This window comes from Mesorhizobium sp. M0998 (genome assembly GCF_040318885.1).
Classification (GTDB): Bacteria; Pseudomonadota; Alphaproteobacteria; order Rhizobiales; family Rhizobiaceae; genus Mesorhizobium.
This window is the reverse complement of the sequence record NZ_JAMYND010000004.1, coordinates 1-114,902: the sequence shown is the minus strand read 5'-3', so window position 1 is coordinate 114,902 and position 114,902 is coordinate 1. Positions and strand designations below refer to the sequence as shown.

Sequence of the window (114,902 nt, the reverse complement as noted above, 5' to 3'; positions counted from 1 at the left end):
GCAGTCGATTGTCACCGGCCCAGCGGGCGTCGTCAGCGTCAGGCGATCGCGCGCATTGACGATGTCCTCGACCACGTCCCACCACAAATCGGCAGCGCCGTCGATCAGTCCCGGCGCGACGTAGATGGTGATCGGCGCGCCATGTTTCTCCAGCACCGGCAGCGCCTCGGTCATGTTGTCTCGATAGGCGTCGTCGGCGGTGATCGTCGCAAACTGGCCGTCCTTGTCGCCGGCCTTGATGCGCTCGATCGCCTCGTCAAGCGTGACGAAACTGTAGCCGTTCGCCTTCATGTCGGCGATCACGGTGTCGAGAAACCCAGGCGCGATGTTCAAGTGGCGGTTGACGCCGTTCGGCTTTTCCGGTGTCGCGGTTACCCGATGCAGCATCAGGATGGCGCCAAGGCCGCCGATAAACGGCTTGGCCAGCGGCGCGAGACCGGAATAGCGGGCGAGATTGAGCGCCAGTTTGCGGATTGCCTCGCCCCCGTCGATCATTCATTCACCTTTTGCGCCTAAGCTCATTAAGCATGGAATGCGCCTGCGCGGACCCCCAATCGCGACGAATACGCCCCAAGGATTGAGGTATGGTTGACGCCACCGCGTCATTTGACGGCAATCGGCTGGCAAGCAGCGAGGCGTCGCCGTGTGCCTTGCCGGCCGGCAAAGCCGGCCTGTCAACCTCGGTCGCCGACAGTGCGGCGTTGGCGGCGTACGCAGAATTCTGCCATTCGGCGCTTTTTGCCCCTGCGCAAAGCGCCGGCTGGATCCTGAACTGGGCCGCACATACCGGCGCCGACGTTGTCGTTGCGACGCTGCGCGCCGAGGACAGGCCGGTTTTCTCACTGGCGCTGGAGGTCACTCGCAGTGGAGCGTTCCGCGTCGCCCGGTTCATGGGCGGCCGCCATGCAAACGGCAATTTTGCCGCCGCCGACCCGCAATGGCTAGCGAATGCCGATAGCGCGGCGATCCGCTCGATGCTGGCTGCGATTGCCAAGGCGCGGCGCGACATCGATCTTGTTGCGCTGGAGCGGTTGCTGCCCGATCTCGACGGCGTTGCCAACCCGCTCTCCGCCTTGCCGCATTTTTCGAGCCCCAATCTGTCGCTGGCCGCCGGTCTTATGGGAGGATTTGACGCACTGCTCACCCGCGTGAGCGGCAAGCGCAGGCGCAAGAAGCATCGCTCGCAGGCGCGCAAGTTCGAGGCCGTTGGCAGCTATCGTCGCATCGAGGCGAGAACTGCGGACGAGGTGCACATGCTGCTCGATGCCTTTTTCGAGATGAAGGAATTCCGCTTCCGCAAGATGGGCATCGCCAATGTTTTCGGTGAGGCGGAGGTGCGCGCTTTTTTCCGCTCGCTGTTTGCCGACGCGCTTCAAGAGGAAGATCCGTCCTTCGTCCTGCATGGGCTGGAAGTCGCCGGCAAACTTCGTGCCGTCACCGGGTCGAGCCGCTCGGGCAAGCGGCTGATCTGCGAATTCGGGGCGATCGCCGAGGACGACCTCGCACACACCAGCCCGGGCGACTTCCTGTTCTTCGAGAACATCCAGGAAGCCTGCGAGGCGGGTTTCGAAATCTATGATTTCTCGGTTGGCGACGAACCCTACAAGCGATTGTGGTGCGATGTCGAAACGCAGCATTTCGAGGTGCTGGTTCCGCTGACGCCGAAAGGTCGTGCGCTGGCGCTGGCGCTCAGGCAGGGCGCAAGCCTGAAGGCATTCATCAAGCACAGCCCAATGGTCTGGAAGCTGGCCAAGCTGCTGCGCCGCAAAGCCGTGGGGCGGACAGCACCGGCCGCAGGCGAAGACGACAGCTGATTTCGATTTGAGAGAAAACTGCCTCAGGCGGCCGAGCGCCGTCCCGGCATTGGGCCCGGCGCCACATGGCCGATGGGCGTGACCAGCGTCAGGTTGGGATAGCCACTCTCGATGAGCGCGACCGCGGCCTGCGTCACCTCGTCGTCCGGTTCAAGCATGGAGAGCAAAACCTCGGTCCCCTCGCCCACCAGGCGGCTGATGCCTTGCGCGTCAGCCGGTCCGCATTCGACCACGACCAAATCATAGGCGGTGGTCAGCGACTGCATGATGATCGGCAGCCGGTCGGCGGCGCGCATGGCGCGGACCGGATCGGCTGTGCCGACGGGAATAACGTGGCAGTCCGAATAGAGATCGGGGTGGATCACATCGCTGAACTGCGCTTGCGAGGCGAGCAGATCGGTGATGCCCGGAAACAGCCCGCTGTCCAGCATCGGCCGCGAGGCAGCACCCGAAGCGGTGAGATCGAGCAGCAGCACGCGTAGCCCGGCGTCGGAGACTGCGCGCGCCACCAGCACTGCCGAGGCAGCCGCCTCGTCGCCTTCCGGCGACACGAATATGGCCCGGGCGGCACCGGTGGCGATCAGTTTTTCCGCGGCCTTGTCGATGTCGACCTCGCCGAGGATAGAACGTGCCGGTTCAATATCTCCAGCAGCCATTTCAGAGTACTCCGGTTCGATTTTCTCGGCAGCCGCTTCCGCCACCGCGACGGGTTCCGGCTCCACTTTGCTTTCAATGATATTGTCGTCGTCGGCCTCATCGATCTCAACGACTGCCGGTTCGGACCGGCCAACCGACGGGTCGGGCTCGGCCATCACGCGTTCGGCCTGGACAGCCGGCATCGCAACCTGCTCGATGCGCTCGAAATGGGCACCGGCGGCCGGACGCATGGCGCGGCCGGAAAACAGTTCCTGCAGCAGCGTGACGATCGCCATGATGAGCAACGAGCCGACAAAGGCCGCACTGACAATCGGACCAATCTTGGGGAAATAAGGTTCGGCCGGCACCTGGGCCTCCGAAAATACGCGAGCGTCGACGGGCAGATAGTTGCGATCCTTGCGTGCGGCCGCCTGGAGATAGCTGGATGAATAGAGATCGAGCTGCTGACGCTTGGTCGCGGCATCACGCTGCAGCGCATCGAGTTCCACCTGCTCTTCGCCGGCGCGGGCGGACGCCGCCTTCAGCGTGTTGACGTCTGCCACGAGTTGAGCCTCTCGCGCCTTCGCCGTCTCGGCCTGCGCCATCAGGCCTTTCATGATCTTTTCCGCTTCGTTGCGGATCTGGCGGTCGAGATCCGCGAGCTGCGACTTCAGCGCGCGGATGCGCGGATGGTTGTCGAGCAAGGTGGTGGAAAGGTCGGCGATGTTGTTCTTGAGTTCGACTTGCCGCTCGCGCAGGCGCTGGATCAGTTCGGAAGACAACACCTCCGGAACGGCATCCAGCGAGCCGCCATTGCGCAACGCCCTGCGCACGCTGTCAGCGGTCGCTTCCGCCGAAGCGCGATTGGCGCGCACGCGTGACAGTTCGCTCGACAATTCGGACAGCTGCTGGGTGGCAAGCACCGAATTGTTGCCGCCCATCAAAAGATCGGACTGCGCACGGAATGCCGCAACCTTGGCTTCCGCCTCCTTCACCCGGTTCTGCAGATCCGCGATTTCCGGCGCCAGAAAGTCGGTGGCGGCGGAATTCGATTCGAGCTTGGCATTGCCCTTGGAGGCGATATAGGCGTTTGCAATGGCGTTCGGGATCGCGGCGGCAAGCTTTGGATCCTCTGACGAGAACTCGATTGCGATCGCGCGGGTTTTTTCAACGCCATAGACGTTGAGCTTCTCATGCATTGCGTCCAGCACGCGCTCTTCCAGCGGAATCTCGAACGGATCGCTTTTCAAGCCAACAAGGACAAGGGCGCGGCTCAGCGCCGACATCTTCAGCGCCTCGTCGAATTCGGGCAATTTCGCCAGGTTGAGCTTCGCCGCCACCTGCTTGAGGATGTCGGGGGACGAGATGATCTGGACCTCGGTGGCCACAGCCTCTTCGTCGGGAATCGACCGCTCGTTGCCGTTGGCCCCGGCTGGCCGCGTGAACTCCGATTCTCGAGGCCCGATCTCCAGCTTGGCTGCCGCCTTGTATTCGGGCGTTGCAAGCCAGGCGAGCGCAAAGGCCAGACCGGTTACAACCAGTGCGACGACAAGGATGCGCAGCCAGTTTCGCGCCAGGCCGGCGAAAAGCTGCCTGAGATCGACGTCGACATCTGCGGCCGCGGATTGAACGGACATGCATCCCTGCTCCGGTACTGAGTCAGCATGCACCGTAAACAACTATGGTAACTCAGCCGTTAATATCGCGGTAAGAACCTGTCAGGCTCTATTAACAAGCCGCAAACAAGAGGCTGAAACCATCTGCATTCGTCGATCCGGCCCGCATCGGCCGCGCGCCTTTACCGGCCATTAACCCTAACAGGATGATAACCGAGCTCGATCGTTAAGGTTTGCCGCAGAGTCGCCGGCTATTCAAAGGTACGTGTCCGCTCATGAAAAGCACTGCTCCCCTTTTCCGCGCGCTGCTTGCCGTATCGATGCTTTCGGGCTGCTCCAGCTACCGGCCGACGCCGGCCGCATTCCATGAAGTTCTCGACCAGCCCTATCGCCTCGGCGCCGGCGACCGCGTCCGCGTAACCGTGTTCGAGCAGGAAGGACTGACCAATACCTACAGCGTCGATCAGTCCGGCTATCTCTCGCTGCCGCTCGTTGGCAACGTGCCGGCGCGCGGCCACACCGCCCAACAGCTTGAAAGCGAGATCGCCGAGAAACTGCGCCAGGGTTATTTGCGGGATCCCGATGTTTCGGTAGAAATCGATCGCTACCGGCCGATCTTCGTCATGGGTGAAGTGGGTGCGGCGGGGCAGTATTCCTACGTTCCAGGCCTGACCGTGCAGAAAGCCGTCGCCATCGCCGGCGGGTTCACGCCACGCGCCAACCAGGAAAGCGTCGACATTACCCGCGACATCAACGGCAAGGTGATAACCGGACGCGTGGTGATCTCCGACCCGCTGCTGCCCGGCGATACAGTCTATGTTCGCGAACGCCTGTTTTGATGTGCTGACAAAGTGGCGGACACACTCAGGATCGTCCACTGCTTTCGCTCACCGGTCGGAGGCATCTTCCGGCATGTGCGCGACCTGACCGAGGCTCAGGTCGCCGCCGGCCATGCCGTCGGCATCGTCTGCGATTCGACGACGGGCGGCGATTTCGAGGAACGGCTGTTCGAACAGATGAAAGGCAGCCTGGCGCTCGGCATTCACCGCACCCCGATGCAGCGTCATGTCGGGCCAGGCGATCTCGCCTCGGCCCGGCGCACCTACAGGATCATAAAAGAATTGCGGCCGGACGTGCTGCACGGGCATGGCGCCAAAGGTGGCGCCTATGCCCGTCTGTTTGGCTCATTGTTGCGGGTATCCAGGTCTCGCGTAGCCCGCCTTTATTCGCCGCATGGCGGCTCGCTTCACTATGACGAGACCACCGCCATGGGGAAGCTGTTCTTCGCGCTCGAGCGCTTCATGGCTCGCTTCACCGATTGCCTGCTGTTTGTTTCCGATTATGAGCGGCGGACTTATCGCAGGAAGGTCGGCGAGCCGCCCATTCCGAACGCTCTCGTCCACAACGGCCTGCGCGCCGCCGAGTTCGAGCCGGTGCGGACCGAGCACAATGCGGTTGACCTCCTCTATATCGGCATGATGCGCGATCTCAAAGGCCCGGACATCTTCATCGATGCGCTGGGGCGAGCCGCGACACGGCTCGGCCGCCCATTGAAAGCGCTGATGGTCGGGGACGGCGACGACCTGCCGCGCTATCGCGCCCAGGTAGATCAGCTCGGCCTCGAGGTCAGCTTCCTGGCGCCGATGCCGGCCAGGCTCGCCTTCAGGCTGGCCGAACTGGTCGTCGTTCCCTCGCGCGCGGAAGCCATGCCCTATATAGTTCTGGAAGCGCTCGCCGCCGGCAAGCCGATCATCGCGACGGCGGTCGGCGGCATACCGGAAATCTTCGACACCGGCTCGCCTGTCCTGATCCGGCCCGACCCGCGCGAACTTGGCGACAAGATAAGCGCCGCATTGGCCGATCTCGACACCTACAAAGGCCTGATGCCCGGCCTCGCCGACCTCAAGGCACGCTTCGGCGCCGATGTAATGGCCGCCGAAATCGAAAAGGCCTATTTCGCTGCGCTCAAAAAATAGAGCAACGGGTTTCCACCGGGCTGCTCCTGGTGAAAGCGTCTCCAAAGCCATCTGTTGTTTCAAGGGTTTCTTAGCTCTCTTTTGCTATTCACCTGAGGGAAACCTGCGGACGCCCCATGAACGAAATCGACCCAGCGCGCCGTTTTTCGCTAGATGCGGTGCGCAAATTCGACGCCCCTGCCGAGAACAATACGGCCGGCGGCATGAACGATGTTGCCCGCCAGGTCGCCTCGCAATACCGGCGCGATACGATGTCGCCGATCATGGTGAGCGGCGTCCTGCGCATGGTGGAATTCGCGCTGCTGTTGGTCTCAGGTCTTGCCGTCTATTTCTATTATGTCGGCTTTTTCAACTATCTTGCCTGGCAATACTCACTGACGATCGCCGCCACCTCGTTCCTCGCGGTCGTTCTGTTCGACGTCACCGACCGCTACCAGATCGTCGCGCTGATGCGGCCGATCGCCAATTTCGGCCGTCTCCTGCTGGTCTGGGCCGGAACATTCGCCTTGATGGCGCTCACCGCCTTCACCATGAAAATGTCGGAAGACTATTCGCGCCTGCTCTTCGGCACGTGGTTCGTCGTCGGTTTCGTGCTGATCCTGGGTCTCCGCCTGGTGATGTCGAAGCTGATCCGGCGCTGGGCGCGCGACGGGCGGATGGAGCGCCGGGCCGTCATCGTCGGCGGCGGCAAGGCGGCGGAGGTATTGATCCGCTCGGTCGAAAGGCAGCCCTACAACGACATCCGCATCTGCGGCATCTTCGACGACCGCGGCGACAAGCGGTCGCCGCCCGTTGTCGCCGGTTATCCCAAGCTCGGTACAATTTCCGAACTCATCGAATTTGCCCGCATCGCGCGCATCGACATGCTGATCGTATCGCTGCCGCTGACCGCCGAATCGCGCGTGCTGCAGTTATTGAAGAAGCTGTGGGTGCTGCCGGTCGACATCCGGCTATCGGCGCATTCGAACGCGCTGCAGTTCAGGCCGCGCGCCTATTCCTACATCGGCTCGGTGCCGATGCTCGATATTTTCGACAAGCCGATCAACGACTGGGATTCGGTCGCCAAGCGCGCCTTCGACATTGTCTTTTCGATCATCGGCATCATCGTGTTCTCGCCGGTGATGCTGGCGACCGCAATCGCGATCAAACTCGACAGCAAGGGGCCGGTGCTGTTCCATCAGAAGCGGCACGGCTTCAACAACGAGATCATCGACGTCTACAAGTTCCGTTCGATGTATACCGACAAGGCGGACCCGACGGCCAAACAGACCGTGACCAAGAACGATCCGCGCGTCACCCGCGTCGGCCGCTTTATCCGCAAGACCTCGATCGACGAACTGCCGCAGTTCTTCAATTCGCTGTTCGGTTCGCTGTCGCTGGTCGGGCCGCGCCCGCACGCCATTGCCGCGCAGTCGCACAACCTCCTCTACAATGAAGTGGTCGACGGCTATTTCGCCCGCCACAAGGTCAAACCCGGTGTGACCGGCTGGGCGCAGATCAATGGCTGGCGCGGCGAGATGGACACCAACGAGAAGATTCGCATGCGGACGGAATACGACCTCTATTACATCGAGAACTGGTCGCTCTTGTTCGACCTCAGAATCCTGTTCCTGACGCCGATCCGCCTGCTCAATACGGAAAACGCGTATTGATCGCGACAGCCTATGAATTGCCGGCGGCGGCGGTCAACGCCAAGCTGATTGCACTGATTGCGTCGGGGGCGGTTTTCCTCGGCGTTTTCCTGTCCGGTTTCGTCATTGCCGAGCCGGCGCCGTACGATCTCTACATGATCGGACTGATCGTGGTGTGGCCCTTGTTCGGCATGCGTATACAGCGGGCGGCGGTGCCACTTCTGGTGCTGCTGGCTATCATGAACATCGGCGGTATGATCTCGATGACGCAGATGTCGGACCTCGCCGGCACGCCGCTCTATCTCGCCGTCTCGCTGTTCCTGGCCTTAACCGCGGTTTTTTTCGCTTCGGTAACGGCGGTCCGGCCCAGTCTCTACCGGGTGATCTTCGTCGCCTATGTGGTATCGGCAGTGCTGACTTCGCTGGTCGGCATAGCCGGCTATTTCCATGCCTTTCCAGGAGCGGAGATCTTCACCAAATACGACCGTGCCGCCGGCGCCTTCCAGGACCCGAACGTGTTCGGTCCGTTCCTGGTGCTGCCGGGCATCTACCTGCTCTATCTGCTGCTTACCGGCTCGGTCGCGCGCATGCCTCTAATGGCTATGCCGCTGCTGATCATCACCGCCGGCATCTTCTTTTCCTTTTCGCGCGGCGCCTGGGGCATGTTCGCCGTTTCGGCGATCCTTTTGACCGGTGCCTTGTTCCTGCAGAGCGCCAGCGGCAAGTTCAGGCTGCGCGTCGTCGTCATGACCATCGCCGCCGTCGGACTGCTGGTCATCGCAATGATCGTCATCCTGCAACTGCCAGGAGTCGCCGAAATGTTCTCGAACCGCGCACAGCTCGAACAAAGCTACGACACCGCCCGGCTCGGCCGCTTCGCCCGCTATACGATCGGCTTTCAGATGGCACTGGAGCATCCGTTCGGCATCGGCCCGCTCGTCTTCGGCAAGATCTTCGGCGAGGACACGCACGACATCTGGCTGAAGATGCTGATGGATTACGGCTGGCTCGGCTTCGTGTCGTTCCTGACGCTGACGTGCTGGACGATCGCCGCCGGCTTCCGCATTCTGCTGCGCGACCGGCCGTGGCAGCCTTATCTTCTATGCGCCTACGTCGCCTTCATCGGCAATATCGGGCTCGGCACCTTCATCGACATCGACCACTGGCGCCATGTCTACCTGCTGCTCGGCTTGATCTGGGGTGCCATCGCGCTCGAATACCGCCACCAGTGGCAGTTGCGGGCGACGCAGCGACCGGCAATCCCCGTCGCGGTTGCCTCAGGCAGGACAGCAACCGAATTCGGTTGACCGGACCCGGTCTATCACGATACATCGCGACCGGTCCGGAGTGTAGCGCAGCCCGGTAGCGCACTTGACTGGGGGTCAAGGGGTCGTCGGTTCGAATCCGGCCACTCCGACCATTAAAATCCAAAGGCTTAGCCAGTTTTCCCCCAAACTGGCTGTACAGACAATAGCCGCACTGCAGCCAGCGCAACATACGCAGGCGCGTGATCTCATCGAGGAATCGATCACGCATCACTCGTGCGCGAGGCACGGAGGCTGGCGTCTAGCCAGAAGCCCACCGAGAAACCGCGCGGTAATGGCTAGGTAAGCTTTGCTGCGTACGCCAACCTTTATCGTGAGAAAAGGTCCCGCCGCACATGCCAGAACGGCGGGACTCGATCAGGCGCCTTGCATCAGGCAGGGGTGACTCGGGGGTTGGGCATGCCCGGTGCGCGCGGATCGTACTGAACCCTAGGCGCATCAGCTGCAATGCGTCCACCAACCATCGGTTGGAAAGAACTAATTCAATCCCGACGGCTGGCCTGGCCTGAACAGGCGCGCGCTCAAGGCTCAGTTTCTTCCCGGGGAGGAGCTTTTTGGTCAGGACAATCAGGATAGGGCAATTCTTCACACGGAGAGGGCCTGTCGCCAACGCTGCGATAATGTTCCGCGAGTTTTGCGAAACCGTAGGCGAAGGCGAAAAGAAGCGCGAGGACAACCGCTATTCGGACGGCCATACCGTATTGTAGCAGGATCCTCGCATTGGAGCGCGCGGCGTTTTGGTACGTTTGAATGTTGAGTTCGAAAAAGGTTGGCTCTAGTTGAATTGCCGTCGTCCGCAGTTGTAAGGGCGAGCGGACGCTACGAAGATGCCACGCGCTTTCGCCCTTTTCGGGAGAGATGCAATGTCGCTTCAAGGAGTTGCCTGTCCTGCCGAGCTGACCATGTTGACCAAGGCACTTGATGCCCGATGCCGTGAACTAGGCCTCGCTGATGGAGATCCAGGCAGAGAAGTGCTCGGCCGCAGAGTGATGGATTTATTTGAAAGTGGTCAGCTCAGCGCCGAAGATTTGAGACTGGCTCTGAGCGGCGAGATCTTTAACGCCAAAAATCCTCCGGCCGGAGCCAGTGGGCCTTGATACGGCAAGCGGCTATCCGCGCAGCCATTTGAATCACTGGCCCAGCGTCGGCTTCCGTGTGCGCAGGAGCGCGTGTGAACAAATGTGATTTTGCGGTCGGTGCCAGACGGGCTAACTTTACCCATCGAACGAAAGAGGAGAATGATCATGAAGACATTCCTCGCAATAGCCGCGGCACTGACCATGTCCATATCAGCTGCCTCTGCGGATTGCCCCGCGCATTCCAAGGTTCAGGCATCGGTCGACACGCAGACGAAGACAGCAAGCGTCGAGAAGGCCGATATGTCGACTGTCACGGACGCTCAGACGATCAAGAAAGAAGAGCCACAGAAGACCGAGTAGCGGTTACGCTCAGCGGATTCCACGACCCGGATAAATCGCTACTGGCACACATCCACCCACTCGGCGTCGACGAGTTCGGCCAGGCGTTGCGGGCTGAGCCGCACGGCGGCATTCGTCGCGCCTGCCGCCGGGACGACCTCGTCAAAGGCGCGCAGCGAGATGTCGCAGTAGACCGGGAGCGGCGCCGGTAGGCCGAACGGGCACACCCCACCGACGGGATGGTTGGTCGCGGCGAGCACCTGGTCGGCGTCCAGCATTCGCGCCTTGCCACCAAACCGGTCCTTGAATTTGCGATTGTCCAGCCTGGAGATCCCGCTGGCCACGATCAGCATCGTCTGGTCGCCGGCGCGCAAGCAGATCGTCTTGGCAATCTGCGCCGGCGCTACGCCATGCGCTTCGGCGGCCAGAGCCACCGTCGCCGAGCTTGCCTCCGTGACGATGACGTCAATGTCGGGCGCGTGTGCGGCGAAGAAAGCGCGAACGGATTCGAGGCTCATCTCCAGCAATTTCCGTCTGGCGTCGCCGTGGCGGCCGGCAAGTCCACTACGTGGCCGAAAAAACGAAGCCCGCCAGGGCGGCCCATGGCGAGCTCGTGGAATAAAAGCATGACACGTCGCTACGACACGGATCGCCTTTTGGCAGGCAACACGGCTTCGTCAAACAGAGCGCTTTCCGGAAGTTGAAGCGCGGAGGCAATACGCCGACGTTTCGAGGGATCGGCATCCTTGCCGCTTTCAACGTCGGCAATCTCATAGGCTGCCAGCCCGCACGCCAGGGACAGCTCTTCGATGCTGTATCCACGGGCTTCCCGGGCGGTTCGGACGGCACTGCGTTCAGGCGTAACCGTGCTCGCCGCCAGTTCGGAATAAGGTTCGCGTTTTGCTATTTGGGGCATTGGCAACTCCGTGGGATGAAAGAGTTAGATCAAATCATGTTGTTGCCTGAGACGATCGGGAGAATGCCCGCTCGCCGGTGATTTGCCAAGCATCAAAGATAGCGTCACGGCATCGTGAACCGACGCCGGAATGGATGGCGGATGCCGGCGAGCTGACATCTGGCCGGATCCTCAGCAGACACAGTTCGGAAACAAAATTCTACAGGCCGGAGAAACTGCCGAAAAACTCCAAGGCGATAGTCCCAACCGCAGCGCTCGAGTCACCGACCTGAATCAGTGACGCTCAAATTCCGCCTGCGCAAAAAGGAAACGATGTCATGAAGAAGCCTCTTCTCTCCGCCCTTGGACTTGCAATCGCACTTGCCCTCTCGATGCCGATCATCGGCGCAAGCAGCGCGAATGCGACGACGATGCACACCACCGTCAAGAAGCATCACCGCCATCACTACCATCACCGCGTCCACCACTACCGCCACCATCACAAGAAGGTTGTCGCGAAGAAGTACTGAAAACACCCTCGGGCGAACAACCCGCAGTCAGGCGTTCTGGTCCTGGATCAAGGGCGGCGCGCTTGCCGGGTTTGCCGTGTCGGCGAAAAATGGCGGCGGTCCGCTGACCACCGCCATTTGCTTTTCTTAACGTGCCGACCTTGAACGCGCTCGCGGCGCGTTTTGCTGTCGGCCGCCGAGGAACAGACTGGCGACGAGCCCGACCAGAACCAGCCCGACAGCGGCCGCCGTCGCCGGGTGATCTCGGGCGGTCTTCTCGATCGCCCGGCCTTGCCTTCTGATTGCCGGCAAGGCGTTGCCGAGCCGCTCAGTGATATCCGAATAGTAATCCGACGCGGTATCGCGCCCGTCTTCGTAAAAGGCGCCGCCCTGCTTCAACACGGCTTTCTTCAAGGTGGCCAGTTCCCTGGCCAAGGCCGCGACCTGCTTGTTGAGATCGGTGTCGGAGATGCTCGAAAGCGATGCCATGACGTGCTTCCTTCATCTGCAGAAGGAAGCCTAACGCATGACCCTGAAGACCGTTCCGGTCAACCCGGCGGGCTCTAGCGAACCTGATCGAGCAGGCGCTTGCATTCCAGGAGGTCGAACAGCGCCTCCTGCAGCAACGCGCGATTGTCACGGGAAAGTTTTGACGTGTCCGGCGGAACCGGACCTTCCTCGTCGGTCTTGCCCATACCGAAAAAACGACGGCTGGGTTTCACCCTCGGCTGGCCAACCAGCATTTCGTCGTCCGGGCCGCGCGGCTGCGCCGCTTGCGTCAGCGGTACCGTGTCGGCCTGTCGACGCTGCGAGATCGCCTCGACCGCCGCCATGTCGCCACTGCCGACGGCGATCAGAAACTGGTTGCCGTTCTCGCGCAACAGCTTCTGCACGCCCTTGATCGTATAGCCCTGGTCGTAGAGCATATGACGAATACCCTTGATCAGTTCGACGTCCTGCGGACGGTAGTAGCGGCGACCGCCGCCGCGCTTCATCGGCTTGATCTGGTTGAAACGCGTCTCCCAGAAGCGCAGCACGTGCTGCGGCAAATCCAGATCCTCCGCGACCTCGCTGATGGTGCGGAAAGCATCAGGGCTCTTGTCCATGGACGAATCCTCACGCTAGAGCATGATCGCGAAAGGCGGGAACCGGGTTCGGGCGACATCACGCTTAACAAAGAGAGCAGCTTTCCGTCCCGGCGGAACGGATCACACCCAAATACCGATCCGGCCTACCGAATCGCATCTTATTTCAGCGGTTTATGAAACAATATTCAAGCCCGGCGCAAAAGCAGGGTTCATTTTTCAACCGAAGCCTGGAGCATGATTCTTGGCAAAGGGGGATTGGGCGGCTACTTGCTGCCCTTGGCTTTGCTGTTTTGATGGGAGCGCAGGATACGGTTCTTCAGTACGTTCGACGACTTGAAGGTCATCACCCGGCGCGGCAGGATCGGCACTTCCTCACCGGTCTTGGGATTGCGCCCGATGCGCTCGTTCTTGGAGCGGACGTGGAAAGTCGCGAAGGACGACAGCTTCACCGTCTCGCCGCGAACGATCGCCTCGCAGATCTCATTCAGCACCGCCTCGACAAGCTCGGCCGATTCAGTACGTGACAGCCCAACCTTGCGGTAAACGGCTTCGGCGAGGTCGGCGCGCGTAAGTGTCTTTCCCCCCATACGAACCGTCCCATCAGCTCAAAAACATAAATCGATACAAGCAACGGCAGAACCTAAGTAATTGATCCGTCAAGGTCAAGGACCCGAACCCGATAGTTCGGCACTTACCAGCGGAGCAGGACGGCACCCCAGGTGAAGCCGCCGCCCATCGCCTCGAGCAGTACCAGGTCACCCTTTCTGATGCGACCGTCGGCGACGGCTGCGGACAGTGCCAGCGGCACGGAAGCCGCCGAGGTATTACCGTGCAAATCGACGGTCACCACCACCTTCCGCTCCTCTATCCCGAGCTTTTTGGCCGAAGCGTCAATAATTCGTTTATTGGCTTGATGCGGCACGAACCAGTCGAGATCGGCGGCGCCGATGCCGGCCTGTGCGAACGTCGCCTCGATGACGTCGGTGATCATGCCGACCGCATGCTTGAACACTTCGCGGCCTTCCATCCTGAGGTGCCCGACCGTTCCGGTGGTCGACGGCCCACCGTCGACAAAAAGCTTGTCCTTATGGATGCCGTCGGAGCGCAGGCTGGCCGCCAGAACGCCTCGGTCGGCGATGCCGCCTGCCCCCGTGCCTGCTTCCAGCACCATCGCGCCGGCGCCGTCGCCGAACAAAACGCAGGTCGAGCGGTCGTTCCAGTCGAGAATACGCGAAAATGTTTCCGAGCCGATCACCAGTACCCGTCTGGCCAAGCCGCCGCGGATATAGAGGTCGGCGGTCGTCACTGCATAGACGAAGCCGGAGCAGACCGCCTGCAGGTCGAAGGCAAAACCGTGGTGCATGCCGAGCCGGTTCTGGATCTCGACCGCGGTCGCGGGAAAGGTGTTGTTGGGCGTCGAGGTCGCCAGCACGATCAGGTCGATGTCGTCAGCCGTCAGGCCGGCACTGTCGAGGGCCGCGCGCGCTGCCGCCTCGCCCAGCGAGGCCGTCGTCTCGTCGTTGGCCGCAATGTGGCGCTGGCGAATGCCGGTGCGCTGGACGATCCACTCGTCCGACGTCTCGACCATGCCTTCGAAATCGGCATTCTTCATAATGCGGCGGGGCAGCGCGGCGCCCGTGCCGCGCACGACGGATCTGATCAATGCTCTTTCCTATTCCTTTGCGTCGATGACGACGTCGGATTTCCGGATTGTCTGGGCATTCGGATTGCGGGCATGGAACAGGTCGAGATCGGCTTCGATGCGGTCAAGCAGATTGTTGCGCACCATGTCGTAGCCAAGCTCGATCGCCGCCGCGAAGCCATCCGAATCAGCCCCGCCATGGCTCTTCACCACGATGCCGTTCAATCCGAGGAAGACGCCGCCATTGGAGCGGCCGACATCCATCTTCTCGCGCAGGCGATCGAAGGCGGTCTTGGCGAAGATATAGCCGATCCTGGCCATCAGCGTCCGGTTCATCGCCGCGCGCAGATAGCCGGCGATCTGCCTAACGGTGCCTTCCGCCGTCTTCAGCGCGATGTTGCCGGCAAATCCCTCGGTAACGACGACGTCGACACTGCCCTTGCCGATGTCGTCACCCTCGACAAAGCCATGGTAGTTCATCGAGGCCATGTTGGCCTCGCGCAACATACGACCCGCCTCCTTGACCTCTTCCTGGCCCTTGATCTCCTCGACGCCGACATTGAGCAGGCCGACGCTCGGCCGTTCGATGCCGAAAACAGAGCGCGCCATGCCGGTGCCCAGAATGGCAAAGTCAACCAGTTGATGCGCATCCGCGCCAATGGTGGCGCCGACGTCCAGCACCACGCTCTCGCCGCGCAATGTCGGCCAGAGCGCCGCGATTGCCGGGCGATCGATGGTCGCCATGGTGCGAAGGCAGAATCTGGACATTGCCATCAGCGCGCCGGTATTGCCGGCCGAGATACAGGCGTCGGCAGTGCCTGCCTTGACCGCCTCGACAGCCTTCCACATCGATGACTTCCAGCGGCCATGGCGCAGCGCCTGGCTCGGCTTGTCGTCCATCCGCACTGCGATCTCGCAGTGCACGAACTCACTCACTTCCGCCAGCTTGGGGAATTTGGCGAGTTCGGGCCGTACCACTTCTTCGCGCCCATAAATGACGAAGCGTATATCCGGACGGCGGGTGGCGACAGTCATGAGCGCCGGGATGACCACGCTTGGCCCGTGATCGCCGCCCATGGCATCGATGGAAATCCTGATCACGCGGTGTTCATCTCACGGTTGATTGGCCAGCGGGCTTGCCAAGGTGCGGGGCTCGCGAAGGTTCGGCGAAAATAACGGTTTTGGGCTGCCGCACAACCAACTTTTCTCAAATTGGGTCAGCCATCAGGATTTTCCCAACAGTGATCTGAGCTTTTGCTGGAATTCATTCTCCACAGGCTCGGCATCGCCGGCGGCCTCCAGCGATACACCCGGCTTGCGCGGATATGGATCGATCGCCAAGCCAAAGAACTGCTCGGCAAGCGCCCCGACGTCGATCGCATCGCCGGAAAAGGTTTCCGGGCTGTCGGGGCCTTCGGCGTCGAGCAGGATCTCACCGCCGCCGTCGAAACCTTGCCGCCCGAGCTTGGATTGCTCCGGCAGGAACAGCGCTTCGACCGGCTCGTCGATATGCGCCTCGACCGGGTCGAGGGTGACGATGCAGGCCTGCGTTATATCGGCCTCGACATGGCCGCTGACTTTCACCCCGTTGCGTTTCCAGGGCTCGACCAGGAGTTCGGCGCGATAATTCTCGACCGAAAGCAGCTCGTGCTCGACGGCCAGCAGGGCGCGCTGCCCAGCGTCGGCATCGATCACCACCGGCAGCCCCTTTTGCGGCAGCCGGGCGACATTTGCCAGGAATGACACTGGGCTGTGGGTATCAGGGTGTTTCATCTTCGCCTCCACTTCGCCACCTTCATCGGCCTGCCGTCGCTCAAGCGTTGGCCACGGGAAATGACACCGTTCCGGAAACGATCGATTCGGTCGGCTGTTCCGCGAGTTGCCTTGATGCATCGGCGGCATAGAGTGCCAGTTGCGACGCTTGCGGCCAGGCGCCGGCATCCGGCCTGACATTTCGGGCAAGGGCGACGGCGAGTGCATCATGGTCATTTCTTTGCAGCGCATCATCATAGGCGGCGGTACGGCCATAGAACATTTTCGCCAGTTTCCGCATTCGCTTCGGCACGCCGACGTCGCCAATGCCCAATTCACGCAACGAATGTTCGACATCCATGAAGAACTCGTCGATCAGCACCTGCGCAACCTCTGCCGCAGCACCGCCCTCGCCTCGCAACCGGTGCTGGAACAGGAACATGTGCAACGACAGCATCTCGAAGCGGCCGAGCGGCGTGTCCGGTACGTTCCAGGCGGAATAAAACACCGTTTGCCGCGCCGCCGCCACGATTTGTGCGTAAAGCGCCTCGGTGATGGCGCGGTTGGCATGTCGTTCGCGGCCAAAGAGGCGCTGGAACATTTGAGGGTGGTCTCCCGGGACCGTTTGTTGAAGTGGCCTTGTTGCATCGGCAAGCAAGCTGGTTTACCGGTTTTGCGGCCCAGCGCAAGTTGCGGCCAGCTTATGGAGTTGTAGTTGCGCGCGCTGAAATTCAAGTCGACTTTCCTGCCCAAGCCCGGCGGTGCGGTTTCGCTGCTGGTGATCGCTGCGGCACTTTCCGCCTGCAATTCGTCCAAGATGATCGGCGATCTCAATCCGAGCGAGACGCTGACGCAAGGCTACGTCATAGACCAGCAGGCGATCGACCTGGTGCCGGTCGGCTCAAGCCGCGAACAAGTGCTGCTGGCGCTCGGCACTCCCTCGACGAAGGCGACCTTCGATAACGAGGCCTTTTATTACATTTCGCAGACGCGCAAGCGCTATGTCGCCTTCGACAAGCCGCGGCTGGTCGACCAGCATGTGCTGGCGGTCTATTTTGGCGATGACGGGCGCGTCACCCAGATCGCCAATTACGGCTTGAAAGACGGCAAGGTGTTCGACTTCATCTCGCGCACCACGCCGACCGGCGGCAAGGACCAGAACTTCCTCAGCCAGATCATCAGTGGCGCCAGCAAGCTGGCGCCTGGTATTCCCGGCGCCAGCGGCGGCAGCACGCTCGGCGGCAGCTGATCCACCCGAGGGTGTCGGCTTCCTTCCGTTCCTTTCGCTTCCCTGTAAGCGGCATATCTCAGGCAATGAAGAACCCGCGGGAGCGATCCCGCGGGTTTTGTTTTAAGGCCATAGCGACCGAGCTTAGCCGTGCGCGAGAACGGCCAGCAACAGCAGCGCGACGATGTTGGTGATCTTGATCGCCGGGTTGACCGCTGGGCCGGCAGTATCCTTGTAGGGATCGCCGACCGTGTCGCCGGTCACCGAAGCCTTGTGCGCTTCGGAGCCCTTGATGTGCTTGAGGCCGTCCTTGTCGACGAAACCATCTTCGAACGACTTCTTGGCGTTGTCCCAGGCGCCGCCGCCGGAGGTCATCGAGATGGCGACGAACAGGCCGTTGACGATGACGCCGAGCAGCGAGGCGCCAAGCGCGGCAAAGGCGGATGCCTTCGAACCGGAGATCAGGAGGACGCCGAAATAGACCACCAGCGGCGCCAGCACCGGCAGCAATGACGGAACGATCATCTCCCGGATCGCTGCCTTGGTCAGAAGGTCGACGGCGCGCGCATAGTTCGGCTTCGAGGTGCCGGCCATGATGCCCGGATCCTCGCGGAACTGCTTGCGCACCTCCTGGACGATAGCACCCGCGGCGCGGCCGACGGCGGTCATGGCGATGCCGCCGAACAGATACGGGATCAGGCCACCGAAGATCAGGCCGGCGACGACGTAAGGATTGGAGAGGTCGAAGGAGACGTCGCCCATACCCTGGAAGTAGGGGTATTTGTCGCCATTGGCGGCAAAGAACTTCAGGTCGTTAGAGTAGGCCGCGAACAGCACCAGCGCGCCGAGGCCGGCCGAACCGATGGCGTAGCCCTTGGTTACCGCCTTGGTGGTGTTGCCGACAGCGTCGAGCGCGTCGGTTGACTGGCGCACTTCCTTGGGTAGGCCGGCCATTTCGGCAATGCCGCCGGCATTGTCGGTGACCGGGCCGAAGGCATCGAGCGCGACGATCATGCCGGCGAGGCCAAGCATCGTCGTCACCGCGATCGCCGTGCCGTAGAGGCCGGCGAGCTGGTATGTCGAGATGATGCCGCCGACGATGACGATCGCCGGTAACGCCGTCGCTTCCAGCGAGACCGCGAGGCCCTGGATGACATTGGTGCCGTGACCGGTGACCGAGGCCTGGGCGATGGAGTTCACCGGACGCTTGTTGGTGCCGGTATAATATTCGGTGATCACCACGATGAGTCCGGTCACCGCAAGGCCGACAAGGCCGCAGATGAACAGGTTCGTGCCGGTGATGGTCATGCCGGCGACGGTGCCGATCTCACCCCAGCCGATGCATGCCGAGGTGGCCACGGCAAGGCCGACAATTGACAGCAGGCCGGTGACGATCAGGCCCTTGTAGAGCGCGCCCATGATCGAGCCGCTGGAACCGAGCTTGACGAAGAAAGTGCCGACGATCGAGGTGAGAATGCAGGCGCCGCAGATGGCCAGCGGATAGAGCATGGCCGCGCCGAGAACGTCGGTGCCACCGAAGAAGATGGCGGCGAGGACCATGGTGGCGACCACGGTCACCGCATAGGTCTCGAACAGGTCGGCGGCCATGCCGGCGCAATCGCCGACATTGTCGCCGACGTTGTCGGCAATGGTGGCCGGATTGCGTGGATCGTCCTCGGGAATGCCGGCTTCAACCTTGCCGACAAGATCGCCGCCGACGTCGGCGCCTTTTGTGAAGATGCCGCCGCCGAGACGGGCGAAGATCGAGATCAGCGAGGCGCCGAAGCCGAGCGAAACAAGCGAGTCGATGACGACGCGATCGTTTGGCTGCAGACCCATGAACTGGGTCAGGATCAGGTAGTAGATCGAGACGCCGAGCAGGGCCAGGCCAGCAACCAGCATGCCAGTGATGGCGCCCGACTTGAAGGCGATCTCGAGGCCGGCAGCGAGGCTGTTGGAAGCCGCCTGCGCGGTACGCACATTAGCGCGCACCGAGACGTGCATGCCGATGAAGCCAGCGGCACCCGATAGAACGGCGCCGATCAGGAAGCCGATGGCGGCGGTGATCGAAAGCAGCCACCAGGCAAGCAGCAGGACCACGACGCCGACGATGGCGATGGTGGTGTACTGGCGCGCCAGATAAGCCTGAGCGCCTTCGCGGATGGCCGCGGAAATTTCCTGCATGCGTGCATTGCCCTGATCGGCCGCGAGGACCGAACGTGTCGCCCAGATGGCGTAAAGGACTGAAAGCAGACCGCAGGCGATGACAGCTGAAATTATGGTCATTGCCGAATTTTCCTCGATTGGTGGCCCAAAAGAACCCCTCCCCGGGCCGTTGAGACAGGGGACGAATTTTCCGCAACCGGAATCCGTCCCTTCGCAGCGGCTTATGCGAAACAGGGCTCGGAACGTCAAGATATTGTTCCGTTCCTGTCCGGCTTTCGCCCAAAAGATCCCGGGTTTCGCCCAAAAGGCTGGACGGCAGCGCCTGTCGACACTGCCATCCGGTTAGATCGGTTGAAATCGGCGAACAGTGGTCAGGCTTTACGCGGGTCCCCGTCCGGCTGGACGACGAAGACCAGCACCAGCAGCATGGTGATGTAAAATTTGAACGCCGCCTCCTGACCATTCCAAGTCGAAGACTGCCACATGGCGAACCACTCGCCGCCAACGACCATGAAGCCGAAATACCAAACGAGGAAGCCCATTGTGGCGGCAATGATGGCGAACTTCTTGGCATCGTTGAAAGCCTGTCCGCTGGCGTTGCGCGCCTGCCAGAGTTGCCAGGCGGCGATTAGGTAAAGCAGGCAGGTCAGAGCCTCGCCAATGATGATCAGCCAGTAGCCAGCCGTCCACAGCGACGGGTTGATGATCGAGCGGTACATCAGTGCATTGCCGGGAAAGGTCGTGTCCATGCTCAGCACATGCTGGACAAAGGCGAAGTTTGAGCCGTAATCGGTGATGTTGCCGAAGGCGACGAGGAAGGCGAAAGCCGCCAGACACAAACACATGACGATCTTGGAGAAACGCGCGGTCATGGCAAGAACTCCTGCTGAAAGATCGGGGCATCGCACTCATCAATCGCCGAGTCCCGAAGATCGCGCAACGGGTGGGCCAGTGATCATCGTGCTCACAGCCATTGCGAGACATTATGCCGGCAAGCAAGACATTGCCGAGACTGTCGAAGCCCTCGATCTCGACAGTGATTGCGCGGTGGGCGACTTGGTCTCTGTGGTTAGAGTCGACACACAGCACGACTTCGCCATCATCCGCCGCCGCTGGATCACCGGCGAGACGAGCACAACGCTGGAACTGACGCTCGATCATCCGACGCGGTAGACCGGCCACTGAAAAAAGAGCGAACTTCGCCCCGAGACGCTACTCGGGCTCGCGTCCCATGCGCCGGGCGGTGTAGCGCTCGACCGCCGACAGCCCGTCATAGATCAGCACGGCAAGGGCGGCGACGATCAGGCCACCCTGCAGGATGAAGGCGAGGTTGTTCGACAGCAGGCCTGCGATGATCACCTCGCCCAGTGTCCTCGCCGCTACCGTCGAGCCGATGGTCGCGGTGGCGAGGCTGATCACCACCGACAGCCGGATACCACCGAGAATGATCGGCGCGCTGAGCGGCAGCTCGACCTTGACCAGTCTTTGCCAACCGGTCATGCCGGCGCCACGCGCCGCCTCGACTACGTTGGCCGGCAGCGTCGTCAGGCCGGTCAGCGCATTCTCGAAGATCGGCAGCAGTCCGTAGAGAAACAGCGCAATCAGCGTCGGCTTTTCGCCGAAGCCGACGGCCGGCACGGCAAGCGCCAGCACCGCAACCGGCGGAAAGGTCTGGCCGATATTGACCAGGCTGCGCGACAGCGGCAGGAATTCGGCGCCGGCTGGCCTGGTGACCAGAATGGCGAGCGCGACCGCAACGACCGTCGCGGCAACGGTCGCGATCAGCACGGTCCGCAGATGCAGCAGCGTCAACGTCAAAAGGCTGCCCTGATTGTAGATTACCGGCGCGTTGTTCTCTGTCAGCGGCTTCAGCAGCGGTTCGAACCAGCCGGGATTGGTGACGAAGGCAATAAGCACCACCACCAGGGCAAGCCTGAGCAGCGAGGGAAGCCAGGCTTTCATGCCGGCCTCGCCGCGCGCTTAACCAGCCCGTCCACAGTGACGCGGCCAAGCGGCTTGCCGTCGGTATCTTTCACCGGAAGTGCCGGGCGGCCCGACCACAGGAGTTCGGCGAGCGCGTCGCGTTGGCTGGCGTCACCGGGGATCGCCTCGCCTTCGGCCGTGCCTTTTTCCACCGCGTCGCGCACCCGGCCAAGCGACAACAGCCGGAACGGTTTTTCACTGGCGCCAACCAGGGTCTCGACAAACGCGCTGGCCGGTTTCGCCAGTATCTCGGCCGGCGCGGCATATTGCACTACTTTGCCGCCATCCATCACCGCGATCTTGTCGCCCATGTGAACGGCCTCTTCCATGTCATGGGTGACGAGGATGATGGTGGTGCCGAAGCGTTTCTGGATCGCCAGCAGATCCTCCTGCGCCTTGTTGCGGATGATCGGATCGAGCGCGCCGAACGGCTCATCCATCAACAGCACGTTGGGTTCCGCGGCAAGCGCCCGGGCGACGCCGACGCGCTGCTGCTGACCGCCGGAAAGCTCATGCGGATAGCGTGGCCCGTAGGCTTGCGGGTCGAGCTGGTATAGCGTCATCAGCTCGTCGACGCGGGCCTTGATGCGGTTGGCGTCCCAGCCGAGCAATACCGGCACAGTGGCGATGTTCTGCGCCACCGTGCGATGCGGAAACAGCCCGTGGCCCTGGATGGCATAGCCGATGCTGCGGCGCAGCTCATAATCCGGGACCGAGCGGTTGTCGACGCCGTCGAGCTTGATCACGCCCGATGTCGGCTCGACCAGCCGGTTTATCATGCGAAGCAGCGTCGTCTTGCCGGAGCCGGAGGTGCCGACGATGACGGCGATGCTGCGCGGCTCGATTACTATCGACACGTCGTCGACGACTGTCGTCTCGCCGAAGCGCTTGGTGACGCCTTCGATCTCGATCATGCCGTTTCAACCCTGCGCTTGCTGGCGCTCATTTCGATCACTGCATCGAGGATGATGGCAGCGGCGAAGGCCAGCACCACCGTCGGAACAGCACCGAGCAGCACCAGGTCCATCGCCGTCTGGCCGACCCCTTGGAATACGAACACGCCAAAGCCGCCGCCGCCGATCAACGCGGCAATCGTGGCGAGGCCGATATTCTGCACCAGCACGATGCGGATGCCGGTGAGGATCACCGGGAAGGCCAGCGGAAACTCGACGCCGAACAGCCGCTGGCGGTCGGTCATGCCCATGCCGCGCGCTGCGTCGTTGGCGGCACGCGGCACACCGGCAAGGCCGACCACGGTGTTGGCCACTACCGGCAGCAGTGAATAGAGGAACAAAGCGACGAAAGCCGGCGCTGTACCGATGCCGCGAATGCCGAGCGCGGCAGCACCCGGAACATGCGAAGCGACCCAGCCGAGTGGTGCGATCAAGAGGCCGAACAGCGCGATCGAAGGAATGGTCTGGATGATGTTCAGCACGTTGAGCACGCCGGCCCGCAATTTCTCGACGCGATGGCAGAGGATGCCGAGCGGCAGGCCGATAATCACCGCAGCCGCCAGCGAACCCAGCGCCAGCGTCACGTGCTTGGAGCCTTCCGCCCAAAAACTCTCGGCGCGATTGAAATATTCCTTGAGGATCGACAGGCTGTTCCAGCTTCCCGAGACGAGCAGCAGCCCGATCGCCGCGGCGGCGACAACAAGCACGCCGATCCGTGCCTGCGGCGACAGGTTCAGCCGCGTAAGCACGTCGGCGAGCAGAAGCGTGAAGGCGAAGATAAGCAGCCAAAAGCCCGAAGCCGGCGAGATACGGGCGAAGGTGTTGCCGGCGGGTGTCAGGAAACTGCCGGCGACGCCGATCAGCAGCGCCAGCGCTGCAAGCGCAACCACACTGGCGGCGAGGCGCAGAGCAAGCGGCGTTTTCAGCAGCGCAATGAGCGCCGCTGCGACGACAATCGCCATCAACAGCGGACCGACCGTCGCAGGCAAAGATTCGAGGATCGAGCGCGCCTCGCCGGGTACGATGCGATTGGCGCGGAAGGCGGCGAATGGCGCCGCAAAAGCCGCATAGGCCGATATCGCCGCGATGACCACGCCGAGCTTGTCGAACCGGATGCGCACGCCCTCCCCCATCGGCCGATCCGGCGCACCTCGAAAGCGGAGCGCCGGAATCGCCTTACTTCAGGAAGCCGTTCTTTTTCAAAAAGTCCTCGGCGACGCCCTTGACCGGCTCGCCGCCAACCTGCACGCGACCATTCAACTCCTGCAACGTGACGAGATCGAGCTTGGCGAACACCGGCTTCAGCAGCGTCTCGATCTCCGGATGCTCCTTCAGCACCGCCTCGCGGATGATCGGCGCCGGCTGGTAGACCGGCTGCACACCCTTGTCGTCCTCAAGCACGGCGAGGCCGGAGGGCGCGATGCCGCCGTCGGTGCCATAGACCATGGCGGCGTTGGCGCCGTTGGTCTGGTTGGCTGCGGCTGCAATTGTCGCCGCCGTGTCGCCGCCCGACAGCGTGATCAACTGGTCCGGCTTCAGCGTGAAGCCATAGGTCTTCTGGAAAGCGGGCAGCGCGGCCGCCGAATTGACGAACTCGGCGGAGGCCGCCAGCACCACCTTGCCGCCGCCCGAGACATATTTGCCGAAGTCGGAAAGGGTGACGAGCTTATTGGTATCGGCGACCTCCTTGCGCAGGGCGATCGCCCAGGTGTTGTTCGCCGGTGACGGTGACAGCCAGACGATCTTGTTGGCGTCGTAGTCGAGCTTCTTGGCAGTCTCGTAGGCCTTGGCGGCGTCTTTCCACACCGGATCGTCGGCCTTCTCGAAGAAGAAGGCGGCGTTGCCGGTGTATTCCGGATAGATGTCTATCTCGCCGGCTGTAATCGCCTTGCGCACCACAGGTGTGCCGCCGAGTTGGATGCGGTCGGTGGTCTGGATATTGTTGGCGTTCAGCACCAGTTGGATGATATTGCCGAGCACGCCGCCCTCGGTGTCGATCTTCGACGACACCACCACCTGGGCACTCGCCGAGGCCAACGCAACTCCGAGCGCCAATACAGCGCCGGCCAGAACCTTGATTGAAAACATCTCACAAATCCCTTGCTGTGAACCGGAATACGGCTGCCGCATATGAGCATGGCTTCGATGCCCCGTCGGGGTACACGGTTTCATAAGAAAGGGGATGGGCGCAATAATTTTGTTCGGATGCGAGTTACTCCGCTGTTGCCTCGTCCCGACAGCGTGACGTCAGCTGGCCGCGCGCAAGCCCGTCATCTTCAACACGCCCAGTGCCACGAAGCACAGCACGACGACCGGGAAAATCATCCAGTTCAACATCTCCCAGCCCCAGGCATTGTAGACCGCCCCCGACATCAGCGAGGCGAAGGCGACGGAGCCGAACAGGACGAAATCGTGAAACCCCTGGACCTTGCCTTTTTCGGATGACTGGTAGCTGTCGGCCACCATGGCGGTGGCACCGATGAAGCTGAAGTTCCAGCCAAGGCCGAGCAGGATCAGCGCCGTCCAGAACTGCCACAGTGCCAACCCTGACAGCGCCACTATGGCGCAGCCAATCAGCAGCACCAGGCCGATGGCCAGGATCCGCTCAGCGCCGAAGCGATAGATCAGCGACCCCGTGAAGAAGCTCGGCGCGAACATCGCCATCACATGCCAGGAAATGCCTAGCGTGGCGTCGTCGGTCGAAAGGCCGCAGCCGACCATGGCCAGCGGCGCGCCCGTCATGACGAAGCTCATCAGCGCGTAGCTGCCGACGGCGCAAAACAGCGCTGCGACGAAGCGCGGCCTGGTGACGATTTCCGAGAGCGGCCGGGCGTCGCTGTCGGCGATTTCCACCTTGTCGGTTGCCTTGGCCGGGATGCGCAACAAAGAGAGAATGGCGGCGCCGACCGCCGCCAGCACCAGGATGGACGCAAACGAGCCGGCAAACTTCACCGGCGAGAACAGGTCGCCGGTGAAGATGACGATCTGCGGTCCAAGGATGGCGGTGACGATGCCGCCGGCCAGCACAAAGGAGATGGCGCGCGCCTTGAATTCAGGCGGCGCATTGTCGGCGGCGGCAAACCGGAACTGCTGGACGAAGGCGCCCCCGATGCCGATCACGGCCAAGCCGAAAGCGAATAGCCAGAAGCTGGCATGAAACAGCGCCAGCGTGGCGACCAGCCCGCCAAGCGCCGTGACCGCTGTGCCGGTCATGAAGCCGTCGCGCTGGCCGAGCCGGCGGATGATCGCCGCGGCCGGCAAGGAACCGAGCGCCACGCCGACATTGAAACCGGTGATCGGCGCGGTTGCCAGCGACTTGTCAGCATCGAGCAGGTACTGCCCCACCAATCCGCCCATGGAAATGGCGATGGGTGCGGCCGAGCCGATGATCGCCTGCGAGGCTGCGAGGATGAAGGCGGTGCGACGCGCTTCCTTGCCCGCCCCAACAGCGACGATAGCAGTCATGAGGCGTCCTTGCCGCGGCCCTCGCCACGCACCCGGCGCGACACGCGATCAAGCACCGCATTGACCAGTTTCGGCTCGTCTTCCTCGTAAAATGCCTTGGCGATGTCGACATATTCGGAGACGATAACCGCCACCGGCACGTCCTCGCGCTGCATCAGCTCGTAGACGCCGGCGCGCAATATGGCGCGCAATGTGGAATCGAGCCTCGACAGAGGCCAGTCCTCGGTCAGCGCCTGTCGGATGACTGGATCGATGGTCTTCTGGTGCTCGACAACGCCGGCAAGAATGGCGCGAAACCATTGCGCATCGGCTTCGCGATAGAGCGCGCCATCGACCTCCTTGCCGAGCCTGAACGCCTCGTACTCGGCGGTGATCTCGAAGACGCCGCTGCCGGCGACATCCATCTGGTAGAGCGCCTGCACGGCGGCCAGACGGGCAGCACCGCGCTTGTTGGCGTGGCGCACCGTGGGCTGGCCGGGCGAAGCGGGTTCGCTCACGAGGGCGCTCCCAGCTGTTCCTTTAGAGCGATCATGGTCAGCGCCGCACGCGCCGCAAAGCCGCCCTTGTCGCCTTCCGAACGCCTGGCGCGTGTCCAGGCCTGTTCGTCGTTTTCGGTGGTCAGGATGCCGTTGCCGATGCAGACCGCATCCTGCACGGAAAGGTCCATCAGGGCACGGCTGGATTCATTGGCGACGATATCGAAATGATAGGTGTCGCCGCGGACCACCGTGCCGAGGGCGACGAAGCCGTCATAGTTCGTCCCGCCTTCGGAGGCACCGTCGAGCGCGAAGGAAATCACCGCCGGGATTTCGAGCGAGCCCGGAACGGTGACGACATCGTATGTCGCGCCCGCTTCCTCGAGGGCCTTTGTCGCGCCTTCGAGCAACGCGTCGGCAAGGTCGTCGTGAAAGCGCGCCTCGATGACAAGAAGGTGGGCCTTCTTCTTCGGACGGATGAACGCTTTGCCGTGTTGGGATGTGCCTGCCATAGATGTCTCCGGGGATCGCCGGTGACTTAGGCCGAAGCCGGTTTGATCGCAAGCGGAAGATTGCCGAAGGAACTTTCAAGGCCAACTCGGCGGCGGTCGCACCAGGGAATGGGCTTTATGGACGAGCGCCTCAAAGCCCCTCTTTAGCCGCCTCCACCAGTCGCGCCGCGTAGCGGGCCATGGTGTCGATCTCGAGGTTGACGCGGTCGCCGACCTGGCGTTCGCCCCAGGTGGTGACCGTCAGTGAGTGGTGGATCAACAGCACGTCGAAGCGGCTGCCTTCGACCTTGTTGACGGTCAGCGAAGTGCCGTCGAGTGCGACGGAGCCCTTGGGCGCGATGAATTTGGCCAGCTCTCGCGGTGCATCCAGGGTGAAGCGAACGGCGTCGCCTTCCTCCTTGCGCCCCACGATCTCGGCCATGCCGTCTACATGGCCTGAAACGATATGGCCGCCAAGCTCGTCGCCGATCTTCAGCGCCCGCTCCAGGTTGATGCGCGTGCCGGATTTCCAGCCCATCGCGGTCGTCAGCCTGAGTGCTTCTTCCCAGGCCTCGACCTCGAACCAGCGTGCGTTGGCGCCGTCTTCCGGCAATCCCGTCACCGTCAGGCAGACGCCGCCACAGGAAATCGAGGCACCGATGGCAATGGTCTGCGGATCGTAAGCGGTGTCGATACGCAAACCGACGCCTTCCCTGAGCGGCTTCACGGCAGCGACGGTGCCGACATCGGTGACGATTCCAGTGAACATTAGTTTGGCCCCGTGAACATCAGGTCGGTCCTAGATGTCTCTTATCCATTCCGCATATGTATCTTCGCCGAAACGCATGTTGCGCAATTTGCGAAATCCCGGCGGGATATTGTTGGCATCGATCGGCGATACAATGCCGCCCTCGCCGATCGCGTCCGGCCCCTGAAACAGCACGATACGATCGACCAGTTGTTCGTCGAGGAACGCCTTGGCCACCCTCGCGCCGCCCTCGACCAGGACGCTTGCCATGCCGAGCGCCGCCAGATCCTCGAGCAGTTCCGGCAGCGCAATATCGCCTTCATAGGTCTCAGTACCGATGAAGCGAACGCCGGCACGTTCGAGCGCGGCGCGCCGGTGCGGATCGGCCTCGGCGCAGGCAGCGACATAGAGCGGCACACGATCGACGCCGGCGACCAGTTTCGAGGTCTCGGGTAGCCTGATCTGACGGTCGAGTACGATGCGCGCCGGCGAACGGCTCTCCAGTCCCGGAAGCCGAACCGTGAGCGCCGGATCGTCCTCCAGTGCCGTGCCGATGCCGATCAATATGCCATCGGCTTCGGCGCGCATCAGATAGACTTCGCGTCGGGCGATATCGCCGGTGATGGAGAGCTGTCCCTCGCCTTTGACGCCGATCTTGTTGTCGCTCGAAAGCGCAAGTTTCAGGATCACTTCCGGGCGTTTTTTCAGAGATCGAATTAAATAGCCGGCCATCTGCTCCGCAGCCTCGGCCGCCAACACTTTTTCCACCACTTCGACGCCGGCGGCACGCAAGATTGCATAGCCCTTGCCGGAAACACGCGGGTCAGGATCGCTGGCAGCGCCGACCACACGCGCCACGCCGGCACTGACCAGCGCATTGGCGCAAGGCGGCGTGCGGCCGTGATGGGCGCAGGGCTCCAGCGTTACATAGGCGGTGGCGCCGCGCGCCAGTTCGCCGGCCTCTGCCAAAGCCTCGGTCTCGGCATGCGGCCGGCCGCCGACGGCGGTGACGCCGCTGCCGACGATCATCGGCCCGTCGCCGTCATCGCGCACGATCAGCGTGCCGACGGAAGGGTTGGTCGAGGTCCGCCCGGCATTCTTGCGCGACAGCCTGAGGGCTGCCGCCATATAGCGGCGATCGAGGACCTCTTGTTCAGCCGTGCTGCGTCCGGACCCTGCCATGCTCAGCTGGCGTCCTCTTCGCTCTTCAGCTCTTCGCCCCTGGGCTCGTCGGCTTTGAGCTCGTCGCCTTTGAGTTCGCCCAACACGTCGTGGAAATCCTTGGCCTCGCGGAAATTGCGGTAGACGGAGGCAAAGCGCACATAGGCGACATCATCGAGCGACTTAAGCGCCTCCATGACCAGCCGGCCGACTTCCCCCGAGGCCACCTCGGTCTCGCCCGAGCTTTCGAGCTGGCGCACGATGCCGGTCACCGCCCGATCGATACGTTCCGGGTCGACATTGCGCTTGCGTACCGCGATCTCGACAGAGCGCAGCAACTTGTCGCGGTCGAACGGCACCTTGCGTCCAGACTTCTTCACCACGACGAGATCGCGCAATTGGACGCGCTCGAAAGTGGTAAAGCGGCCGCCGCAATCCGGGCAGACGCGCCGCCTGCGGATCGCTGCACCGTCTTCGGCAGGGCGCGAATCCTTCACCTGCGTATCTTCGGACTGACAGTAGGGACAGCGCATGGAGAGCCTTCGGTTCGCGATTCTCGTAGTGCGAACGGCTTAGAGGTTTTTGCCACGATGGCAAAGTATGGCCGATGACCGATCGCGTCTCAGAGATAGCGAGGCACGAGGAAAATTGCGAGAGCGGCAATCAGTTGGACGGCAATACGCCAATCAGGGAGCGACGTCGCCGGTCGGGAAGCCGCAGGACGTGCCGAGATAGCGATAGGCCTTGGTGAAGCCGTCCATCGATATCGTCGCGACCGGCTTGTCGGCGAAGCTGACATCGAGGGCGCTGGTACGGCGCATGGCGCGCAGTACCGCGAGCGTGGTCTCGGGTTTGTTGTCCATCATCCACTGCCCGTCGGCGATAATATGAAAACCAGCCTTGATCTTGTCGTTGACGTCGCGGAACACCGCCGGGATGTTGTCCCCCTTGGGCAAGTCACTGTTTCTCACGGCGATGATGAGGCTCGGATAGCCCTCGGGTGGCAGTACGTCGCCATTCGAGATGGCCAGCGTGAGGGTGCCACTGGTGCCGTTAGCGTCGAAAAAGACCGTCGAGGCGGCGCAGGTCTTGCGCACGTCCTCACCGGTGTTGACCTCGTCCACCGTGGTGGACCACCTGCCGAAGGTCTCTGTCTTGGGTGCTGCCGGCGTCGGCTCGGTCTGCGCCAAGGCCGCGCCGAGTAGCTGAGAGGTGGCTAAGGTGAGCAAGGCAGCGCCAACACTGGTGAAACGGAAAATTCGCATCATCATCAAGCGTCTCCGAGATGCAGCCGTGGCCAGTTGATCGGCGCCGTCACAGTTGGGGGACCGACGCCCTGCGTCAACCAAGATACGGGTAAAGCGGAAAACGATCCGTCAATGCCGCCACCTTGGCCTTCACGGTTGCCTCGACGGCCGCGTTGCCTTCGTCGGAATTGGCGACCTTCAGTCCATCCAGCACTTCGGCGATCAGCTTGCCGATCTCGCGGAACTCGGCCTGACCGAAGCCGCGCGTGGTGCCGGCCGGCGTGCCGAGCCGAACGCCCGATGTCACGAAAGGCTTTTCCGGATCGAAGGGGATGCCGTTCTTGTTGCAGGTGATGTTGGCGCGGCCAAGGGCAGCCTCGGCGCGCTTGCCGGTGGCGTTCTTGGGACGCAGGTCGACCAACATCAGATGGTTGTCGGTGCCGCCGGAGACGATGTCGAGACCGGTTTCCTGCAGACTGGAGGCCAGCGCCTTGGCATTGGCGACGACGCTCTCCGCATAGATCTTGAAGCTCGGCTTCAGCGCCTCGCCCAGAGCCACCGCCTTGGCGGCGATCACATGCATCAGCGGTCCACCCTGCAGGCCGGGGAAGACGGCCGAATTCATCTTCTTGGCAATATCCTCGTCGTTGCAAAGGATCATGCCGCCGCGCGGCCCGCGCAGCGATTTGTGCGTCGTGGTGGTGACCACATGGGCATGCGGCAGCGGCGACGGATGCATGCCGCCGGCGACCAGGCCGGCGATGTGGGCCATGTCGACCATCAGATAGGCACCGATCGAATCGGCGATCTCGCGAAAACGCTTCCAGTCCCAGACACGTGAATAGGCTGTGCCGCCGGCCAGGATCAATTTCGGCCTGGTCTCATGGGCGGTCTTCTCGATCGCATCCATGTCGAGCAGATGATCGTCCCGGCGTACGCCATAGGAGACGACCTTGAACCATTTGCCGCTCATATTGACCGGCGAGCCATGTGTCAGGTGTCCGCCGGAATTGAGGTCGAGGCCCATGAAGGTGTCGCCGGGCTGCAGCAACGCCAGGAACACCGCCTGGTTCATCTGGCTACCGGAATTCGGCTGGACGTTGGCGAAGTTGCAGCCGAACAGCTTTTTCGCGCGTTCGATGGCCAGTTCCTCGGCGACATCGACGAATTGGCAGCCGCCATAGTAGCGCTTGCCCGGATAGCCCTCGGCATATTTGTTGGTCATGATCGATCCCTGTGCCTCGAGCACGGCACGCGAGACGATATTTTCCGAGGCAATCAGCTCGATCTCGTGGCGCTGGCGGCCGAGTTCGTTGCGGATTGCGCCGAAAATCTCAGGGTCGGCATCGGCAAGCGTGGTTTCGAAAAAGGATTCGAATTTGTTCGACACTGCCGCTGCTGTTGCCATGGGCTGAAATCCTCAAGGTTCGGGGTCTGTCGCGCCATTAACACAGTTGCTTTCGGCCCGCCACGTTTGCAGCGCGAAATTTGCTGGCCGGATTGCGCCAGAGGGACTGGCAGCCTCTATTTCCTTGCCTGCCGGCCCTTCAGCAGGGCCTCGGTGAGCGTGATCTCGGTGAACAGCGCCTGCATCGTATGGTCGTTAATCTGGCCGCTGCGAAACATTGCGCGAACCGCTGCGCGTTCGGCCTCAATGCCCGCCAGCCTCAATTCGAGCTCCAGCCGTCCGGCCTCGCGGGCCCCGGCGCGCGCCTCGTCGGCCTCGTCGGAGGCAGCGATGCGGCGACGGTAGCCGGCGACGATGCTGTCGGCGGCGGCAAGCCGGGCGCCGGGTATTTCCCCTTCATCGCCGTCGGTCGCGCCGGCCATGCTCTCGATGCGGGCGATGGCGGCCTTGGCCGCGCCCACACGCGCAAGACGCTCCTCGGCAGCGCCAGGATCCTCGCCCGGCTCGACCAGCCCGCGTGCCACCTTGGGCAAGGCAAGGCTGGCTATGAGCAATGAGCAGATGATGACGCCTGCGGCGAGGAAGATCACCACGTCGCGCGCCGGAAAGGGCGAACCATTCGGCATGGTGAGCGGCAGCGACAGGATGCCGGCCAGCGTGATGGCGCCGCGCACGCCGGCAACAGAGCCGGCGATCCGGACGCGCAGCCCGAACGGCTCGGCCTTCTGCTCGCGTAATCGCGCCGAGACGCGCGTCGCGATGTCGCCGACCCAGATCCACAGGAAGCGCAGCCCGATCAGGCATAGTGTCAGCGCGACCACCGTGGCGATTGGCTGGATGACCGGATAGCGGCTGCCGAGCTCAGGCGGCACGTTGCCGATGATTTCGGGAAGCTGCAACCCGAGCAGGATGAACAGCGCGCCGTTGAAGACGAAGGATAGCGTCGTCCACAGCGATACGGTCTGTATGCGCGCCGAGACGCCGAGAAAGCGGAAAATCCCGGAGCCGCCGGTGAGCACTCCGGCCGTGACCGCCCCCAGAATGCCCGAGGCGCCGACATTCTCGGCGCCGAGATAGGCGATGAACGGCAGCAGGACCATGACCAGCACCTGCGCCTCGGACGGCACGCCGCCGATACGGTTCAGCAATTGCAGCACCTTGGCGGCGACGAACAAGGCAGCCACGCCGGCCAGGATGCCGGCAGCGACGGCATAGAGGAAAGTCACGGATGCCGCGACGAAGGAGAAGCTGCCGGTCAAGGCAGCTGCCACCGCAAAGCGGAACATCACGAGGCCCGACGCATCGTTGAGCAGCGCCTCGCCCTCCAGGATGTGCATCAGCCGGGCCGGGACCAGGCTCTTGTCGACGATCGAGGAGACGGCCACCGCATCCGTCGGCGACAGCACCGCAGCAAGTGCGAAAGCGACGACGAGCGGGATGCTCGGGACAAGCCAGTGCAAAGCGTAGCCGAAGCCGACAATGGTGAAGAAGACCAGCCCGATGGCGAGGTCGAGGATCGGCCCGCGCAGCGCGATCAGTTCGCGCTTGGGCGCACCATAGGCGTCGCTGAACAGCAGCGGCGGGATGAACACCAGCAGGAACAGCTCGGGATCGATCTCGACATGCATTCCGCGCACCGGCCAAGCCAGTGCCGCGCCGATGGCGATCTGCAGTACCGGCAGCGGCACCCGCACCAGCCGGACCAGCGCGCCCGAAACGGCGACGAAGATGAGCACGACCAGAATGAACATTGCGACATGCATGATGCGATTTCCGACTACAGCGCCGCGCGTTCTTTGCCGGCAATCAGTCCAGCAAAGCTTGCCGCGAAAGACCCCGGCAACGAAAAAGGCCGCCCTTCCGGCGGCCTTTTTGCAAATGAACTCAGCTGCTTAGAGCGCGGATGTGATCTGCAGCTCGTTGGCCCCGTCGAGGCCGTAAATGTCGTCACGGAACTGGACCACGCCCGGCCCTGTCGACCAGGCCGAGACGTAGAGAAAATAAACCGGCACCGGATTGGTGACCTGCACCGGCGTGTTCTCCCCGGTCTTGATCGCCGCCTCGAAATGCTGGCGATCCCAGCCCGGTGTGTCGCGCAGAATCCAGGTGACGAGGTCGCGCACGTTCTGAACCCGCACGCAGCCAGAGGAATCGAAGCGCATCAGCTTGCCGAACAGGCTCTGCTGCGGCGTGTCGTGCATGTAGACGCCGTCCGGGCTGGGAAAATTGATCTTGACTGAGGCCATCGCGTTGCCGGAACCGGGATCCTGGCGGAAGCGGTATTTGGCGGCATCATCGGTCGACCAGTCGACCGTCATTGGGTCGACCTCGCTGCCGTCCGGCGCAAACAGGCGGATATGGCTATCCTTGAGATAGTTGGGGTCCTTCCGCATCAACGGAATGATATCCTTGCGCACGATCGAGACCGGCGCGTTCCAGTACGGATTGACGATGATTTCGTTGATCTTGGAATTGACGATCGGCGTCTGGCGATCGATCTTGCCGACGATTGCGGTGTGGCGCAGCACAACGCGGTCGTTCTCGACAGCCTCGATCTGCGCCGCCGGGATGTCGACCAGAACATAGCGGTTGCCAAGCGTGCCGGCCCGCTCACGCAGCCGTTGCAGATTGGTCTGGAGCTGACCAAGCCGAACCGGCGCCGACACGTTCATTGCCGCGAAAGTATATTTGCCCGTGGTTCCGTCGGCCGGCAAGCCGTGACGCAACTGGAAGCGCTTGAGCGCCGAGTCGACGTAAGAATCGAACGCTTCCGAGAGCCCGGCGCTCTGCGCCAGATCGCCCGATATCATCAAGCGCCTGCGCAGCGGCACCACATCGGGATCCTCGACGCCAAGCTGCAGCTTCTTGGTGTCTGGAACCTGTTCCCAGCCGCCTTGCGCGACGATATTCTGATACTGCATGATCGCCTGCTCGGTGAAGGACACCGTCTGCAGGCTGAAGATCGGCAGCGTCGAGGCAACCTTGCCGCCTTCGCTGGCACGCGCATCGAATTGGTCGTCCCAATTGCCGCGCGCCGAGGATTTCAGGATATCCCCGATCACATCCTGTGCACTGGCGCGGCCGGCGACCATTGCGGCTGCGAGCGCGGAGGCTCCTGAAAGGAAGAAACGGCGGCTGGTTCTCATGGACGTTCCAGACATTCTTGCTACAATTCAACCCACCGGGCGGTCTCGCCCGCACTCTAGAGTTGGCTTCTTAACAATTAGCCAACCATGGCCCGCATCACTTCGGTGTAAAACCACATGGGAAGTGACTTGAGCACAGGACAAATGCACGGCTTTGGCCCCAGCATCACCCGCATCTTCGGTTCCATTGGAATATGGCGGCAACGTGGCTGTTGCTCGAATTTGAATCGGCCGGCCTGACGAAACGGCAAGACCGGTGCTTTTCGGCACCGGCCTTTGGTCCACTCCGCGGCAGCACTTCCGTAGTCCAGCTTCAAATCTAGATGCGGCGGATGCGATTACATCCGGTAGGCGATGGTATCGTTCCAGAACCGATCCAGGCGCTGCAGGGCGCGGTTCATCTGCTTGAACTCCTCCGTGTTGATGCCGCCAACCTGCTCGATCGAACCGACATGGCGCTCGTAGAGGCCGGCGACGACTTCCGCCACCTCATTGCCCTTCGGCGTCAGCGAAACCCGCACCGAACGGCGGTCGATGCGCGAGCGCTGGTGGTTGATGAAGCCGAGATCGACCAGCTTCTTCAGATTGTAGGAGACGTTCGAGCCGAGATAGTAGCCACGCGAGCGCAGTTCGCCGGCGGTCAGCTCCGAATTGCCGATGTTGAACAGGAGCAGCGCCTGGATGGCGTTGATGTCGGAGCGACCGTTGCGGTCGAATTCGTCCTTGATCACATCAAGCAGACGGCGATGCAGCCGCTCGACCAGCTGCAGCGATTCCATGTACAGCGAACGGATCGCCTCGCGGCGGTCATCGGATACGTTGGCGGTCTTCGCCGCCGGACGCGAATTGATCATTGTCTTTGCCTCTCGTTTGTCGCCCGGTGATTTTTTGTTCTTCACCTTGATCGCGACACTATCGAATACTCATAAAATTCGACTTAAACGCCAAGGCTAACAAGAGCTTACCGGTAAGGGGTTTCGAAAGAGGCTTAACGGACGGTCACCCGAGCAAGGATAATTAACCTAAAGATTTAGCCAACGATCCTGGCCGGAATTGCTATCGCCGGGGTTGCCGCTTCTGGATCCAGATCACCACGCGGAACACTATGTAGAGCAGCGCCACCGCAAGGTGCGAGGCGACGATCAGCGGCCGGTGGCCGAACAACTCGGGGAAGCCAGCATACATGACGCACTCGGTCACCGCGCAGATGAACCAGATCACCGGCCCCCAGGACGCCAGCATCCACAGGCCGGCGGCAGCGAACGGAAAAAACACCGCCAGCACCACCGCCGCCACCTGCCAGTGTACCGGCATCAGGTCGAAGCGCCACAACGGGCCGGGGTAAAAGCCGATCAGCCGGATCCAGTACAAGATGCCGAACAGCAGACAGTAGCCGGCGATGACGCGCTGGAACCAGGCGAAGATGACCTCGATCGTCGAGGGTTGCAGCACCACGCGTCTCGAGGCGACCTCGCTCACAGCTTCAGTTCCCGTTCGCCGAGCGGTGCGAAATAGGCGTCGACGTTGGCGGCGCTGACGTCATCGATACCTGCCGGCCGCCATTGCGGCGTCGAGCCTTTATCGATGATGGCGGCGCGGATACCTTCATAGAAGTCGTGCCCGGCAAGCATGCGGTTGAGGATACGGAACTCCATTTTCATGCACTCGTCCATCGACAACGTCTGCCCGGCGCTAATCTGGCGCCATGCAACATGCAGGCTGGTCGGTGAACGTGTGCGGATGGTGGCCAGCGTCTTTGCCGCGAACTCGTCGGCAGCGGCTGCCCGCTCCAGACTGGCGACGATATCGGCCAGCGACGGCTGCGCGAAATGCCGGGCGATGGCTTCCAGCGTCGGCCTGTCGGTCTCGCGCCTGGCCGGGACGAAGCAGCCGCGCAGCACCGATTCCGGGTCGCCGCTTTCCGCCAGACGGTCGAGGAAGCCGGCCTGGTCCTCCGCCTTGATCGTATGGGTGGCGAGGCCCGAGCACAAAGCATCGCCATAGCGGATGCGGTTGCCGGTCAGCGCCAGATACATGCCGAAGCTGCCGCCGAGATCCGGCAACAGATGGCTGGCGCCGACATCCGGGAAAAAGCCGATGCCGACCTCGGGCATGGCAAACTGGGCGTTTTCGGTCAGCACTCGCTGCGAACCATGGAAGGAGATACCTACGCCGCCGCCCATGACGATGCCGTCGATCACCGCGACATAGGGTTTCTTGAAGCGGGCGATGCGGGCGTTCAGCCGGTATTCATCGGCGAAGAAATCGACCGGAGGCCTTCCTGCGCGGCCGGCTTCGTAGATGTGGAGGATGTCGCCGCCCGCCGAAAATGCCCTGCCCTCGGCCTTGACGACGACAACGTCGACGCCGTCGTCGCGCTCCCAACTGCGCAGCGCCTTGTCCAGCGCCTTGACCATGCGGTGGGTTACGGCATTGAGCGCCTGCGGCCGCGTCAGCGTGACGACGCCAGCCCTGCCCAATCTTTCGAAGCGAATCTCGTCGCCTCCGCCAAAATCCATCGCCAGAGAATCCCTCCCCGCGCCCGCCGGGAGTGAAGTGCTAAAGCGTGGCGCATGGCCGCGTCAATGGCGGCGGCCAATCCGCTGCATGGTCGTCGGCGTCACCCAGTGCTAATGCTGGCGCTTTGAACCGGAAGGTTGAACCATGCCTTGGTTGCCGCGCCTTGCTGTTATGGTGGTCGGCCTGATCGCTGCGAACACTCCTCCCGTATCGGCCGAAACCGTCGACGAGCTCTATCAATCGCAGACCATCGTCACCGGCCAGGGCGAGGTCAACAGGCAGATCGGCTTCAAGGCCTGCCTCGATGCGGTGCTGGTTCGTGTGTCCGGCGATCAGCGGCTGCCGAAGAGAACTGAGATGGCGGCGCTGCGCGACAAGGCCGGCAGCTTCGTTGCCGAATTCCGCTATCGCGACCGTCTCGAAGGCATTCCAATCCATGACGAACAAGGCACCCATGACCGGCCGCATGATCTCACTTGTCTGTACAGGCCTGACGTTATCGATCCGGTGCTTGCCGCGCTTGGCAGCAAACCATGGCTTGGCGAGCGGCCACGCCTGGCAATTTTCCTGGCGGCGGAGCAAGGCACAAGGCAGTTCGTGCTGACCGCCGACGATGAGCGCGGGGCGGCGATGCGCGAATCCTTCGTCAATGCCACCGGTCCGCTGGTCATGCCGATTGTGTTTCCCGAAGCGTCACTGCTGTCGGCCTCGAAGCTTGACGACCAGGCCCTGCGCCATGCCGATATCACGACGCTGGACCAGCTTGCCAGGAAGGCCGGAGCCGACCAGGCGCTCGCCGGCAGTATCGTCTGGAGCGACAAGGAACTGGGCTGGATAGCCGACTGGCGGCTTGCCTTGAATGGCAAGAGCTACAATTGGCAAGTGCGCGGCGTCAGCTTCGACGAGGCATTCCGCGTCGCCATGCGGGGTGCTGCGCAGATCCTGTCGGGCAATGGCCAACCAGAATAGCGCCCGACAGGACCCTGGCACAATCGTGTCGCATTGGTCAGCAGCGGAGGCTCGTGGTAAAAGCCGCCCGATCCGGAGTTTTTGCGATGAACAAATTCACCCCTGCAAAGCCTGCCGGCGCGCGCAGCGTCGACGAGATCACCGGCAGCCGGCGTCTGCGGCGCATGCGCAAGGCCGATTGGTCGCGCCGCCTTGTCCAGGAGAACCGGCTCTCGGTCGACGATCTGATTTGGCCGATCTTCGTCGTCGACGGCAGACAAGTGCGGGAACCGATCGCCGCCATGCCCGGCGTGTTCCGCCTGTCGCTCGACCTCGCCGTCAAGGAGGCTGAGCGCGCGGCCAAGCTTGGCATTCCGGCGATCGCCACTTTCCCCAATGTGGAGCTCGGCCTGCGCGATCAGACCGGTTCGCACATCCTCGATCCGGAAAACATCATCAACCGCGCCACCCGCGCCATCAAGCGGGCGGTGCCGGAGATCGGCATCATCACCGACGCGGCGCTTGACCCGTTCACCTCGCATGGCCATGACGGCATCTTGCGCGAGGGCATTATCGTCAATGATGAAACGGTGGAGCAAGTGACGGCGGCGGCCGTCATCCAGGCGGCGGCGGGGGCCGACATCATTGCCCCCTCGGACATGATGGACGGCCGGATCGGTGCCATCCGCGATGCGCTCGACGCCAATGGATTTCAGGATGTGGCGATCATGTCCTATGCGACCAAGTTCGCATCCGCTTTTTACGGCCCCTACCGTGAGGCGGTCGGCACCGCCGGCCTGCTCAAGGGCGACAAGAAGACCTATTATATCGATCACGCCAATTCCGACGAAGCGGTGCGCGAGGCCGAGCAGGATCTGGCCGAGGGCGCCGACATGCTGATGGTCAAGCCCGGCCTGCCCTATCTCGACATCATCCGCCGGCTGAAAGTCGAGTTGCAGATGCCGACCTTTGCCTATCAGGTCTCGGGCGAATATTCGATGATCAAGGCCGCCGCCGCCAATGGCTGGATCGACGGCGAAAAGGCGATGCTGGAATCGCTGCTCGCCTTCAAGCGCGCCGGCTGCGACGGCATCCTGACCTACTTCGCGCCGGAAGTGGCGGCGATGCTCAAGGGGTGATGCGCCTTTGTAGCGTCTACATCGAATAGTGTTCGTCCGTCCAAAGCGCGACATGGAACGCCGCAGGACATCGCTTCAAGTTTACGCTGCCCCTCGTTGCCCTGCCGGGCATTTCTCCCCGTAAAGTGGCAGGGAGAAAGACGCGTTCGTAAAAGATTTCACCAATCTCCAGCGTTGCAAAAAACATCGACGTTGCGGCCAGCCCCTTCTCCCCGTCACTATACAGGGAGAAGCTGCCGGCAGGCGGATGACGGGCGGCGCCGACATTGAGATTGGTTATTCCAACATGATTTGGAAGCGATTGCCCCGCCGGCAAAATACCGCTTGCAAAATGCAATCAGTTAAGCTACCCCGATAACTGCTTGCATGTCACAATTGGTTATCGAGGAGGCTCCCATGTCCAAGCTTCGCGTCAGCGCTTTCACCTTGTCGATCGACGGCTTCGGCGCCGGTCCCGACCAAGACCTGAAGAACCCGCTGGGTGTTGGCGGGGAAGCCCTGCACGAATGGATGTTCGGCACCCGCACCTTCCGCAAGATGGTCCTCGGCAAGGATGGCGGGACCACGGACACTGACGAGGCGTTCGCAGCACGCAGCTTCGAAAATGTCGGCGCATGGATCCTCGGCCGCAACATGTTTGGGCCGATCCGCGGCGAATGGCCGGATGACAGCTGGAAAGGCTGGTGGGGTGACAACCCACCCTACCACGTGCCGGTCTTCGTGCTCACGCACCATGCGCGTGATCCCATTGTCATGGAGGGCGGCACGACTTTCTATTTCGTGACCGACGGCATCCACTCAGCGCTGCAAAAGGCGAAAGCAGTGGCTGACGGCAAGGATGTACGGCTGGGCGGTGGCGTTTCTACGATCCGGCAATATCTCAAGGAAAAGCTCATCGACGAAATGCATCTGGCGATCTCACGGGTCCTGCTAGGCGCCGGCGAGAGCCTTTTTGCCGGCATCGACATGCCCAAGCTCGGCTATCGCTGCAGCGAGCAGGTCGCGACGCCGAAGGCCACGCATGTCATCATCGAGCGCACCTAGCTTGTTGCAGGGCGCCGCCATGGAGGCGCCGCCCTCCTCGCCGCTTTAGTCAGTACTTCTCCGGCACATACAGTTCGCGCGGCAGTACCTGGCGCTCGTATTCGGGATTGAAGACGCGCTCCGGCCGTGTGATCTCTTCGTGCGGCACCTCCTCATAGGGCATCTGCTTGAGCAGATGGTCGATGCAGTTCAGCCGTGCCCGCTTCTTGTCGTTGCCCTCGACGATGAACCACGGGGCTTCCGGAATATTGGTGCGGGCGAACGTTTCTTCCTTGGCCTTGGTGTACTGCTCCCAGCGCACGCGCGACTGGAGATCCATCGGCGACAGTTTCCATTGCTTCATCGGGTCATGGATGCGCATCAAAAAGCGCATCTGCTGCTCCTCGTCGGTGATCGAAAACCAGTATTTGACAAGCGTAATGCCTGAGCGGACCAGCATGCGTTCGAAATCCGGAACGTCGCGGAAGAACTCCTCGACCTGATCCGGCTGGGCAAAGCCCATTACCCGCTCGACGCCGGAGCGGTTGTACCAGGAGCGGTCGAACAGCACGATCTCGCCGCCGGCCGGCAGATGCGGAACGTAGCGCTGGAAATACCATTGCGACTTCTCGCGCTCGGTCGGCGCCGGAAGTGCTGCGACGCGGCAGATGCGCGGATTAAGCCTCTGGGTGATGCGCTTGATAACACCACCCTTGCCCGCCGAGTCGCGGCCCTCGAAAACCACGACGAGCTTCTTCTTGTGATAGGCGACCCAGGACTGCAGCTTGATCAACTCGGATTGCAGCGTGATGAGATCGCGAAAATACTGCAGGCGGTCGATCGATGGCGGATGTGCATTCTTGTAGATCTTGGCGATCTCCATCGACAGCGCCGGCTCCGAGATTTCCAGCTCATAGTCTTCATCCAGCGTGTCGGCGAGTTCCGCTTCCAGCCAGTCCCTGGCCGGGGAATTCTGTTTTATCTCGGTCATTTACGCTGCTCCGCTTACAGGCCTTGCCGGCCGCTGTCAGGCGCTCTGCCGCCCGGCCCGGCGGCCGGAAATCGAAGCGCTGGACCGATGTTAGTATAGGCCGGCAATGACGGTTTTATTGCAGCCACTACTGCGCTGGCTGTGCGTTTCAATCCGCAAGATGTGATCGAGCTTACCCTGCGGAACGGGCGACAAGCGGAACGAATTATCCTACAAATAGCCGGTTCATTGAGGGCTGTCGTCTGCAACGCCCTTTCCCGATAAATTGTGAGGACACGACATGGAATACCGCACTCTCGGCCGTTCCGGGCTGCAGGTTTCGACGCTGACCATGGGCACCATGACGTTCGGCGGCGGCGGCGCGTTTTCGGCGGTCGGCAAGACGAGGCGCGCCGGATGATCGACCTTTGCATCGATGCCGGCGTCAATGTCATCGACACCGCCAATGTCTATTCGAACGGCGTGTCGGAAGAGATCATCGGCGAGGCGCTTGGCGGCAAGCGCAAGGGCGACGTGCTGATCGCCTCCAAGGCGCGCATGCGGATCGGCAAAGGCCCCAATGATGAAGGCCTGTCGCGCTACCATCTGATCCGCGAATGCGAGAGGAGCCTGAAGCGGCTCAGGACGGATGTCATCGACATCTATTTCCTGCACGAGTGGGATGGCCTGACACCGCTTGAGGAAACCATCGCCGCGCTCGACACGCTGGTCGCGCAGGGCAAGGTCCGTTATGTCGGCTGCTCCAATTATTCCGGCTGGCAAGTGATGAAGGGGCTGGGGATCAGCGACCGTCATCACCAGCCACGCTTCGTCACCCAGCAGATCCATTACACGTTGGAAGCGCGCGAGGCCGAGTATGAATTGTTACCGATCTCGGTCGACCAGGGGCTCGGCGTGCTGGTCTGGAGCCCGCTTGCCGGCGGGTTGCTGTCCGGCAAATACCACCGTGACCAGCCGACCGCCCGCCAGCTCAGCGGCTGGTCGGAACCGCCGATCCGCGACGAGGACCGGCTGTGGCGGATCGTCGACACGCTGATCGATATCGGCAATAATCACGGCGTGTCGGCGGCGCAGGTGGCGCTTGCCTGGCTGCTCGGCCGGCCCGCTGTCAGTTCGCTGGTGATCGGCGGACGAACCGAAGCCCATTTCAAAGACAATATCGCCGCTGCAAGCCTTGTGCTTGCCGATGAGGAGCGCACACGGCTCGATGTGGTCAGCAGGCCGCCCGTGCTCTATCCCTACTGGCACCAGCAATTCACGGCAAAGGACCGGTTCGGGCCGGCCGATCTCGTTCTCGACCGCGACGGCGCCTGAAAAGCCGGGCTCTCCGGACTGCGCCGAGATATGGAGCCCGATCGTGCCTTGCGGTGTTGTGTTTGCGGTCCAATGCTCCTAGGCAAAGGCCAAGCACAACGAAAGGAAACGATATGGCACGAGCACCGAACTACGGTCAGGAACGCAAGGAACGCGACCGGCAGAAGGCTGCCAAGAAGGCGGAAAAGCAGGCTGCCAAGGTCGCAGCCAAGGAGCGATCGAAGCCCGAGGGCGAGAGCGAGTCCCAAACCAAAACCGAAACGGCAGAGTGATGATATCCGGGCTGCCAGGCGGGCCGGGCCTCGGTCAAATCCCGCTATGCCTCAGGCAGGCGCCTTGTCGCTGACGAAGACGTTCACTTCACGAGCGGCGGCAATGAAGGCCCGTCTTGCGTTCATGGCCGGCTTGTCGCCGGCCAGCGCATCATGACAGGCTTGCAACGCTTCGCGGTGCTTGGGGCTGCGCTTGCCGGGCCAATTGTTGAGGAGGTAGTCGGAAGCCTCGCGGGCCGTACGCAAGAGCTGATTGCTTCCCGCCGCGCCCTTGACGGTCACGGGTGTGTCAAATCGGTTGTTTTCCATCGCCGCTCTTACGCCATCGGCATTTGCGAAGCGAGACCGAAAGTAGCATTCTTCGCTCATCTGCTCTTTTCGTGATCAATGGCAGCCGATCCTCACTCAAGCGACGACGGCAAATCCACGGGCGCGCAGGCCGCGCCGGTCGTTGCGCAGCGAGGTCACCAGCCGGTCGCGGCTGCCGATGATATGGGCCGAAAGCAGGCGGGCGGCGGTATCGGCATCGCCGGCCCGCACCGCCGACAGAATGGCATGGTGTTCGGCCCAGGCGCGGCCGAGCGCTGCCTCGTCGCGAACCTCGAGCCAGCGGGCGCGCGACAGGCGCGTCATCGCATCGCGAACCGCTCTGAACAGGAACTCGTTGCCTGACAGGCGTGCCAGCTCGATATGAAAATCCCTGCCGACGCGATGCCATTCCTCGCGCGGCGTCTTGTCGTCGCAAGAATCGAGCATCGCCTCGATGATTTCGACGGCACTTCTGTCCTGCAAGGTGCAAGTCAGCCTGACTGCCGTGACCTCGACCGCCTCGCGATAGACGGCGATCTGCTCCAGCTCGGCAAGATTGATTGGCGAGACCGTCCAGCCGCGGCCGTCGCGGCAGATCAGGCCTTCGGTCTCGAGCCGCAGCAACGCAGCCCTGACCGGCGTGCGCGAGGCGCCGAAGCGGCTTTCGACCCAGCGCTCCGTCAGCCGCTCGCCGGGACCAATCTCGAGCCCGAGGATCATCTCGCGAAGCTGCTTTTCGACGTTCTGCATCTGCGACATTGGCGTTCCGTTCAGGTCATTCGTTCCGGCAATCGGGTCACTGGCCGGCGTTGGCCGATCACGCCGGCCTTTGTCGATCATGTTTGAGAGGCCCGCATTGACAGCGACGGGGCTTGCGTTCATGACAGATACCAGGTTGGTATCCCAGATTGGTATCCACAGCAAGTTTCATGCAAGCTGACCGGACAGGACAGACATGCCGCAAGACGCCAACCGCGCCACGCACAACGTCCACTGGCGCCGCAATCTCGCCGTGTGTTTTGCCGGCTCGTTCAGCACGCTTGTAGCGATGACGCTGCTGTTGCCCTTCCTGCCGCTTTACGTCGGGCAGCTGGGCGCAGAGGGCCATGCGGCGATCGTGCAGTGGTCGGGCGTCGCCTACGGCGCCACCTTCCTTGCCGCCGCGCTGGTCGCGCCCCTGTGGGGGCGGCTAGGCGACCGTTACGGCCGCAAACTGATGCTGGTGCGCGCCAGTTTCGGCATGGCGCTGTGCATGTCGCTGACCGGCATGGTGCAGACTGTCTGGCAATTGGTGCTCTTGCGCCTGCTGATCGGCTTTGCCGGCGGCTATTCTTCGGGCTCGACCATCCTGGTTGCCATGCAGACGCCGAAGGATCGCTCCGGCTGGGCGCTGGGCGTTCTGTCGGCCGGTATCACCGCCGGTGCCCTGGTCGGTCCGCTGCTCGGCGGTGCGCTGCCGCCGCTGATTGGCATACGCGCCACATTCCTGCTCGCCGGCGGCGTCATTTTCCTGGCTTTTCTGGCAACCACCTTGCTGATCAAGGAGGCGCCTCGCCCGGTTGCCGCCAAGGCCGCGTCAGAAGAAAAAGTGAAGGACAGCTGGTCGCAGATTCCCGACAAGCGCCCCGTCGTCGCCATGCTGGCGACCGGCATGCTGTTGAGTTTCGCCACCATGTCGATCGAGCCGATCATCACCGTCTATGTCCAGCAGCTCATCGAAGATCAGTGCCAGGTCACGCTGGTCTCCGGCATCGTCATGTCAGCGGCAGCGCTCGGCGCCATCCTGTCGGCGTCGCGGCTCGGCAATCTCGCCGACCGTATCGGCCACTGGAACGTCATCGTTGCCGCACTCGCCGTCTCGGCGCTGCTGCTGATCCCGCAGGCCTTCGTTACCCAGGGCTGGCAACTCGTCGGCCTGCGTTTCCTGATGGGCCTAGCGCTTGGCGGTCTTTTGCCCTGCATCACCAGCGTCATCCGCCACAATGTGCCCGACGGGGTCGGCGGCAATGTGCTGGGCTTGTCGATCTCGGCGCAATATGTCGGGCAGGTCGCCGGACCGTTGCTCGGCGGCTTTGCCGGCGGCCATTTCGGTATGCGCTCGGTGTTTCTCGGCACATCCATTCTGATGGCGGGCGGAGCGGCCTATAACTGGCTGGTCCAGTCGCGCCGCGAGCGCGACATGCTGGCGGAAGCCGGCAAATCCTGACACGGTTCGCAGCACTATCTCAGGCGGTCGCCACGAATCACGGAGGCGTGGACATGAGCACGGATGAACACGCGGCAGGCGGCCGCATTCTGGTTTTTGCCGGCGGCCTATGCGGCGCGGCTGGCGTGGCGCTTTCGGCGGCGGCGGCGCATCTCGGCGGCGCTTTGGTCGGTACGGCCGCATCCTTCCTGCTCTTGCATGCGCCGGTCTTCCTTGCCGTCGGGCTGCTCGGTGGCAATAGCATCCTGCGAACCGGAAGCCTCATCCTTCTCGTCGGGCTTCTGCTGTTCTCGGGAGATCTTTTGGCCCGCGACTTCCTTGGCTCGCGGCTGTTCCCGATGTCGGCGCCGATCGGCGGCACGTTGCTCATCGGCGGCTGGCTGATGATGGCCGCCTCGGCGCTGGTACGGCCGCGCCCTTGACGCGGCAGCCAGGTTCGCCGGTTCTGTCAGTCTTGGCGACGTTCGGGCCGGACTTGGCCGTCGCGTTTGGCCGTTTTGACCACACGCCGCCGCTCCGGCCGTTCGGTGGCCGGCGATATGCCCCAATAATTGCGATAGATGTCTTCGAACAGATGCTTGATCGGGTGCATGGCTTAATCTCCTTTTTGAATCGATCCAATCAGCGGGCACAAAAAATAGGCCGCCGATCAGCTCCGCTTGCGTCCTACGAGGAAACGCAGGTCGCGAATCCACGGACCGGTCCTGTCGCGCCCCTTGCGGGCCTCCGCGCTCGAGCGGATGCTCCAGTCGTTCCGGTAAATGTCCTCGAACAGATAATTGACGGGGTGCATGGCACTCTCCTCTTGTATCGATCCAATGTGCGGGCAAAACCGCTCTTGGATCGATTCAAGAATATGCGTCACAGCATAAATGTCAAGCAAAAATTTGAATCGATCCAAGGAAGATGTTAGGTAATCGGCACTACTGTCGGACAGGAGTCCTGGAGACGAACAAATGACATCACCCACCGAGGGCAGCAGGAGGCCCATCCGGCTGGCAGACATCGCCAAAGCCGCGGGCGTATCGCACGGCACTGCCTCCAATGCCTTCAGCCGTCCCGAAATCGTGCGCGAGGAAGTCCGCGAGCGGGTCAAGGCGGCGGCCGAGGCGCTGGGCTACGCCGGCCCGGATCCCAAGGGCCGGCTGCTGCGCGCCGGCAAGGTCAATGCAATCGGCGTCGCCACAACCGAGCCGCTGTCCTATTTCTTCGACGACCCGTTTGCCCGCGTGATGATGGCCGGCATCTCGGAAGCCTGCGACGCCACCGGCGCGGGGATAGCCCTCGTGTCGGCTGGCAACGAGGAAAAACTTGCCTGGAATATCCAGAGCGCCCTCGTGGATGGCTTCATCCTTTTCTGCATCGAGGGCGGTCCGCGTCTCGTTGAGCTGACGCGCGAACGAAAGCTCCCCTTCGTCGCGCTCGAGCTCGGCTCGCAGGACGAGACGGTCTCGGCGATCAGTATCGACAATGTTGCCGGCGGCCGGCTCGCGGCGCGCCATCTGGCGGAACTTGGACATCGCCGCTTCGCCGTGCTGTCGCTGGCCTTCGCCGACGACAGCACCGGTCTTGTCTCGCCCGAGCAGGTCCGGACCGCGGTCTATACCGGAACCCGTGACCGCCTCCTCGGCTATTTCGAAGAGCTTTCCCGGTTTGGTATCGGCACCGCCAAGGTGCCGGTCTACGAGACCGAAAACGACAAGGCGAGCACAAGGGCTGGTCTCGAAACCATTTTCGCCTCGGCGGAACCGCCGACCGCCATCCTGGCGATGTCGGACCGGATCGCGATGGTCGCGTTGGAATGGCTCAACGCACGGGGCATCGCGGTTCCCCGCGATGTTTCCGTCGTCGGCTTCGACGGCGTGCCTGAAGCCGCAACTTGCGAGCCTCCGCTCACCACCATCGCCCAGCCGATCGCCGAGATCGGCCGCCGGGCAGCGCGAAGAATCCTCGACTTCGACGGCACCGTGCGGCGAGAAACGCTCGACGTCGAACTTGTCGTCAGGGCATCGTCCGGACCGCCGCCAAGTACAGGCTGACTGGGGCAGATCGGCTCCAAATCTTACCTATTGGCCGCCATGGGACCGATGCCAAAGGATGGACGGACAGGCGGCGCCTCGTTGCGGACCGGCTTGCCCTTGCCGGACCAGCCGATGGCGGACAGCCACTCCAGATAGAAGGCGAGCGCGAACTGCATGGCGATGCCGGCGGCGAGCAGCAGACTGTCATAGGCAAAGCCGCCCGGGTTGACCAGCTTCATCACCTGCGCCGCCATGGCAATCACCGTGCCGGCAATGAAAACCGGCAGCGAGCGTTTGCCCAATATGGCGAGCGGATTGTCGCGGCCGGTGCGGAACAGGTTCGAGACGAAAGGCAAGGCGACAACCAGGTAGCTCATCGCCAGGATGTGCAGCAGTCGCGGCAACGACAGGAACGTCTTGTCGAAACCGGTCAGCACCACCGGCAGGTCGAGCCACGACACATGCCCCCACAGCGGGCTGTGCACCCAGACGAGCGCCGTCAGCACATAGGCGGCGGCCGCGCCGACCAGCCAGCGATTGACAGGGACGGTGCCGCCGCGCCGCACATGCAACACGCTGGCCATGCCGATATTGAACAGCAATTGCCATGACAGCGGATTGAGGAACCAGAAGCCGGGCTCCGGGTAGTTCGGCGGCGCGATCTGGTAGATTCCGGCAATCAGCCAAAGGGCTGCGGACACAGCAAGCGCCGCCAGTGGCCGGTAGCTGATGAACAGCAGGAAGACCGGCGCCATCAACAGCAGCGCCGCATAGACCGGCAGTATGTTGTTGTAACCGAGCTGATGGCCGAGCGTGACGATGCCGACCAGGACTTGTGGCGGGTTCCTGACGAGCGGCTCGATGTTGATCAGCGTCAGAAGGTCCGGCCGTTTCGCAAACACCGCCGCCGCGCAGAAGATGGCCATGACCACCATCGTCGTGACGATGTGGGTGACGTAGAGCACGCCGGCGCGGCGCCACATTTTCAGCGTTGCAATCAGCCGGTTTCCCGGCTGGAACTTAGTGCCGTAGGCGAGAGCGACGGACATGCCGGAGATCAGCACGAAGGCCTCGGCCGCATCGGAAAACCCGAAATTCTTGTAGGTCAGGGTTTCGAACACGGTGCCCGGCACGTGATCGACGAATATGGTCAGGAGGGCGAGAGCCCGGAACACATCAATACGCGTATCGCGTTCCGGCGAAACTGGCATGGTCATCGATAAAAGGCCTTAAAGCTGGTTGTTCATGCCCGGCATGCGATCCCTCGGGCGACCACCCGGCGCACACTGCTTCGATCCCCCCGCGGGGATTATATCGGCAAAGAAACGGACTGAAATGCGCCCGGTTCAATCAACTTTCGCGGAGCTTGAAAATATTCCGTTTTGAAGCCGGCAAATTAACGAAAGTAACGCGGAATCAAAAGGATGTGCCTATGGCCGAGCAAAGCCTCGAAGACGGTATTTTGCAGGAGAATTCAGGCTTTTTCTACCGGCTCCATCGATCCGCCAATTTACCCGGTGACTGGCTGTTCCTGTTGCATGGATCGGGTCTCGACGAGACGACCTTGCTGCCGCTTGGTCGGCAAATCGCGCCGCATGCGGCGCTGGTTACGGTCCGTGGCCGCATCCCTCAGGAGGACGGTTTCCGCTGGTTCACGCGAATCACCCCGACGCGATTCGAGCAGGCAAGTGTCCGCGCGGAGGCAGATGCGTTTGCAGGCTTCGTCGCCGGCGTCGCGAAGCGCCACAGCCTCGATCTCCGCCGCGCGACCTTTCTCGGCTATTCGAACGGCGCCAATTTGGTTTCAAGCGTCATGCTGCTGCATCCGGGCGTGATCGAGCGCGCTGCATTGCTGCGTCCGATGCCGGTGCTCGACGAGGTGCCGCCGGCCGACCTGTCGAAGGCGCGGGCTCTGATCGTCGCCGGCGCCGCCGACCTGACCTACGCGCCATTCGCGCCGGTGTTGGCCGCTCTACTGAGCTCGCATGGCGCCAAGGTCGAAACCCACACCATTGCCTCCGGCCATGAAGTTGGCGATCCGGACGCCGACATCGTCAGGCAATGGCTGGCGGATCCTGCGGTCGCCGTTGCAGCGTCGGATCGATGAGCCCCGAAGCTACCCTCGCCCCATGCGGTTCCAGGCGTCCAGCCCGGCGATCTTGTAGGCTTCGGCCAGCGTCGGATAGTTGAAGGTGTTGTTGACGAAGAAGTCGACGGTGCCGCCGAGATTGATGACCGCCTGGCCGATGTGGATGAGTTCGGTCGCGCCCTCGCCGACAATATGGGCGCCGAGCAGACGGCGTGTTTCGATCGAGAACAGAAGCTTCAGGAAACCGGTGTTGACGCCCATTATGTGGCCGCGCGATGTCTCGCGGAACCGCGCCACGCCGACCTCGTAGGCGGCACCACTCTCGCGCACCTGCTCCTCGGATTGCCCGACGGTGGAGATTTCCGGCACGGCGTAGATGCCGTAGGGAAAGGTTTCGGGCGGCGGCGGCAAGGGCACGCCGAAGGCATGGCAGGCGGCCACCCTGCCCTGCTCCATCGAGGTCGATGCCAGGCTCGGAAAGCCGATGACATCGCCGGCGGCATAGATGTTGGGCGCGCTGGTCTGGAAGGTCTGCGGATCGACCTTGATGCGGCCTCGCGAATCAGCCTCGATGCCGACGGCGTCGAGCCCTAAATTGCCGACATTGCCGGTGCGTCCCGCGGCATAAAGCACGATCTCGGAACGTATGGTGCGGCCGTCGGCCAGCGTCACCTCAGCATAGTCGGGTTTCGAGGCGATCTCCTTGACGGCACTGCCCAATCGGATGGTCATGCCGCGGTCGCGCATCTGATGGATGAAGTCGTCGACGATCTCGCGGTCGACGAAATCCAACATCGTGTTGCGCGGCTCGACCAGTGTCACCGGAACGTCGAGTGCCGAAAAGATTGTCGCATATTCGACGCCGATGACGCCGGCGCCGATCACCGTCAGCGTGCGCGGTAGCCGATCGAGCTCCAGCATCTCGTCGCTGTCGAAGATCCGTGTCTTGTCGAACGGCACGTCGCGCGGCCGGTGCGGCCGGGTGCCGACCGCGATCAGCGCATGGGCGAAGCCAACCTCGCTGTAGTCGCCGGTGTCGGTGGTCAGGCTGACCTTGTTGGGGCCCAGGAATTTTACCGCGGCGCGCGCACTCTTGACCGTGTTGCGCATGAACTGGTGCTGCAGCACCTCGACCTCATGGTCGAGCGTCTTGTGCAGGCGCTCGACCAGATCGCCGACCGAAATGTCCTGCTTGACGCGGTAGCCGCGTCCATAAAAGCCGCGCTCGCGCCAGCCGGAGAGGTTGAGCACCGTCTCGCGCAACGTCTTCGACGGTATAGTGCCGGTATGCACCGAAACGCCGCCGAGACGCCGGCCCCTGTCGACCACCAGCACCGACTTGCCGAGCTTGGCCGACTGCACCGCGGCGCGGCGCCCGGATGGGCCGCTGCCGATGACCAGCATGTCGTAGTCCATGTCGCCCCGTCCCCTCGGCTCGGCGCGCTTTGTGCGCCGCAGCAAACTAACGCTATCCGCGCCGTGAATTCAACAAGTCAGACGGCCCCAGGCGCTCTGTCGCCATCTACACGGCGGCGAAAGGCTCGATCTTGATTCCGCCGCGAACCTTCACCATTTCATCAATACGCGGCCCGTGCATTAACCCGGGTTCGATTACGAGGAAATGACATGAACGCTCGCGTTCTCGACGGCGAAATCATCACCAGCAGGCTCGAAGATGTCCGCTCTTATGAGGGCGTGCGCACGCGGCGCATTCTCGCTTTCGTCATCGACTATTTCATCGTCGCGCTGCTCACCATTCCATTCGCGATCCTGGTGTTCCTGTTCGGGCTGTTGACGCTCGGCCTCGGCTGGATGCTGTTTTCCATTCTCGTGCCGACCGTCGCCATCCTCTACATCTGGAACACGCTCGGCAGTAAAGACCAGGCCACCACCGGCATGAAGATGATGGGCATCCGGCTCGACCGACTCGACGGCAGCCGCATCGACGGGCTGACCGCCGTCGTGCATTCGGTGCTGTTTTGGGCCGGTAATGTCATCCTTTCGCCGCTGGTCCTGCTGGTGAGCCTGTTTTCCGACCGCAAGCGCACGCTGCACGACCTGCTGCTCGGCACCGTTGTCAGCCGCAGTGGCCGCTGAGCAGACTTTTGAAGCGCGGCCGTAGCCTTTGCGCACAAATGTGAAGACGTCCAATCAACCAGGCTTTCACAATCCTGTTGAATTTTTCGGCGTCCGCGCCAAAGGTAGAGCGATTCGCAGGAGTATTTCCAAGGCTCGATGACGCAGCACCCGACCCAGTCGCCGCAGTTCTTTCTGACCGCGCCCTCGCCATGTCCCTATCTCGAGGGCCAGTTCGAGCGCAAGGTGTTCACACACTTGGTCGGCGACAAGGCCCCCGAGATGAACGATCTGTTGACGCAGGGCGGTTTCAGGCGCTCGCAGAACATCGCCTACAGGCCGGCCTGCGAGACCTGCCGCGCCTGTGTGTCCGTGCGCATCCTGGCGCAGGAATTCACCGCCAGCCGCAACATGAAACGGGTCATACAGCATAATTCGGATCTGGTCGGCGCCATGCACGACGCCGAACCCTCCACCGAACAGTATTCGCTGTTCCGCAGCTATCTCGACGTCCGCCACCGCCGTGGCGGCATGTCTGACATGACCGTGCTCGACTACGCCATGATGGTCGAGGATACCCATGTCGACACCAAGGTCATCGAATACCGTCGCCGCGGACCTGACAGCTTCATTACCGGCAAGGGCCAGGGCGAACTGATCGCCGTGGCGCTTACCGACAAGATGGCCGATGGCCTGTCGATGGTCTATTCCTACTTCAACCCGGACTTCGAGGACCGTTCGCTCGGCACCTTCATGATCCTCGATCACATCGCCCGCGCCAGGGCGATGGGCCTGCCCCATGTCTACCTGGGTTACTGGGTCAACGGCTCGCGCAAGATGAATTATAAGATGCGCTTCCAGCCGCAGGAGCATCTCGGCCCGAAAGGCTGGGAACGCTACAATCACGAAGCGGTTTCGCGCTGATCTTCGCTTTCGGTATTCACTCTTAAATTGTTTCGAGGAGGATGCCGCTGGGCTTCCGGCCGATCGGCTGGGAAACCGGGCGGGTCAATTTTGCGCCTCCAAGCCTACGCGAGAATTGCCGCATGTCTTCCCACAACGACCACCAGAGAGGCCTTCTGATCACCGCCATCGGCGGGCTGACGCTGACCGTCGACATTCCGCTGATCCGGCTCGCCGACGGCGAGGCGTGGACGATCCTGCTGTTGCGCACCGGCACGACCTTCGTCGCCACGCTTATCATCTGGGCCGCCTGGCGATCGCTGAGCGCAAAGGCACCGCAGCTTGTACCGGGCTGGTCAGGGCTCATCGTTGCCGGCCTCTACGGGCTCGGCTCGATCGCCTTCATCACCGGTGTCTACAATACCTCGACAGCCAACCTCGTTTTCATCCTGGCGTTCACAACCATGTTCGCGGCCCTTTTGTCATGGCTGTTCCTGAAGGAGAGGCCACGGCCCCTGACGCTTGCAGCGCTGGCACTTATGATCGTCGGCGTGACGATCATTGTCGGCGATTCCGTTGGAACCGGACATCTCTTCGGCGACCTGATGGCGCTATGCTCGGCTTTCATGATCGCCGCGGCCATCACCATCTCGCGCGCCAGCGGCAAGGATATGGGTTTCACGGCGCTGATCGGAGTGGTCCTGCCGCTGGCCGTCGCCACCCTGATGGTTTCCAAGGTGGGTTTTCACGTCAACGCGCCATGGTGGATCGTCTTCAACGGTGCCGTCATCATGCCGATCTCGTTCTTCTGCCTCGCCAACGGCCCGAAATACATCTCCGGGCCGGAGGTGGCGATGTTCTACCTGCTTGAAACCGTGCTGGCGCCGGTCTGGGTGTGGATGATCTTCGCCGAAACACCGACGCGCAACAGCCTGATCGGCGGCGCGATCCTCATCATGACCTTGATCGGCCATTCGCTCTGGCAGTTGCACGACGGGCGCAAGCGCCGCGCCACGTTCGCCGTCAGTCACCCGGCCTGATTCTTTTTCGCGGCGGCGCGTTCGGCAACAATTTCAATCTGCGGCGGTGCATCTTCCTGCTCCGCCGGTTCGGCGGCAGCGAGTTCATCGGTCAGTTCCACCTCGCGCAGCCATTCGCGCCAGATTGCGACCAGCAGGGCCATCAGCACCGGGCCGATGAACAGGCCGAGAAAACCCATTGTCTTGACGCCGCCGATCAGGCCGAAAAAGGTTGGCAGGAAGGGCAGCTTTATCGGCCCGCCGACCAGCTTCGGGCGCAATGTCTTGTCGACGATGAAGAGTTCGACCGCGCCCCAGACGAACAGCGCCAGCCCCGCCATCGGCGAGCCGCTGGCGGCGAGATAGATCGAGACCAGCGTGAACGACAGCGGCGCGCCGCCGGGGATAAGCGCCATGATGCCGGTCAGCGCGCCGAGCGTCACCGGCGACGGTACGCCGGCCAACCAGTAAGCGATGCCCAGCACCAGTCCTTCGCCGATGGCGATAACGGTCATACCGGTAACCGTCGACGAGATCGTCGCCGGCACCACGCGTGAGATCCGTTCCCATCGGGCCGGCAGGATGCGTTCGCCGAGGCGATCGACCTGCCCGGCGAAATGCTCGCCGTCGCGATAGGCAAAGAACAATGCGATCATCATGAACAGCAGCGTCAGCAAAAGTCCGAAGGCGCTGCCGCCGGCGGCAAGCGCGCCGCGATAGATGCTGCCGATATTGGCGCCGCTGATCAGCTGGATCAGTTCGCCGATACCGCCTGGATGGCCAACGTTGACCGTCCACTGTTCATTGAGCCATTCGCCTACTACAGGCAGCGTGGCGATCCAGTGCGGCGTCGGCGCGCCGTAGCGGTTGGTCTCGATAGCCCAGCCGACCCATTCGCGCACCTCGTTGATGGCGTAGGTGCCGGCAAGCGCGATCGGCACCACCAGGAAGGTCAGGATGAACAGGATCGCAAGCGTAGCGGCAATCGTGCGGTTGCCGCCGACGCCGGCGAGCAGCCGCCGATAGAGCGGCCAACTGGCGAAAGCGATAACCAGGGCGGCTAGGACCGGGAACAGGAAGCCGTGGAAAAAATATACGCCGGCGGCGACGATCAGCACCAGGAGCCAGCGCGCCGCCGACAGCGGTGGAATGACAGCGGCCCTGAGCGGCGTCGACAGGCCAAACAGACGCTGTTGCCGCTCCGGCTTCTGGATCCTGATTTCCTTCAAGCGCCCAATTCTCCCTAGCCCATCGCATCGCTTATGCACTGATATAGTGCAGCAATCGTGACGACATTCCAAATGTTCGGGTGGCGCTGCTAATCTCCCCCCTTGAGGGGGAGATGTCGCCGAAGGCGACAGAGGGGGTCGGGACGTCCTGACGCGACCTTACCACGAACAAAGCAGGCTGGCGCTTCATGCGCGGGGACCCCCTCTGGCCTGCCGGCCATCTCCCCCTCGAGGGGGGAGATTACCGCTTCACCCGAACTTGCCAGTCCTCGGGAAACCCTTCGGCACCATGCGGCCGGCCGAGGCGCGGGCGCCGATCCATTCGGCAAGCTCGTCACGCGATTTGGTGAAGGTGCGGTCTGCCGAATCCTGCCAGGACAGGCCGCTTGCCAGCGTGAAGGTCTTGAGGTCGAGGACACCGCCATCCTTGTATTTCTGCAGGCGCACGCCCTTGCCGCGTCCCATCTCCGGGATCTCGGCCAGCGGGAACACCAGCATCTTGCGGTTCTCGCCGACAATGGCGAGATGGTCGCCGGCGACGCTCACACAGCGCTGGGCTTCGTCGGGCGCCTTGACGTTCATCACCTGCTTGCCCTTGCGGGTGTTGGCGACGACTTCTTCTTCCGGCACGATGAAACCGTTGCCGTCATGCGACACCAGCAGCAGCTTGCGCTTGGGATCATGGACGAAAGCGGTGACGATATCCTGGTCGTTGTCCATGTCGACGATGATGCGGATCGGCTCGCCGTGGCCACGCCCACCCGGCAGCCGGTCGGCGCCGATCGTGTAGAACTTGCCGCCGGTGGTGAAGACCAGCACCTTGTCGGTCGTCTGGGCGTGGAAGGCGAGCTTGAGGCTGTCGCCTTCCTTGAAGGTCAGGGCCGAATGGTCGGTCAGATGACCTTTCATGGCCCTCAGCCAGCCCTTTTCCGAAACGACCACGGTGACCGGCTCGCGCTCGATCATGGCGTGGGCGATATCGGTCAGGTCATGCTCGGGTGCGTCGGCGAACTCGGTGCGGCGCTTGCCGATCTCGGTGTCGGGCCCGTATTTCTGGCGAACGTTGGCGACTTCCCACTTGATCGTCGCCCACTGCTTGGCGTCGGACGCAAGCAGTGCCTCGATCTGCTTCTTCTCCCCGGTCAGGCCATTGAATTCCTCGCGGATTTCGAATTCCTCGAGCTTGCGCAGCGCCCTCAGCCGCATGTTGAGGATAGCTTCAGCCTGGGTGTCGGTCAGTGACCAGCGCGCCATCATCACCTGCTTGGGCTCGTCCTCCTCGCGGATGATCCTGATCACCTCGTCGATGTTGAGGTAGGCGATCAAATAGCCGGCGAGGATCTCCAGCCGCCTTTCGATCTCGCCGAGGCGGTGCTTGGAGCGGCGGATCAGGACGTCGCGGCGGTGCTCCAGCCATTCCTTGAGCACACCTTTCAGCGACAGCACGTTCGGCACCTTGCCGCGCGACAACACGTTCATGTTGAGCGGAAAGCGGCTTTCGAGCTCGGTCAGCTTGAACAGCGATTCCATCATGATGCCGGGATCGACCGAGCGGCTCTTCGGCACCAGCACGACGCGGATGTCCTCGGCGCTCTCGTCGCGGATGTCCTCGAGCAGCGGCAGCTTACGCGCCATCAAGAGCTCGGCGATCTTTTCGATCAGCCTGGCCTTCTGGACGCCATAGGGGATTTCGGTGACGACTATGTTCCAGGTGCCCCTGCCCTGGTCCTCCTGGCTCCATTTCGCCCTGACGCGAAAGCCGCCTCGACCCGTTTCGTAGGCTTCGAGGATCGAGGCTCGGCTGTCGACGATGATGCCGCCGGTCGGGAAATCCGGACCTTGCACGAAATCCATCAGCTTGGTGACGGGCGCATCCGGATGATCGATCAGGTGAAGCGCGGCGTCGCAGAGCTCGGCCGCATTGTGCGGCGGGATCGAGGTCGCCATGCCGACGGCGATGCCGGACGAGCCGTTGGCGAGCAGGTTCGGGAAGGCGCCGGGCAGCACGGCCGGCTCCTCGTCTTCCTCGTTGTAGGTCGGGCGGAAATCGACGGCGTCCTCGGTGATGCCTTCCAAAAGCAGCGTCGACACTTCGGTCATGCGCGCTTCGGTGTAGCGCATGGCGGCGGCATTATCGCCGTCGATATTGCCGAAATTGCCCTGCCCGTCGACCAGCGGGTAGCGCATCGAAAAATCCTGCGCCAACCGCACCAACGCGTCGTAGATCGACTGGTCGCCATGCGGATGGAATTTGCCCATCACCTCGCCGACAATGCGGGCGCATTTGGCAAAGCCCTGGTCGGGGTTAAGCCGCAACAAGCGCATGGCATGCATGATGCGACGATGCACCGGCTTCAGCCCGTCGCGCACGTCCGGCAGTGCCCGGTGCATGATGGTCGACAGCGCGTAGGCGAGATAGCGCTCTTCCAGCGCCTTCTTCAGATCGACCGGCTCAATATTATCGCCGCCGCCAGTTTCAGGCGGCAAAAGCCTTTTTCCCATGGGCTGGCACTAGCCGAGCGGGTGATTCGCGGCAAGAGGCACACCGGTATGCGTGCTCCTAAAGCGCATCGCGTTCGACCGGCCCATGCGACGCTTTAGGCCCTTGTTTTGATGCATGTCGTTACCGCAAAACCGTTGCGCGACATCCATTATGCAACAGGAATTGGAAGCGTCGCGACGCCGGCCAACATCAATCCGTTACATCCTGCTTCTATCGCAAGGCTGATGGATCGGGTTTGCCTTTGGCCGCGATTTTCGACCATTGTGCCGAGGCCCGCCTTTTTCCGGTCCAGTTCGTCACCGAATGGTGACGACGCGACGATTTGAAAAGAATTTCAGGACACTCTCAGGGGAGCTCTCGATGACGATCAGACACTCGACACTTATTAAGAGACTGGCTTTTTCGACCTTTTTGCTGACGCTGCCGCTGAATGCGGCGTTCGCGCAGGATACCGCGGTCGCCGACCGGCTGAAGGCTGCCCTCGCCGCGCAGGGTGTCGACCTCTCCTGGACCGGAGTAACCGGCGACACCTCCAGCATGGTTCTGCAAGGCGTAGCGGTCAAACCGGCGGCCGAAAAGGAGGCGCTCAAGATCGGCGACGTCAAGCTCGAAGGTGTGACCGAAGCCAGTGGCGGCTATCAAATCGCGACCGTATCGACGTCGCCGTTCGAACACAGCGAAGATGGCGTCACGCTCAATCTCAGCCCCTTCGTCATCCAGGACATGACGGTTCCGGCCGAAGGCGCAACCGGTCCGCTGGGCTCGCTGATGATGTACAAATCGGCCGAGCTCGACAACATGACAGTCAAAGTGGCTGACAAAACTGCTTTCTCGATGGACGGGCTTGCCATCGCAATCACGCCGCCGGCCGACGGCAAGGCCATGGCGTTTTTCGGCACTACGGAAAAATTCGCTGCCGACCTGACCCTGGTCGAAGATCCGAAATCCAAGGAAGTCATCAACGCACTCGGCTACCAGAACATAACAGGCAATCTTGAGATGGAAGGCACCTGGCAGCCTACCGACGGCAGGATGGACTTGTCGAAATACGAAATATCGGTCGACAATGCCGGCACGCTCGGCATGACCTTCGATCTCGGCGGCTACACGCTGGACGTCATCAAATCACTGCAGGAGATGCAGAAGAAGATGGCGGCGCAGCCCGAAGGCGCCGACAATTCGGCGCAAGGCATGGCCATGCTCGGGCTGCTGCAGCAGCTTTCGTTCAACAGCGCCTCGATCCGCTTCGACGACGATTCGTTGACCAAAAAGGTGCTCGATTATGCCGGCAAGCAGCAAGGCATGTCCGGCAAGGACATCGCCAACCAGGCCAAGGCGATCGTGCCCTTCGGCATGGCGCAGCTCAACAATCCGGAACTGACCGCGCAGGTTTCGGCCGCGGTCAACAAGTTCCTTGACGATCCGCAAAGCATCGAGGTCTCGGCCGAGCCGCCGGCAGCGGTGCCGTTCGCGCTGATCATGGCGGGCGCCATGTCCAACCCGCTCGACCTGCCGAAAACGCTCGGCGTGACGGTTACGGCAAACGAAGACTGACCGAGACAGGCTTCAAGCAAAAAGCCCGGCAGCGATGCCGGGCTTTTTTATGAATCAACAGCACCGGTTCGGAGCGTTTTTTAAACCTCTTTCTTCGTCGCCACCACGCGCAGCGACAATTCGCGAAGCTGCTGCGGGCTGGCTTCCGACGGCGCGCTCATCAACAGGTCGTAGGCCTGCTGGTTCATCGGGAACATAGTCACTTCGCGCAGGTTCCTGGCGCCGACCAGAAGCATGACGACGCGGTCGATGCCGGCCGCCATGCCGCCATGCGGCGGCGCGCCATACTGGAAGGCGCGATAAAGGCCGCCGAAGCGCTCTTCGACCGTCGCGCGGTCCAGCCCGACGGTTTCGAACGCCTTGACCATGGTTTCGGGCAGATGGTTGCGGATGCCGCCGGAGGCGATCTCGAAACCGTTACAGACCATGTCGTACTGGAACGCCTTGATGCCGAGCAGATCCTCGCCGTTAAGCGCATCGATGCCGCCTTGTGGCATCGAGAAAGGATTGTGCGCGAAGTCGATCTTCTTCTCCTCCTCGTTCCATTCGAAGAACGGGAAGTCGACGATCCAGCACAATTCGAAGCGGTCGCGGTCGACAAGATTGAGCTCCTCGCCGGCGCGGGTGCGCGCCGCTCCTGCGAAGGAGACGAACTTCTTCGGATCACCGGCGACGAAGAAGGCGGCATCGCCATCGGCGAGGCCGAGTTGTTGTCGGATCGCCTCCGTGCGCTCCTCGCCGATGTTCTTGGCCAGCGGCCCGGCGCCTTCGAGCTTCTCGCCCTCCTTGCGCCAGAAGATGTAGCCGAGGCCGGGCTGACCCTCGCCTTGCGCCCATGAGTTCATGCGGTCGCAGAAGGCGCGAGACCCGCCGGTCTTGGCCGGAATGGCCCAGACCTCGGCCTTCGGATCGTTGGCAAGGATGTTGGCAAATACCTTGAAGCCAGAGTCGCGAAAATGATCCGAGACGGCCTGCATCTCGATCGGGTTGCGCAGGTCCGGCTTGTCGGTGCCGTATTTGCGCATGGCGACATCATAGGCGATGCGCGGAAACTTCTCCGTCACCGGCTTGCCGGCGGCAAAGGTCTCGAACACCCCCCGCATCACCGGCTCCATGGTGGTGAACACATCCTCCTGCTCGACGAAGCTCATCTCAACGTCGAGCTGGTAGAATTCACCCGGCAGACGGTCGGCGCGCGGGTCCTCGTCGCGGAAGCAGGGCGCAATCTGGAAGTAGCGGTCGAAGCCGGACACCATGATCAGCTGCTTATATATCTGCGGTGCCTGCGGCAGCGCATAGAAAGTGCCGGGGTGGATGCGCGACGGCACCAGAAAGTCGCGCGCCCCTTCCGGCGACGAGGCGGTCAGGATCGGCGTCGAGAATTCGGTGAAGCCGACCTCGCCCATCAGCTTGCGCATCTCGGCGATGATTTTGGTGCGCGCGACGATGTTCTTGTGCAGGGTATCGCGGCGCAGGTCGAGGAAGCGGTATTTGAGGCGGATGTCCTCTGGGTAATCCGGCTCGCCGAAGACCGGCAGGGGCAATTCCCTGGCGGCCGACAGTACCTCGATCTCGCGCGCGAAGACTTCGATCTCGCCGGTTGGCAAATTAGGGTTCACGGTGTCGGCGAGGCGCGCCTTGACCTCGCCGTCGACGCGGACGACCCATTCGCCGCGCAGGGTCTCGGCAATCTTGAAGGCGGGCGAATCCGGATCGGCGACGATCTGGGTCAGGCCGTAATGGTCGCGCAAATCGATGAACAGCAGGCCGCCATGGTCGCGCACGCGATGCACCCAGCCCGACAAGCGAACGGTCGAGCCGACGTCGAGCTTCCTCAATTGGGCACAGGTATGGCTGCGGTAACGATGCATTGTCATTCTTAAAGTCCGGATGTTGGGTTGCGGCCAAGGCATGATGGCCCAGCCTGAAAATTTGCGCGAAAAGCACATGAGAGGGTGCATTTGTCAAGGCAAGCGGCAGCCGGGTCGAGTTCGCGTTCTTCCCGCCCCTTTCCCACCGGCATCAATTTATGCTCGAGGCGTCAATCTGAGTTCGCTGCTCTGTGCCCGCAGTTCAACTATGCACTCACCCCTTCACCCCGCCCGCCGTGAGACCGGAAATGATCTTGCGCTGGAAGATGAGAACGAGGACGACGAGCGGCACGGTGACGATCACCGATGCGGCCATGATGTTGCCCCACGGGATCTCGAACTGCGAGCTGCCGGAGAGCAGCGCGATCGCCACCGGCACGGTTCGCTGCTCGTTGCTGGAGGTAAACGTCAGGGCGAACAGGAACTCGTTCCAAGCACCGATGAAGGCGAGGAGCCCGGTGGTCGCCAGCGCCGGCCACATGAGCGGCAGGAAGATGCGGCTGATGATGATCCAGGGCGTGGCGCCATCGAGGATCGCCGCTTCCTCCAGTTCGATCGGCAGGTCGCGAACGAAGGCGGTGAGCACCCAGACGGTGAACGGCAAGGTGAAGATCATGTAGGACAAGATCAGCGCGAACGGCGAATTGTAGAGGCCGAAGGTGCGGATCAGCTCGAAAAGACCGGCAAGCACCGCCAATTGCGGAAACATCGAAACGGACAGGATAGTGAGGAGCAGAGCCGAGCGGCCGCGGAAGCGGATGCGCGCCAGCGCATAGGCAGCGGTGACGCCGAGGAACAGCGAAATGACGACAACGGCGCTCGAGATGAAAAGCGAGTTCACGAGGTTGCGCAGGAAGGTCCCCTCGGTGAACACGGTCCTGTAATTGCTGAAGGTAATCGTCTTCGGCCAATAGTCGATCTGGAAGAGCGCCGTCCCCGATTTCAGGCTGGTGATGATGGCGTAGTAGAACGGGAACACCGCGACGACGACGATAACGGCGACGAGGAGGTAGAAAGCCGTGCGCTTGACGATCCACATGGTCAGTAGTCCCCCATGATCAATAGTCCCCCATGGTCAATAGTCCCCCATGGTCAATAGTCCTTGTCCAGTCTTATCCGGCCGAGCCAAAGAACGAGCATGGTCAGCAGAGCGAGGATAAGGAAGAGAAGCGTCGAGGCGGCGGAACCGGAAGCGAACTTGTCGAACTCAAACAGGCTCTCGCGGGCAAACACCGACATCGACTTGGTGTGTATGTTGTTTGGCGTAAGCACGTAGATCAGATCGAAGATGCGCAGGGCATCGAGACCGCGAAAGATCATGGCTACCATCAACGCCGGTCGGATGAGCGGCAAGGTGATCTTCCAGAAAATTCTCCACGCGCCGACGCCGTCGAGCTTGGCGACCTCGTAGATTTCTTGTGGAAGCATCTGGAGGCCGGCGAGAATGAGAAGCGCCATGAAGGGGGTCGCCTTCCAGATGTCGACAACAAGGACGGCGACCATCGCCGTGTCGGCGCTGGCCGTCCAGGCGATCTTGGTGCTGATCAGGCCGAGCTTGAGCAGGACGTCGTTGATGATGCCGAACTGGTCGTTGAGCATCCACTGCCATATTTTCGCCGAGACGATCGTCGGGATCGCCCAAGGGATGAGGATCGCGGCGCGCACGATGCCGCGGCCGCGAAACCTGGCGTTGAGCACCAGCGCGACGATCATGCCGAGCACCGTCTCGCAGGTCACCGAAATCACCGCGAAGCGCACCGTGTTCCAGACGGCGCGCCACCAGACCGGATCGGCGAGCAGCCCGTCATAGACGACGCGGCCGCTCGGCATTTGCACGACGGAGAAATAGTTGGCGAAGCCAACCCAGCGGCGGGCTTCGAGGTCGGCGAGCGAGGCATCGGTGAAGCCGAAATAGATCGTGCGCATCAACGGCCAGCCGGCAACGGCGGCGAGCACGATGAGCATCGGAGCAAGCAGCAGCCATGCCGAGCGCACACGCTGACGCGCCAGCAGCGAGCCTGAGCGCGGCGAGGTCACCAGGCGGTGCCCTTGAGCCTGGTCAAGGAGAACTCCAGATCGGCAAGGTTGTCGGCGGCTGTGCCCTCGCCGGAAATGGTGTTGTGGACGGCGGTCCAGAACTCGCTCGATGCCTCATTGTACCGGCTCTTGGCTTGGGCCGAGGGACGCGGCACCGCGTTGAGGACGACTTCCTTCCAGCGCGGAATCACCGGCTGGGCGCTGGCGATGTCGGCATCGTCATAGAGTGCCTGGATGGTCGGCAGATATGCCCCCTTCAAGGCGCGGTACTTCTGCATCTGAGGCGAGGCGATCCATTTGACCAGCTCGATCGCTGCATCCGGGTTCTTCGAATATTTGGAAACCGCGAGATTCCAGCCGCCAAGCGTTGCTGCCGGGTGCGCGCCCTCACCAGACCCCGGCGGCAGCGTCGTCACCTCGAACTTGCCTTTGATGGGGGAGCTTTCGCTGTTGCCAAGCGCGTAGGCGTAGGGCCAGTTGCGCATGAAGACGGCGTTGCCGGTCTGCCAGACTCCGCGCGACTCTTCTTCCTGGTAGGCCAGAACGCCGGGCGGTGAGATGGTTCCCACCCAGCTCCTCGCCATTTCCAGCGCCGCAGCTGCTTGCGGATTGTTGATGGAGATGGTGCCGTCCGGCTCGATAATCTGGCCGCCGCCGTTCGACTTCACCCATTCGAGTGCATCGCAGGTCAGCCCCTCATAGGCGTTGCCCTGGAAAACGAAACCCCACATGTCCTTGTTGCCGGCCGCGCGCTCCTTGTCCATGACAAGCTTGGCGGTATCGGCAAGTTCAGCCCAGCTGGCCGGGACCCCGGCGCCGTATTTGTCGAGGAGATCCTTGCGGTAGTAGAGCGCCGGAGCGTCGGTGAATATCGGCAAGGCGACGAGCTTGCCGTCAACGGTCTGCGATTTGATGATCGATGGGAAATGGGCGCCGACAACATCCTTGGTCGCTTCGGTCAGGTCGATGAACTGCCTTGCAAGCTGGGGGGCCCAGATGATGTCCGTCTGATAGACGTCGACGTCGCTGCTTCCGGCGGCAAGCCAGAGCCGGTATTGGCCAAACTGGTCCGTCGCCGAGGGAGGCAGCGGAACGACGCTAACCTTGTTGCCGGTCTTCTTCTCGTATTGATCGAGGATCTCGCGAAGGATTCTCTGGCCGTTGCCGGTATCTCCGGACACCATGGCGAGGTCGACAGCCCGCGCCGGCCTGGCCGCCAGAACTGCGGCCACGGCAAATGCCGCAAATGCGGAATGAAATTTCATGATGGCGGACCTCCCTTTGGAGCTTCAGGCCGGGCAGCAGAAACGACGTCGATGCTGACACCGTCTCCGCACACCGGCGGCTCACAAGACGCGTATTCGCCCACCAGCACTGAACTACAAAGATACGCCTTGGTTCCCAACACGGAGGGTCCGGCGCCACGCGGTAGCGCAAGTTCCCCCGCGGTAATGCACCTAAAACGTGTCGCGTTCGATCGGCCTCATGCGACGCGCTTTAGGTCCTTGTTTTTATACATGTCGTTATCGCAAAACCGCTGCACACTTTTGCGCGACATGCATTAAGGCCCCCGGCTGGCCCCAACGCCACCGGGAATTGCCGCTGGCATTGGCGAAGCCGATGGTTCAAGAAGGATCAACGACAGGCTTTCCTTCATGTCCTCCATCCGCCCGCTGATCCCCCTCCTGATCGCCGCCGGCATCCTGCTCGGCGGCAACGGCCTGCAGAGCACGTTGATTGCGCTGCGTGGTGCGCAGGAAGGTTTTCCCGCTTCCTCGATCGGCCTGATGGGCACGTTCTATTTCGCCGGCTTCCTGCTCGGCTGCCTTGCCGTGACCCGCATCATGAAGTCCGTCGGCCATGTGCGCGCCTTTTCGGCACTCGCGGCGATCGCCTCGGCGGGAACGCTGCTTCTGGTGCTGGTCATCGATCCGGTGATGTGGTGCGCCGTGCGCTTTGCCGGCGGGTTCTGCTTTGCCGGCCTGTTCACCATCATGGAAGCCTGGCTGAATTCCGGCGTCACCAACACCGACCGGGCGCGGGTGCTTGCCATCTACCGGATGGTCGACATCGGCTCGGTGACGGGCGCCCAGTTCCTGATCCCGATCTTTGGCGCCGGCGGCTTTGCCATCTTCGCCATCATGTCGATGATGATCACCGTTTCGCTGGTGCCGGTTTCGCTCGGCGACCGCTCCAATCCGACGCCGCCGGAAGACGTCAAGCTCGATTTGGCGCGCGTCTGGCGGATCTCGCCGCTCGGCTGCTTCGGCTGTATCGCCGTCGGCGTCACAAACAGCGCCTTTCGCACCCTGTCGCCGGTCTATGCCGAGCAGATCGGCATGTCGGTCGCCGACGTCGTCACCTTCGTCAGCGTCGGCATTTTCGGCGGCGCCATCATCCAATACCCGCTTGGCTATCTCTCCGACCGCTGGGACCGGCGCTCGGTGCTGCTGATGACGACGTGCTGTGCGATGGTGGCGGCACTGGCGCTGGCATTCGTGGCAGGCGGCAGCCCGTTTCTCAACTTCCTGCTCGTCTTCATCTTCGGCTGCTTCGCCATGCCGCTCTATTCGTTGTCAGCGGCGCATTCCAACGACCGCGCCGACAAGGGCGAGTTCGTGCTGATCAACGCGGCCTTGATGCTGTTTTATTCCTTCGGCGCCATTGGCGGGCCGTTCGCAGCCTCGACGGTGATGCAATTTTTCGGGCCGAGCGCGCTGTTCGTGTTCAGCGCCACCGTCTATGCGATCTTCGTGGCCGTCATCCTTTACCGGATGCAGGCGCGCTCCGCCGTGCCGGCCACCCATCGCAGCCGTTTTACGGCGCTGTTGCGCACTTCGACGGTTTTTGCCCGGCTGGCGAAGCGGAATGCCGATCCCGATGAACCCGCAAAGCCTGGATAGAGGTGCTTGCGCTTGACGAAAGCGCGCGCGGCTGAAATTGAAAGAGACCCTATCCCTTGCCAAAAGCGATTTGATGCACGTCATCACCACCCAGAAAGAACTCGAGACCGCTATTGCCGCTTTCGAAAAGGCGGAATTCGTCACCGTCGATACCGAATTCATTCGCGAAACGACCTTCTGGCCGATCCTGTGCCTGATCCAGATGGCAGCGCCCGGGGTGACCGCGCTGATCGATCCGCTGTCGCCCGACATCGACCTGAAACCGTTCTTCAGGCTGATGGCGAACGAAGCGATCGTCAAAGTCTTCCATGCGGCGCGCCAGGACATCGAAATCATCGTGCATCTCGGCGATCTGGTGCCGCATCCGGTGTTCGACACCCAGGTCGCGGCAATGGTCTGCGGCTTCGGCGACAGCGTCTCCTACGACCAGCTGGTGCAGCGCATCACCGGAGCGCGGCTCGACAAGTCCTCGCGCTTCACCGACTGGCGCCACCGTCCGCTGTCCGAAAAGCAGCTCGACTACGCGCTCGCCGACGTCACCCACCTGATCGAGGTCTACAAGCATCTCAGCGCCGAGCTGGTGCGGGAAAACCGCGCCCACTGGCTGAACGAGGAGATGGACGTGCTGACCTCGCGCGAGACCTACGATCCGCATCCCGAGGATGCCTGGAAGCGGCTCAAGATGCGGCTGCGCAAGCCGCAGGAACTGGCGATCGTGCAGGCGGTGGCCGCCTGGCGCGAACGCGAAGCGCGCGAGCGCGACGTGCCGCGCGGCCGGGTGCTCAAGGACGATGCGATCTACGAAGTGGCGCAGCAGGCGCCGCGCGACGCTGCGGCGCTGAGCAAGCTGCGTACCACGCCGAAGGGCTGGGAGCGCTCGTCGACGGCGACGGCACTGCTTGGCGCGGTAAACGCTGCCCTTGCCCTGCCCAGGGAAGAGATGCCGAAGCTGCCGAAGAGCTTCCAGCCGCCGGAGGGGTCAAGCGCCGCGGCGGAGTTGCTGAAGGTGCTGCTGCGGATCGTTGCCGAAAAGGAAGGCGTCGCATCGAAGGTACTCGCCTCCAGTGACGACATCGACCGCATCGCTGCCGAGGGCGATGAAGCCGACGTGCCGGCATTGCAAGGCTGGCGGCGTGCCGTCTTCGGCGAGGCCGCGCTCAAGCTGGTGCGCGGTGAACTCGCCATCAGGTTCGACAAGCGCAAGATCGCTGTGTTCGATTTGTAAGCTTGAGCTTGCTCAGACCAAGCCGAGCAGATGCAGCGCTAGCCATATCCATCCAAGTGCAAGAACCACCGCGCCCAGGTAGAATGCCCTGCTGCGCAGGATCAGCCGATTGCTGGTCAAGTGGACCGATGCGTGAAGATAGCGGGAGACGACAAAGATCCACATCAGTGTCAAGGTCAGATAATTGACGCCGTTGGTCACGTGCAGCGTCAAGCATAAGACGTAGAAAAGCACCGGCAGTTCGAACTGGTTGCTCAGATTGTCGGTGACGCTGGAACCAGGCTCCGTCGAGCGCGTCTTGAACTGGCCGGCCTTGGCTTCGCCCGATCTGAACGCACCATGGCGGCGCCGGCCCATAACGACGTAGACGATATAGACCAGCAGCACCTGCGCCAGCATCGGCCAGAAGATCGCGGTCTGGTTCAAGATGCCCCCTGTCTCTGTCACCCAGCCTTCAAGACCGTTTCTGAGCCATCAGAGTGAAAGCCGCAGTGACGGTCACTGGTATCGCCAGCAGGGCGAATTTGGTGACGATCAGCGCCGAGGCGAAGGACAGCGAATCCGGATTGGCCGACAGAAAATCGGACAAAAGACGAGCCACGGCGATATTCTGGGCATAGTCGGTAAGCAGGTAGGGCAGCACCAGCACAACCGCGAATATCGACTGGGTTTGCGCAGGCAGTGCACGGAAATTCTTCAGCCGCCGGCCCGTGGCCAGGATCAGGCTGACCATCGTCAGCGACAGCAGCGCCGGAAACAGCAGGTCGAAGGTCAGGTAATGCCAGACGAGAATAATTTCGCTGCCGCGCCGGCCGAGTGCCGTCAGCCAGGCCATGCCCTCATCCGGGGTGAAACCGGCATAGCGCATGTCGAGCGACGGCAGACCGCCGCTCAATTGGCGAAAATAGAGGAACTCCATTGCCGTCATGATGATGAAAACCGCCACGGTGGCGACACAGAGTGCGGCCGCGTGGCGCGACAGCCGCAGGATCATTGCCGTCAGATTGCGCCAAGACGCATGACGGTCAGGCTCCGCCAGGATAATTCGGGCTTTCGCGGGTAATCGTGACGTCATGGGCGTGGCTTTCACGAAGTCCGGCATTGGATATCCGCACAAAAGTGGCGCGCTCGCGGAAATCGGCAAGGTCGCGGCCACCGACATAACCCATAGCGGCTTTCAGGCCGCCTGCAAGCTGGTGCAGCACGCCAGACACAGGTCCTTTGTACGGCACCTGCCCTTCGATGCCTTCCGGGACCAGTTTCAGCGTGTCGCGTACCTCGGCCTGGAAATAACGATCGGCGGAGCCGCGCGCCATCGCGCCGACCGAGCCCATGCCGCGATAGGCTTTGAAGGAGCGGCCCTGGTGCAGATAGACCTCGCCCGGGCTTTCGTCCGTGCCGGCCAGCAGCGAGCCGATCATCGCAGCACTTGCGCCGGCGGCCAGTGCCTTGGCGAGATCGCCCGAATATTTGATGCCGCCATCGGCAATGACCGAGACGCCGGATTTCTGCGCCGTCTCGACCGCCGACATGATCGCCGAGAGCTGCGGCACGCCGACGCCGGCGACGATGCGGGTGGTGCAGATGGAGCCTGGTCCGATGCCGACCTTGACCGCGTCGGCGCCGGCATCGATTAGCGCCAAGGTGCCTTCCGCGGTGGCGACGTTGCCGGCCAGGATGCGAACCGAGTTGGACAGTTTCTTGGCCCGCGTCACCGCATCCAGAACGCGCTGCGAATGACCGTGCGCGGTGTCGATCACGAGAAGGTCGACGCCGGCGTCGATGAGGCGCTCGGCGCGTTCGAAACCGTCATCGCCGACGCTGGTGGCGGCGGCGGCGCGCAAACGCCCCTGCGCATCCTTGGTGGCGTGCGGGTTGAGCTGCGACTTCTCGATGTCCTTGACCGTGATCAGCCCGACGCAATTGCCGTCCCGATCGACCACAACAAGCTTCTCGATGCGGTGCTGATGGAGCAGCCGCTTGGCCTCGTCCTGATCGACGTTCTCCTTGACCGTGATCAGGTTCTCGCGGGTCATCAGCTCATAGACCTTTTGCGCCGGATCGGACGCGAAGCGGACGTCGCGGTTGGTCAGGATGCCGACGAGCCGGCCGACCGTGTGGCCGCCGGTGCCGCCGTTCTCGACCACCGGAATGCCCGAAATGCTGTAGGTGCGCATCAGACCCAGCGCATCGGCAAGCGTCGCCTCGGGACCGATGGTGACCGGGTTGACCACCATGCCGGACTCGAATTTCTTCACCTGCCGCACCTGCTCGGCCTGTTCGGCCGGCGAGAAATTGCGGTGGATGACACCGATGCCGCCGGCCTGGGCCATGGCGATGGCGAGCCGCGCCTCGGTAACCGTGTCCATGGCGGCCGACAGGATCGGCACGTTGAGGTCGATGTCGCCGGCGATGCGGGTGCGGATGTCGGTCTCGCCGGGCATGACCTCGGAATGACCCGGCTGCAGCAGCACGTCGTCAAAGGTCAGCGCCAATGCGCCGGTGGACGTCTCGATGATTTTTGCCATGGCCAGCCCTCGGAATGCAGGAAAGGCGCTCGCCCTGGATGGACAGCGCCGACTCGTCTTCTTCCCTTTCAGGATTGGCGCTGGCTCGTAACACGTCCCGTGGCCGTTGAAAAGCCGATGGTTGTGTAGTGGCGAAGCTGCATTTTGCCCCAGGGGCTGCGGGACTTGCGGTCGCACAAACGTGACAGCAAATTAATACGACATCCGGGCCAAACCATGATAACCGCCCTACCTGTCGGTTTGGCCCCCAGGGCCGGCAAGCAATCGCGACGCACATTTCAAGGCCGGATCCATCGTGAACCGCACCATTCCGCTTATCCTGGCGGTCGCTCTATTCATGGAAAACATGGATTCGACCGTCATTGCGACATCGTTGCCGGCGATCGCCATCGACATCCACACCAGCCCGATCGCGCTCAAGCTGGCGCTGACCGCCTATCTGGTATCGCTGGCGATCTTCATTCCGATCAGCGGCTGGATGGCCGACCGCTTCGGCGCCAAGAATGTCTTCCGCGCCGCGATCGCCGTGTTCATCGTCGGTTCGGTCGCGTGCGCCATTTCCAATTCGCTGCCGGCTTTCGTGGTGTCACGTTTCCTGCAAGGTATTGGCGGCGCCATGATGACGCCGGTCGGACGCCTGGTGCTGGTACGCGCGACGCCGAAAAGCGAGCTCGTCGCCGCCATGTCGTGGCTGACTGTCCCGGCTCTGGTCGGCCCCCTGGTCGGCCCGCCGGTCGGCGGCTTCATCACCACCTATTTTTCCTGGCACTGGATTTTTCTGATCAATGTGCCGATCGGGCTGATCGGCATCTGGCTGGCCACGCGTTTCCTGCCGAAGACCGACGCCGCGCAGACGCCGCCGCTCGATCTCATCGGTTTCGTGCTGAGCGGGCTGGCGGCATCGGGCATCGTGTTCGGCCTGTCGGTGGTCAGCCTGCCGGCTCTGCCGCCAGTCGCCGGCTTTATCACCGTTGCCGTCGGGCTGGCATCGGCGGTGCTTTACCTGCTGCACGCGCGCCGCGCCAAGAACCCGCTGCTGGCGCTCGAGCTGTTTCGCAATCGGGTGTTCCGCTCCTCGGTGCTCGGCGGCGGACTGTTCCGCATCGGCATTGGTGCCGTACCTTTCCTGTTGCCGCTGATGTTCCAGATCGGTTTCGGGCTGACGCCGTTCCAGTCCGGCATGATCACCTTCGTCTCGGCAATCGGCGCCATAGGCATGAAATTCGTCACTGCGCTGATCTTCAGGGTCGCCGGCTTCCGCCGGGTGCTGATTTCAGGCTCGCTCATCGCTGCCGCGTCCATCGCCATCAACGGCCTGTTCACACCCGACACGCCCTACGGGCTGATCCTCGCCATGCTGCTCGCCGGGGGCTTCATCCGCTCGATGTTCTTCACCGGCATCAATGCGCTTGCCTACGCCGAGATTTCGGCCGCCGACACCAGCAAGGCGACGCCGATCACCGCGGTGTTCCAGCAGTTGGCGATCGCGCTCGGTGTGGCGCTGGCCGGCGGCATCCTGGAAGTGTCGACCAAGATCCATGGTGGCCCGCTGACGCTGAGCGACTTCCACACCGCCTTCTTCATCGTAGCGGCGGTGTCGGCGGCAGCCTCGCTGTCGTTCATGCGGCTGGCCCCGGACGCCGGCAATGCCGTGTCTGGACATGGCCGGCTGACACCGCCGAAGACACTGGAGCCGGTGAGCCCGCCGGGAAGTTGAGAACCCCTTCCCTTCTCCCCTTGTGGGAGAAGGTGGATCGGCGCGCAGCGCCGAGACGGTTGAGGGTGTTGGAAGAAATGAGGCGATGATAACTGCAAGCGTGTTGCCAAGCTGGAACACCCCTCATCCGACCTCGCTTCGCGAGGCCACCTTCTCCCACAAGGGGAGAAGGAAAGGGCGCTACCCCTTGAAATCCTTCGCCAGCAAATACAGCTCCACCGATTCGTCGCGTGAGGCCGGTGGCTTGACGTGGTGGACCGAGCGGAAATTCCGCTTGAGTCTCGCCAGCAATTCGTTCTCGGCGCCGCCCTGAAACGTCTTGGCGAGGAAATGTCCGCCCGGCTTCAATACCGACAGCGCGAAATCGGCCGCCACCTCGCAAAGATGCATGGTGCGGATGTGGTCGGTCCGTTTGTGGCCGGTGGTCGGTGCGGCCATGTCGGAGAGCACGATGTCGGGCTGGCCGCCCAGCGTCTCGGCCAGCTTTTCGGGTGCCTGCGGATCGAGGAAATCCATCAGCAGCACCGGGGCGCCCGGCACGGCGTCCATCTCGAGGTAATCGATGCCGACGACGTTCGGGTGTTCCGCGGTCGACTTGGTACGCGCGGCGGCGACCTGGCACCAGCCGCCGGGTGCCGCGCCAAGGTCTATCACCTTCATGCCAGGCTTGAGCAAATGGTGCTTGTCGTCGATCTCGATCAGCTTGTAGGCGGCGCGCGAGCGATAGCCGTCGGCCTTCGAGCGCTGGACATAGGGATCGTTGATGTGGCGCTGCAACCAGCGGCGCGACGATTCCTTCAAGCCGCTTTTCTTCTTGATCTTTGTCTTCAGCACGCGAATGCCGGCGGAGCTCGGTCTTTCCGGTTTCTTGGTCATTGCTTGATTGCTTGTTTGAGCATGATCTTGTCCGAAAACCGGCAGCCACTTTTCGGGATCATGCTCTGCCTCGCCGCCAGACGCCGTCATCGGCCATCAATTCGCTCAATATGCCCTCGCGCAGGCCGCGGTCGGCGACACGCAGCCGCTCCGACGGCCAGACGGCGCGGATCGCCTCCAATATGGCGCAGCCGGCCAGAACCAGGTCGGCGCGGTCGGCGCCGATGCAAGGGTTGGCGACGCGTTGCTGGAAATCCCAGCCGACCAGTTTTTCGACCATGCGGTCGACGCTGTCGCGATCCATCCACAGCCCGTCGACGCGGCGGCGGTCATAGCGTTCGAGATCGAGATGGACGCCGGCCAGCGTCGTCACCGTGCCCGATGTGCCGAGCAAATGGAATTTCGGGCTGGCCAGGAGGTGGCTCAGCCGATCACGCCCGTCGAAGGCGCGCAGCCGCATTGCGACATCCTCGACCATGGCGCCAAAGATCTCGCGTGTCACCGTGCGGCCGCCAAAACGCTCGGCCAGCGAGACGACGCCGACCGGCAGCGACGTCCACGAGACGATATGGTTGGCAAGCCTTGGCGAGCGCTGACCGGTGAGGTCGATCAGCGCGATTTCGGACGAGCCGCCGCCGATGTCGAACAGCACCACGCCTTGCGTGTCGCGCTCGACCAGCGAACCGCAGCCCGACACCGCCAGCCGCGCCTCGGTCTGGCGGTCGATGATCTCGAGCTTCAGGCCGGCCTCGCGCTCGACGCGCTCGAGGAACTCGACGCCATTGGCGGCGGTTCGGCAGGCCTCGGTGGCGATCAGCCTGGCTTTCCAGACCTTGCGGTTGCGCAATTTGTCACCGCAGATCTTCAGCGCCTCGACCGCGCGGTCCATTGCGGCGTCGCCGAGCCGGCCATTGGCGGTAAGGCCCTCGCCCAGCCTGACGATGCGCGAGAAGGCATCGATGACGCGGAACTGGCCATGGCGCGTCGGCACCGCGACCAGCAGCCGGCAATTGTTGGTGCCGAGATCGAGCGCGGCAAACACCGGCAATTCCTGCAGCGGCGGCGGTGTGCGGGCACCTTGCCCCGGCCTTGGCGGAGCTGAGGGCGGAGGCGCGTAAGCCGCTGGCTGGGGCGGGCGCGCGGCCGGGGCCTCGTTGGCGGCGGGCACCGAAGCGCCGGCCGCCAGCGGACGAGTCTCGTCGCGTGCGAAAACCTTGCGCCCGCGCCGGCGCTTGCGCCGTTTCTTGGGTTTGCCGTTCTGATGCGGGCCGTTCTGACCCTTGTGATCGTGGGACGTGTCGCCAGCCTGTCCATTGCCGGACCAGGGTTGCACCTGACGGCCGTAGCGTCCGGTGGATGGGCTTGCCTGGCCGGACGGCGTCGGCGAACCCCTGGACACGCCCACTTCCGGCGCGCCAGCGCCGGCGTCGTGGTCTTCCACTGTCGTTCCTTCCGGCGCCGCGCGAACCGGAGACCGGACGCAGCAGGCGCTTTTACATGTTCAAGTTGCCGCCAGACTATCAGCGCACGGCCGGATCACCAAGAGCGCTCGCGGCGAATTTTGCCGGCGGCGTGAAGGCGGCGACGTCGGTGAGCCCTTGTCCCCTTGGGAGAAGGGAAGGCGCGAGCGCCACAACGCGCCTTCCCGGTTGAATAGCCGGCTTCAATGAGGCATTTCTGAAATGGAGGGTAAATCATTCGGCAACGCGGGCGGTTTGCCTGCTGCGAACCGGAAAACGGTACGGGCTGCAACGCATGATCGTCATGCCATGAACTGGAGGCGCTATTTCTGGCCCGTCATCGGCATCGCCGCGGTGGTGTTCTCGCTGTGGCTGCTGCTGCACGAATTGCGCGGCATCTCGCTTGACGATGTCTGGGCCGGCATAATCGCCATCCCGGCGCGCGGCTGGGTGCTGGCGGCGCTGAGCTCGGTCATCGCCTATGCCTCGCTCGCCGGCTACGACCACATCGCGTTGCTGCACATCGGCAAGAAAGTATCGTGGCTGTTCGTCACCTTCTGCTCGTTCACCACCTACGCGCTGTCGCACAATATCGGCGGCTCGGTGTTTTCCGGTGCGGTGATCCGCTACCGCGCCTACGGCACCAGGGGCCTGACCGGGCAGGACGTCGGCATTCTGGTGGCGATCTGCTGGATCACCTTCGTGCTGTCGACGCTGTTCGTCTCAAGCATCGTCCTGCTGCTCGAGCCCGACGTGATCGACCGGTTTTCCGGCACGCCGCATCACCGGCTGTCGCAAGCAGCAGGGCTCGCCATGCTGCTCGTGGTGGCGGCCTACATATTCGGCAGTTGGCTGCATCTGAGACCACTCAGGATCGGCAGCTTTCAGCTGCATTATCCGGCGCTGCCGATCGTGGCGCGGCAATTGCTGGTCGGCCCGATCGAACTGCTGGCGGCGGCGGCGATCATCTTCTTCGCCCTGCCCGCCACCGGCAATCCCGGCTATTTCATCGTGCTCGGCGTTTTCCTGGTGTCGTTCTCGATCGCGCAGATCTCGCATGCGCCGGGCGGGCTGGGCGTGTTCGAGGTGGTGTTTCTCGCGGGCTTGTCACATATGGACCAGGTCGGCGTGCTGGCGGCGCTGCTGGTGTTCCGGCTGTTCTACCTGATCATCCCGCTGCTGATCGCGCTCGGCGTGGTGCTGTTCTTCGAGCACTCGCAATACAGCCGCAGCGAGAGTTGAAGCTTGGCAATCGCGTCAGGCCTGATGACGACCGTGAGAAGATCAATCCTCAATGTAGGCGCCGCCCCTCAACCCCCTGCCGGGACCCTTCTCCCCGTGAAGAACGGGGAGAGGGTGAGGGGCAGCGCAAACGCCGGCAGGAGTGACGATAGGGCAAATCTGAAGCAACCGCGCCGATTGAAATGCCTACGGCAGGGTTGACTATTTTCCGGCGGCGGCTACAAGGCACGCGCGGCGACATCGTCGCCCTGCCCGTGTGGTTTTCAACGGCCGCGCCTGCTGGGGAATAGGTTAACGGTAGACCCACGGACTCTGACTCCGTTAGTCCTGGTTCGAATCCAGGTTCCCCAGCCAAGCAATTTCAATTACTTAGCTACCGAACCCGCTCCTCCAGGAATAACTTCCGTCGAATTACGGTGGTCGAATTACGGTGACAGTGCACTTTTCCCGTGTCGCCCTCTCCAGTATTGTCGCGTCGCCGACGTCGCGGTTTTCGATGCACCCGTGGGCCGAGAGCATCGCCGTGCAAATCGGCAAAGCCGCGAAACCCGGAAAACGAGGCAGGCGGCGAAAGGAAATTAGTGCACAGTCACCGTAATTCCTAAAACCTCTCCGGCAACCTTCTACTCCCCGACAATGGACGTCGGCGGGCGTGCCGAGGTTATCGGATCGGCATGACGAAGGACGATCCTCCACGTGCCTTCCTCGCGCCGGAATATGGTGGTGACGCGAAGCGCAATCGGCACCAGTTTGTTGCCACCACCGACCTTGGATTGGAACCGCTCGACCTCGACGATGTATCCCAAATCGGCTGTCGCATACTCCGAGATGCGCTCAAAGCCGATGGCCTTGCCGTGCCGGTAATTGGTGGCGGCCCGGTCCATGGTCTCAGCGGCCTTTCTCCATCCCTTGGCCGGCGGGCCAAAGGGATTGGCAATAATGACGTCGTCCTGTCGCGAGTAGAGGTTTTTCAAGGGCTCAGGATCGCCCTTTACGAAGGCATCCAGGGCCAGATGATCCTGCTCGATAAATTTCGTCAGGTCGGAGGCTAACATCTTAACATCGCCCCGTGACTAAAAAGAGAACTCTATCAGGCGCTTCATCCGCCCTTCGCCTTGCCACAGGCGTTCGGGCTGGTGTCCGAAGTATAGATCAGAATCACGGTGAGTGCACTTTTTACCATGTTGCCGCCGCCGCATGGTGCACCTTGCCGGCGTTCCCGGTCTGCCGCATCCCCGGCACCGTACGGGCGAGCCAAAGTGTTTTCACGTCCGAAGACTATAAGTTCCGCAAGAACTGCTCATCGAGTATTGCCGCGTCGCCGATGTCGTGGTTTTCGATGCACCATCGGCCGAGAGCATCGCCGGGCAAATCGGCAAAGCTGTGAGCCCGGAAAACGAGGCAGGCGGCGAAAAGAAATAGTGCACTGTCACCGTAATCTTTTCGTAATTCGTCATTTCTGTGACAGCAGGGTCCCATAGTTTGCTGCCCCGGCGGTCGGCTGAGGGCATTCGGGTATTAGGGGCGTTGCAACTTCGCCAGAGTGGACAGCAACAATCTTTGCCTCGTTCTCGGCCGTAACGAAGATCGGACTGCCTGACATGCCGCCCTCCGATTGGCAGTTGTGGTAAATTTGCGCGCCCTTGATACCATAAACCCGACAGCCCGGCTCAAGAGAGACACTTGCCGAAGCGAGTCCGTCGTTGTCCGATGACAATGTGAGGTTGCGAAGAGCTGCCAGGAATGGATTGACAGCGACAATGTAGAGCGGCTGCCACAGCGTTGGACGCCCGGAAATCTTGAAGCCGGTCGGGAGTTGATCGCCTGCTGCAACCGATATCAGCGGAATGATTACAGCATCGTAAGTCTTGCCGTACACAAAGCCTCGTAGCCCAGGATCGATTTCGACGGGGTATGACTTTCCTGAGAAAGTGGTGAAGTGCATCTGGCTATGGACACTGGCGAATTGAAGGTTCTCATCGCTGGTCCCCTTTATCGGATCTCCGACGCAATGGGCGGCTGTCGCCAATCCGATCTTGTCTTCGTTGCCATTTTTGAACTGTACGATCGTTGCCGTACAGTGCACGTCCTTTCCATCAAAATTCAGCTCGCCAACGTTCTCCTTAACTCTTTCCTTGAAATTCTCACCGAATGAGAATTTCGCGGCAGCGTTGCTGTCAATATCTTCGACACGATGGATGCACGCGTTGCCATAATCCTCAAAGACCTTAAACTCCGTTTTGGCGTTTTCCCTTCTTGTCTTGCCGGATAAAATGTCGAAATATGTCAAACGGTGCTTTCCGCGCTGTTCGAGCATAATTTGTGCTGCCTCGCTGCATCGCTCACTTTCGCTCCGCCTTAGTAGGAGTTCGCGCCAATATTCGTCGGGCCTTGACGTGGAATTGTTGCAAATGAGCTTCTCTGGATAGGTGGCCGTGAGTTGGCCGCGGGCAGTTTCGAGGTCAAAACCAAAGGACGACTTTTCGTCGGTTTTCAGCTGAGGCCCTCCCGATGCGAGCGGGCTTGCAAAGCTGGCAAAAGGCCGTGGCGCGGCGAGTACCTCAGGGCCAACCAACCCGGTGCCGGAGGCTTCAAACCCGACTGGCGCAACTGCATCTTCGAACGCGCCGATGCCGCCTGCGTTGTTGAGCTTGCAGTTCTCGCAAGCACAGGGATCAATCTCGCAAAGGGGTGAAGGTTGCAGCTCTCTGATAGGTAAATTGGGTAGATGTGAATCTACACACGTGTCAGGGTCCAGTTCGCATAAATTGGAAGGAGCACTCGGAAATCTATCCAAGCACGCCAACGGATCCTTTTTACATATGTCCACGACGATTGGGTCTTCGGGACGAGACAACGCGCTTGCAGGTAATTTTATACGCTGCTTAAGCACGTCAAATATGCTCTGGCTCCGGGCCGGCCCCACAACCGCAAAAACGGCGAGAAGGGAAAGGAGAAACGTCGATCTTGTTGTCATGACAGATGGACCTACTTCGGCAGCCCACCGCTTAATGACTTTGGATAGAGCGTTGTGATGGTCGTCTTGTCGAGCTGAGACAATTCGGTATTCCAGCCGACAACATCGTTAAGGTCAGACACCAACTCCTTTGGGATCGGATAGTGCATGATCGAGGTGGGATCGTAATTCGACCCGTTGACTTGGCTCAATTCGTATTTCGCAAAAACCTGTTCGCGAACGTCGTCCTTCGACCACCCCAGCTTCGCATAGTAAGCGAATACTTCCGCCTCTTTCCAACTGATGTGAGCACCTGGATGACTCTGCTCGTGAACCAGCGAGAGCGCGTGGCCAAATTCGTGAAGGGTCGTCCGATGGAATTCGCTCTTGTCAGTCGAGGCATCGAACCACCCAAAATTCATGGAGGGGCGCCCGCGCGCGGAAAAATAGCGCGAGTCGGTCCCTATGTAGCTCCAAGAACCGCCTTCTTCGAAGTTGACCAAGATATCCGGATCGGATTGCCCGAAGAGGAATTTGATTCCGATAAAGGGCTCCCATCCCTTGGCAGCAGAAATCACGTTGTCGATGTAGGCGGGTTGTGAAAGAAAGTCGACATGCAGCACACGCCTGTCTGGATGCCATTTCTTCTTGAACAACGAAATTGCTTCGGTCCGCGGCAGATTCTCCAGGGAAGGGTCATTCGCGGGATTTTCATCGATCGCGATATTCAGCGCAGTATTGAAATCCTTCATGATCACTTCTGTGCAGAATTTGGGCAGCGGTTCGCCCTCAGCGTAGACAGTTCGACAGTGAAGGCAAATCGGCGCAAAAGCCGTAAACGCCAAGAAATTTCGCCTGCTAAGCATCACGCACCTCCTCTACGAACCAGCATCTAGTCCTTTGATTTTCGTGTGAACAGGCCGGGCTGGCGGAACATCGAATATCTTGCCTCTAGGATTCTTCTTTTTTCCGTCGAAACTGACCGCCTGGATAGTTATATTTATATGCTGTACGTCACTGCGCGAGCTGTCGATCGATCCACCGAGCTTCACCGGGACTATTTCGAAATCCACTCCAGCCTTCGCACTCTTTTTGACCACGAAGTTGCTGTCATAGGTATATTTCTGAATGAAGGCGTAGGGCGCGCCGGCAACAGCCACGTTCACTTCACGTACCACTTGGCCAAGCCAGAGGGAGAACCCGGCATCTTGATATTCGCCACCCACGGTCTGGCATGCCAGTTCATTATAGCCACTGAGGATGATGCCGAAGTCGATCGTGCTGTTGTTGGTGAGTGTGGCCTCTCTAGAGGCCGTCAGGCTTGGCGATACGCTTCCTACAGAAATCGGGATTCCCGCCGATACATGACCGGAGAGCGTGGTTCCTTCGACGATATTCACATTCAGGCCTACGACGGCAACTGACTCCAGCAGCCCACTTCGTCCCTGGGTGTCGCTCGCCAAAGCATTCGAGATGCCGCATTTCAATGTGTTGATAACGCCGGACAGCGGAACGACAGGCGTCGACTTCGGGACTTCAGCGAATTGCTTTGAACTACAAGCGACCAGCGAAAGCTCCGAGACCCCGACGAAGCCGAGCGCAGCAATCCGTAATGCAAAATTTTGCACTTTGGTCTTTCCCCGATTTTTCTTACTTATACAATGCAGATGCGTATTGCTTGTTGTTGCTTTCCAAGAACGGCAGTTGTGCCCCCCGCCGAACCAGCAAACTCTGCTCAATCCCAAGTATCTTCCGCACGCTCGCCAGCGCCGCCTCATTCACCTCGATATAGGCGACGATGTACCATTCGCCGTTTTCTTCCCTGGCCATGCCCATCGGCTCGGCGCGCCATTTGAGGGCGCCGTGGTGCGGCATGAAGTAGGTTTCCTGGATGCCGCCGACGGCGCTGAGGCCTTCGTCGAGAGCGTATTCCATCACCGCGCAGCACAGCTGCGTCAGCGTGCCCCTCAGTCCAGCAGTGCGCCCGATTTTTCGCACATGTGAGAAAAAACCTCCGAGACCATATGCGGCTCGCTCGTTGGGATCAATCGAGCCGAAGTCACTACGCGATCGTCTTCAATGCCTAGCAGGTATGTCGCCGCGTCTGTATCGAATTGATCCAGCTCGCGACCATCCGGGCTCGGAGGGCGCCAGCGTTTTTGATGCACGAAGAAATCGTGCCGCCGGCGCAGAAACTCGTCGAATTCGTTTTCGTAAAGATGCTTGTTATGCGCATTGACTACGTGGGCCGTTATCATGGCGCGATCCCCCGATCGTTCTCGCAGGGATACTCGCAGTCGCGCTAATATACGTCACCTGTCCGATGGGACAGTTGACGCGTTTAGGGATGGATTAGGCGCCGGCGCACCGCCTCGACGACCGCTTGCGTGGTCGTTGCGACGCCAAAAGCCTCGCGAGCCCGTGTCGAGTGCCATTTGACCGTACGCTCGGTCAGGCCGAGGATCTGCGAGGTTTCCGATGAGGTCTTGCCGGCCGCGGCCCACAAGAGCACCTCTTTTTCGCGGTCGGTCAGCACGCCCTCATGGTCGTCATCGTCATTGGCCAAGGCCTGGATCGACATGCCCGCGTAGACCGCCATCGTCACCAGTTGCACCTGATGGCGCGGCGACAGGGTGCAGGCCTTCGCGGAAGAGGCAAACGACAGCACGGATTGCCAATGGTGAACGCTAAGCATCGGTACGGCGAAGCCGCTACAGATGCCGAACTCCGTCGCCTCGCCGGCAACGCGTCGTGAGCCCTCCGTATCCGACCACTTTGCCGGGACTTCGGACCAGAGGAACGGCTTCAAGGTCTTTGCCGAGTAAACGCAAACGCCGTCGACGGCGGCATGCTCGGCCTCGACATAGCGCTCGAACCAGCCGGCCGGCCAGCCATTCAGTTCGACCATCGGTGCAAGCTTCTGCCCGCCAAGCGGCACACCGCTCAGGATAAGGTGCTCGAAGCCGAGATTTCGCACGGTTTCGAGCAAGTCGCCCAGCAGCGGCCCGGTGGCTGTGTGCTTCCTGCAGCGTTCGACAAAGTCGAACACGTCTGAATCGATCATGACAGAGACCCCCCGTCTCCACGCCCGAAAACAAAGCTTATCTTAAATTAGTGACTTCGAATATCCCAATAAGTGCGTCCACCACGCAGGACGCGCGGACCAAAATCAGCTAAATCAGCCAGACGTGATCAGCGAAGCAGGACCCAAGCATGACGCCATCATTGCCGAAACGAAACGAGCCGTTCCGGGCCGGCGAAACCGCGCTGCTGCTGGTCGACATGCAACGGGTCTGGCTGGAGCCGGGTGCTGATCCGGCGCATCCGGAGCGCGGTCCCGATCACTATTTCTACCGGCAGACGGCGTCGCAAACGATCCCCAACCAGGAGCGCCTGCTGGCGGCGGCGCGGGCCAACGGCGTCGAGGTGATCCACACGATCATCCAGAGCCTGACCGAAGACGGCCGCGACTGCTCGCTCGACCACAAGCTGACGCCGATCCATATCGCGCCGAGCCGGCCGGAAGGCCTGCCGGTGCCGTCGCTGGCGCCGGTCGGCGACGAGATCATGCTGCCGAAGACATCGTCGGGCGTCTTCAACTCGACCAACATCGACTATGTCTTGAAAAACCTCGGAGTGCGTTATCTGATCGTCGCCGGCATCATGACCGACCAGTGCGTCGACATGGCGGTGCGCGATGCCGCCGATCGCGGCTATCTCGTCACCTGCGTATCGGATGCCTGCGCCGCCGCCTCGCAGGAGCGTCATGACGGCGCGCTCGAGGCTTTCGGTGGCTATTGCTGGGTCACTGATACCGCCACCGTTACGGGCCGTTTCGAAGCCTTGGGAAAAGCTGCATGACATCGACCGTCGAACCGCTGGTTGCCGTCGTCACCACCGATCTTTCGGCGATCACGCGCGGCCGCTCGGTCGTCGAAAGCAAGCTACAGAAGATCGCCGCGACCGGCGTCGGCTGGCTGCAGGCCAACCTGTCGCTGACGCCGTTCAACTCGATCGTCGATCCCAATCCGTGGGGCTCGTCAGGCGATGTGCGGCTCGTTCCCGATCTCAACGCGCGGTTCCGCACGGCGCTGACCGGATCGGCGACGCCTTTCGACATGGTCGCCGGCAACATCGTCGAACTCGACGGCAGCCCGTGGGTCGGCTGTACGCGGACCATGCTCAAGGATGCGCTGGCGGAGTTGAAGACAGCGGCCGGGCTTTCCGTCATCGCCGCCTTCGAGCATGAATTCCATATCGAGGGCGAGTTCACACCGGCTCATTCGATGTCGTTGGCCGCACTGCGCCGCGCCGACCCGTTTGCCGCCAATCTGATGGCGGCGCTAGCGGAAGCCGGCGTCGCGCCCGAAGTGGTGATCGCCGAATTCGGCACCGACCAGTTCGAGGTGACGTGCGAGCCGGCCGATGCGCTTGCCGCGGCCGATCGCGCCGTCGCCATCCGCGAGATCACGCGCGAAGTCGCGCGATGCGCCGGCTGGCGGGCGAGCTTCGCGCCCAAGATCGCTCCGGATGCCGTCGGCAACGGCGTCCACATCCATTTCAGTTTCGTCGACGAGGCCGGCAAGCCGGCGACCTACGACCCGGCCCAGCCTGGCGGCCTTTCCAGCCGTGCCGCTTCGTTCTGTGCCGGTGTGCTGCGCCACCTGCCCGCGATCACCGCCATGACGGCGGCGAGTGTGTCGTCCTACTACCGGCTGAAGCCGCATAGCTGGAGCTCGTCCTACACCTGGCTTGCCGATCGCGACCGCGAGGCGAGCCTGCGCATCTGCCCGACGGTGACGATCGGCGGGCGCGATCCGGCGCGGCAGTACAACATCGAATACCGGGCGGCCGACGCCACCGGCAATCCCTATTTGTCGCTGGCGGCGATCGTGCGCGCCGGGCTGGAGGGGCTGAAAGCCAAGCTGCCGGCGCCGCCGCTGGTCTCGGGCGACCCGATACAGATGAGCGTTGCCGAGCGCAAGAAGCTTGGCCTCGTGCGGCTGCCGGAAACGCTGCCGATGGCACTCGACGCGCTCGTCGCCGACAAGACCGTCACCGGATGGTTCGCGCCGGTGTTCGTCGAGACCTTTGTCGGCCTCAAGCGGCATGAGACCGAGCGCCTCGCCGGTCTCGACCCAGTGGCGGTCTGCGATCTCTACCGGACGCTGTATTGATGGCCGAGCCGCTTGCCAACGCCATCCTACCGGAAGGTTGGCCACCCGCGGTCGACGCAATCAACGAAACGGGGCGTTCCGATATCGTTCTGATATGCGAGCATGCGTCCAATCATATCCCGGCCGAGTATGCGCGTCTCGGTCTCGACAGCCGCCATTTGCAGCGCCATATCGCCTGGGATATCGGCGCCGCCGCAGTGACCCGCGCTCTGTCGAAGCTGCTCGATGCTCCGGCTTTCCTCAGCTCCTATTCGCGGCTTTTGATCGATCTCAACCGGCCGCTTGGTTCCAGCGGCAGCATTCCGGTGCAATCCGAGGACACCGGCATCCCCGGCAATGTCGGCCTCGATCCGGAGGAGCGAAGCCGGCGTGCCGAAATCATGTTCGCGCCGTTTCATGACCGCGTGGCCGCCCATCTCGACGACCGGTCGAAGCAGGGCAGACCGACGCGGATCGCAACGATCCACTCCTTCACGCCGGTCTTCCTCGGCATTGCGCGGCCCTGGCACGCCGGCGTGCTTTACGACCGAGCAGTCGATTTCGGCCAGGCAGTGCTTGCCGGCCTGCGCGCCGACAGTGCGCTCAACGCCGCGGCAAACGAGCCCTACGTGATCAGCCGTGACGGCGACTACGCCATACCGGTCCATGGCGACGATCGCGGCATTCCCGCGGTCCTCATCGAGATCAGGCAGGACCTGCTGGCCGGCCGCTCCGGCATCGAGGGATGGGCGAAGCGGCTGGCCACAGCGTTACCGGCGCAGACAAAGGCTTTATGAACAAGCTCGGCTGCTCGAGCGCAACACGAGATGGCACCCGGTGAAAAGCCTCCACCCGTCCTCAGGAGAAGATTTCCGCCAAGTCTTCGACGCTCGTGCCTTCCTTGACCTGGCGCAGCTCGACATAGCTGACGGCGATGGCAACGGAAAACACGACTTGCTCGACCGCGCGCGCCAGAGCGTCCAGGAAGAACACGAGCGGAATGCCTAAGTGGGATAGGACGCGGCCCACCGTGAAATTTGTTGCGACCAAAGCTACGAACAGGGGGAACCAGAGACTGAGCAGAGACCAACGGCTGCCCTTGGAAAGATCGCGGCTGCGGCCCAAACTCGCGAATACCCCCAGTTTTTCCTGAATCAGAACCGGTATCGCTACAACCCAGAGAACCAACAACAAAAATCCCGGAACGACGAGCAGCACGAGGCCGACTGTGAAGCCAATGTTGACAATCAGCGAAATGCCGATTGCCGGCAGCAGGAGTGCCACGGCCGTCCCGATGCAATCACGCATCGACGGCCGCTTGCCGCTCAAATCCTCGATGGCAGCGCGCGTCAAAGCCACCTCCAGCAAGGACATGAGGACAATATAGCCGATCGCGCCAACCACCGTGAGCGCGACCCGTTGAACCGAGAATTCCGGGCCGCCATGCTCGACATTCGTAACGGTATTCCTGAACCAGAGCGCAAATACGAATCTCGGCAGGGCGGAGAAAATCAAGGCAAGCCCTAGGCAAAGAACGGGATTGCGTCCGATGACGGCAAAGCTGTCGTTGAAAACCCTGCCGATGCGAAATTTGTCGGGCTGTTCCAGCGTTATTGACGCCACGATATTACCTATCCAGTCCAGACCGATCCTGACGCGATGAAGGCAGCAAATCCCTTGCCGCTACGAGAAGATTTCCGCCAAGTCTTCGACGCTGGTGCCTTCCTTGATTTGTCTCAGCTCGACATAGCTAACGGCGATGGCAACCGATATTACCGTCGACACGACCGTTGACACAACGGCGCTTCCAATCGCGCCCACAATCAGGCCAACGGTCGAGAGGCTGCCGGTAAGGGCGAAAGCCAATCCAAACACCAAAGCGAATGCCATTTGGAAGGCAATCGCCACCAAGAACAGAATCAGCAAAAGGCCGAATAGTGACCAGCGGCTGCCCTTCGTCAGGGCGCGGCTCCGCGACATCGAGCCAAACACGCCAAGGCGCTCCTGGATCAGCACGGGTACGGAAACCGATATACCAAGCAACCACATGATGCCGGGAACAAGCAGCATCACGAACGCGATGATCGTCCCGAAGATCGGGATAATCAGCCCTGCGACGGCAATCGCAACAACCCCGAGGACCATGACGAAAAAGACCACCAGCCCGATCCCAAGCGTCGGGAATATGCAGCGTAAAGCTATTTGGATGCAGTCACCGATTGCCGGGCGCTTGCCGTTCAAGTCTTCTATCGTCGCCCTCACCAGTGATGATTGAAACAACAAAGCCAGCACAAGATATATCAAGCCAAAAGCCACCGATATTAACGAGTTGCGTAGAATCGCCGAGGGATCGGCAACAGCCAGAGTTTCGGGACTAGCAATATTGATGTTGGCAAAATTGCTGTAATTCCAAAGGTTAAGCACCAGTGCCGGAAGGGCGGAAAAAAGAGCCGCTAGTCCGACCAACAGACCCGGATTGCGGCCGATAACCGCAAAACTGTTGCTGAAAACCCTGCCGATGCGAAACTTGTCCGACCGTTCCAATGTCGTTGAAACCATGATGCGTCCCCCGCTTAATCACCGCATATCGGCTGGTGATCCCCGCATTAAATGTGCCAACATTGGAGGTCGACGTCTAGTCCACTTGCAATTGTCTTGCCGCATTGCCAGTGTCGGCTGGGGAACCACAGGTTGCAGGGGAGAGGGTGGCGTTGGCACAGCCAGGCACAGCGGAAGCCGAACGGCTGACCAATCTGCACAAGCAGCTGATCGCCGATGAGTCGATCCAGTTCGACCTGCCGGCCTATGTGCCGCCGAAGCCGCCCGAGTGGCTGAAGCCGCTGCAGGATTTTTTGTCGTGGCTCGGTCCCTACATGATCTATCTGTTCTGGGGGGCGGTGATATCGGGGGTCGCAATCATCCTGCTTCTGGTCTTCCTTGAGGTGAAAGGCATCGCCTGGCGGCTGCCGTGGCAGCGCGCTCGACCCGAAGTCGAAGACGAAGAAGCCTGGCGCCCCGACGCCGGCGCCGCGCAGATCCTGTTGTCGCAAGCGGATGCGCTGGCTGCACGCGGCGACTATGACGAGGCGGTTCACCTTTTGCTTCGGCGCAGCGTCGCCGATATTGCCGGCCGGCTGCCGGACTTCCTGCGCCCGTCGCTCACCGCGCGCGACATCGCCAATGCCCCTTCCCTGCCGGGAAGGGCGCGCCATGCGTTTACCGAGATCGCCCGCATTGTCGAGGCGGCGCTGTTCGCGCGCCGGCCGGTCGGCGCGGAAGGCTGGCGGCAGGCGCGCGGCGCCTATGAACGTTTCGCCTTCCGGGATGCCTGGACGTGAGTGCACCGGCGGTCGAGGCACAGGAGCCGTTCAATCGAAAGACACTGTTTTGGGGGATTTTCGCCAGCCTCCTTGCGGCAGCCGGTTTCTTCCTGCTGTCCACCTATGCTCCCGATTTCCGGCAACCCGGCAATGGCGGCGCCACGCCGCTGTCGAAAAGCGGCGTCGGCTACGCCGGCCTGGCGGAATGGCTGCGGCTCACCGGCGAAGCGCCCTTGATGGCGCGGACCGAAGACGATCTTGCCAGAGATATACTGCTGATCGTCACCATCTCGCCCGACAGCGATCCCGAGGCGCTTGACCGCATTCTTGAGCTTCGCGATGACCGCGAGACTCTCTTCGTGCTGCCCAAATGGCAGACCTTGCCCCTCCAGCAGCATGAGGGATGGAAGATGAAAATCGAGCGTTTGCCCGACACCGTAGTCAACAATTGGCTCGGCCGGATCGCCAAGGCCAAGCTCGGTGTCGGCAGGAGCACCGTCGAGCAACTCGAGATCCGGGGCCATCTCGTCGCCGCGCCGCAAGACATGCAATGGGTTGCCGACGATCACCCGATCATTGCGGCAGGCAGCGGCAAGGCCGTCCTCGTCGAATTCCAAGACAAACCCTTTTTCATCCTGACCGACCCCGACCTAATCAACAATTCCGCGCTTGGAGATGCCGACAAGGCGGCCGCAGCGCGCGACCTGATCCAATGGCTGCGGCCTGGCAAGGGTCTGGTCATGTTCGACCTGACGCTGCACGGCGGGGCGCGGAAATATGACCTCGCCAAGCTTCTGGTCGAGCCGCCGTTCCTGGCGCTGACACTGACGATCCTGATCGCTGCGGCGCTGGCGTTCCTGCATGGCCTTGGCCGGTTCGGCCCGCCGCGTATCGACCAGCGCGCGATCGCCTTCGGCAAGCGTGCGCTGGTCGATACGACGGCGATGCTCATGCGGCGTGCCGGCCGGCTGGACGAGCTGGGAGGCCGCTATGCGGCCTTGATGCGGGTGCGCGCCGGCGCGCTGCTCGGCGCACCGCAAGGGTTGCAAGGCAAAGCGCTCGACCACTGGCTCGACTCTCGCGATAAGGAGCAAGCCGGCGGCTTCACGACGCGCTCGCAAGCGGCCGGCGAGGCGAAGAATCTGACGCAGATGCAACAGGCAGCAGAACGGCTGCATGACTGGACGGCAAGGAGGCTCGGTGAACGTCGATGATGTGAAGGCCCTGGCGACACGGATCAGGGAAGAAGTGGCCAAGGCGATCACCGGGCAGCACGATACGGTCGACCTGATGCTGACCGCCTTGTTTGCGGGCGGGCATATCCTGCTGGAAGGTCCTCCGGGCACGGCCAAGACCATGACCGCGCGCTGCTTCGCCCAGGCGCTTGGGATCGCCTACGGGCGGATCCAGTTCACGCCGGACCTGATGCCCGGCGATATCGTCGGGTCGAACATCTACAACTTCCAGACCGGGCAGTTCACGCTGACGCGCGGCCCGATCTTCTGCGATCTCCTGCTTGCCGACGAAATCAACCGCACGCCGCCCAAGACGCAGGCCGCACTGCTCGAGGCGATGCAGGAGCATGCGGTCACCTTCGACGGCACCACGCATTCGCTCGGCCGCAATTTCATGGTCGTCGCGACCCAGAATCCGATCGAGCACCAGGGCGTCTATCCGCTGCCGGAGGCGCAGCTCGACCGCTTCCTGTTCAAGCACCGCGTCAGCTATCCCGGCCCCGAGGAAGAACGAGCCATCATCGTCCATCATGGCGGCGGCTCCGCCTCGCACGACATCGCGCAATATGGCATCGAGGCGCAGACGGATCGCGAAACGCTGCAGGAGGCCCTTGAAGTCGTCGGCTCCGTCACCCTTGTCGACGATGTCGTCGGCTACATAGCGGCGCTGGTTCGGGCTACGCGCGAAAATGCCGATCTGGAGGTCGGGGCCAGTCCGCGCGCCGGCGCCATGCTGGCGCGGGCGGCGCGTGCCCGGGCGGCGCTGGACGGACGCGCCTATGTGATCCCCGACGATGTCAAGGCGCTGGCGGTGCCGGCGCTGCGTCATCGCGTCATCCTTTCGCCTGCCGCACAGATCGATGGCCGGCTGGTCGAGCAGATCGTCTCCGACCTGGTCGACCAGACGGAAGCACCACGTTGATCTATCCCAGCGGCCGAGCGGTATGGGCAGCTGCGGCCGGCGCGGTGCCGGCCTTCCTGGTCGCGCTGGCATTGCCGTCGTTCTGGTATCTGGGATTGCTGTGGAGTTGCCTGCTGCTTGCCTTCCTGGCGGTGGATGCCGCGGCCGGACGCGGACGGGCATCGCTGAATGCCAGCATCGATGCGCCGCAGCAGGCCGGTGTCGGCGGCGAGTTCAGCGTGCAAATCACCGCCCGTCACTCGGGGCCGTGCGCCGCGGAGGCTCGCGTCGGCCACGATGCACGTCTGGCGCCGGTGGACGGCAGCGGCGGCGCCTTGCTGCCAATCGCCGGAGGCGGGTCGCTCAACCTCCGCTTCCAGGCGCTGCGGCGCGGCGTCGCCAGCTTCGACCGTCTCTGGGTGCGCTGGCGCGGGCCGTTCGGGCTGGTCTGGAACCAGGTCGTGCTGCCGGTGGAAAGCAAGGTTGCGGTGCTGCCCGACGTCAGCAGCGCCCGCGGCGAGGCGATCACGCTGCTGCAACATGCGGCGCTTGCCGAAGGCCATGCGCAGCGCCGCGCCGGTCAAGGCCGCGAGTTCGACGCGCTCAAGGACTACCAGCCGGGCATGGGCCGGCGGATGATCGACTGGAAGCGCAGCGCCCGCCACGGCAAGCTGTTGGCGCGCGAGTTCCGCATCGAGGAGAACAACAACATCGTGCTGGCCATCGACAGCGGACGCCTGATGTGCGAACCGGTCGACGGGGTGCCGAAGGTGGACCGGGCGGTGACGGCCGCCCTGCTGTCGGCATTCATCGCGCTGAAGGGCGGTGACATGGTCAGCCTGTTCGGCTTCGATGCAAGGCCGCGCGTTTCGAGCGGCGCGGTGCGCGGCCCCGCCAGCTTTGCGATGATCCAGAAACGGGCCGCCGAGATCGACTACTCCAGCGAGGAGACCAATTTCACGCTGGCATTGACGACGCTGGCGGCGCGGCTCGACCGCCGCTCGCTGGTCATCATCTTCACCGATTTCGTCGATCCGATCAGTGCGGAATTGATGCTGCGCACCGTGGGCCGGCTCACCGAACGGCATCTCGTGCTGTTCATGATGATGAAGGACACCGAACTGGAGAGCCTGGCCGACCTGCCACCACGCTCCGGCGAGGATGTTGCCCGCGCGGTCGTTGCCGGAGGGCTCTTGCGCGAAAGGCAGGTCGTCATCGGCCGGCTGCGCCTGCTTGGGGCGCATGTGATCGAAGCCGACCACAACCGGCTCGGTCCGGCGCTGGTCGAGCGCTATCTGCAGTTCAAGCAGGAGGATTTGCTGTGACGGCGCCGGTACGCGGCAATGCGGAGCGCGGCGACGCGGTACGCCAGTCGCTGGCCAGCTTCCGCCGCGAGCGCGAGGCCGACTGGAAGGCATTCGAGGCGCTGCTGGCGCGTGTCGAGAAGCGTGCGCCGCGGACGCTTTCCGAAGAGGAGCTGCTGTCGCTGCCGCTGCTCTATCGATCGGCGCTGTCTTCCCTGTCGGTGGCGCGCGCGACATCGCTCGACAATGCGCTGGTCGGCTATCTCGAAGCGCTGTCGCTGCGCGGTTATTTCTATCTCTACGGCGCGCGCCGCGGGCTGCGGCAGCGCCTCGCCGATTTCTTCCTGCATGACTGGCCCGAAGCCATTCGCGATCTGTGGCGCGAGACATTGGCGTCGGTCGCGCTGATGGTGATCGGCATTGGTGCAGGCGCCTGGCTGGTGGCATCCGACAAGAGCTGGTTCGACGCGATCATCCCGCCCGGCCTCGCAGGAGGCCGCGGCCCCGACACCTCGGCCGAGCTGCTGCGAGGCATGCTTTATGATGGCGACAATGGCTTTCTCTCAGGCTTTGCCGCCTATCTGTTCACGCACAACGTCCAGGTCGCAATCCTGGCCTTCGCCCTTGGCTTCGCCTTCGCGGTGCCGACGGTGCTGCTGATGCTGTACAACGGCTGCATGATCGGGGCGTTGTTCCAAGTCTATTGGTCCAAGGGGCTTGGCATGGAGCTCGGCGGCTGGCTGGCCATCCACGGCACCACCGAATTGTTCGCAATCTCTTTGGCCGGCGCGGCAGGCATGCGCATCGGCACCAGCATCGCCTTTCCCGGCGAATTGACACGCATGGCGGCAGCGGCTCGCGCCGGACGCATCGCCGCGAACGCCATGGTCGGGGTCTCGGTCATGCTGCTGTTTGCCGGGCTGCTCGAGGGCATTGGCAGGCAGACCATCACCAGCGACGTCACGCGCTACGGCATTGGCGGGGGCATGCTGGTGCTGTGGATCGGTTATTTCTACCTGTTCCGGGCGGTGCGGCATGGCGATCGTTAAACGCGCCGCCTTCGCGGCTATACGGCCGCTGATCACGCCCGAAGGCGTCGATCTCCGGATAAAGTTGGCCGACGCCGGCACGCGGGCCTCCGCCTTCCTGCTCGACATCGTGTTCATCGCCGCGGCGGCAATCGTGATCACGATCGTCGCGCTGTTCGGGGTGGGAGGCCTTGGCAGCGAGGGATTTCAGCCGCTCTTCGTCGTCTGGATCATCCTGATCTTCTTTCTGCGCAACGCCTACTTCATCGTCTTCGAAGCGGGCCGGCGCGCGGCTACGCCCGGCAAGCGGATCGTCGGCATCCGGGTCGCGTCGCGCAGCGGAGACGGCCTGTCGATCGACCAGGTCATCGCCCGCAACCTGATGCGCGAGATCGAGGTGTTCCTGCCGCTGTCGATCATCGTTGGACGCAGCGGGACCGACCTCGCCGACACGCTGACGACGGTGTTCGGACTGGTGTGGACGCTGCTGTTTGCCTTGTTCCCGCTGTTCAATCGCGACCGCATGCGGATCGGTGATCTGTTGGCGGGGACCTGGGTGGTAGAGGCGCCGAAGCGCGCCTTGCTTGAAGACCTGTCGGCACGACAGGATCCGGCGGCCGGCGCCTTCCGGTTCAGCCACGCCCAGCTCGATGCCTACGGGATTGCCGAACTCCACAAGCTGGAGGAGGTGCTGCGCCGCGATGACTATTTCGCCCTGCGGACAGTGGCCGAAACGATCGGACGCAAGATCGGCGCGGCACCCCAAGCCCATGACGCACGCGCGTTCCTGACGGCTTACTACGGCGAGCTACGGGCGCATCTCGAACGCAAGCTGCTGCTCGGCAACCGCAGGGCCGACAAGCATGCGCGGTAGCAGTTGCCGAACAGGCGCAGCTAGCGAGAAGCATCGGTGCTGCCCCTCATCCGCCTGCCGGCACCTTCTCCCCGTATAGTGACGGGGAGAAGGGAGATAGACGCAATGTCGACCACTATTCCGCAACGCTGCCAGTTTGCGAAACCATCTGCGATAGCGTCTTTCTCCCCGTCACTATACGGGGAGAAATGCCCGGCAGGGCAATGAGGGGCGGCGCCGACGAACCTGATGAGCCCCTCTCATGAACCCCGGTTCAAATGCCACCCTCCCCTATCCCACCCACTTCTCATAATCGGACACCAGCAGATGCAGCGGTTCCGTGTCCTCGTCGATGTCCGCGAAGCGGCCGATTGGTTCGCGAAAGACGTTGTCGGTGAGATCGTCGTTGACGGTCGAGACCTCGCCGATCAGCACGTCCTTGCCCTCGGCCCAGAAGGCATGCCAGACACCCGGCAGCAAAGTGACGCTCTGGCCTGGGTCGAGCTTCAGCAGTCCACCCGCAGGTAGTCTGTGGATGGTTCCATCGACAGGCACCGATACTTCGGCCTTCGGATCGATGCCGCCATCGCGATCATGCATGAACAGCTCCAGCACCAGTTTGCCGCCGCCGCGGTTGATGATGTCCTCCGCCTTGATGTTGTGGCGGTGCATCGGCGACAGCTGATCCTTGCGGGAGATCATGATCTTTTCGGCATAAAGCATGCCCATGCCCTTCTTCATGTCCTCGTAGCGGCCGTTGCGAACGGTGAACAGGAACAGGCCGAGCTCGTCGAATTTCTCCTGGCCGTAGTCGGTGATGTCCCAGCCAAGCCGCGACGAGAAGATTGCCGACGAATCCTGCCGGCGCGCCTTCATCTCTTCCGGCGACCAGTAGGCGAAGGGCGGCATGATGTAGCCGAACGAGCGGATGAAGGCGTCGGCGTCGCGGATGATATCGTTGATGGCGGAGCGTTTCATGATCGTGGTTCCTTCCCGTCGCTTTGCGAGCGCTAGAACGGTTCATCGTTTGACGGAACGCCGAACCGCTCTATCTTTCTTTGGACGCAATTCCGGACGGAAAACCGTTTCACACTTTTCCTGGGATTGCTCAAACCGCAATAGCCGAACGTCCATCCGGTGTCGATGCAAACTGCTGTCGCTGGCCCCATGACATGCGGTCCGATCAGGGCCATAAGGTCAACCAATTTTCCGATGGTGAGACCATGCGCAGCATAGACGACCTCGATACGCCGGCGATCCTGATCGATGCCGGCCGCGCCGAAGCCAATATCGCGCGGGCGCAGGCCCATGCCGACAGCCATGGGCTGAAGCTCCGGCCGCACATCAAGACCCACAAACTGCCCTACTGGGCAAAGAAGCAGATCGCGGCCGGCGCCGTCGGCATCACCTGCCAGAAGATCGGCGAGGCCGAGGTCATGGCCGACGCCGGACTGACCGACATCTTTCTGCCCTACAATATCCTCGGGCGGGCCAAGCTGGAGCGCCTCAAGGCGCTGCACGGCCGCGTAACCCTGTCGGTGACAACGGACAGCATGGACACGCTGATGGGGCTTGCCGCCACCTTTACCGATCCCGGCCACCGCCTGCCGGTGCTGGTCGAATGCGACACCGCCATGGGCCGCTGCGGTGTGCAGTCGGCCGGCGAGGCAGTCGCGCTGGCGAGCGAGATCAACAAGATCCGGGGGCTCGTCTTCGGCGGCTTGATGACCTACCCGGGGGTCGGCCGCGCCGCCGAGACCGAGGCGCGGCTGGCCGAAGCGCAGCAAGCACTTGCCGCAGCCGGCCTTGCTTGCGAGCGCATCTCCAGCGGCGGCACACCCGATATGTGGCGTTCCGGCGAGCATAGCGTCGTTACCGAATACCGGCCCGGCACCTACATCTATCTCGACCGCTACCAGGTCGCCAAAGGCGTCGGCAGCCTCGACGATTGCGCACTGACGGTGCTGTCGACGGTGGTCAGCCACCCAACGCCGACACGCGCCATCCTCGACGCCGGCAGCAAGGCCCTGTCCAGCGACACACTGGGGCTCGCCGATTTCGGTGAGCTGCTGGGCATTTCAGGCGCAAGGGTGACCAGCCTCAGCGAAGAGCACGGCAACGTCACGCTGTCAGGCGGCGCCGAGCTTCGCATCGGCGAGCGCGTGCGCGTCGTGCCCGACCATTGCTGCGTCGTCACCAACCTGTTCGACGAGGTGCATCTGATCGAAGGCGACAAGGTGCTGGAAACGCTGCCGGTGGCAGCACGCGGGCGGATGGGGTGAGTCCAGCTGGAGCGCGTGCGCTTCAGGTACAAAATCCTTCAAACGCTGGAGGGACAGCACCCCCCCTCTGGCCTGCCGGCCATCTCCCCCTCAAGGGGGGAGATCGGTAGCTTCGCCTCTCTTTCAACATTCGCGATTGGCGAAACGATACGTGACATTCAATCTCCCCCCTTGAGGGGGAGATGTCCGGCAGGACAGAGGGGGGCGCGAAGGAACTCGACGGCGGTCAGTTAGCCTGCCTCGCGGCAACCCGCCGCATCGAAATGACGCGGCGGCGCCAGATCTCGGTGCGCATCGCCGTTAGGTGCAGCGCGAAGAAAAGCACGCTGAAGCCGAGTGCCATCACCAGCAATGGCCACAACAGGCTTGGGTCGATGGTCGGGCCGCCGAGCCGGAACACCGACGCCGGCTGATGCAGCGTGTTCCACCAGTCGACCGAAAATTTGATGATCGGAATGTTGATGAAGCCGACCAGGGTGATGATGGCGGCGGCCCACGCGGCGCGCCCGGCATCGTCGAGCGCGCGGGTCAGCGCGATGATGCCGAGATACATCAGGAACAGGATGAAGACCGAGGTCAACCGCGCGTCCCATACCCACCAGGTGCCCCACATCGGCTTGCCCCAGATCGAACCGGTGATCAGTGCAAGGGCGGTGAAGACGGCGCCGATGGGTGCCGCCGATTTCAGCGCCACGTCGGCCAGCGGATGGCGCCAGACCAGCGTGCCCAGTGCCGAGACCGCCATCAGCGTGTAGCACATCATGGCGAGCCAGGCGAAAGGCACGTGGATATACATGATGCGAACGGTGATGCCTTGCTGGAAGTCCTCGGGCGCCGTGAAGCTCATGTAGAGGCCGACAGCGAGGACGATGGCGGCAACGCTCGCCAGCCACGGCACGACCTTGTCGGCCAGCCCGACGAACCGCGTCGGGTTGGCAAGGTCCATCCAGCCGGAGAGGCGTGAAGTCGTGTCGCTCATGCCGCCTTACATAGACCGCCGGCGGAGTTGCGGCAACCGCAGCGGCGGTACGGCGTCTCCCGTTCTCCCCGTGAACGGCGGGGCAAGTTGTGTGCGTCAAGTTCTGCAAAATGGCGTGGCATTGCGTTGACGTTGGCGTGTCCGCCGCGCAGCCCCCGTGTTTAGCGGAGCGGCGGACACAATCGCATTTGGATTCTTACGAAGATGGACCCCCACCCTAACCCTCCCCACAAGGGGGAGGGAACGCTGCCGCATGCCCTTACTTCCCCTTTTGGCGCCGAAAGGCAGGCAAATTTGCCGAGGTCAGCGCCAACGGAAGTCTCCCTCCCCCTTGTGGGGAGGGGTTAGGGGTGGGGGTACATCGTAGAGCGAAAGCCTCGGCTCTCCACCTGCGATGGCGCTGCCCCCCCTTGTGGTTCCCATAGGGGAGAAGGCAAGCCGCCCTGCTCAAGCGGCTTCGTTCACCGGACGGCTGAGGCGGCGGACCTCCTCGTCGTTGAGCAGGCCGCCGGCGCGCAGCAGGCTGGCGAAGCGACCGTTGCGCAGCGACAGTTCGGTGAACCCGCCCATCTCGACCACCCGGCCCTTGTCCATGAACACGACCAGATCGGCGTCGCGAACGGTGGTCAGGCGGTGGGCGATGATGAAGGTGGTGCGGCCGCGCCGCAATTCGTCGATGGCGTCCTTGACGCGGTCTTCCGTCTCGACGTCGAGCGCGCTGGTCGCCTCGTCGAGAACCAGGATGGGCGCGTCCTTCAGCACGGCGCGGGCGATCGCGATGCGCTGGCGCTCGCCACCGGACAGCTGTCCGCCGCGTTCGCCGACGACCGTGTCGTAGCCCTCGCTCTTTGACAGGATGAAATCCTGCGCGGCGGCGGCATTGGCCGCGGCATGGACCTCGTCATAGCTCGCCTCCGCACGGCCGACGCGGATGTTGTCCTCGATCGAGCGGTTGAGCAGGCCGGCATCCTGGAAGACGGTGGCGATCGAATGGCGCAGCGACTTGCGGGTCACCGTGCGGGTGTCGATGCCGTCGATCAGGATACGGCCGCTGGACGGGGTGAAGACGCGCTGCAGAAGGTTGATGAGCGTCGTCTTGCCGGCGCCCGTCGGGCCGACGATGGCGACGGTCTGGCCGGCCTGGACCTCGAACGACGCGTCGTCGACGCCCTGCCCGGAATTGCCGAACTCGAAGCAGACATTCTCGAAACGCACATGACCGGTGACGTTGACGAGATCGCGCAGCCCATCGGGCTCGGCGGCGTCGGATGCAGAGTCCTCGAGATGATAGAATTCCTCGAGCTTGGCGCGCGCCTCGGAAATCTGGTTGGCGAAGGCCGACATCTGGTCGAGCCGGGCAATCAGCAGCGTGGCAAAGCCGGTAAAGGCGATGACGTCGCCGATGCGCAACTGGCCGTGCGTCACCAGATAGGCGCCGATCAAGAGCACCACCATCATCGAAATCGTCGACGACAGGCGGTGCAGCGCGTTGGCCATCGCCCACCAGTCGAGCACCGGATTCTGTGCGTCGAGCAGGTTCTTGACGTAGCACTTCAGCGCCTCGGTCTCATGGCCGATGCGGTTGTAGCTCTGCAGGACGGCGACGTTGCTGACCGAGTCGGTCACATGCGCAAATACCTTGTGGTAGTGCCGCTCCACGGCCGCCTGGCCTTCCTTGGTGCGCCGCATCACCAGCCGTCCGATGCCGACATAGAGCGCGCCAAGCGCCAGCAGCACCATCGACATGCGGATATCCATGCTGAGCGCGGTGGGCACCAGCAGGACCAACGCAACCGCGGTCGACAGATGCTGCCGCATGAATTCCAGCCAGAGGCTGAACAAGGTCTCGACCGCGCGCAGGAGCGTGTGCAGGGAATTGGAGGTGCCGCGCTGATGATGCCAGGCAAGCGGCATGGTGATCACGCGCTCGAACGACTGGCAAAGAACCTCGCTGCGCCGCTGGTGGGCAAAGCGGTCGGCGCCGCGCGCCACCAGCACGAAGGCGATGATGTTGAACGCGCCGAGACCGGCCCACATTGCGAGCGTCGCGAATACCGAGCCGCGGTCCGAAATGGCATCGATCACCCGGCCGAACATGATCGGCTCGAGAATGGCGATAATGGCAAGCGCGACATTCGCCCCACAGATAAACGCAACGCGTTTCCTGTCGGCAGCGAGATAACCAAGGGCTCGCCAGTAGATTTGCAGAAGTGACACTTCAGCTACTCCGCCAATTATTTATGGTGCAGTGCGTCATTTTTTGACTCGTATCGGTTGACGCGTCGCAAAACAATGCTCGTCTAGCTCTTCCGTTCCCATTCCGCGAACAAAAGATGACGACGCTTCGAAATTTGCCGTGATCGTCTAACAGTTTGAGATAAAAGGTGAAATGTCAGCGTTGCGGCAAAATCATGGCAGCTGGAAAGCACTGCCACAATTTTAATCAGCAAGACCCTGGGCACGACGTCTAAAGTCGTGTGCAGGCATTCAGCAAGGTCAAACGCAAATATAACCGGTAGAGGCACTTGGAGCGCCCGTGCGTGCCCTGGGAACGCTAAGCGACGCTCCAAGCCCTTGAATCTAGGCCGGTATTCTGACGACCACCTCGGCACTATCTCCGGCTTTTGGCTCGAAGGACGAAGATTTGGTCTTCGTGCCATTCACTTCAAGTGAGATGGCCCGGGCCTTTTTGTCGCGGACGACGCGTACCTTGATCTCGGCGCCCAGCATCTTCAGAGTTGCCGAATAGCCGTCCCAATGGCTGGGAAGTCTCGGCGTGAACTGGAGGCGCTGTCCGCGGCGCTCTATGCCGAGAATGCTCTCGACCGCGGCGCGATAAAGCCAGCCCGCCGACCCGGTATACCAGGTCCAGCCGCCGCGGCCGCCCTTGTCTTGCCCGGAATAAACATCGGCCGCGACGACATAAGGTTCCACGCGGTAGCGCTCCGCCGCGGCTTCATCGAGAGCATGGTAGACCGGATTGAGCATTGAAAGGCAGCGGTAGGCATCGTCGGTGCGACCCATCTCGGCCAGCGCAATGACGAACCATGTCGCCGCGTGCGTGTATTGGCCGCCGTTTTCACGGACCCCCGGCGGATAGCTCTTGATGTAGCCCGGGTCCTTTTCCGTCTTCGAGAAGGGCGGGGTGAACAGTTTGACGATGTTGAGGTCGTCGTCGACGAGCGCTTTCATCGCCTGCGCCATTGCCGTGGTCGACCGCGCAGGGTCGCCCTCGCCCGAAAGCACGCTCCAGGACTGGGCGATCGAATCGATCTTGCACTCGTCCGACTTGCGCGAGCCGAGCGGCGTGCCGTCGTCGAAGCTGCCGCGCCGATACCACTCGCCATCCCAGGCGGTGCTTTCCAGCGCCCGCTTCAGCACCTCGGCGTGCTTCGTCCAGGCCTGCACGCGCTTGGCATCGCGCTCCGCCTTGGCGACAGCGGCAAAGTCGTCCAGCGTCTTCAGCAGGAACCAGCCCAGCCACACGCTCTCGCCCTTGCCGTGCTCGCCGACGCGGTTCATGCCGTCGTTCCAGTCGCCGCCGAGGATCAGCGGCAGCCCGGCTGGGCTGCTGCGCTTGACGGCAAGATCGAGCGCCCGCGCGCAATGGTCGTAGAGCGAGGCTGTCTTCTTCGAGATTTCCGGGATGAAGAAAGCATCGTGCTCGCCTTCGCCCAGCGCCTGCCCTTCGATGAAGGGCAGTTGCTCCTTCAGGATCGCGGTGTCGCCGGTCACCAGCAGGTAACGGGCCGTGGCGTGGGCCAGCCAGACCACGTCGTCCGAGATCATGGTGCGGACCCCGGCCTCGGTGCGCGGCAGCCACCAATGCTGTACGTCGCCTTCGGGAAATTGCCGCCGCGCCGCGTTGAGGATCTGATCGCGCGCCAGCTTGGGGTCATGCGCCAGCAAGGCCAAGGTATCCTGCAACTGATCGCGGAAGCCGAAGGCACCGCTCGCCTGATAGAACGCAGAGCGGGCACGGATGCGGCAGGCCAGACTCTGATAGGGCAGCCAGTGATTGACCATGGCGTCGAGTGCCTTGTCCGGCGTCTCGACCTGGATGGTGTCGAGAAAGCCGCGCCATGTGCGCTCGTTGTCGGCCAGCCGCTGATCGAAATCCCTGGAGCGATGGGTCTGCACCAGCGCGCTGGCCTCCTCGGGTGAGGCCGCGTCGCCGAGCAGCCAGAGCAGCGTGACGTCGCCGCCGGCAGCGATGTCGATGTCGCGTGCGAGGGCCGCGCAGGGATCGTCGCCGGCCTCTACACGGCCCGACAGGCCGGCGCCGCTCAGCACGGCATGCGGAAACTCGCTCGTGCCTTGCCTGCCGATGAACTCGCCGCGATCGGCGGTGACCGAATGCACAGCACCGTCGGCGGCCAGAAAGGCGATCCGCTCGCCGAAATCGAGCCCATAGGGATTTTGCGCCAGCAATGCACCGGTTGCGGCATCCCTCGACGGAACGATGCTTGCAGCGGTGCGCGAGCGATGGCCGCCAAGAACCCATTCCGCATAGGCGTAGACGCGCAGCCGCATCGGCACCGAACCCGAATTCTGGATGCGCAGCCGCGATATCTTCACCGGATCGACGGGATCGACGACATGGGTCAGGTCCATCGACAGGGGCCCGCGTTTTGAGCGGAGCGTCGAAAAACCCTGCCCGTGCCAGGTTTCGTAGGTCATTGTCGGATCACGCACCACGGCAGCCATTGGCGAGAACGCCCTGCCACTGGCGTGATCGTAGATGTAGATGCCCTCGCCCGGCCGGTTGGTGACCGGATCGTTCGACCATGGCGTCAACTGATAGTCGCGGCTGTTGCGGCTCCAGGTGAAGGCAGCGCCTTCAGCCGAAATATGGAACCCGAACGATGGGTTGGAGATGACGTTGATCCACGGCTGCGGCGTCGTGCGCCGGCCGGCAAGACGCACGACGTAGTGGCGTCCGCCGCCGTCGAAGCCGCCGAAACCGTTCCATTGGTCGAGCCCGCTGCCGTCGACGCGGCCCTCGATCAGTGCCTGAGCGGCCGATGCTTGCGACGTCGGCACCGGCAATGACGGCTCGCGAAGTGCTGCAAGGTCTGCCGGCTGGAGGGCGGCGTCCCGCGCCTGCAATGCCGCGGCCTCGGCGCGCTCGATCTGGTCGAAGATGGTGCCGTTGCGGGTATGCAGCACCACCCGAGCGACGGCGAGCAAGGTCCTGTAGGTCGTTTCCTCCATCAGATCGCGGCGCACCGCGAAGATGTGCTGGCGGGGTCCCAGCTCCTTGCCGCGCAATCGGCTGTTTTCGCACAGCGTCTCCACCGCGCGCTGCAGGTCCTGCACGTAGGATGACGCCTGCTCGTTGACGACGACAAAATCAATCATCATGCCGCGGGCGCGCATGTATTCCTGGAAGCGAAGCGCCTGGGCGACGATCTCCAGATCGGCGACATCGGCGATCCTGACCAGGAAAATCGGAAAATCGCCGGATATGCTGGTCGGCCACAGGCTGGACTGCCTGCCGAGCCCGGAGACGATGGATTCGCCCGGAAGGCGCAGGAACGGATCGGGATAGATCAGATAGCGCGCCAGCTTCTGCACATTGGCGGCGTCGGACAGGCTGAGGCCAAGGTGCCGGGTCTGCACCTGCGAGCGCGTCCAGGCGAGCATCGCCTGGCGGGCGAAGCTTTCGGGATGGTCGAGCCGTGCGACGGCGGCATCCAATTCGGCCCGATGGGTACCGACGACGGTCCAGAACGTCAGCGAAATCTTCTTGTTGGCCGGCACGCGCACCTGCCGGCGAAGCGATGCAATCGGATCCAGGGTGAAGCCGGAATGGCCGCCAAGCTTGGCGCCGGGATCAAAGGCCGCCGCTTCGGTGATGGTGCGGCCGCGGCCGATGAAGGCGCGCCTGTCGGTTTCCGCCTCGGCGTCTCGCGCCGATCCAGACGGGTCGGTGACGAAATGCACCATGGTGACGTCGGGTTCGTCCTTTTCGCGCTTGCGCCTGGTGGCGAAGATCGCGCCGTTGTTCGGCGCGATTTCGGTTTCCACGAACATCTTCGAAAAAGCCGGATGGGCATTATCCGAGGGCTCGGAGCCCAGCACCAGTTCGGCAAACGAGGTTACTTCGATATGCCGGTCGGCGGGGCCATCATTGTGGAGCGTCACCCGTCGGCCCTCACCATTGCCTTCCGAGATGACGATGCACTCGACTTCCGAACGCAGCGATCCAATCGATTTGACGAAGCTCGCCTTGTCGTCGGAGAACAGCGTCTGCGCACGCTCGCCGGCGGCGCGCTTCGGCTCGGCGGTGGCCGACCACCAGTCGCCGTTGCTGGCGTCGCGCAGGAAAATATAGGAACCAAGGCGGTCCTCGGTCGGATCCGGCTGCCAGCGCGTGACGGCAAGTTCGCCCCAGCGGCTGTAGCCGGAGCCGGTGGCGGTCACCATGACCGAATAGCGGCCATTGGACATGACACTGGTCGAGCGCAGCGCCTTGAGCGGATCGAGCACGATGCGGGTATCCGGGCTTTCCAGCTCGGTCTCGTCCTTCGAGCGCTCGTCGGCCTCGGTCCTGACGGTCGCAGTCGGGATGTCGCGCGGCGCCCGTTCCTGCAGCAGCAATTCGGCCGACTCGATCACCGGATCGCTGTGGAAGCGGTCGCGCAGGCGCCCTTCGAAGATCGCATCGGCAACTGCGGCAATCGACATGCCGGAGTGGTGGGCCATGTAGTTGAGCACGACGGCGTGGTCGGTGCCCTCGGGGACGCGTTGCGGCGTGAAATCCACCGCATCGTAAAAACCGTGCCGGCCCAGTGCGCCCAGCCGCCTCAGCCTGGCCAGGTTCTGCACGGATTCATGCGGCGTGAACTGCGCTGCCAGCACGGTCGCGTAAGGCGCGATCACCGTGTTTTGGCCAAGGCCGCGCTTCAGGCCGAGCCCGGGCACGCCGAAATTGGTGTACTGGTAGGTCAGTTCACGGTCGCGGGCGTTGTAGGCCGCTTCCGAAATCCCCCAGGGAACGTTCTTCGAACGGCCATACTGGATCTGGCGCTTGATGATGAGCTTGCTGGTCTGGTTGAGAATGCTGCCTTGCGGCTCCTTCATCACCAGCGGCGGCATCAGATATTCGAACATCGAGCCGGACCAGGACATCAGTGCGCCCTGGAAGCCGATCTCGACGATCGGCCGGCCGAGCCGGAACCAGTGCTCGGTCGGCAAATCGCCCTTGGCGATGGCGAACAGGCTGGTCAGCCGCGCCTCGGACGCCAAAAGGTCGTAGCAGCTTTCGTCGAGCTGATGCTCCTCGACCCGGTAACCGATCGACAGGAGCTTGCGCTCGGGCCGCATCAGGAACGAGAAATCCATCTCGAAGGCGAAGCGGCGCGTGCGCTCGCGCAAGGTCAGAAGCTTGGCCCGCAACGCCGCGACCGCGTTTTCGTCGCTGTGCGCGTCGTGCACATGCGCCTCGCAGGTGGCTTCGAGCCTGGCCGCCCAATCGGCGATGGTGTCGCTCTGGGTCGACGCGGCCTCGGTGTGGATGGCTGTCGCGAGCTTGCGTATCTCGCCGGCCAGGACGGCCAGGTTGATGGTACGGATCGACGCCATCTCCGGCTGCGCCTTGATCAATTCGACGGCCCGCCGCATGCCGTCGAGACGGTCGGCAAGCCGCTGGCGCAAGGGCCGCAATTGACGCCGGTCGTCGGGCAGTTCCTCAAGGCTTTCGTCGAGGATGGTGACGGTGTCGAGGATGCCTTCGAAGTCGCCCTGCACATGCACCGACGGCGCTTCGGCCCATTCGGCGCAGGCAGCGGCCACGGCCACCAGATGGCCGGCGAGATTGCCGCTGTCGACCGCCGAAATGTACAGCGGGTAGAGCGGCTTCAGGGTCGTCGTGTCATACCAGTTGAAGAGATGGCCGCGGTCGCGCGGCATGCTCTCGATGGTCGACATGGTCGCGTCGATGCGGTTGACGGCGTCGGAGAGGCTGATCCAGCCGAAATCGCGTGCCGAAATCACCGACAGCAGGTAGACGCCGATATTGGTCGGCGAGGTGCGGGGCGCCACAACGGGGGCCGGGCTTTCCTGGAAATTGTCCGGCGGCAGATGGTGATGCTCGGCCGTCACGAAGGTCTCGAAATAGTGCCATGTACGCCGCGCCACGGTGCGCAGCGCGTGAATGTCGGCGGCCGATATGCGCAGGCGGTCCTCGGTTTCGGCCGAACGGCTGATCCAGCAGGCGATGGCGGGCGAGCCGATCCAGAACAAGGCAAAGAAGAAGGCGACGAAAGCGCCGGTGGAATCGGCCAGCACCGGCACGGCGAGGCCGACGACGCCGATGATCACGGCGCCGTACATGATGCTGTAGTAGGAGCCGAGATCGTTGTCGCCGCCCTTGTGTGCCTGCGAGGCGGTGCGCCATTCGAGCAGGTTCTGGCGGCTGACGAACAGGCGGTAGAGCGTGCGGATGATCGCGTCGCCCATCATCCAGGCAAGGTGCGCCATCAGCACGATCTTCAGCGCCACCAGGGCAGTGCCGAAGGCAACGTCGCGCGCCAGTGCCGAGAAATGGCCGCGCGGCGTCTGGTCGCCGCTCTTCGGCAGGATGGCGTCGACGATGTCGAAAGTGGGCGCCATGAACAGCGTGAGGATCAGCAGCGCCTGCCATTGGGCGGCCTGCGTGAAGGGCAGCAGCGTCCAGCCGGCGATCGCGGCCATCACCCAGAAGATCGGCGTCACCGAGCGGCGCAGATTGTCCACCATCTTCCAGCGCGACAGCGCTGGCACGTTTGAGCGCGGGCCAAGAATGAAGCCCAGAAGCTGCCAGTCGCCGCGTGCCCAGCGATGGTGGCGCGACGCGTCGACCGAATAGCGGGTCGGATAGTCCTCGACCAGTTCGACGTCGGTGACCAAGGCCGAGCGCGCCAGGGCGCCTTCGAGCAGATCATGGCTGAGGATGGTGTTTTCCTCGATGCGGCCCTTCAACGCCGCCTCGAAGGCGTCGACATGGTAAAGACCCTTGCCGGTGAAGGAACCGTCGCCGAAGATGTCCTGGTAGAGGTCCGACACGGCAAAGACGTACGGATCGAGCCCGCGATTGGCGGAAAAGACACGCTGAAAGAACGATGCCTCGTCGCCACTGGTCAGCGACGCGGTGATACGCGGCTGCAGGATGGAATAACCTGCCGTAACCTCGCGCCGTGCGACATCGAAATGCGGACGGTTGAGCGGGTGGCAAAGCTTGCCGGCCAGCGCAGCGACGGCGTCGCGGGTGGTGCGGGTGTCGGCGTCCAGCGTCATCACGTGGACGACGCTCTCCGGCAATGGCACTTCCAGCGGCAGGAAGGTGGTGTCGCTGTCGCCGCGCAGCAGAAGGTTCAATTCGTGCAGCTTGCCGCGCTTGCGCTCCCAGCCCATCCAGACGCCTTGCGATGCGTTGTAGAGCCGGCGCCGATGCAGCAGATAAAAGCGCGGCGCCCCTTCCGAGTCCGAGGGATAGCGGGCGTTCAGCCTGGCGATTTCGGCGCGGGCGAATTCGAGGATTTCGACATCCGCCGTATCGATCTCGGTCTTGGAGTCCGGCCAGTCGGAAAGCAGCGCGAAATAGACTTCGCCCGCCGTGTTGGCGAGGTGATGCACCTCGATGTTGCGGATGTTCTCCTCGACATCGTCGCGCGAGCCGATCAGCGACGGCACCACCACCAGCGTGCGCGCCTCGGGCGGCACACCGTGCCTGAAATCATAGCCGATGAGACGCGTCGGCTTCAAAAACAGCGAGACGACGGTGTTGAAGAATGCGAGCGCGCCTTCGCTGGCCGGCACCGCGAACAGGGCCAGCATCAGGACGATCGACGGCACCGACAGGCCGAGATTGGCAAGCGCATTGCCGGAAACGACCAGAAGCAGGACCGTCAGCGCAAACACCGGCACGACAATGCCCAGCCATCCGGTCTTGCGGAAGGTCCGGTTGAGCGTCTTGCCGATGGTCGGCCGGTAGCCGATCGACCGCTCGAGCTCCTGCCGGCGCGGGCCGACCAGAAAGAAGCCGACGTCGGTGTGAGCGATCGGACCGGTTTCGGAGCCCGGTGCAGCGGCAGCATGGCCGGCGAGCTCGATCGCCCTTTCGGCAACGCGAAATTCGGAGAGATCGGAACGGCGCGCCAGCTCCTCGATCGCAGTCCGGTACTGGTCGCGGGAAAAGAAATCGAGCGCGGCGAAATCGGTGCGTTCGCGCAGCAAGGTGTCGATGCGGCTGACGTCCTCGAACCACACCGTCCAGTCGATGTCGTTGATCAGGCGCAGGCCGCGGATGATGTTGCCGGTGGTCACGTTGCCGCTGGACAGCGTGTGGTGCTCGCTGAGGATGATCTCCTCGGCGTCGGAGCCGGTCCGTTCCAGCTCGCCCTCCAGCCATTCCAGCGCCCTGCCGGCATTTTGCGAGCCGTCACGCAGCCGGTAGAGCAACTGGGTGGCGAAGGTGGTGTCCTGCGCATGGGCGCTGTAGTGGGAAAGTATCGCCTGCCGGTCGGCGCTGTCGTCCGTCGCCAGCACACGGTCGGCGACCTCGTTGGCGATCTGGCGCAGTTCCCGCGTGCGATTGACGCGGACCGCGATCCGGCGAAGGTTCTCGATCAGGACGAAGCGCAGCAGCGACGGCAGCGCCCATAATTCACCGATCTTCAGCGGCTCGACGGACTGGAAGCCTTCGACAATCGCCTTGAACATGGCCGACGAGACGGAACTGTCGGAATGCGCGACATAGGTCCACGCGACCGCCAGTGCGCGCGGCACGCTGGATCCATCCGACAGTTTCAGCGTCGGCAACTGGCGGTAGAAGCGGCGTGGCAAGTCGCGCTTGACCTGAAAAATGGTCTCCTCGACCAGGTAGTTGTTGTCGAGCAGCCACTGCGCCGCGGGCGTGATCGTTTCGCCCCTCGCCTGGGCAGCGTTGGTGGAACGGTAGACATCGAGAATTTTCCTGGCGCTGTCGCGGATGCGCGCCTGAAAATCGAAAGGCGTCAGACCGAACAAGTCCTTGGCGTCGCCATTGGCAAGGGCTGCGCCCAAAGCGCGCAGCCGATCTTCCGGCAGGAAATTGGAGCGTATCGGCACGTCGGTGACAGCCGGGAAGCTGGCGCTCGTCTTTTCGATCTGTGCGAGATTGGTCTGGATATTCATCTAAGGTTCCGTGTTGGGGACGCAGTGCGGCGTCACCGCCACGGCAATGTCCCTAAAACCGGTCCAAATGCAATTGGTTGCATCGCAACACTTGGCCGAAAGTTTGTTTCCGCACCACGACAAGATGCCGTCTTTCGACAACTTCCAGGCGAGCACTATGAGCATCGTTTCGGCTTCTGATCGGCGGAAGATTCAGGCTTTTTCGTGATGCAGCGACCAGCTTACGCGATATTTGGCCGGCGTCACGATCATGTTTGGAAACAGACGTTAATCGTTGCCGGCAATGCGCTCGATGCGGATCACGAACAGCATGGCCGGCCGGACCGGATCGAGGCGCAGTTCCGGCGCTTGCGCCCCGGGCAACAGCGCGTCGAGCGGCCCCAGTTGCATGGGCGCCGCGCCGGCCACGCTGAGTTCGCCGTCGACGCACAGGATGAGTGTTTCATCGGCTTCGGCCTGGATCTCCGTCGGAGCCGAAATCAGCAGGCGCTCGACAGTGTGGATCGCCCGGGCGCGGCGGGTCATGACGTTGAGGTCGGTGATCGGACCGGCGATCAGCGTGGCTTGCGTCGGCACGTCGGCCGGAAAGGCAAGCGGTGCGGAAGCCTTGGTGATTTCGACCGGTAGCCGGCCGGCGATGTCGAGGATCATGCCCTCGCCTTCCAGCAGGGCCAAGGTCCGGTCGACGCCGGCAAATCCGGAAAATGGGCCGCCGCTCTCGACCAGCGCCATCGAGACGCGCCAGTCGAAATCGTCGAGCCCGGCACCTGGCGGCGAGACGGCAATCTCCGTCGTCACGCCGCCGCCGTTCTTCCACGGCATCGACCGGTATTCGGCTGCCCGAAGGATGCGCAAGGCGCGGCTCAGCCCAAAATGCCGGGCAGGTTGAGCTGGTTCTCCCGGGCGCACTCGATCGCGATGTCATAGCCGGCATCGGCGTGGCGCATGACGCCGGTCGCCGGATCGTTCCACAGAACCCGCTCCAGGCGCTTGGCCGCCTCGGGCGTGCCGTCGGCGACGATGACCATGCCGGCATGCTGCGAAAAGCCCATGCCGACGCCGCCGCCATGGTGCAGCGACACCCAGGTGGCGCCGGACGCCGTGTTGAGCAAGGCATTGAGCAACGGCCAGTCGGAGACGGCATCGGAGCCGTCCTTCATCGCCTCCGTCTCGCGGTTCGGCGAGGCGACCGAGCCGGAATCGAGGTGATCGCGGCCGATGACCACCGGCGCCTTCAGTTCGCCCCTGGCGACCATCTCGTTGAAGGCGAGGCCGAGCCGGTGGCGATCGCCAAGCCCAACCCAGCAGATGCGCGCCGGCAGGCCCTGGAAGGCGATGCGCTCACGCGCCATGTCGAGCCAGTTGTGCAGATGGGTGTTGCCGGGGGTCAGCTCGCGCACCTTGGCGTCGGTCTTGTAGATATCCTCGGGATCGCCGGAAAGCGCTGCCCAGCGGAACGGGCCGATGCCGCGGCAAAACAGCGGACGGATGTAAGCCGGCACGAAACCCGGGAAGGCAAAAGCATTCTCGAACCCCTCCTCCTTCGCCACCTGGCGGATGTTGTTGCCGTAGTCGAGCGTCGGCACGCCGGCATTCCAGAACGCCACCATCGCCTCGACATGCTCGCGCATCGACGCGCGGGCAGCTTTTTCGACGGCCTTCGGGTCGGAGGTGCGTTTCTCGCGCCACTCGGCCAGCGACCAGCCCTTGGGCAGATAGCCATTGAGCGGGTCATGCGCCGAGGTCTGATCGGTGACGATGTTAGGGCGCACGCCGCGCCGCACCAGTTCCGGCAGGATGTCGGCGGCGTTGCCGACCAGGCCAACCGATTTCGCCTCACCGGCTTTGGTCCAGCGCTCGATCTTTTCCAGAGCCTCGTCAAGGGTGTCGGCGCGCTCATCGACATAGCGGGTGCGCAACCGGAAATCGATGCGGTCGGGATCGCATTCGACGGCCAGGCAGCAGGCGCCGGCCATGACCGCGGCGAGCGGCTGGGCACCGCCCATGCCGCCGAGGCCGCCGGTCAGGATCCATTTGCCCCTGAGATTGCCGCCATAGTGCTGGCGGCCGGCTTCGACGAAGGTCTCGTAGGTGCCCTGCACGATGCCTTGCGTGCCGATGTAAATCCACGAGCCGGCCGTCATCTGGCCGTACATCATCAGGCCCTTTCTATCGAGCTCGTTGAATTTCTCCCATGTCGCCCAGTGCGGCACCAGGTTGGAATTGGCGATCAGCACACGCGGGGCGTCAGGATGAGTGCGGAACACGCCGACCGGCTTGCCCGATTGCACCAACAGCGTCTCGTCGTCGCCAAGCGTCTTCAGCGAGGCAACGATGCGGTCGAAATCGTTCCAGGTGCGCGCCGCCCGGCCGATGCCGCCATAGACCACCAACTCGTTGGGGTTTTCGGCGACGTCTGGGTCGAGATTGTTCATCAGCATGCGCAACGGCGCTTCCGTCAGCCAGGTGCGGGCGTTGAGCTCGCTGCCGCGCGGGCTGCGCACTTCACGGATGTTGTGGCGAGGATCGGTCATGATTGTTCCTTTCGAGTGAGGTGCACCGCGCGTCAGCGTTCGGCCCAGGCGATCGCGGTTTCCAGGATCTTCTTCAGCGTGACGCGGATCGGCGCCGCGAATTCGGCCTCGTAAGGCACCGGCCAGTTAGCCGGTTCGCCCTTGCCTTCGGGCTCGCGCATATAGCCGCGGTTGGAGAGTTCCATCTGCAGCGCGTGGACGCCGGCTTGCGGCTGGCCGAAATGGCGCGTGATCCAGCCGCCCTTGAAGCGGCCGTTGACGACGTAGCTCTCGCCGGTTTCGGCGAGGATCTGGCCAACCGTCGCCTGCAGCGTCGGATCGGCGCTCTTGCCGTCATTGGTGCCGAGATTGAAGACCGGCAATTTGCCTTCGAAAAGGCGCGGCAGCACCGAGCGGATCGAATGGCAGTCATAGACGACGACCTTCCCATGCAAAGCGTGCAGCCTGTCGATCTCAGCCTGCAGGGCGGCATGATAGGGTACGAAGAACTTCTCGCGGCGCTCGTCGATCTCAGACGGCCCCGGCTCTTCACCCTTGCGGTAGAGCTGATCGCCGTCAAAGGTCTCTGTCGGGCAGAGCCCGGTCGTCGTCTGGCCGGGATAGAGCGAAACGCCGGACGGATCGCGGTTGACGTCGATAACGGTGCGCGAAATCGCCGTATGCACGACCGTCGCGCCGAGGCTCTCGGCGAAGTCATAAAGCTTGTCGATCCACCAGTCGGCGTCACGGCGGCCGAGCCAGGGCGAGACCAGCCGGCTGTCGAGGCCGGCGAGATCGATGCCGGTATGCGGGATCGAAACCAGCAGGGGTGCTGTGCCTTGGGTGACGGTGAGCCAGGAGGGTGAGGTCATCGGAAGTCTCCGCGCGACAGAACGCGACCTTGCAATCGTCCGTGAACACCGGCCTCGCTTTTTGCCGGTCGCAACGCATTTTGTTCTTGCTTTGTGCCGGCAGCTATGCTACTAAATTCGGTATGGTGCTGATTCGGCCCGACGACCCGCCTTTGAGGCGGGTTTTTTGTTGCCGGGCTGAGGTTGGCGGGACAGCGCCCCACTCTGTCCTGCCGGACATCTCCCCCACGAGGGGGGAGATCGGTAGCTTCGCCGCTTCGCTCAATCCTGCAACGTTGGAGATTGGCGAAAGACTCGATGATGGCCAATCTCCCCCCTTGTGGGGGAGATGTCCGGCAGGACAGAGGGGGGCGCGACAGAACGCGGCCTGTGACGGTACACCGCCTCATGACGCAACGCCCGGCAGTTTCACCGCACCCGCGGCCTTCACCGCCGCGCCGCTGCGTATCATGGCGATGGCCTTCTCCATGTCGGGGTGGAAGTGCCGGTCGTTGTCGAGATGCGGCACCTCTGCCCTGACCAGCCGGCGCACCGCCTCCAGTGCCGCGCTCGAGGCCAGCGGTGCGTGGAAATCGCAGCCTTGCGCGGCGGCCAGCAATTCGATGCCGATGACGGCCGTCGCATTCTCGACCATGCCGATGAGGCGGCGCGCGCCATGCGCCGCCATCGAGACGTGGTCTTCCTGGTTGGCCGAGGTCGGGATCGAATCGACGCTGGCCGGATAGGCCTTTTGCTTGTTTTCAGAAACCAGTGCTGCCGCCGTGACCTGAGGGATCATGAAACCGGAATTCAGACCCGGCTTGGGCGTGAGAAAGGCCGGCATGCCCGACAGCGCCGGATCGACCAGCATGGCGATGCGCCGCTCCGACAGCGAGCCGATCTCGCAGACGGCGAGTGCGATCATGTCGGCGGCGAAGGCGACCGGCTCGGCATGGAAATTGCCGCCCGAAAGTGCGGAGTCGTCCTCGGCAAAGATCAGCGGATTGTCGGTGACGCCGTTGGCCTCGGTGCCGAGCGTCTCGGCGGCCTTGCGGAGCACGTCGAGCGCTGCGCCCATCACCTGCGGCTGGCAGCGCAGGCAATACGGATCCTGCACACGCTCGTCGCCGACGCGGTGCGATTCACGGATGGCGCTGCCGGCCATCAAATTGCGCAACGCCTCGGCCGTCTCGATCTGGCCGCGATGTTTCCTGAGCAGATGGATGCGTGGATCGAACGGAGCGTCGGAGCCCTTGGCGGCATCGGTCGACAGCGCGCCGGCGACCAGTGCCGACTGGTAGAGCACTTCCGCCTCGAACAAAGCGGCAAGCGCATAGGCGGTCGAAAACTGGGTGCCGTTGAGCAGCGCCAGGCCTTCCTTGGCACCCAGTGTCACCGGCTCCAGGCCGTGCGAAACGAAGGCGACCTTGGCGGGAAAGCGGCCATGCGGGGTAAAGCACTCGCCGACGCCGATCATCACGGCGGTCATGTGCGACAGCGGCGCAAGGTCGCCGGAAGCGCCGACCGAGCCTTGCGCCGGCACCACGGGGATAACGTCGTTGGCCAGCATCGCCTCGAGCAGTTCGATCGTCCGCGGCCGCACGCCGGAGGCGCCCTGTGCCAGGCTGGCCAGCTTCAGCGCCATCATCAGCCGGCAGATTGCGACGGGCATCGGCTCGCCGACGCCGGCGGCATGGGACAGCACGATGTTTCGCTGCAACGTTTCCAGGTCGGCGGCGGGGATGCGGACGCTGGCCAGCTTGCCGAAGCCGGTATTGATGCCATAGACCGGCTCGCCCTTGGCAACGATCCTGGCGACGGCCTCGGCGCTGGCCTTGATCTTCGGCCGGCAGGCATCGTCGAGCCTCAGTGCGGCGCCGCGATAGATGGCGCGCCAATCGGCCAGCGTGGCATTGCCCGGCCTTAGCTTGAGTTCGGTCATTGTCCCCTCCAGATGCGGGCATGCAGCGGGTTGAAGCCCATGCGGTAGACGAGTTCGGCCGGGCGCTCGACGTTCCAGATCGCCAGATCGGCCGATTTTCCGGCCTCCAGCGTGCCGGTCTGTCCAAGCAGCCCGAGCGCGCGGGCAGCCTCGCGGGTAACGCCGGCAAGGCATTCATCGACGGTCAGGCCAAACAATGTCGCGGCCATGTTCATGGTCAGCAGCAGCGAGGTCAGCGGCGACGTGCCGGGATTGTTGTCGGTGGCAACGGCCATCCTGACGCCATGCTGGCGAAACAAGGCGATCGGCGGCTTCTTGGTCTCGCGGATGAAGTAGTAGGCGCCGGGCAGGATGGTCGCCACGGTTCCGGCCTTCGCCATCGCCGCCGCACCGGCCTCGTCGGTGTATTCGAGGTGGTCGGCCGATAGCGCACCATAGCGCGCCGCAAGTTCGGCGCCGTGCAGATTGGACAGCTGGTCCGCATGAAGCTTGACCGGCAGGCCCGCCGCCTTCGCGGCATCGAACACGCGGGCGATCTGCTCCGGCCAAAAGGCAATGCCTTCGCAAAAACCGTCGACGGCATCGGCCAGGCCCTCGGCGGCGACGGCCGGCAAAATCTGCTTTGCAACAAGATCGATAAAGGCGTCCTTGTCGCCTTTTGCTTCGGGCGGCAGTGCATGAGCGCCGAGGAAAGTGGTCCTGACCGTCACCGGCCGCTCACCGCCCAGCCGTCGTGCGGCGCGCAGCGACTTCTTCTCGTTTTCGAGGTCGAGACCGTAGCCGGATTTGATCTCGACGGTGGTGACGCCTTCCGCGATCAGCGCATCGAGGCGCGGCAGCGACTGGGCGACCAGCTCGTCCTCGCCGGCGGCGCGCAGTGCCTTAACCGAGGAAACGATGCCGCCGCCGGCCTTGGCAACCTCCTCATAGCTGGCGCCGGCCAGCCGCATCTCGAATTCATTGGCCCGGTTGCCGGCATGGACCAGATGGGTATGGCAGTCGATCAGGCCGGGCGTGATCCAGCGGCTTTCGCAGTCGGTCGCCTCGGCGCCTTTGCTAAGTGCTGCCGGCATGTCGGCTTCCGGCCCGGCATAGACGATCCGGCCATTGCGCACGGCGATTGCACCGTGCTCGACAACGCCTGACCCGGGGCTGCTTTCGGCCATGGTCGCGAGGCGCGCATTGCGCCAGAGGCGAAGCTCTCCTGCCCGGCTTTTGCTCTCTGCAGCCATCATCTTTTCCGTTTCAATAGGTGACGATTATGTATATACATATGAAAAGGCACTGCAAGCGCTATCATCGCACGGCAGACCGGGATTTGGAGAAAAACGTGACGGCAATCTTTGCGGAACAGGCGCTTCTGCCCGACGGCTGGTACGGCAATGTGCGGATCGTCATCTCGGACGGCAGGATCGCCACGGTCGAGGCGAATACCTCGCTCCTGCCTGGCGACGAGCGCCGTGCCATCCTTTTGTCCGGGATGCCGAACCTGCATAGCCATGCCTTCCAGCGCGGCATGGCCGGCCTTGCTGAATTGCGCGGCCCTTCCGCCGATAGTTTCTGGAGCTGGCGCGAAGTGATGTACCGTTTCGCGCTGTCGATGACGCCGGACCAGGTCGAGGCGGTTGCGGCCCAGCTCTATGTCGAGATGCTGGAGGCCGGGTTCTCGCGCGTCGGCGAGTTTCACTATCTCCACCACGACCGTGACGGCCGGCCCTATGCTGACATCGCCGAGATGGCGCAGCGCATCGTTGCCGCAGCGTCCGAGACAGGCATCGGGCTGACTTTGCTGCCCGTCTTCTACGCGCATTCCTCTTTCGGCGGCGCTGCACCAAATGAAGGCCAGCGCCGGTTCATCAACAATGTGAAGCAGTTCTCGCGGCTTGTTGAGAAATGCCGCGAATCCATTCTCGCGCTGAATCAAGGCGTCGTCGGCGTTGCCCCGCACAGCCTGCGTGCCGTGACACCGGAGGAACTGGAAAACATCACGGTGATGGTGCCGGAGGGGCCGATCCACATCCACATCGCCGAGCAGATGAGGGAGGTCGAGGACTGCCTTGCCTGGTCCGGCGCGCGGCCGGTCGAATGGCTGCTTGCCAACGCCAAGGTCGACCAGCGCTGGTGCCTCATCCACGCCACCCACATGACCGAGACCGAGACGACCGATTTGGCGAAAAGCGGCGCCGTTGCCGGCCTCTGTCCGATCACCGAGGCCAATCTCGGCGACGGCACCTTTGCCGCGTCCTTGTTCATGCAGCATGGCGGCCGCTTCGGCATCGGCTCGGATTCAAACGTACTGATCGGCCTGCCGGACGAGTTGCGGCAGCTCGAATATTCGCAGCGCCTCGCCCACCGCGCCCGCAACGTGCTGGCGGTGGCCGGCGGCTCGACCGGCCGTGCTTTGTTCGATGCCGCGCTCGATGGTGGCAGTGCCGCGCTGGGCGCCGGCCTCTCGCAGATCGCAGCAGGTGCCTCGGCCGATTTCGTCTCGCTCGACGGCAAGCATCCATCGCTGGCCGGCAAGACGGGCGATGCAATCCTTGATGCCTGGATTTTTGCCAACGGCACCAAGGTCGATTGCGTCTGGGTGCATGGCAAGAAACTGGTCAGCGGCGGCATGCATGCCAGGCGCGATGCCATCGCCGAGCGCTTCCGCAAGGTGATGACGGCGCTTTCGGCATGAGCATAATCGGGACAATAAGCGCGGATTCCGGAAGCGCGGACGGCGGCGAGGTTCTTTCGCTGCACCAGCGCATCCTGTCGGACATCAGCGAACGGATCCTGTCGGGTGCCTGGGCGCCCGGCCACCGCATCCCGTTCGAGCATGAACTGACGGCCGAATACAGATGTTCGCGCATGACAGTGAACAAGGCACTGTCGCAACTGGCCAAGGCCGGGCTGATCGAGCGCCGGCGTCGCTCCGGCAGTTTTGTCCGCCGGCCGCAGTCGCAGGCAGCCGTTCTCGAAATCCACGACATCCGGGTCGAGGTCGAGGCACTTGGCCTGCCCTACCGCTATGAGCGCATAGCGCGAAACAGAAGGCGCAGCAGCGCCGACGACCGCGCCCTGCTGGAACTCGACGTCGCCGGGCCGGTGCTGGTGCTGGAATGCCGGCATTTCGCCGGCAAGCGGCCGTTCGCCCACGAGCAGCGGCTGATCAACCTGGCTGCCGTGCCGGAGGCCGCCGAAGAGGCGTTTTTCGACACCGCGCCCGGTCCGTGGCTGATCGGGCGCGTGCCGTGGAGCGCGGCCGAGCATCGCATCCGCGCCGTTGCCGCCGAAAAGCACATCGCGGCGGCACTCGACATCGCGACCGGTGCGCCGTGCTTGGTGATCGAGCGGCGGACATGGAGCGCCGAGCACCCCGTCACCCATGTCCGCTTCACCTATGCGGCAGAGAACCACACGCTGGTGGCGCGGTTCACGCCGTCGCAGGGATAGTGACACGCCCCTTGAGGGGAGGGTCGCGGAGCAAATTGCCGCATGGCGGCATTTTGTGACGCGGGGTGGGGTCGGTGCGACCTCGCCGACCCGACCCCGTCTCGCAGTCTCCGCTTCGCTTCGACTACTCGCCGACCCTCCCCTCGAGAGCAGGGCTATCGCAGATGGAAAGCCGAGGCTTTCGCTCTACGACGTACCCCCACCCCTAGCCCCTCCCCACAAGGGGGAGGGAGAC

The 114,902-nt window shown here is 62.7% G+C and carries 105 protein-coding genes, 2 tRNA genes and 1 pseudogene (1 of these 108 running past the window's edge); 41 read left to right on the top strand and 67 right to left on the bottom strand.

Annotation, left to right across the window (positions count from 1 at the left end):
* A protein-coding gene (locus NKH59_RS05350) for a polysaccharide deacetylase family protein (protein ID WP_353021203.1) crosses the window boundary here: on the bottom strand, positions 1-495 show its 5' end (the start). The gene continues 564 nt to the left of window position 1, outside the view; 495 of the gene's 1,059 nt are visible here — the first part of the coding sequence; the start codon lies at positions 493-495; its stop codon lies beyond the left edge, outside the window.
* A gap of 89 nt (positions 496-584) precedes the next feature.
* Here NKH59_RS05350 and NKH59_RS05345 point away from each other — a divergent pair, with 89 nt between their 5' ends.
* Complete coding sequence (locus NKH59_RS05345; protein ID WP_353021201.1) at positions 585-1,814, top strand: GNAT family N-acetyltransferase; 1,230 nt, start codon at positions 585-587, stop codon at positions 1,812-1,814.
* Between the two features lie 23 nt (positions 1,815-1,837).
* On the opposite strand, the gene NKH59_RS05340 is transcribed toward NKH59_RS05345, so the two are convergent.
* A complete protein-coding gene (locus tag NKH59_RS05340; protein ID WP_353021200.1) occupies positions 1,838-4,087 on the bottom strand; it encodes a GumC family protein in 2,250 nt (749 codons plus the stop codon).
* A gap of 254 nt (positions 4,088-4,341) precedes the next feature.
* Here NKH59_RS05340 and NKH59_RS05335 point away from each other — a divergent pair, with 254 nt between their 5' ends.
* The 7 genes from NKH59_RS05335 (at position 4,342) to NKH59_RS05305 (ending at position 10,437) form a co-directional block, all read left to right on the top strand.
* Entirely contained in the window at positions 4,342-4,905 is a 564-nt protein-coding gene (locus NKH59_RS05335; protein ID WP_352682029.1) for a polysaccharide biosynthesis/export family protein, read from the top strand.
* A gap of 12 nt (positions 4,906-4,917) precedes the next feature.
* Positions 4,918-6,042 (top strand): glycosyltransferase family 4 protein, encoded by a 1,125-nt coding sequence (locus NKH59_RS05330; protein ID WP_352817641.1) that lies wholly within the window; start codon positions 4,918-4,920, stop codon positions 6,040-6,042.
* A gap of 116 nt (positions 6,043-6,158) precedes the next feature.
* A complete protein-coding gene (locus NKH59_RS05325; RefSeq protein ID WP_352471993.1) occupies positions 6,159-7,694 on the top strand; it encodes an undecaprenyl-phosphate glucose phosphotransferase in 1,536 nt (511 codons plus the stop codon).
* Complete coding sequence (locus NKH59_RS05320) at positions 7,691-8,980, top strand: O-antigen ligase family protein (RefSeq protein ID WP_353021197.1); 1,290 nt, start codon at positions 7,691-7,693, stop codon at positions 8,978-8,980. The genes NKH59_RS05325 and NKH59_RS05320 overlap by 4 nt, the downstream gene beginning before the upstream one ends.
* A gap of 36 nt (positions 8,981-9,016) precedes the next feature.
* A tRNA-Pro gene (locus NKH59_RS05315) sits at positions 9,017-9,093 on the top strand.
* Between the two features lie 768 nt (positions 9,094-9,861).
* Positions 9,862-10,095, top strand: coding sequence for a hypothetical protein (locus NKH59_RS05310; RefSeq protein WP_352471996.1), 234 nt, complete (start codon positions 9,862-9,864; stop codon positions 10,093-10,095).
* Positions 10,096-10,242: 147 nt separating this feature from the next.
* Positions 10,243-10,437 (top strand): hypothetical protein, encoded by a 195-nt coding sequence (locus tag NKH59_RS05305; RefSeq protein WP_023674517.1) that lies wholly within the window; start codon positions 10,243-10,245, stop codon positions 10,435-10,437.
* Between the two features lie 38 nt (positions 10,438-10,475).
* Here the strand turns inward: NKH59_RS05305 and NKH59_RS05300 are convergent, their stop codons facing one another.
* Together NKH59_RS05300 and NKH59_RS05295 are read right to left on the bottom strand one after the other, a co-directional pair.
* The gene (locus NKH59_RS05300) at positions 10,476-10,934 is read right to left on the bottom strand and encodes a YbaK/EbsC family protein (RefSeq protein WP_352770045.1); all 459 of its coding nucleotides are present in this window, start codon (positions 10,932-10,934) and stop codon (positions 10,476-10,478) included.
* Between the two features lie 119 nt (positions 10,935-11,053).
* Positions 11,054-11,332, bottom strand: coding sequence for a helix-turn-helix domain-containing protein (locus NKH59_RS05295; protein WP_353021194.1), 279 nt, complete (start codon positions 11,330-11,332; stop codon positions 11,054-11,056).
* A 317-nt stretch (positions 11,333-11,649) separates the two neighbouring features.
* Between NKH59_RS05295 and NKH59_RS05290 the strand changes: the two genes are divergently transcribed.
* A complete protein-coding gene (locus NKH59_RS05290; RefSeq protein ID WP_023674514.1) occupies positions 11,650-11,841 on the top strand; it encodes a hypothetical protein in 192 nt (63 codons plus the stop codon).
* A 126-nt stretch (positions 11,842-11,967) separates the two neighbouring features.
* Here NKH59_RS05290 and NKH59_RS05285 read toward each other — a convergent pair whose 3' ends face one another.
* From NKH59_RS05285 to NKH59_RS05255, 7 genes are all read right to left on the bottom strand, one after another.
* Entirely contained in the window at positions 11,968-12,309 is a 342-nt protein-coding gene (locus tag NKH59_RS05285; protein WP_352501526.1) for a hypothetical protein, read from the bottom strand.
* Positions 12,310-12,383: 74 nt separating this feature from the next.
* On the bottom strand, positions 12,384-12,926 hold the full coding sequence (locus NKH59_RS05280; RefSeq protein ID WP_352682035.1) for a MerR family transcriptional regulator: 543 nt from the start codon (positions 12,924-12,926) through the stop codon (positions 12,384-12,386).
* Positions 12,927-13,171: 245 nt separating this feature from the next.
* Positions 13,172-13,495 carry an integration host factor subunit alpha gene (locus NKH59_RS05275; RefSeq protein ID WP_023717292.1) on the bottom strand — a complete coding sequence of 108 codons (324 nt, stop codon included), beginning with the start codon at positions 13,493-13,495 and terminating at the stop codon, positions 13,172-13,174.
* Positions 13,496-13,599: 104 nt separating this feature from the next.
* Positions 13,600-14,571 (bottom strand): beta-ketoacyl-ACP synthase III, encoded by a 972-nt coding sequence (locus tag NKH59_RS05270; protein ID WP_353021193.1) that lies wholly within the window; start codon positions 14,569-14,571, stop codon positions 13,600-13,602.
* A gap of 9 nt (positions 14,572-14,580) precedes the next feature.
* Positions 14,581-15,651 (bottom strand): phosphate acyltransferase PlsX, encoded by a 1,071-nt coding sequence (gene plsX, locus NKH59_RS05265; RefSeq protein WP_352472001.1) that lies wholly within the window; start codon positions 15,649-15,651, stop codon positions 14,581-14,583.
* 123 nt (positions 15,652-15,774) lie between these two features.
* Positions 15,775-16,323, bottom strand: coding sequence for a YceD family protein (locus tag NKH59_RS05260; protein ID WP_352456592.1), 549 nt, complete (start codon positions 16,321-16,323; stop codon positions 15,775-15,777).
* 40 nt (positions 16,324-16,363) lie between these two features.
* Positions 16,364-16,903 (bottom strand): ubiquinol-cytochrome C chaperone family protein, encoded by a 540-nt coding sequence (locus NKH59_RS05255; protein WP_352501523.1) that lies wholly within the window; start codon positions 16,901-16,903, stop codon positions 16,364-16,366.
* A 114-nt stretch (positions 16,904-17,017) separates the two neighbouring features.
* Here NKH59_RS05255 and NKH59_RS05250 point away from each other — a divergent pair, with 114 nt between their 5' ends.
* Entirely contained in the window at positions 17,018-17,551 is a 534-nt protein-coding gene (locus tag NKH59_RS05250; RefSeq protein WP_352472003.1) for an outer membrane protein assembly factor BamE, read from the top strand.
* A gap of 123 nt (positions 17,552-17,674) precedes the next feature.
* Here NKH59_RS05250 and NKH59_RS05245 read toward each other — a convergent pair whose 3' ends face one another.
* Entirely contained in the window at positions 17,675-19,816 is a 2,142-nt protein-coding gene (locus NKH59_RS05245) for a sodium-translocating pyrophosphatase (RefSeq protein ID WP_352501522.1), read from the bottom strand.
* Between the two features lie 251 nt (positions 19,817-20,067).
* The gene (locus tag NKH59_RS05240; RefSeq protein WP_352820065.1) at positions 20,068-20,568 is read right to left on the bottom strand and encodes a DUF2165 family protein; all 501 of its coding nucleotides are present in this window, start codon (positions 20,566-20,568) and stop codon (positions 20,068-20,070) included.
* A gap of 79 nt (positions 20,569-20,647) precedes the next feature.
* Here NKH59_RS05240 and NKH59_RS05235 point away from each other — a divergent pair, with 79 nt between their 5' ends.
* Entirely contained in the window at positions 20,648-20,869 is a 222-nt protein-coding gene (locus NKH59_RS05235; RefSeq protein WP_353021191.1) for a hypothetical protein, read from the top strand.
* A gap of 39 nt (positions 20,870-20,908) precedes the next feature.
* Here NKH59_RS05235 and NKH59_RS05230 read toward each other — a convergent pair whose 3' ends face one another.
* From NKH59_RS05230 to NKH59_RS05150, 17 genes are all read right to left on the bottom strand, one after another.
* On the bottom strand, positions 20,909-21,658 hold the full coding sequence (locus tag NKH59_RS05230; protein WP_353021188.1) for an ABC transporter permease: 750 nt from the start codon (positions 21,656-21,658) through the stop codon (positions 20,909-20,911).
* Positions 21,655-22,593, bottom strand: coding sequence for an ABC transporter ATP-binding protein (locus NKH59_RS05225; RefSeq protein WP_352542408.1), 939 nt, complete (start codon positions 22,591-22,593; stop codon positions 21,655-21,657). The genes NKH59_RS05230 and NKH59_RS05225 overlap by 4 nt, the downstream gene beginning before the upstream one ends.
* Positions 22,590-23,765, bottom strand: a complete 1,176-nt coding sequence (locus NKH59_RS05220) for an ABC transporter permease (RefSeq protein WP_353021185.1) — start codon at positions 23,763-23,765, stop codon at positions 22,590-22,592. Before NKH59_RS05220 ends, NKH59_RS05225 begins: the two co-directional genes overlap by 4 nt.
* Positions 23,766-23,808: 43 nt before the next feature.
* Positions 23,809-24,720, bottom strand: a complete 912-nt coding sequence (osmF, locus tag NKH59_RS05215; RefSeq protein WP_353021183.1) for a glycine betaine ABC transporter substrate-binding protein OsmF — start codon at positions 24,718-24,720, stop codon at positions 23,809-23,811.
* Positions 24,721-24,879: 159 nt separating this feature from the next.
* Entirely contained in the window at positions 24,880-26,097 is a 1,218-nt protein-coding gene (locus tag NKH59_RS05210) for an MFS transporter (RefSeq protein WP_352918852.1), read from the bottom strand.
* The gene (nusB, locus tag NKH59_RS05205) at positions 26,094-26,594 is read right to left on the bottom strand and encodes a transcription antitermination factor NusB (protein ID WP_023674496.1); all 501 of its coding nucleotides are present in this window, start codon (positions 26,592-26,594) and stop codon (positions 26,094-26,096) included. Before nusB ends, NKH59_RS05210 begins: the two co-directional genes overlap by 4 nt.
* The gene (gene ribH, locus NKH59_RS05200) at positions 26,591-27,085 is read right to left on the bottom strand and encodes a 6,7-dimethyl-8-ribityllumazine synthase (RefSeq protein ID WP_023674495.1); all 495 of its coding nucleotides are present in this window, start codon (positions 27,083-27,085) and stop codon (positions 26,591-26,593) included. The genes nusB and ribH overlap by 4 nt, the downstream gene beginning before the upstream one ends.
* 130 nt (positions 27,086-27,215) lie before the next feature.
* Positions 27,216-27,833 (bottom strand): riboflavin synthase, encoded by a 618-nt coding sequence (locus NKH59_RS05195; RefSeq protein ID WP_352501515.1) that lies wholly within the window; start codon positions 27,831-27,833, stop codon positions 27,216-27,218.
* A 30-nt stretch (positions 27,834-27,863) separates the two neighbouring features.
* A complete protein-coding gene (gene ribD / locus NKH59_RS05190; RefSeq protein ID WP_352932784.1) occupies positions 27,864-28,994 on the bottom strand; it encodes a bifunctional diaminohydroxyphosphoribosylaminopyrimidine deaminase/5-amino-6-(5-phosphoribosylamino)uracil reductase RibD in 1,131 nt (376 codons plus the stop codon).
* Between the two features lie 2 nt (positions 28,995-28,996).
* Complete coding sequence (gene nrdR / locus NKH59_RS05185; protein ID WP_352472013.1) at positions 28,997-29,506, bottom strand: transcriptional regulator NrdR; 510 nt, start codon at positions 29,504-29,506, stop codon at positions 28,997-28,999.
* A 153-nt stretch (positions 29,507-29,659) separates the two neighbouring features.
* A complete protein-coding gene (locus tag NKH59_RS05180; protein WP_502908677.1) occupies positions 29,660-30,238 on the bottom strand; it encodes an invasion associated locus B family protein in 579 nt (192 codons plus the stop codon).
* A gap of 76 nt (positions 30,239-30,314) precedes the next feature.
* Positions 30,315-31,628, bottom strand: a complete 1,314-nt coding sequence (glyA, locus tag NKH59_RS05175) for a serine hydroxymethyltransferase (protein ID WP_352449301.1) — start codon at positions 31,626-31,628, stop codon at positions 30,315-30,317.
* 116 nt (positions 31,629-31,744) lie between these two features.
* On the bottom strand, positions 31,745-33,391 hold the full coding sequence (locus tag NKH59_RS05170) for a Na+/H+ antiporter (protein ID WP_353021178.1): 1,647 nt from the start codon (positions 33,389-33,391) through the stop codon (positions 31,745-31,747).
* 129 nt (positions 33,392-33,520) lie between these two features.
* The gene (locus NKH59_RS05165) at positions 33,521-34,774 is read right to left on the bottom strand and encodes a L,D-transpeptidase family protein (protein WP_023674488.1); all 1,254 of its coding nucleotides are present in this window, start codon (positions 34,772-34,774) and stop codon (positions 33,521-33,523) included.
* A 338-nt stretch (positions 34,775-35,112) separates the two neighbouring features.
* On the bottom strand, positions 35,113-35,628 hold the full coding sequence (gene ldtR / locus NKH59_RS05160) for a transcriptional regulator LdtR (RefSeq protein WP_023674486.1): 516 nt from the start codon (positions 35,626-35,628) through the stop codon (positions 35,113-35,115).
* Between the two features lie 202 nt (positions 35,629-35,830).
* Positions 35,831-36,253, bottom strand: a complete 423-nt coding sequence (locus NKH59_RS05155; RefSeq protein WP_023674485.1) for a DUF6163 family protein — start codon at positions 36,251-36,253, stop codon at positions 35,831-35,833.
* A complete protein-coding gene (locus NKH59_RS05150) occupies positions 36,250-37,293 on the bottom strand; it encodes an enoyl-CoA hydratase/isomerase family protein (protein WP_352614146.1) in 1,044 nt (347 codons plus the stop codon). Before NKH59_RS05150 ends, NKH59_RS05155 begins: the two co-directional genes overlap by 4 nt.
* Before the next feature lie 145 nt (positions 37,294-37,438).
* On the opposite strand from NKH59_RS05150, the gene NKH59_RS05145 reads away from it, so the two are divergent.
* Both NKH59_RS05145 and hemB read left to right on the top strand, forming a co-directional pair.
* A complete protein-coding gene (locus NKH59_RS05145) occupies positions 37,439-38,263 on the top strand; it encodes a DUF8605 domain-containing protein (RefSeq protein WP_352472018.1) in 825 nt (274 codons plus the stop codon).
* 86 nt (positions 38,264-38,349) lie between these two features.
* Complete coding sequence (hemB, locus tag NKH59_RS05140; protein ID WP_352542426.1) at positions 38,350-39,381, top strand: porphobilinogen synthase; 1,032 nt, start codon at positions 38,350-38,352, stop codon at positions 39,379-39,381.
* Positions 39,382-39,397: 16 nt separating this feature from the next.
* Here the strand turns inward: hemB and NKH59_RS05135 are convergent, their stop codons facing one another.
* Positions 39,398-39,718, bottom strand: a complete 321-nt coding sequence (locus NKH59_RS05135) for a hypothetical protein (protein ID WP_352682059.1) — start codon at positions 39,716-39,718, stop codon at positions 39,398-39,400.
* 59 nt (positions 39,719-39,777) lie between these two features.
* On the opposite strand from NKH59_RS05135, the gene NKH59_RS05130 reads away from it, so the two are divergent.
* A complete protein-coding gene (locus tag NKH59_RS05130; protein ID WP_353021175.1) occupies positions 39,778-40,425 on the top strand; it encodes a dihydrofolate reductase family protein in 648 nt (215 codons plus the stop codon).
* A 49-nt stretch (positions 40,426-40,474) separates the two neighbouring features.
* On the opposite strand, the gene ppk2 is transcribed toward NKH59_RS05130, so the two are convergent.
* On the bottom strand, positions 40,475-41,395 hold the full coding sequence (gene ppk2, locus NKH59_RS05125; RefSeq protein WP_352996499.1) for a polyphosphate kinase 2: 921 nt from the start codon (positions 41,393-41,395) through the stop codon (positions 40,475-40,477).
* Positions 41,396-41,675: 280 nt separating this feature from the next.
* Here ppk2 and NKH59_RS05120 point away from each other — a divergent pair.
* Together NKH59_RS05120 and NKH59_RS05115 are read left to right on the top strand one after the other, a co-directional pair.
* Positions 41,676-42,709 (top strand): annotated as a pseudogene (locus NKH59_RS05120) (aldo/keto reductase).
* Between the two features lie 113 nt (positions 42,710-42,822).
* Positions 42,823-42,981: a hypothetical protein gene (locus NKH59_RS05115; protein ID WP_254817539.1), complete on the top strand. Its 159-nt coding sequence runs from the start codon at positions 42,823-42,825 to the stop codon at positions 42,979-42,981.
* A gap of 51 nt (positions 42,982-43,032) precedes the next feature.
* Here NKH59_RS05115 and NKH59_RS05110 read toward each other — a convergent pair whose 3' ends face one another.
* Positions 43,033-43,290: a DUF982 domain-containing protein gene (locus tag NKH59_RS05110; RefSeq protein ID WP_023674477.1), complete on the bottom strand. Its 258-nt coding sequence runs from the start codon at positions 43,288-43,290 to the stop codon at positions 43,033-43,035.
* A 96-nt stretch (positions 43,291-43,386) separates the two neighbouring features.
* Positions 43,387-44,049: a GntR family transcriptional regulator gene (locus NKH59_RS05105; RefSeq protein ID WP_353021172.1), complete on the bottom strand. Its 663-nt coding sequence runs from the start codon at positions 44,047-44,049 to the stop codon at positions 43,387-43,389.
* A gap of 196 nt (positions 44,050-44,245) precedes the next feature.
* On the opposite strand from NKH59_RS05105, the gene NKH59_RS05100 reads away from it, so the two are divergent.
* On the top strand, positions 44,246-45,496 hold the full coding sequence (locus NKH59_RS05100; protein WP_353013514.1) for a multidrug efflux MFS transporter: 1,251 nt from the start codon (positions 44,246-44,248) through the stop codon (positions 45,494-45,496).
* A 53-nt stretch (positions 45,497-45,549) separates the two neighbouring features.
* Positions 45,550-45,918 carry a DUF423 domain-containing protein gene (locus tag NKH59_RS05095; protein WP_352542399.1) on the top strand — a complete coding sequence of 123 codons (369 nt, stop codon included), beginning with the start codon at positions 45,550-45,552 and terminating at the stop codon, positions 45,916-45,918.
* Positions 45,919-45,944: 26 nt separating this feature from the next.
* Here NKH59_RS05095 and NKH59_RS05090 read toward each other — a convergent pair whose 3' ends face one another.
* Positions 45,945-46,088 carry a hypothetical protein gene (locus NKH59_RS05090; protein ID WP_352472029.1) on the bottom strand — a complete coding sequence of 48 codons (144 nt, stop codon included), beginning with the start codon at positions 46,086-46,088 and terminating at the stop codon, positions 45,945-45,947.
* A gap of 57 nt (positions 46,089-46,145) precedes the next feature.
* Positions 46,146-46,289: a hypothetical protein gene (locus tag NKH59_RS05085; RefSeq protein ID WP_352472030.1), complete on the bottom strand. Its 144-nt coding sequence runs from the start codon at positions 46,287-46,289 to the stop codon at positions 46,146-46,148.
* A gap of 163 nt (positions 46,290-46,452) precedes the next feature.
* Between NKH59_RS05085 and NKH59_RS05080 the strand changes: the two genes are divergently transcribed.
* Entirely contained in the window at positions 46,453-47,535 is a 1,083-nt protein-coding gene (locus NKH59_RS05080; protein WP_353021168.1) for a LacI family DNA-binding transcriptional regulator, read from the top strand.
* A 23-nt stretch (positions 47,536-47,558) separates the two neighbouring features.
* On the opposite strand, the gene NKH59_RS05075 is transcribed toward NKH59_RS05080, so the two are convergent.
* On the bottom strand, positions 47,559-48,734 hold the full coding sequence (locus NKH59_RS05075) for an OpgC family protein (RefSeq protein ID WP_353021167.1): 1,176 nt from the start codon (positions 48,732-48,734) through the stop codon (positions 47,559-47,561).
* 215 nt (positions 48,735-48,949) lie between these two features.
* On the opposite strand from NKH59_RS05075, the gene NKH59_RS05070 reads away from it, so the two are divergent.
* Positions 48,950-49,624, top strand: a complete 675-nt coding sequence (locus NKH59_RS05070) for an alpha/beta hydrolase (protein WP_353021165.1) — start codon at positions 48,950-48,952, stop codon at positions 49,622-49,624.
* A 9-nt stretch (positions 49,625-49,633) separates the two neighbouring features.
* Here the strand turns inward: NKH59_RS05070 and sthA are convergent, their stop codons facing one another.
* Positions 49,634-51,022 (bottom strand): Si-specific NAD(P)(+) transhydrogenase, encoded by a 1,389-nt coding sequence (gene sthA, locus NKH59_RS05065; RefSeq protein WP_352472033.1) that lies wholly within the window; start codon positions 51,020-51,022, stop codon positions 49,634-49,636.
* Between the two features lie 210 nt (positions 51,023-51,232).
* Here sthA and NKH59_RS05060 point away from each other — a divergent pair, with 210 nt between their 5' ends.
* The 3 genes from NKH59_RS05060 (at position 51,233) to NKH59_RS05050 (ending at position 53,625) form a co-directional block, all read left to right on the top strand.
* On the top strand, positions 51,233-51,703 hold the full coding sequence (locus tag NKH59_RS05060; protein ID WP_352472034.1) for an RDD family protein: 471 nt from the start codon (positions 51,233-51,235) through the stop codon (positions 51,701-51,703).
* 138 nt (positions 51,704-51,841) lie between these two features.
* Complete coding sequence (locus NKH59_RS05055; protein ID WP_352472035.1) at positions 51,842-52,606, top strand: arginyltransferase; 765 nt, start codon at positions 51,842-51,844, stop codon at positions 52,604-52,606.
* 122 nt (positions 52,607-52,728) lie between these two features.
* On the top strand, positions 52,729-53,625 hold the full coding sequence (locus NKH59_RS05050; protein WP_352472036.1) for a DMT family transporter: 897 nt from the start codon (positions 52,729-52,731) through the stop codon (positions 53,623-53,625).
* Here NKH59_RS05050 and NKH59_RS05045 read toward each other — a convergent pair.
* Together NKH59_RS05045 and parC are read right to left on the bottom strand one after the other, a co-directional pair.
* Entirely contained in the window at positions 53,613-54,833 is a 1,221-nt protein-coding gene (locus NKH59_RS05045; protein WP_352542394.1) for an AI-2E family transporter, read from the bottom strand. The genes NKH59_RS05050 and NKH59_RS05045 overlap by 13 nt on opposite strands.
* A 249-nt stretch (positions 54,834-55,082) precedes the next feature.
* The gene (parC, locus tag NKH59_RS05040) at positions 55,083-57,335 is read right to left on the bottom strand and encodes a DNA topoisomerase IV subunit A (RefSeq protein WP_352449279.1); all 2,253 of its coding nucleotides are present in this window, start codon (positions 57,333-57,335) and stop codon (positions 55,083-55,085) included.
* Positions 57,336-57,696: 361 nt separating this feature from the next.
* Here parC and NKH59_RS05035 point away from each other — a divergent pair, with 361 nt between their 5' ends.
* A complete protein-coding gene (locus tag NKH59_RS05035; RefSeq protein WP_353021162.1) occupies positions 57,697-58,890 on the top strand; it encodes an aq_1923 C-terminal domain in 1,194 nt (397 codons plus the stop codon).
* Between the two features lie 80 nt (positions 58,891-58,970).
* Here the strand turns inward: NKH59_RS05035 and aspS are convergent, their stop codons facing one another.
* The 4 genes from aspS to NKH59_RS05015 all read right to left on the bottom strand — a co-directional run bounded on the left by aspS (position 58,971) and on the right by NKH59_RS05015 (position 64,063).
* Positions 58,971-60,761, bottom strand: coding sequence for an aspartate--tRNA ligase (gene aspS, locus NKH59_RS05030; protein ID WP_352501677.1), 1,791 nt, complete (start codon positions 60,759-60,761; stop codon positions 58,971-58,973).
* A 214-nt stretch (positions 60,762-60,975) separates the two neighbouring features.
* The gene (locus NKH59_RS05025; RefSeq protein WP_353021159.1) at positions 60,976-61,800 is read right to left on the bottom strand and encodes a carbohydrate ABC transporter permease; all 825 of its coding nucleotides are present in this window, start codon (positions 61,798-61,800) and stop codon (positions 60,976-60,978) included.
* A 53-nt stretch (positions 61,801-61,853) separates the two neighbouring features.
* On the bottom strand, positions 61,854-62,726 hold the full coding sequence (locus tag NKH59_RS05020) for a carbohydrate ABC transporter permease (protein ID WP_353021307.1): 873 nt from the start codon (positions 62,724-62,726) through the stop codon (positions 61,854-61,856).
* A gap of 68 nt (positions 62,727-62,794) precedes the next feature.
* Positions 62,795-64,063 (bottom strand): ABC transporter substrate-binding protein, encoded by a 1,269-nt coding sequence (locus NKH59_RS05015; protein WP_353021156.1) that lies wholly within the window; start codon positions 64,061-64,063, stop codon positions 62,795-62,797.
* 390 nt (positions 64,064-64,453) lie between these two features.
* Between NKH59_RS05015 and NKH59_RS05010 the strand changes: the two genes are divergently transcribed.
* Together NKH59_RS05010 and rnd are read left to right on the top strand one after the other, a co-directional pair.
* Positions 64,454-65,701 (top strand): MFS transporter, encoded by a 1,248-nt coding sequence (locus tag NKH59_RS05010; RefSeq protein ID WP_023674455.1) that lies wholly within the window; start codon positions 64,454-64,456, stop codon positions 65,699-65,701.
* 73 nt (positions 65,702-65,774) lie between these two features.
* Positions 65,775-66,926 carry a ribonuclease D gene (gene rnd / locus NKH59_RS05005; RefSeq protein ID WP_352472045.1) on the top strand — a complete coding sequence of 384 codons (1,152 nt, stop codon included), beginning with the start codon at positions 65,775-65,777 and terminating at the stop codon, positions 66,924-66,926.
* Positions 66,927-66,938: 12 nt separating this feature from the next.
* Here the strand turns inward: rnd and NKH59_RS05000 are convergent, their stop codons facing one another.
* Genes NKH59_RS05000 through guaB form a run of 3 tightly spaced genes read right to left on the bottom strand, consistent with a single transcriptional unit; the run spans position 66,939 to position 69,454 of the window.
* Positions 66,939-67,352, bottom strand: a complete 414-nt coding sequence (locus NKH59_RS05000) for an MAPEG family protein (RefSeq protein WP_353021154.1) — start codon at positions 67,350-67,352, stop codon at positions 66,939-66,941.
* A 28-nt stretch (positions 67,353-67,380) separates the two neighbouring features.
* A complete protein-coding gene (locus tag NKH59_RS04995) occupies positions 67,381-67,920 on the bottom strand; it encodes a hypothetical protein (RefSeq protein WP_352542392.1) in 540 nt (179 codons plus the stop codon).
* 31 nt (positions 67,921-67,951) lie between these two features.
* Entirely contained in the window at positions 67,952-69,454 is a 1,503-nt protein-coding gene (guaB, locus tag NKH59_RS04990; RefSeq protein WP_352458563.1) for an IMP dehydrogenase, read from the bottom strand.
* 295 nt (positions 69,455-69,749) lie between these two features.
* On the opposite strand from guaB, the gene NKH59_RS04985 reads away from it, so the two are divergent.
* Positions 69,750-71,171 carry an MFS transporter gene (locus tag NKH59_RS04985; protein WP_352501491.1) on the top strand — a complete coding sequence of 474 codons (1,422 nt, stop codon included), beginning with the start codon at positions 69,750-69,752 and terminating at the stop codon, positions 71,169-71,171.
* A gap of 180 nt (positions 71,172-71,351) precedes the next feature.
* Here NKH59_RS04985 and NKH59_RS04980 read toward each other — a convergent pair whose 3' ends face one another.
* Together NKH59_RS04980 and NKH59_RS04975 are read right to left on the bottom strand one after the other, a co-directional pair.
* Positions 71,352-72,047 carry an RlmE family RNA methyltransferase gene (locus NKH59_RS04980; RefSeq protein ID WP_023674449.1) on the bottom strand — a complete coding sequence of 232 codons (696 nt, stop codon included), beginning with the start codon at positions 72,045-72,047 and terminating at the stop codon, positions 71,352-71,354.
* 58 nt (positions 72,048-72,105) lie between these two features.
* Complete coding sequence (locus NKH59_RS04975; RefSeq protein WP_353021151.1) at positions 72,106-73,488, bottom strand: Ppx/GppA phosphatase family protein; 1,383 nt, start codon at positions 73,486-73,488, stop codon at positions 72,106-72,108.
* Between the two features lie 328 nt (positions 73,489-73,816).
* Between NKH59_RS04975 and NKH59_RS04970 the strand changes: the two genes are divergently transcribed.
* A complete protein-coding gene (locus tag NKH59_RS04970) occupies positions 73,817-74,749 on the top strand; it encodes a lysylphosphatidylglycerol synthase domain-containing protein (protein ID WP_352501488.1) in 933 nt (310 codons plus the stop codon).
* Between the two features lie 280 nt (positions 74,750-75,029).
* Positions 75,030-75,103 (top strand) — tRNA-Gln (locus NKH59_RS04965).
* Positions 75,104-75,372: 269 nt separating this feature from the next.
* Here the strand turns inward: NKH59_RS04965 and NKH59_RS04960 are convergent.
* The 7 genes from NKH59_RS04960 to NKH59_RS04930 form a co-directional block, all read right to left on the bottom strand.
* Complete coding sequence (locus NKH59_RS04960) at positions 75,373-75,804, bottom strand: YybH family protein (protein WP_352996485.1); 432 nt, start codon at positions 75,802-75,804, stop codon at positions 75,373-75,375.
* A 398-nt stretch (positions 75,805-76,202) separates the two neighbouring features.
* Positions 76,203-77,726, bottom strand: coding sequence for a trypsin-like serine peptidase (locus tag NKH59_RS04955; RefSeq protein ID WP_352614151.1), 1,524 nt, complete (start codon positions 77,724-77,726; stop codon positions 76,203-76,205).
* 11 nt (positions 77,727-77,737) lie between these two features.
* Positions 77,738-78,457, bottom strand: coding sequence for a M12 family metallopeptidase (locus tag NKH59_RS04950; protein ID WP_352542379.1), 720 nt, complete (start codon positions 78,455-78,457; stop codon positions 77,738-77,740).
* 126 nt (positions 78,458-78,583) lie between these two features.
* Positions 78,584-79,333: a hypothetical protein gene (locus NKH59_RS04945; RefSeq protein ID WP_352542378.1), complete on the bottom strand. Its 750-nt coding sequence runs from the start codon at positions 79,331-79,333 to the stop codon at positions 78,584-78,586.
* Between the two features lie 22 nt (positions 79,334-79,355).
* Positions 79,356-79,640, bottom strand: a complete 285-nt coding sequence (locus NKH59_RS04940; protein WP_353021147.1) for a hypothetical protein — start codon at positions 79,638-79,640, stop codon at positions 79,356-79,358.
* 32 nt (positions 79,641-79,672) lie between these two features.
* Positions 79,673-79,963: an acyl-homoserine-lactone synthase gene (locus tag NKH59_RS04935; protein WP_353021144.1), complete on the bottom strand. Its 291-nt coding sequence runs from the start codon at positions 79,961-79,963 to the stop codon at positions 79,673-79,675.
* 83 nt (positions 79,964-80,046) lie between these two features.
* Complete coding sequence (locus NKH59_RS04930; protein WP_352681687.1) at positions 80,047-80,769, bottom strand: LuxR family transcriptional regulator; 723 nt, start codon at positions 80,767-80,769, stop codon at positions 80,047-80,049.
* 149 nt (positions 80,770-80,918) lie between these two features.
* Between NKH59_RS04930 and NKH59_RS04925 the strand changes: the two genes are divergently transcribed.
* From NKH59_RS04925 to NKH59_RS04915, 3 genes are read left to right on the top strand one after another with little or no spacing between them, the layout of a single operon-like run.
* Positions 80,919-81,566: a cysteine hydrolase family protein gene (locus NKH59_RS04925; RefSeq protein ID WP_352501479.1), complete on the top strand. Its 648-nt coding sequence runs from the start codon at positions 80,919-80,921 to the stop codon at positions 81,564-81,566.
* Entirely contained in the window at positions 81,563-82,882 is a 1,320-nt protein-coding gene (locus tag NKH59_RS04920) for a type I glutamate--ammonia ligase (RefSeq protein ID WP_352836448.1), read from the top strand. Before NKH59_RS04925 ends, NKH59_RS04920 begins: the two co-directional genes overlap by 4 nt.
* On the top strand, positions 82,882-83,658 hold the full coding sequence (locus tag NKH59_RS04915) for an N-formylglutamate amidohydrolase (protein ID WP_353021141.1): 777 nt from the start codon (positions 82,882-82,884) through the stop codon (positions 83,656-83,658). The genes NKH59_RS04920 and NKH59_RS04915 overlap by 1 nt, the downstream gene beginning before the upstream one ends.
* 61 nt (positions 83,659-83,719) lie before the next feature.
* On the opposite strand, the gene NKH59_RS04910 is transcribed toward NKH59_RS04915, so the two are convergent.
* Together NKH59_RS04910 and NKH59_RS04905 are read right to left on the bottom strand one after the other, a co-directional pair.
* Positions 83,720-84,484, bottom strand: coding sequence for a hypothetical protein (locus tag NKH59_RS04910; RefSeq protein WP_353021139.1), 765 nt, complete (start codon positions 84,482-84,484; stop codon positions 83,720-83,722).
* 60 nt (positions 84,485-84,544) lie between these two features.
* Positions 84,545-85,420 carry a DUF7847 domain-containing protein gene (locus tag NKH59_RS04905; protein WP_352501475.1) on the bottom strand — a complete coding sequence of 292 codons (876 nt, stop codon included), beginning with the start codon at positions 85,418-85,420 and terminating at the stop codon, positions 84,545-84,547.
* 146 nt (positions 85,421-85,566) lie between these two features.
* Here NKH59_RS04905 and NKH59_RS04900 point away from each other — a divergent pair, with 146 nt between their 5' ends.
* The 6 genes from NKH59_RS04900 (at position 85,567) to NKH59_RS04875 (ending at position 91,523) form a co-directional block, all read left to right on the top strand.
* Entirely contained in the window at positions 85,567-86,199 is a 633-nt protein-coding gene (locus NKH59_RS04900; protein WP_352823411.1) for a DUF4129 domain-containing protein, read from the top strand.
* Complete coding sequence (locus NKH59_RS04895) at positions 86,196-87,395, top strand: DUF4350 domain-containing protein (protein ID WP_352682106.1); 1,200 nt, start codon at positions 86,196-86,198, stop codon at positions 87,393-87,395. Before NKH59_RS04900 ends, NKH59_RS04895 begins: the two co-directional genes overlap by 4 nt.
* The gene (locus NKH59_RS04890; RefSeq protein WP_352449246.1) at positions 87,382-88,338 is read left to right on the top strand and encodes an AAA family ATPase; all 957 of its coding nucleotides are present in this window, start codon (positions 87,382-87,384) and stop codon (positions 88,336-88,338) included. The genes NKH59_RS04895 and NKH59_RS04890 overlap by 14 nt, the downstream gene beginning before the upstream one ends.
* The gene (locus NKH59_RS04885; protein WP_352614160.1) at positions 88,335-89,642 is read left to right on the top strand and encodes a DUF58 domain-containing protein; all 1,308 of its coding nucleotides are present in this window, start codon (positions 88,335-88,337) and stop codon (positions 89,640-89,642) included. Before NKH59_RS04890 ends, NKH59_RS04885 begins: the two co-directional genes overlap by 4 nt.
* On the top strand, positions 89,639-90,670 hold the full coding sequence (locus NKH59_RS04880; RefSeq protein ID WP_352473664.1) for a stage II sporulation protein M: 1,032 nt from the start codon (positions 89,639-89,641) through the stop codon (positions 90,668-90,670). The genes NKH59_RS04885 and NKH59_RS04880 overlap by 4 nt, the downstream gene beginning before the upstream one ends.
* A gap of 64 nt (positions 90,671-90,734) precedes the next feature.
* Positions 90,735-91,523, top strand: coding sequence for an RDD family protein (locus tag NKH59_RS04875; protein WP_352872814.1), 789 nt, complete (start codon positions 90,735-90,737; stop codon positions 91,521-91,523).
* A gap of 270 nt (positions 91,524-91,793) precedes the next feature.
* On the opposite strand, the gene NKH59_RS04870 is transcribed toward NKH59_RS04875, so the two are convergent.
* On the bottom strand, positions 91,794-92,480 hold the full coding sequence (locus NKH59_RS04870; protein WP_352872816.1) for a D-lyxose/D-mannose family sugar isomerase: 687 nt from the start codon (positions 92,478-92,480) through the stop codon (positions 91,794-91,796).
* 245 nt (positions 92,481-92,725) lie between these two features.
* Between NKH59_RS04870 and NKH59_RS04865 the strand changes: the two genes are divergently transcribed.
* Positions 92,726-93,784, top strand: a complete 1,059-nt coding sequence (locus NKH59_RS04865; protein WP_353021137.1) for a D-TA family PLP-dependent enzyme — start codon at positions 92,726-92,728, stop codon at positions 93,782-93,784.
* Between the two features lie 226 nt (positions 93,785-94,010).
* Here NKH59_RS04865 and NKH59_RS04860 read toward each other — a convergent pair whose 3' ends face one another.
* From NKH59_RS04860 to hutI, 8 genes are all read right to left on the bottom strand, one after another.
* Positions 94,011-94,763 (bottom strand): heme ABC transporter permease, encoded by a 753-nt coding sequence (locus NKH59_RS04860; protein WP_352490122.1) that lies wholly within the window; start codon positions 94,761-94,763, stop codon positions 94,011-94,013.
* Between the two features lie 447 nt (positions 94,764-95,210).
* The gene (locus NKH59_RS04855; protein WP_352473659.1) at positions 95,211-96,980 is read right to left on the bottom strand and encodes a glucan ABC transporter ATP-binding protein/ permease; all 1,770 of its coding nucleotides are present in this window, start codon (positions 96,978-96,980) and stop codon (positions 95,211-95,213) included.
* Between the two features lie 363 nt (positions 96,981-97,343).
* A complete protein-coding gene (locus NKH59_RS04850; RefSeq protein ID WP_353021135.1) occupies positions 97,344-105,920 on the bottom strand; it encodes a glycoside hydrolase family 94 protein in 8,577 nt (2,858 codons plus the stop codon).
* Positions 105,921-106,187: 267 nt separating this feature from the next.
* Positions 106,188-106,775 carry a HutD/Ves family protein gene (locus NKH59_RS04845; protein WP_353021132.1) on the bottom strand — a complete coding sequence of 196 codons (588 nt, stop codon included), beginning with the start codon at positions 106,773-106,775 and terminating at the stop codon, positions 106,188-106,190.
* A gap of 8 nt (positions 106,776-106,783) precedes the next feature.
* A complete protein-coding gene (gene hutU, locus NKH59_RS04840; protein ID WP_352473655.1) occupies positions 106,784-108,454 on the bottom strand; it encodes a urocanate hydratase in 1,671 nt (556 codons plus the stop codon).
* Between the two features lie 32 nt (positions 108,455-108,486).
* On the bottom strand, positions 108,487-109,305 hold the full coding sequence (gene hutG / locus NKH59_RS04835) for an N-formylglutamate deformylase (RefSeq protein ID WP_352771513.1): 819 nt from the start codon (positions 109,303-109,305) through the stop codon (positions 108,487-108,489).
* Between the two features lie 385 nt (positions 109,306-109,690).
* Positions 109,691-111,226, bottom strand: coding sequence for a histidine ammonia-lyase (hutH, locus tag NKH59_RS04830; protein ID WP_352473653.1), 1,536 nt, complete (start codon positions 111,224-111,226; stop codon positions 109,691-109,693).
* Positions 111,223-112,458 carry an imidazolonepropionase gene (gene hutI, locus NKH59_RS04825; RefSeq protein WP_353021129.1) on the bottom strand — a complete coding sequence of 412 codons (1,236 nt, stop codon included), beginning with the start codon at positions 112,456-112,458 and terminating at the stop codon, positions 111,223-111,225. Before hutI ends, hutH begins: the two co-directional genes overlap by 4 nt.
* 98 nt (positions 112,459-112,556) lie before the next feature.
* Here hutI and NKH59_RS04820 point away from each other — a divergent pair, with 98 nt between their 5' ends.
* Both NKH59_RS04820 and hutC read left to right on the top strand, forming a co-directional pair.
* The gene (locus tag NKH59_RS04820; protein WP_353021126.1) at positions 112,557-113,909 is read left to right on the top strand and encodes a formimidoylglutamate deiminase; all 1,353 of its coding nucleotides are present in this window, start codon (positions 112,557-112,559) and stop codon (positions 113,907-113,909) included.
* The gene (hutC, locus tag NKH59_RS04815) at positions 113,906-114,667 is read left to right on the top strand and encodes a histidine utilization transcriptional repressor HutC (RefSeq protein ID WP_353021123.1); all 762 of its coding nucleotides are present in this window, start codon (positions 113,906-113,908) and stop codon (positions 114,665-114,667) included. The genes NKH59_RS04820 and hutC overlap by 4 nt, the downstream gene beginning before the upstream one ends.
* Positions 114,668-114,902: the final 235 nt, after the last annotated feature.

Excerpts from the sequence above, each read along its gene's own strand:
- NKH59_RS05345 (WP_353021201.1), top strand. The coding sequence starts at position 585 with ATGGTTGACGCCACCGCGTCATTTGACGGCAATCGGCTGGCAAGCAGC.
- NKH59_RS05340 (WP_353021200.1), bottom strand. The coding sequence starts at position 4,087 with ATGTCCGTTCAATCCGCGGCCGCAGATGTCGACGTCGATCTCAGGCAG.
- NKH59_RS05335 (WP_352682029.1), top strand. The coding sequence starts at position 4,342 with ATGAAAAGCACTGCTCCCCTTTTCCGCGCGCTGCTTGCCGTATCGATG.
- NKH59_RS05325 (WP_352471993.1), top strand. The coding sequence starts at position 6,159 with ATGAACGAAATCGACCCAGCGCGCCGTTTTTCGCTAGATGCGGTGCGC.
- NKH59_RS05310 (WP_352471996.1), top strand. The coding sequence starts at position 9,862 with ATGTCGCTTCAAGGAGTTGCCTGTCCTGCCGAGCTGACCATGTTGACC.
- NKH59_RS05305 (WP_023674517.1), top strand. The coding sequence starts at position 10,243 with ATGAAGACATTCCTCGCAATAGCCGCGGCACTGACCATGTCCATATCA.
- NKH59_RS05300 (WP_352770045.1), bottom strand. The coding sequence starts at position 10,934 with ATGAGCCTCGAATCCGTTCGCGCTTTCTTCGCCGCACACGCGCCCGAC.
- NKH59_RS05295 (WP_353021194.1), bottom strand. The coding sequence starts at position 11,332 with ATGCCCCAAATAGCAAAACGCGAACCTTATTCCGAACTGGCGGCGAGC.
- NKH59_RS05290 (WP_023674514.1), top strand. The coding sequence starts at position 11,650 with ATGAAGAAGCCTCTTCTCTCCGCCCTTGGACTTGCAATCGCACTTGCC.
- NKH59_RS05285 (WP_352501526.1), bottom strand. The coding sequence starts at position 12,309 with ATGGCATCGCTTTCGAGCATCTCCGACACCGATCTCAACAAGCAGGTC.
- NKH59_RS05280 (WP_352682035.1), bottom strand. The coding sequence starts at position 12,926 with ATGGACAAGAGCCCTGATGCTTTCCGCACCATCAGCGAGGTCGCGGAG.
- NKH59_RS05275 (WP_023717292.1), bottom strand. The coding sequence starts at position 13,495 with ATGGGGGGAAAGACACTTACGCGCGCCGACCTCGCCGAAGCCGTTTAC.
- NKH59_RS05260 (WP_352456592.1), bottom strand. The coding sequence starts at position 16,323 with ATGAAACACCCTGATACCCACAGCCCAGTGTCATTCCTGGCAAATGTC.
- NKH59_RS05255 (WP_352501523.1), bottom strand. The coding sequence starts at position 16,903 with ATGTTCCAGCGCCTCTTTGGCCGCGAACGACATGCCAACCGCGCCATC.
- NKH59_RS05245 (WP_352501522.1), bottom strand. The coding sequence starts at position 19,816 with ATGACCATAATTTCAGCTGTCATCGCCTGCGGTCTGCTTTCAGTCCTT.
- NKH59_RS05240 (WP_352820065.1), bottom strand. The coding sequence starts at position 20,568 with ATGACCGCGCGTTTCTCCAAGATCGTCATGTGTTTGTGTCTGGCGGCT.
- NKH59_RS05230 (WP_353021188.1), bottom strand. The coding sequence starts at position 21,658 with ATGAAAGCCTGGCTTCCCTCGCTGCTCAGGCTTGCCCTGGTGGTGGTG.
- NKH59_RS05225 (WP_352542408.1), bottom strand. The coding sequence starts at position 22,593 with ATGATCGAGATCGAAGGCGTCACCAAGCGCTTCGGCGAGACGACAGTC.
- NKH59_RS05220 (WP_353021185.1), bottom strand. The coding sequence starts at position 23,765 with ATGGGGGAGGGCGTGCGCATCCGGTTCGACAAGCTCGGCGTGGTCATC.
- osmF (WP_353021183.1), bottom strand. The coding sequence starts at position 24,720 with ATGTTTTCAATCAAGGTTCTGGCCGGCGCTGTATTGGCGCTCGGAGTT.
- NKH59_RS05210 (WP_352918852.1), bottom strand. The coding sequence starts at position 26,097 with ATGACTGCTATCGTCGCTGTTGGGGCGGGCAAGGAAGCGCGTCGCACC.
- ribH (WP_023674495.1), bottom strand. The coding sequence starts at position 27,085 with ATGGCAGGCACATCCCAACACGGCAAAGCGTTCATCCGTCCGAAGAAG.
- NKH59_RS05195 (WP_352501515.1), bottom strand. The coding sequence starts at position 27,833 with ATGTTCACTGGAATCGTCACCGATGTCGGCACCGTCGCTGCCGTGAAG.
- ribD (WP_352932784.1), bottom strand. The coding sequence starts at position 28,994 with ATGGCAGGGTCCGGACGCAGCACGGCTGAACAAGAGGTCCTCGATCGC.
- nrdR (WP_352472013.1), bottom strand. The coding sequence starts at position 29,506 with ATGCGCTGTCCCTACTGTCAGTCCGAAGATACGCAGGTGAAGGATTCG.
- NKH59_RS05180 (WP_502908677.1), bottom strand. The coding sequence starts at position 30,238 with ATGCGAATTTTCCGTTTCACCAGTGTTGGCGCTGCCTTGCTCACCTTA.
- glyA (WP_352449301.1), bottom strand. The coding sequence starts at position 31,628 with ATGGCAACAGCAGCGGCAGTGTCGAACAAATTCGAATCCTTTTTCGAA.
- NKH59_RS05170 (WP_353021178.1), bottom strand. The coding sequence starts at position 33,391 with ATGCATGTCGCAATGTTCATTCTGGTCGTGCTCATCTTCGTCGCCGTT.
- NKH59_RS05165 (WP_023674488.1), bottom strand. The coding sequence starts at position 34,774 with ATGAGAACCAGCCGCCGTTTCTTCCTTTCAGGAGCCTCCGCGCTCGCA.
- ldtR (WP_023674486.1), bottom strand. The coding sequence starts at position 35,628 with ATGATCAATTCGCGTCCGGCGGCGAAGACCGCCAACGTATCCGATGAC.
- NKH59_RS05150 (WP_352614146.1), bottom strand. The coding sequence starts at position 37,293 with ATGGATTTTGGCGGAGGCGACGAGATTCGCTTCGAAAGATTGGGCAGG.
- NKH59_RS05145 (WP_352472018.1), top strand. The coding sequence starts at position 37,439 with ATGCCTTGGTTGCCGCGCCTTGCTGTTATGGTGGTCGGCCTGATCGCT.
- hemB (WP_352542426.1), top strand. The coding sequence starts at position 38,350 with ATGAACAAATTCACCCCTGCAAAGCCTGCCGGCGCGCGCAGCGTCGAC.
- NKH59_RS05130 (WP_353021175.1), top strand. The coding sequence starts at position 39,778 with ATGTCCAAGCTTCGCGTCAGCGCTTTCACCTTGTCGATCGACGGCTTC.
- ppk2 (WP_352996499.1), bottom strand. The coding sequence starts at position 41,395 with ATGACCGAGATAAAACAGAATTCCCCGGCCAGGGACTGGCTGGAAGCG.
- NKH59_RS05115 (WP_254817539.1), top strand. The coding sequence starts at position 42,823 with ATGGCACGAGCACCGAACTACGGTCAGGAACGCAAGGAACGCGACCGG.
- NKH59_RS05110 (WP_023674477.1), bottom strand. The coding sequence starts at position 43,290 with ATGGAAAACAACCGATTTGACACACCCGTGACCGTCAAGGGCGCGGCG.
- NKH59_RS05105 (WP_353021172.1), bottom strand. The coding sequence starts at position 44,049 with ATGTCGCAGATGCAGAACGTCGAAAAGCAGCTTCGCGAGATGATCCTC.
- NKH59_RS05100 (WP_353013514.1), top strand. The coding sequence starts at position 44,246 with ATGCCGCAAGACGCCAACCGCGCCACGCACAACGTCCACTGGCGCCGC.
- NKH59_RS05095 (WP_352542399.1), top strand. The coding sequence starts at position 45,550 with ATGAGCACGGATGAACACGCGGCAGGCGGCCGCATTCTGGTTTTTGCC.
- NKH59_RS05090 (WP_352472029.1), bottom strand. The coding sequence starts at position 46,088 with ATGCACCCGATCAAGCATCTGTTCGAAGACATCTATCGCAATTATTGG.
- NKH59_RS05085 (WP_352472030.1), bottom strand. The coding sequence starts at position 46,289 with ATGCACCCCGTCAATTATCTGTTCGAGGACATTTACCGGAACGACTGG.
- NKH59_RS05080 (WP_353021168.1), top strand. The coding sequence starts at position 46,453 with ATGACATCACCCACCGAGGGCAGCAGGAGGCCCATCCGGCTGGCAGAC.
- NKH59_RS05075 (WP_353021167.1), bottom strand. The coding sequence starts at position 48,734 with ATGACCATGCCAGTTTCGCCGGAACGCGATACGCGTATTGATGTGTTC.
- NKH59_RS05070 (WP_353021165.1), top strand. The coding sequence starts at position 48,950 with ATGGCCGAGCAAAGCCTCGAAGACGGTATTTTGCAGGAGAATTCAGGC.
- sthA (WP_352472033.1), bottom strand. The coding sequence starts at position 51,022 with ATGGACTACGACATGCTGGTCATCGGCAGCGGCCCATCCGGGCGCCGC.
- NKH59_RS05060 (WP_352472034.1), top strand. The coding sequence starts at position 51,233 with ATGAACGCTCGCGTTCTCGACGGCGAAATCATCACCAGCAGGCTCGAA.
- NKH59_RS05055 (WP_352472035.1), top strand. The coding sequence starts at position 51,842 with ATGACGCAGCACCCGACCCAGTCGCCGCAGTTCTTTCTGACCGCGCCC.
- NKH59_RS05050 (WP_352472036.1), top strand. The coding sequence starts at position 52,729 with ATGTCTTCCCACAACGACCACCAGAGAGGCCTTCTGATCACCGCCATC.
- parC (WP_352449279.1), bottom strand. The coding sequence starts at position 57,335 with ATGGGAAAAAGGCTTTTGCCGCCTGAAACTGGCGGCGGCGATAATATT.
- NKH59_RS05035 (WP_353021162.1), top strand. The coding sequence starts at position 57,697 with ATGACGATCAGACACTCGACACTTATTAAGAGACTGGCTTTTTCGACC.
- aspS (WP_352501677.1), bottom strand. The coding sequence starts at position 60,761 with ATGCATCGTTACCGCAGCCATACCTGTGCCCAATTGAGGAAGCTCGAC.
- NKH59_RS05025 (WP_353021159.1), bottom strand. The coding sequence starts at position 61,800 with ATGTGGATCGTCAAGCGCACGGCTTTCTACCTCCTCGTCGCCGTTATC.
- NKH59_RS05020 (WP_353021307.1), bottom strand. The coding sequence starts at position 62,726 with ATGCTCATCGTGCTCGCCGCCGTTGCCGGCTGGCCGTTGATGCGCACG.
- NKH59_RS05015 (WP_353021156.1), bottom strand. The coding sequence starts at position 64,063 with ATGAAATTTCATTCCGCATTTGCGGCATTTGCCGTGGCCGCAGTTCTG.
- NKH59_RS05010 (WP_023674455.1), top strand. The coding sequence starts at position 64,454 with ATGTCCTCCATCCGCCCGCTGATCCCCCTCCTGATCGCCGCCGGCATC.
- rnd (WP_352472045.1), top strand. The coding sequence starts at position 65,775 with ATGCACGTCATCACCACCCAGAAAGAACTCGAGACCGCTATTGCCGCT.
- NKH59_RS04995 (WP_352542392.1), bottom strand. The coding sequence starts at position 67,920 with ATGATCCTGCGGCTGTCGCGCCACGCGGCCGCACTCTGTGTCGCCACC.
- guaB (WP_352458563.1), bottom strand. The coding sequence starts at position 69,454 with ATGGCAAAAATCATCGAGACGTCCACCGGCGCATTGGCGCTGACCTTT.
- NKH59_RS04980 (WP_023674449.1), bottom strand. The coding sequence starts at position 72,047 with ATGACCAAGAAACCGGAAAGACCGAGCTCCGCCGGCATTCGCGTGCTG.
- NKH59_RS04970 (WP_352501488.1), top strand. The coding sequence starts at position 73,817 with ATGAACTGGAGGCGCTATTTCTGGCCCGTCATCGGCATCGCCGCGGTG.
- NKH59_RS04960 (WP_352996485.1), bottom strand. The coding sequence starts at position 75,804 with ATGTTAGCCTCCGACCTGACGAAATTTATCGAGCAGGATCATCTGGCC.
- NKH59_RS04955 (WP_352614151.1), bottom strand. The coding sequence starts at position 77,726 with ATGACAACAAGATCGACGTTTCTCCTTTCCCTTCTCGCCGTTTTTGCG.
- NKH59_RS04950 (WP_352542379.1), bottom strand. The coding sequence starts at position 78,457 with ATGAAGGATTTCAATACTGCGCTGAATATCGCGATCGATGAAAATCCC.
- NKH59_RS04940 (WP_353021147.1), bottom strand. The coding sequence starts at position 79,640 with ATGGAATACGCTCTCGACGAAGGCCTCAGCGCCGTCGGCGGCATCCAG.
- NKH59_RS04935 (WP_353021144.1), bottom strand. The coding sequence starts at position 79,963 with ATGATAACGGCCCACGTAGTCAATGCGCATAACAAGCATCTTTACGAA.
- NKH59_RS04930 (WP_352681687.1), bottom strand. The coding sequence starts at position 80,769 with ATGATCGATTCAGACGTGTTCGACTTTGTCGAACGCTGCAGGAAGCAC.
- NKH59_RS04925 (WP_352501479.1), top strand. The coding sequence starts at position 80,919 with ATGACGCCATCATTGCCGAAACGAAACGAGCCGTTCCGGGCCGGCGAA.
- NKH59_RS04920 (WP_352836448.1), top strand. The coding sequence starts at position 81,563 with ATGACATCGACCGTCGAACCGCTGGTTGCCGTCGTCACCACCGATCTT.
- NKH59_RS04915 (WP_353021141.1), top strand. The coding sequence starts at position 82,882 with ATGGCCGAGCCGCTTGCCAACGCCATCCTACCGGAAGGTTGGCCACCC.
- NKH59_RS04905 (WP_352501475.1), bottom strand. The coding sequence starts at position 85,420 with ATGGTTTCAACGACATTGGAACGGTCGGACAAGTTTCGCATCGGCAGG.
- NKH59_RS04870 (WP_352872816.1), bottom strand. The coding sequence starts at position 92,480 with ATGAAACGCTCCGCCATCAACGATATCATCCGCGACGCCGACGCCTTC.
- NKH59_RS04865 (WP_353021137.1), top strand. The coding sequence starts at position 92,726 with ATGCGCAGCATAGACGACCTCGATACGCCGGCGATCCTGATCGATGCC.
- NKH59_RS04860 (WP_352490122.1), bottom strand. The coding sequence starts at position 94,763 with ATGAGCGACACGACTTCACGCCTCTCCGGCTGGATGGACCTTGCCAAC.
- NKH59_RS04850 (WP_353021135.1), bottom strand. The coding sequence starts at position 105,920 with ATGAATATCCAGACCAATCTCGCACAGATCGAAAAGACGAGCGCCAGC.
- hutU (WP_352473655.1), bottom strand. The coding sequence starts at position 108,454 with ATGACCGATCCTCGCCACAACATCCGTGAAGTGCGCAGCCCGCGCGGC.
- hutG (WP_352771513.1), bottom strand. The coding sequence starts at position 109,305 with ATGACCTCACCCTCCTGGCTCACCGTCACCCAAGGCACAGCACCCCTG.
- hutH (WP_352473653.1), bottom strand. The coding sequence starts at position 111,226 with ATGACCGAACTCAAGCTAAGGCCGGGCAATGCCACGCTGGCCGATTGG.
- hutI (WP_353021129.1), bottom strand. The coding sequence starts at position 112,458 with ATGGCTGCAGAGAGCAAAAGCCGGGCAGGAGAGCTTCGCCTCTGGCGC.
- hutC (WP_353021123.1), top strand. The coding sequence starts at position 113,906 with ATGAGCATAATCGGGACAATAAGCGCGGATTCCGGAAGCGCGGACGGC.